The organism is Acinetobacter pittii (genome assembly GCF_034064985.1).
Lineage (GTDB): Bacteria > Pseudomonadota > Gammaproteobacteria > Pseudomonadales > Moraxellaceae > Acinetobacter > Acinetobacter pittii_H.
This window is the reverse complement of sequence record NZ_CP139249.1, coordinates 920,635-1,035,977: the sequence shown is the minus strand read 5'-3', so window position 1 is coordinate 1,035,977 and position 115,343 is coordinate 920,635. Positions and strand designations below refer to the sequence as shown.

At 38.5% G+C, this 115,343-nt stretch carries 113 protein-coding genes and 1 tRNA gene (2 of these 114 only partly in view); 57 read left to right on the top strand and 57 right to left on the bottom strand.

Going from position 1 to position 115,343, the window contains the following annotated elements; translation table 11 throughout:
- The 4 genes from SOI76_RS04900 to SOI76_RS04885 form a co-directional block, all read right to left on the bottom strand.
- A protein-coding gene (locus SOI76_RS04900) for a phosphopantetheine-binding protein (protein ID WP_104079123.1) crosses the window boundary here: on the bottom strand, positions 1–689 show its 5' portion. The gene continues 16 nt to the left of window position 1, outside the view; only the first 689 of its 705 coding nucleotides appear in the window; the start codon lies at positions 687–689; its stop codon lies off the left edge, out of view.
- Positions 690–751: 62 nt separating this feature from the next.
- The gene (hemL, locus tag SOI76_RS04895; RefSeq protein ID WP_032053121.1) at positions 752–2,050 is read right to left on the bottom strand and encodes a glutamate-1-semialdehyde 2,1-aminomutase; all 1,299 of its coding nucleotides are present in this window, start codon (positions 2,048–2,050) and stop codon (positions 752–754) included.
- A 42-nt stretch (positions 2,051–2,092) separates the two neighbouring features.
- Positions 2,093–2,704: a thiamine phosphate synthase gene (gene thiE, locus SOI76_RS04890; protein ID WP_104079124.1), complete on the bottom strand. Its 612-nt coding sequence runs from the start codon at positions 2,702–2,704 to the stop codon at positions 2,093–2,095.
- Between the two features lie 115 nt (positions 2,705–2,819).
- Entirely contained in the window at positions 2,820–3,203 is a 384-nt protein-coding gene (locus SOI76_RS04885) for a DUF962 domain-containing protein (RefSeq protein WP_079284098.1), read from the bottom strand.
- 165 nt (positions 3,204–3,368) lie between these two features.
- Here SOI76_RS04885 and ygiF point away from each other — a divergent pair, with 165 nt between their 5' ends.
- Positions 3,369–4,832, top strand: coding sequence for a CYTH and CHAD domain-containing protein (gene ygiF / locus SOI76_RS18680; RefSeq protein ID WP_104079125.1), 1,464 nt, complete (start codon positions 3,369–3,371; stop codon positions 4,830–4,832).
- A 35-nt stretch (positions 4,833–4,867) separates the two neighbouring features.
- Here the strand turns inward: ygiF and SOI76_RS04865 are convergent, their stop codons facing one another.
- Positions 4,868–5,500, bottom strand: a complete 633-nt coding sequence (locus SOI76_RS04865) for a hypothetical protein (RefSeq protein WP_104079126.1) — start codon at positions 5,498–5,500, stop codon at positions 4,868–4,870.
- 107 nt (positions 5,501–5,607) lie between these two features.
- Here SOI76_RS04865 and SOI76_RS04860 point away from each other — a divergent pair, with 107 nt between their 5' ends.
- Positions 5,608–5,991 (top strand): DUF3144 domain-containing protein, encoded by a 384-nt coding sequence (locus SOI76_RS04860; protein ID WP_002118682.1) that lies wholly within the window; start codon positions 5,608–5,610, stop codon positions 5,989–5,991.
- A 61-nt stretch (positions 5,992–6,052) separates the two neighbouring features.
- On the opposite strand, the gene SOI76_RS04855 is transcribed toward SOI76_RS04860, so the two are convergent.
- From SOI76_RS04855 to oxyR, 4 genes are all read right to left on the bottom strand, one after another.
- Positions 6,053–8,815, bottom strand: a complete 2,763-nt coding sequence (locus SOI76_RS04855) for a M16 family metallopeptidase (RefSeq protein WP_104079127.1) — start codon at positions 8,813–8,815, stop codon at positions 6,053–6,055.
- A 122-nt stretch (positions 8,816–8,937) separates the two neighbouring features.
- Positions 8,938–9,753, bottom strand: a complete 816-nt coding sequence (locus SOI76_RS04850; RefSeq protein ID WP_104079128.1) for a PhzF family phenazine biosynthesis protein — start codon at positions 9,751–9,753, stop codon at positions 8,938–8,940.
- A gap of 149 nt (positions 9,754–9,902) precedes the next feature.
- Positions 9,903–11,297: an L-cystine transporter gene (gene ydjN, locus SOI76_RS04845; RefSeq protein WP_057074356.1), complete on the bottom strand. Its 1,395-nt coding sequence runs from the start codon at positions 11,295–11,297 to the stop codon at positions 9,903–9,905.
- Between the two features lie 208 nt (positions 11,298–11,505).
- Complete coding sequence (gene oxyR / locus SOI76_RS04840; protein ID WP_104079129.1) at positions 11,506–12,387, bottom strand: LysR family transcriptional regulator; 882 nt, start codon at positions 12,385–12,387, stop codon at positions 11,506–11,508.
- Between the two features lie 96 nt (positions 12,388–12,483).
- On the opposite strand from oxyR, the gene SOI76_RS04835 reads away from it, so the two are divergent.
- Together SOI76_RS04835 and SOI76_RS04830 are read left to right on the top strand one after the other, a co-directional pair.
- On the top strand, positions 12,484–13,662 hold the full coding sequence (locus tag SOI76_RS04835; protein ID WP_250621798.1) for a YbfB/YjiJ family MFS transporter: 1,179 nt from the start codon (positions 12,484–12,486) through the stop codon (positions 13,660–13,662).
- Complete coding sequence (locus SOI76_RS04830; RefSeq protein WP_104079130.1) at positions 13,659–13,784, top strand: hypothetical protein; 126 nt, start codon at positions 13,659–13,661, stop codon at positions 13,782–13,784. The genes SOI76_RS04835 and SOI76_RS04830 overlap by 4 nt, the downstream gene beginning before the upstream one ends.
- Before the next feature lie 35 nt (positions 13,785–13,819).
- Here SOI76_RS04830 and icd read toward each other — a convergent pair whose 3' ends face one another.
- A complete protein-coding gene (gene icd, locus SOI76_RS04825) occupies positions 13,820–15,076 on the bottom strand; it encodes an NADP-dependent isocitrate dehydrogenase (RefSeq protein ID WP_005067916.1) in 1,257 nt (418 codons plus the stop codon).
- Between the two features lie 196 nt (positions 15,077–15,272).
- Here icd and rluE point away from each other — a divergent pair, with 196 nt between their 5' ends.
- Entirely contained in the window at positions 15,273–16,061 is a 789-nt protein-coding gene (gene rluE / locus SOI76_RS04820; protein ID WP_104079131.1) for an rRNA large subunit pseudouridine synthase E, read from the top strand.
- Positions 16,062–16,176: 115 nt separating this feature from the next.
- Here rluE and SOI76_RS04815 read toward each other — a convergent pair whose 3' ends face one another.
- Positions 16,177–18,414: an NADP-dependent isocitrate dehydrogenase gene (locus SOI76_RS04815; protein WP_104079132.1), complete on the bottom strand. Its 2,238-nt coding sequence runs from the start codon at positions 18,412–18,414 to the stop codon at positions 16,177–16,179.
- Positions 18,415–18,814: 400 nt separating this feature from the next.
- Positions 18,815–20,518 (bottom strand): M61 family metallopeptidase, encoded by a 1,704-nt coding sequence (locus SOI76_RS04810; RefSeq protein WP_104079133.1) that lies wholly within the window; start codon positions 20,516–20,518, stop codon positions 18,815–18,817.
- 169 nt (positions 20,519–20,687) lie between these two features.
- Between SOI76_RS04810 and dacD the strand changes: the two genes are divergently transcribed.
- From dacD to SOI76_RS04765, 9 genes are all read left to right on the top strand, one after another.
- Positions 20,688–22,007 carry a D-alanyl-D-alanine carboxypeptidase PBP6B gene (gene dacD, locus SOI76_RS04805; RefSeq protein WP_104079134.1) on the top strand — a complete coding sequence of 440 codons (1,320 nt, stop codon included), beginning with the start codon at positions 20,688–20,690 and terminating at the stop codon, positions 22,005–22,007.
- Positions 22,008–22,104: 97 nt separating this feature from the next.
- Complete coding sequence (gene ndh / locus SOI76_RS04800) at positions 22,105–23,391, top strand: NAD(P)/FAD-dependent oxidoreductase (protein WP_104079135.1); 1,287 nt, start codon at positions 22,105–22,107, stop codon at positions 23,389–23,391.
- A 135-nt stretch (positions 23,392–23,526) separates the two neighbouring features.
- Positions 23,527–24,009: an FKBP-type peptidyl-prolyl cis-trans isomerase gene (gene slyD, locus SOI76_RS04795; protein WP_002118581.1), complete on the top strand. Its 483-nt coding sequence runs from the start codon at positions 23,527–23,529 to the stop codon at positions 24,007–24,009.
- A gap of 118 nt (positions 24,010–24,127) precedes the next feature.
- Positions 24,128–25,570, top strand: coding sequence for a cryptochrome/photolyase family protein (gene phrB / locus SOI76_RS04790; RefSeq protein ID WP_104079136.1), 1,443 nt, complete (start codon positions 24,128–24,130; stop codon positions 25,568–25,570).
- 192 nt (positions 25,571–25,762) lie between these two features.
- The gene (locus SOI76_RS04785) at positions 25,763–26,509 is read left to right on the top strand and encodes a hypothetical protein (protein WP_016140323.1); all 747 of its coding nucleotides are present in this window, start codon (positions 25,763–25,765) and stop codon (positions 26,507–26,509) included.
- The gene (locus tag SOI76_RS04780) at positions 26,509–27,405 is read left to right on the top strand and encodes a hypothetical protein (protein ID WP_104079137.1); all 897 of its coding nucleotides are present in this window, start codon (positions 26,509–26,511) and stop codon (positions 27,403–27,405) included. Before SOI76_RS04785 ends, SOI76_RS04780 begins: the two co-directional genes overlap by 1 nt.
- Positions 27,392–28,642 carry a glycosyltransferase family 2 protein gene (gene icaA / locus SOI76_RS04775; RefSeq protein WP_057074348.1) on the top strand — a complete coding sequence of 417 codons (1,251 nt, stop codon included), beginning with the start codon at positions 27,392–27,394 and terminating at the stop codon, positions 28,640–28,642. The genes SOI76_RS04780 and icaA overlap by 14 nt, the downstream gene beginning before the upstream one ends.
- Positions 28,643–30,487 (top strand): hypothetical protein, encoded by a 1,845-nt coding sequence (locus SOI76_RS04770; protein ID WP_104079138.1) that lies wholly within the window; start codon positions 28,643–28,645, stop codon positions 30,485–30,487. It begins immediately after the preceding gene.
- Positions 30,465–31,361 carry a hypothetical protein gene (locus SOI76_RS04765; RefSeq protein WP_104079139.1) on the top strand — a complete coding sequence of 299 codons (897 nt, stop codon included), beginning with the start codon at positions 30,465–30,467 and terminating at the stop codon, positions 31,359–31,361. The genes SOI76_RS04770 and SOI76_RS04765 overlap by 23 nt, the downstream gene beginning before the upstream one ends.
- Positions 31,362–31,368: 7 nt before the next feature.
- On the opposite strand, the gene wecB is transcribed toward SOI76_RS04765, so the two are convergent.
- Both wecB and SOI76_RS04755 read right to left on the bottom strand, forming a co-directional pair.
- Positions 31,369–32,511 (bottom strand): non-hydrolyzing UDP-N-acetylglucosamine 2-epimerase, encoded by a 1,143-nt coding sequence (gene wecB / locus SOI76_RS04760; RefSeq protein ID WP_104079140.1) that lies wholly within the window; start codon positions 32,509–32,511, stop codon positions 31,369–31,371.
- A gap of 1 nt (position 32,512) precedes the next feature.
- Positions 32,513–33,730 carry a tetratricopeptide repeat protein gene (locus tag SOI76_RS04755; RefSeq protein WP_205668373.1) on the bottom strand — a complete coding sequence of 406 codons (1,218 nt, stop codon included), beginning with the start codon at positions 33,728–33,730 and terminating at the stop codon, positions 32,513–32,515.
- A 265-nt stretch (positions 33,731–33,995) separates the two neighbouring features.
- On the opposite strand from SOI76_RS04755, the gene SOI76_RS04750 reads away from it, so the two are divergent.
- Both SOI76_RS04750 and SOI76_RS04745 read left to right on the top strand, forming a co-directional pair.
- On the top strand, positions 33,996–34,697 hold the full coding sequence (locus SOI76_RS04750) for a VIT family protein (RefSeq protein WP_104079141.1): 702 nt from the start codon (positions 33,996–33,998) through the stop codon (positions 34,695–34,697).
- Between the two features lie 117 nt (positions 34,698–34,814).
- Positions 34,815–35,861 carry an NAD(P)H-dependent flavin oxidoreductase gene (locus tag SOI76_RS04745; protein WP_104079142.1) on the top strand — a complete coding sequence of 349 codons (1,047 nt, stop codon included), beginning with the start codon at positions 34,815–34,817 and terminating at the stop codon, positions 35,859–35,861.
- A 37-nt stretch (positions 35,862–35,898) separates the two neighbouring features.
- Here the strand turns inward: SOI76_RS04745 and dusB are convergent, their stop codons facing one another.
- A complete protein-coding gene (gene dusB, locus SOI76_RS04740; RefSeq protein WP_064785789.1) occupies positions 35,899–36,924 on the bottom strand; it encodes a tRNA dihydrouridine synthase DusB in 1,026 nt (341 codons plus the stop codon).
- 83 nt (positions 36,925–37,007) lie between these two features.
- On the opposite strand from dusB, the gene SOI76_RS04735 reads away from it, so the two are divergent.
- Complete coding sequence (locus SOI76_RS04735) at positions 37,008–38,216, top strand: DUF1615 domain-containing protein (RefSeq protein WP_205668374.1); 1,209 nt, start codon at positions 37,008–37,010, stop codon at positions 38,214–38,216.
- Positions 38,183–38,839 (top strand): HAD-IB family hydrolase, encoded by a 657-nt coding sequence (locus SOI76_RS04730; RefSeq protein WP_032053082.1) that lies wholly within the window; start codon positions 38,183–38,185, stop codon positions 38,837–38,839. The genes SOI76_RS04735 and SOI76_RS04730 overlap by 34 nt, the downstream gene beginning before the upstream one ends.
- A gap of 26 nt (positions 38,840–38,865) precedes the next feature.
- On the opposite strand, the gene proB is transcribed toward SOI76_RS04730, so the two are convergent.
- The 8 genes from proB to uvrB all read right to left on the bottom strand — a co-directional run bounded on the left by proB (position 38,866) and on the right by uvrB (position 48,410).
- Positions 38,866–39,999, bottom strand: coding sequence for a glutamate 5-kinase (gene proB / locus SOI76_RS04725; RefSeq protein ID WP_104079143.1), 1,134 nt, complete (start codon positions 39,997–39,999; stop codon positions 38,866–38,868).
- A gap of 15 nt (positions 40,000–40,014) precedes the next feature.
- Positions 40,015–41,235 (bottom strand): Obg family GTPase CgtA, encoded by a 1,221-nt coding sequence (gene cgtA / locus SOI76_RS04720; RefSeq protein WP_002118576.1) that lies wholly within the window; start codon positions 41,233–41,235, stop codon positions 40,015–40,017.
- A 179-nt stretch (positions 41,236–41,414) separates the two neighbouring features.
- A complete protein-coding gene (locus SOI76_RS04715; protein ID WP_205668375.1) occupies positions 41,415–42,089 on the bottom strand; it encodes a hypothetical protein in 675 nt (224 codons plus the stop codon).
- An 11-nt stretch (positions 42,090–42,100) separates the two neighbouring features.
- Positions 42,101–42,826, bottom strand: a complete 726-nt coding sequence (locus SOI76_RS04710) for an MFS transporter (RefSeq protein WP_205668376.1) — start codon at positions 42,824–42,826, stop codon at positions 42,101–42,103.
- Positions 42,827–42,975: 149 nt separating this feature from the next.
- Positions 42,976–44,433, bottom strand: coding sequence for a glyceraldehyde-3-phosphate dehydrogenase (gap, locus tag SOI76_RS04705; RefSeq protein WP_104079144.1), 1,458 nt, complete (start codon positions 44,431–44,433; stop codon positions 42,976–42,978).
- 216 nt (positions 44,434–44,649) lie between these two features.
- Positions 44,650–45,597, bottom strand: coding sequence for an EamA family transporter RarD (gene rarD, locus SOI76_RS04700; protein ID WP_079284095.1), 948 nt, complete (start codon positions 45,595–45,597; stop codon positions 44,650–44,652).
- A gap of 111 nt (positions 45,598–45,708) precedes the next feature.
- Complete coding sequence (gene blc, locus SOI76_RS04695; protein ID WP_104079145.1) at positions 45,709–46,296, bottom strand: lipocalin family protein; 588 nt, start codon at positions 46,294–46,296, stop codon at positions 45,709–45,711.
- A gap of 92 nt (positions 46,297–46,388) precedes the next feature.
- Entirely contained in the window at positions 46,389–48,410 is a 2,022-nt protein-coding gene (uvrB, locus tag SOI76_RS04690; protein ID WP_032053071.1) for an excinuclease ABC subunit UvrB, read from the bottom strand.
- 180 nt (positions 48,411–48,590) lie between these two features.
- Between uvrB and SOI76_RS04685 the strand changes: the two genes are divergently transcribed.
- A complete protein-coding gene (locus SOI76_RS04685; RefSeq protein WP_032053069.1) occupies positions 48,591–49,382 on the top strand; it encodes a hypothetical protein in 792 nt (263 codons plus the stop codon).
- A gap of 174 nt (positions 49,383–49,556) precedes the next feature.
- A complete protein-coding gene (gene yedQ, locus SOI76_RS04680; protein WP_104079146.1) occupies positions 49,557–50,996 on the top strand; it encodes a diguanylate cyclase domain-containing protein in 1,440 nt (479 codons plus the stop codon).
- Positions 50,997–51,025: 29 nt separating this feature from the next.
- Here the strand turns inward: yedQ and SOI76_RS04675 are convergent, their stop codons facing one another.
- Positions 51,026–51,205, bottom strand: coding sequence for a hypothetical protein (locus tag SOI76_RS04675; protein WP_002118942.1), 180 nt, complete (start codon positions 51,203–51,205; stop codon positions 51,026–51,028).
- A gap of 207 nt (positions 51,206–51,412) precedes the next feature.
- On the opposite strand from SOI76_RS04675, the gene aspC reads away from it, so the two are divergent.
- Positions 51,413–52,648, top strand: a complete 1,236-nt coding sequence (gene aspC / locus SOI76_RS04670) for a pyridoxal phosphate-dependent aminotransferase (protein WP_104079147.1) — start codon at positions 51,413–51,415, stop codon at positions 52,646–52,648.
- 54 nt (positions 52,649–52,702) lie between these two features.
- Here aspC and SOI76_RS04665 read toward each other — a convergent pair whose 3' ends face one another.
- Positions 52,703–53,545, bottom strand: a complete 843-nt coding sequence (locus tag SOI76_RS04665) for a DMT family transporter (protein WP_146065064.1) — start codon at positions 53,543–53,545, stop codon at positions 52,703–52,705.
- 239 nt (positions 53,546–53,784) lie between these two features.
- On the opposite strand from SOI76_RS04665, the gene SOI76_RS04660 reads away from it, so the two are divergent.
- The gene (locus tag SOI76_RS04660) at positions 53,785–54,222 is read left to right on the top strand and encodes a PaaI family thioesterase (protein WP_104079148.1); all 438 of its coding nucleotides are present in this window, start codon (positions 53,785–53,787) and stop codon (positions 54,220–54,222) included.
- 15 nt (positions 54,223–54,237) lie between these two features.
- Here SOI76_RS04660 and SOI76_RS04655 read toward each other — a convergent pair whose 3' ends face one another.
- Positions 54,238–54,669 (bottom strand): hypothetical protein, encoded by a 432-nt coding sequence (locus SOI76_RS04655; RefSeq protein WP_205668377.1) that lies wholly within the window; start codon positions 54,667–54,669, stop codon positions 54,238–54,240.
- Between the two features lie 41 nt (positions 54,670–54,710).
- On the bottom strand, positions 54,711–54,857 hold the full coding sequence (locus SOI76_RS04650; protein WP_079284123.1) for a hypothetical protein: 147 nt from the start codon (positions 54,855–54,857) through the stop codon (positions 54,711–54,713).
- Positions 54,858–54,903: 46 nt separating this feature from the next.
- On the opposite strand from SOI76_RS04650, the gene SOI76_RS04645 reads away from it, so the two are divergent.
- A tRNA-Asn gene (locus SOI76_RS04645) sits at positions 54,904–54,979 on the top strand.
- Positions 54,980–55,146: 167 nt separating this feature from the next.
- Here SOI76_RS04645 and SOI76_RS04640 read toward each other — a convergent pair.
- The 12 genes from SOI76_RS04640 to degP all read right to left on the bottom strand — a co-directional run bounded on the left by SOI76_RS04640 (position 55,147) and on the right by degP (position 65,457).
- Positions 55,147–55,905 (bottom strand): SDR family oxidoreductase, encoded by a 759-nt coding sequence (locus tag SOI76_RS04640; protein WP_017386245.1) that lies wholly within the window; start codon positions 55,903–55,905, stop codon positions 55,147–55,149.
- A gap of 273 nt (positions 55,906–56,178) precedes the next feature.
- The gene (miaE, locus tag SOI76_RS04635; RefSeq protein ID WP_014207364.1) at positions 56,179–56,823 is read right to left on the bottom strand and encodes a tRNA-(ms[2]io[6]A)-hydroxylase; all 645 of its coding nucleotides are present in this window, start codon (positions 56,821–56,823) and stop codon (positions 56,179–56,181) included.
- A gap of 6 nt (positions 56,824–56,829) precedes the next feature.
- A complete protein-coding gene (gene pdxJ / locus SOI76_RS04630; RefSeq protein WP_017386244.1) occupies positions 56,830–57,555 on the bottom strand; it encodes a pyridoxine 5'-phosphate synthase in 726 nt (241 codons plus the stop codon).
- Positions 57,556–57,568: 13 nt separating this feature from the next.
- Positions 57,569–58,282, bottom strand: coding sequence for a DNA repair protein RecO (gene recO / locus SOI76_RS04625; RefSeq protein WP_017480577.1), 714 nt, complete (start codon positions 58,280–58,282; stop codon positions 57,569–57,571).
- 9 nt (positions 58,283–58,291) lie between these two features.
- Positions 58,292–58,495 carry an NF038104 family lipoprotein gene (locus SOI76_RS04620; RefSeq protein WP_005067833.1) on the bottom strand — a complete coding sequence of 68 codons (204 nt, stop codon included), beginning with the start codon at positions 58,493–58,495 and terminating at the stop codon, positions 58,292–58,294.
- A 17-nt stretch (positions 58,496–58,512) separates the two neighbouring features.
- Positions 58,513–59,535 carry a GTPase Era gene (era, locus tag SOI76_RS04615; protein WP_014207367.1) on the bottom strand — a complete coding sequence of 341 codons (1,023 nt, stop codon included), beginning with the start codon at positions 59,533–59,535 and terminating at the stop codon, positions 58,513–58,515.
- Positions 59,536–59,546: 11 nt separating this feature from the next.
- Positions 59,547–60,239 (bottom strand): ribonuclease III, encoded by a 693-nt coding sequence (rnc, locus tag SOI76_RS04610; RefSeq protein WP_005067830.1) that lies wholly within the window; start codon positions 60,237–60,239, stop codon positions 59,547–59,549.
- Entirely contained in the window at positions 60,211–60,585 is a 375-nt protein-coding gene (locus SOI76_RS04605; protein ID WP_032053055.1) for a DUF4845 domain-containing protein, read from the bottom strand. The genes rnc and SOI76_RS04605 overlap by 29 nt, the downstream gene beginning before the upstream one ends.
- Positions 60,586–60,609: 24 nt before the next feature.
- Entirely contained in the window at positions 60,610–61,437 is an 828-nt protein-coding gene (gene lepB, locus SOI76_RS04600) for a signal peptidase I (protein WP_005067825.1), read from the bottom strand.
- Positions 61,438–61,512: 75 nt separating this feature from the next.
- Positions 61,513–63,330, bottom strand: a complete 1,818-nt coding sequence (lepA, locus tag SOI76_RS04595; RefSeq protein WP_016140290.1) for a translation elongation factor 4 — start codon at positions 63,328–63,330, stop codon at positions 61,513–61,515.
- Between the two features lie 175 nt (positions 63,331–63,505).
- Positions 63,506–63,958 (bottom strand): acyl-CoA thioesterase, encoded by a 453-nt coding sequence (locus SOI76_RS04590; protein ID WP_104079150.1) that lies wholly within the window; start codon positions 63,956–63,958, stop codon positions 63,506–63,508.
- Positions 63,959–64,080: 122 nt separating this feature from the next.
- Entirely contained in the window at positions 64,081–65,457 is a 1,377-nt protein-coding gene (gene degP / locus SOI76_RS04585; protein WP_205668378.1) for a Do family serine endopeptidase, read from the bottom strand.
- A gap of 230 nt (positions 65,458–65,687) precedes the next feature.
- Here degP and nadB point away from each other — a divergent pair, with 230 nt between their 5' ends.
- Positions 65,688–67,331, top strand: coding sequence for an L-aspartate oxidase (gene nadB / locus SOI76_RS04580; protein WP_104079151.1), 1,644 nt, complete (start codon positions 65,688–65,690; stop codon positions 67,329–67,331).
- Between the two features lie 56 nt (positions 67,332–67,387).
- Here nadB and SOI76_RS04575 read toward each other — a convergent pair whose 3' ends face one another.
- From SOI76_RS04575 to pabC, 4 genes are all read right to left on the bottom strand, one after another.
- Positions 67,388–67,804 carry a PaaI family thioesterase gene (locus SOI76_RS04575; protein WP_009393656.1) on the bottom strand — a complete coding sequence of 139 codons (417 nt, stop codon included), beginning with the start codon at positions 67,802–67,804 and terminating at the stop codon, positions 67,388–67,390.
- Between the two features lie 139 nt (positions 67,805–67,943).
- Entirely contained in the window at positions 67,944–68,543 is a 600-nt protein-coding gene (gene tmk / locus SOI76_RS04570) for a dTMP kinase (protein ID WP_086399787.1), read from the bottom strand.
- A gap of 9 nt (positions 68,544–68,552) precedes the next feature.
- Positions 68,553–69,623: an endolytic transglycosylase MltG gene (gene mltG / locus SOI76_RS04565; RefSeq protein ID WP_104079152.1), complete on the bottom strand. Its 1,071-nt coding sequence runs from the start codon at positions 69,621–69,623 to the stop codon at positions 68,553–68,555.
- Between the two features lies 1 nt (position 69,624).
- On the bottom strand, positions 69,625–70,437 hold the full coding sequence (pabC, locus tag SOI76_RS04560; protein WP_104079153.1) for an aminodeoxychorismate lyase: 813 nt from the start codon (positions 70,435–70,437) through the stop codon (positions 69,625–69,627).
- 263 nt (positions 70,438–70,700) lie between these two features.
- On the opposite strand from pabC, the gene cysP reads away from it, so the two are divergent.
- The 6 genes from cysP to SOI76_RS04530 all read left to right on the top strand — a co-directional run bounded on the left by cysP (position 70,701) and on the right by SOI76_RS04530 (position 76,210).
- Positions 70,701–71,708 (top strand): sulfate ABC transporter substrate-binding protein, encoded by a 1,008-nt coding sequence (cysP, locus tag SOI76_RS04555; protein WP_104079154.1) that lies wholly within the window; start codon positions 70,701–70,703, stop codon positions 71,706–71,708.
- A 30-nt stretch (positions 71,709–71,738) separates the two neighbouring features.
- Positions 71,739–72,347, top strand: a complete 609-nt coding sequence (locus tag SOI76_RS04550) for an RBBP9/YdeN family alpha/beta hydrolase (protein ID WP_104079155.1) — start codon at positions 71,739–71,741, stop codon at positions 72,345–72,347.
- Positions 72,348–72,427: 80 nt separating this feature from the next.
- Positions 72,428–73,261 (top strand): sulfate ABC transporter permease subunit CysT, encoded by an 834-nt coding sequence (cysT, locus tag SOI76_RS04545; RefSeq protein ID WP_004790714.1) that lies wholly within the window; start codon positions 72,428–72,430, stop codon positions 73,259–73,261.
- Positions 73,258–74,142: a sulfate ABC transporter permease subunit CysW gene (gene cysW, locus SOI76_RS04540; RefSeq protein ID WP_104079156.1), complete on the top strand. Its 885-nt coding sequence runs from the start codon at positions 73,258–73,260 to the stop codon at positions 74,140–74,142. The genes cysT and cysW overlap by 4 nt, the downstream gene beginning before the upstream one ends.
- 11 nt (positions 74,143–74,153) lie before the next feature.
- On the top strand, positions 74,154–75,215 hold the full coding sequence (gene cysA, locus SOI76_RS04535) for a sulfate/molybdate ABC transporter ATP-binding protein (protein WP_104079157.1): 1,062 nt from the start codon (positions 74,154–74,156) through the stop codon (positions 75,213–75,215).
- Between the two features lie 71 nt (positions 75,216–75,286).
- Positions 75,287–76,210: a CysB family HTH-type transcriptional regulator gene (locus SOI76_RS04530; RefSeq protein ID WP_104079158.1), complete on the top strand. Its 924-nt coding sequence runs from the start codon at positions 75,287–75,289 to the stop codon at positions 76,208–76,210.
- Positions 76,211–76,304: 94 nt separating this feature from the next.
- Here SOI76_RS04530 and carO read toward each other — a convergent pair whose 3' ends face one another.
- Complete coding sequence (carO, locus tag SOI76_RS04525) at positions 76,305–77,054, bottom strand: ornithine uptake porin CarO type 1 (protein ID WP_104079159.1); 750 nt, start codon at positions 77,052–77,054, stop codon at positions 76,305–76,307.
- A gap of 295 nt (positions 77,055–77,349) precedes the next feature.
- Between carO and dapD the strand changes: the two genes are divergently transcribed.
- The 8 genes from dapD to SOI76_RS04485 all read left to right on the top strand — a co-directional run bounded on the left by dapD (position 77,350) and on the right by SOI76_RS04485 (position 82,444).
- Positions 77,350–78,171, top strand: coding sequence for a 2,3,4,5-tetrahydropyridine-2,6-dicarboxylate N-succinyltransferase (dapD, locus tag SOI76_RS04520; RefSeq protein ID WP_104079160.1), 822 nt, complete (start codon positions 77,350–77,352; stop codon positions 78,169–78,171).
- Positions 78,172–78,269: 98 nt separating this feature from the next.
- Complete coding sequence (gene queE / locus SOI76_RS04515; RefSeq protein ID WP_104079161.1) at positions 78,270–78,980, top strand: 7-carboxy-7-deazaguanine synthase QueE; 711 nt, start codon at positions 78,270–78,272, stop codon at positions 78,978–78,980.
- 40 nt (positions 78,981–79,020) lie between these two features.
- Complete coding sequence (gene queC / locus SOI76_RS04510; RefSeq protein ID WP_032053034.1) at positions 79,021–79,689, top strand: 7-cyano-7-deazaguanine synthase QueC; 669 nt, start codon at positions 79,021–79,023, stop codon at positions 79,687–79,689.
- A gap of 16 nt (positions 79,690–79,705) precedes the next feature.
- On the top strand, positions 79,706–80,122 hold the full coding sequence (locus SOI76_RS04505) for a hypothetical protein (RefSeq protein ID WP_005073124.1): 417 nt from the start codon (positions 79,706–79,708) through the stop codon (positions 80,120–80,122).
- A gap of 96 nt (positions 80,123–80,218) precedes the next feature.
- The gene (locus SOI76_RS04500; RefSeq protein WP_104079162.1) at positions 80,219–80,905 is read left to right on the top strand and encodes a diphthine--ammonia ligase; all 687 of its coding nucleotides are present in this window, start codon (positions 80,219–80,221) and stop codon (positions 80,903–80,905) included.
- A gap of 17 nt (positions 80,906–80,922) precedes the next feature.
- A complete protein-coding gene (gene bcp, locus SOI76_RS04495; RefSeq protein WP_032053028.1) occupies positions 80,923–81,384 on the top strand; it encodes a peroxiredoxin in 462 nt (153 codons plus the stop codon).
- 116 nt (positions 81,385–81,500) lie between these two features.
- The gene (locus SOI76_RS04490; protein WP_104079163.1) at positions 81,501–82,070 is read left to right on the top strand and encodes a CAP domain-containing protein; all 570 of its coding nucleotides are present in this window, start codon (positions 81,501–81,503) and stop codon (positions 82,068–82,070) included.
- Between the two features lie 11 nt (positions 82,071–82,081).
- Positions 82,082–82,444, top strand: a complete 363-nt coding sequence (locus SOI76_RS04485) for a glyoxalase superfamily protein (RefSeq protein ID WP_104079164.1) — start codon at positions 82,082–82,084, stop codon at positions 82,442–82,444.
- Between the two features lie 11 nt (positions 82,445–82,455).
- Here the strand turns inward: SOI76_RS04485 and SOI76_RS04480 are convergent, their stop codons facing one another.
- Complete coding sequence (locus SOI76_RS04480; RefSeq protein WP_104079261.1) at positions 82,456–83,031, bottom strand: nicotinate-nicotinamide nucleotide adenylyltransferase; 576 nt, start codon at positions 83,029–83,031, stop codon at positions 82,456–82,458.
- 109 nt (positions 83,032–83,140) lie between these two features.
- Between SOI76_RS04480 and SOI76_RS04475 the strand changes: the two genes are divergently transcribed.
- The gene (locus SOI76_RS04475; RefSeq protein ID WP_104079165.1) at positions 83,141–83,941 is read left to right on the top strand and encodes an enoyl-CoA hydratase; all 801 of its coding nucleotides are present in this window, start codon (positions 83,141–83,143) and stop codon (positions 83,939–83,941) included.
- Here the strand turns inward: SOI76_RS04475 and SOI76_RS04470 are convergent.
- The 4 genes from SOI76_RS04470 to purL form a co-directional block, all read right to left on the bottom strand.
- Positions 83,938–84,255: a hypothetical protein gene (locus tag SOI76_RS04470; RefSeq protein ID WP_005067788.1), complete on the bottom strand. Its 318-nt coding sequence runs from the start codon at positions 84,253–84,255 to the stop codon at positions 83,938–83,940. The genes SOI76_RS04475 and SOI76_RS04470 overlap by 4 nt on opposite strands.
- 67 nt (positions 84,256–84,322) lie before the next feature.
- Positions 84,323–84,448 (bottom strand): KGW motif small protein, encoded by a 126-nt coding sequence (locus tag SOI76_RS04465; protein WP_002118600.1) that lies wholly within the window; start codon positions 84,446–84,448, stop codon positions 84,323–84,325.
- Positions 84,449–84,648: 200 nt separating this feature from the next.
- The gene (locus SOI76_RS04460; RefSeq protein ID WP_205668379.1) at positions 84,649–85,854 is read right to left on the bottom strand and encodes a multidrug effflux MFS transporter; all 1,206 of its coding nucleotides are present in this window, start codon (positions 85,852–85,854) and stop codon (positions 84,649–84,651) included.
- An 82-nt stretch (positions 85,855–85,936) separates the two neighbouring features.
- Positions 85,937–89,770, bottom strand: coding sequence for a phosphoribosylformylglycinamidine synthase (gene purL, locus SOI76_RS04455; protein WP_104079166.1), 3,834 nt, complete (start codon positions 89,768–89,770; stop codon positions 85,937–85,939).
- Positions 89,771–90,079: 309 nt separating this feature from the next.
- On the opposite strand from purL, the gene dgt reads away from it, so the two are divergent.
- From dgt to pal, 10 genes are all read left to right on the top strand, one after another.
- Complete coding sequence (gene dgt / locus SOI76_RS04450) at positions 90,080–91,420, top strand: deoxyguanosinetriphosphate triphosphohydrolase (protein ID WP_101662993.1); 1,341 nt, start codon at positions 90,080–90,082, stop codon at positions 91,418–91,420.
- A gap of 91 nt (positions 91,421–91,511) precedes the next feature.
- Positions 91,512–92,111, top strand: coding sequence for a Holliday junction branch migration protein RuvA (gene ruvA, locus SOI76_RS04445; protein ID WP_104079167.1), 600 nt, complete (start codon positions 91,512–91,514; stop codon positions 92,109–92,111).
- 7 nt (positions 92,112–92,118) lie between these two features.
- Entirely contained in the window at positions 92,119–93,123 is a 1,005-nt protein-coding gene (ruvB, locus tag SOI76_RS04440) for a Holliday junction branch migration DNA helicase RuvB (protein WP_002052424.1), read from the top strand.
- A 203-nt stretch (positions 93,124–93,326) separates the two neighbouring features.
- Positions 93,327–94,661: a M20 family metallopeptidase gene (locus tag SOI76_RS04435; protein ID WP_104079168.1), complete on the top strand. Its 1,335-nt coding sequence runs from the start codon at positions 93,327–93,329 to the stop codon at positions 94,659–94,661.
- A gap of 211 nt (positions 94,662–94,872) precedes the next feature.
- A complete protein-coding gene (gene ybgC, locus SOI76_RS04430) occupies positions 94,873–95,280 on the top strand; it encodes a tol-pal system-associated acyl-CoA thioesterase (RefSeq protein WP_001273591.1) in 408 nt (135 codons plus the stop codon).
- 24 nt (positions 95,281–95,304) lie between these two features.
- Positions 95,305–96,003, top strand: a complete 699-nt coding sequence (gene tolQ / locus SOI76_RS04425) for a protein TolQ (RefSeq protein WP_016140259.1) — start codon at positions 95,305–95,307, stop codon at positions 96,001–96,003.
- The gene (gene tolR, locus SOI76_RS04420; protein ID WP_016146149.1) at positions 96,003–96,455 is read left to right on the top strand and encodes a protein TolR; all 453 of its coding nucleotides are present in this window, start codon (positions 96,003–96,005) and stop codon (positions 96,453–96,455) included. Before tolQ ends, tolR begins: the two co-directional genes overlap by 1 nt.
- Positions 96,456–96,458: 3 nt before the next feature.
- Positions 96,459–97,862: a cell envelope integrity protein TolA gene (tolA, locus tag SOI76_RS04415; RefSeq protein ID WP_104079169.1), complete on the top strand. Its 1,404-nt coding sequence runs from the start codon at positions 96,459–96,461 to the stop codon at positions 97,860–97,862.
- 93 nt (positions 97,863–97,955) lie between these two features.
- Positions 97,956–99,236: a Tol-Pal system beta propeller repeat protein TolB gene (gene tolB, locus SOI76_RS04410; protein WP_104079170.1), complete on the top strand. Its 1,281-nt coding sequence runs from the start codon at positions 97,956–97,958 to the stop codon at positions 99,234–99,236.
- Between the two features lie 27 nt (positions 99,237–99,263).
- Positions 99,264–99,824 carry a peptidoglycan-associated lipoprotein Pal gene (gene pal / locus SOI76_RS04405; RefSeq protein ID WP_002118513.1) on the top strand — a complete coding sequence of 187 codons (561 nt, stop codon included), beginning with the start codon at positions 99,264–99,266 and terminating at the stop codon, positions 99,822–99,824.
- Between the two features lie 51 nt (positions 99,825–99,875).
- Here pal and SOI76_RS04400 read toward each other — a convergent pair whose 3' ends face one another.
- Positions 99,876–100,061 carry an NF038105 family protein gene (locus SOI76_RS04400; protein WP_002118730.1) on the bottom strand — a complete coding sequence of 62 codons (186 nt, stop codon included), beginning with the start codon at positions 100,059–100,061 and terminating at the stop codon, positions 99,876–99,878.
- Positions 100,062–100,247: 186 nt separating this feature from the next.
- Between SOI76_RS04400 and SOI76_RS04395 the strand changes: the two genes are divergently transcribed.
- The 5 genes from SOI76_RS04395 (at position 100,248) to SOI76_RS04375 (ending at position 103,518) form a co-directional block, all read left to right on the top strand.
- Complete coding sequence (locus SOI76_RS04395; RefSeq protein WP_104079171.1) at positions 100,248–101,219, top strand: class 1 fructose-bisphosphatase; 972 nt, start codon at positions 100,248–100,250, stop codon at positions 101,217–101,219.
- 59 nt (positions 101,220–101,278) lie between these two features.
- Entirely contained in the window at positions 101,279–102,055 is a 777-nt protein-coding gene (locus tag SOI76_RS04390) for a TrmH family RNA methyltransferase (protein ID WP_104079172.1), read from the top strand.
- Between the two features lie 159 nt (positions 102,056–102,214).
- Positions 102,215–102,829, top strand: a complete 615-nt coding sequence (locus SOI76_RS04385; RefSeq protein ID WP_016140252.1) for an RNA polymerase sigma factor — start codon at positions 102,215–102,217, stop codon at positions 102,827–102,829.
- Positions 102,819–103,139, top strand: coding sequence for a hypothetical protein (locus SOI76_RS04380; protein ID WP_002118556.1), 321 nt, complete (start codon positions 102,819–102,821; stop codon positions 103,137–103,139). The genes SOI76_RS04385 and SOI76_RS04380 overlap by 11 nt, the downstream gene beginning before the upstream one ends.
- Positions 103,129–103,518 (top strand): DUF3106 domain-containing protein, encoded by a 390-nt coding sequence (locus SOI76_RS04375; protein WP_104079173.1) that lies wholly within the window; start codon positions 103,129–103,131, stop codon positions 103,516–103,518. The genes SOI76_RS04380 and SOI76_RS04375 overlap by 11 nt, the downstream gene beginning before the upstream one ends.
- 103 nt (positions 103,519–103,621) lie before the next feature.
- Here SOI76_RS04375 and SOI76_RS04370 read toward each other — a convergent pair whose 3' ends face one another.
- From SOI76_RS04370 to cxpE, 4 genes are all read right to left on the bottom strand, one after another.
- On the bottom strand, positions 103,622–106,066 hold the full coding sequence (locus tag SOI76_RS04370) for a CSLREA domain-containing protein (RefSeq protein ID WP_104079174.1): 2,445 nt from the start codon (positions 106,064–106,066) through the stop codon (positions 103,622–103,624).
- A gap of 15 nt (positions 106,067–106,081) precedes the next feature.
- Positions 106,082–107,935, bottom strand: a complete 1,854-nt coding sequence (gene rbtA, locus SOI76_RS04365) for a rhombotarget A (RefSeq protein WP_104079175.1) — start codon at positions 107,933–107,935, stop codon at positions 106,082–106,084.
- Between the two features lie 335 nt (positions 107,936–108,270).
- Positions 108,271–108,969: a DnaA regulatory inactivator Hda gene (hda, locus tag SOI76_RS04360; RefSeq protein ID WP_032052997.1), complete on the bottom strand. Its 699-nt coding sequence runs from the start codon at positions 108,967–108,969 to the stop codon at positions 108,271–108,273.
- Between the two features lie 20 nt (positions 108,970–108,989).
- Complete coding sequence (gene cxpE, locus SOI76_RS04355; RefSeq protein ID WP_104079176.1) at positions 108,990–110,183, bottom strand: chloramphenicol efflux transporter CxpE; 1,194 nt, start codon at positions 110,181–110,183, stop codon at positions 108,990–108,992.
- A 135-nt stretch (positions 110,184–110,318) separates the two neighbouring features.
- Between cxpE and purM the strand changes: the two genes are divergently transcribed.
- Positions 110,319–111,389 (top strand): phosphoribosylformylglycinamidine cyclo-ligase, encoded by a 1,071-nt coding sequence (purM, locus tag SOI76_RS04350; RefSeq protein WP_016140246.1) that lies wholly within the window; start codon positions 110,319–110,321, stop codon positions 111,387–111,389.
- The gene (gene purN / locus SOI76_RS04345; protein ID WP_016140245.1) at positions 111,386–112,015 is read left to right on the top strand and encodes a phosphoribosylglycinamide formyltransferase; all 630 of its coding nucleotides are present in this window, start codon (positions 111,386–111,388) and stop codon (positions 112,013–112,015) included. Before purM ends, purN begins: the two co-directional genes overlap by 4 nt.
- A 69-nt stretch (positions 112,016–112,084) precedes the next feature.
- Here the strand turns inward: purN and SOI76_RS04340 are convergent, their stop codons facing one another.
- Both SOI76_RS04340 and sppA read right to left on the bottom strand, forming a co-directional pair.
- On the bottom strand, positions 112,085–112,894 hold the full coding sequence (locus SOI76_RS04340) for an alpha/beta fold hydrolase (RefSeq protein ID WP_104079177.1): 810 nt from the start codon (positions 112,892–112,894) through the stop codon (positions 112,085–112,087).
- Between the two features lie 23 nt (positions 112,895–112,917).
- Entirely contained in the window at positions 112,918–113,934 is a 1,017-nt protein-coding gene (gene sppA, locus SOI76_RS04335; protein WP_005067744.1) for a signal peptide peptidase SppA, read from the bottom strand.
- 133 nt (positions 113,935–114,067) lie between these two features.
- Here sppA and SOI76_RS04330 point away from each other — a divergent pair, with 133 nt between their 5' ends.
- Positions 114,068–115,051 (top strand): lysophospholipid acyltransferase family protein, encoded by a 984-nt coding sequence (locus SOI76_RS04330; protein WP_079284090.1) that lies wholly within the window; start codon positions 114,068–114,070, stop codon positions 115,049–115,051.
- Here the strand turns inward: SOI76_RS04330 and comEC are convergent.
- Positions 115,004–115,343, bottom strand: the final stretch of a protein-coding gene (gene comEC, locus SOI76_RS04325) for a DNA internalization-related competence protein ComEC/Rec2 (RefSeq protein ID WP_104079178.1). Its footprint extends 2,093 nt past the window's final position; only the last 340 of its 2,433 coding nucleotides appear in the window; the start codon falls outside the window, past its right edge — the gene reads right to left on this strand; it ends in the stop codon at positions 115,004–115,006. The two genes, SOI76_RS04330 and comEC, sit on opposite strands and share 48 nt — an antisense overlap.

Genomic DNA, 115,343 nt, shown 5'->3' with positions numbered 1-115,343 from the left:
TGCATAATATGTTGCAATGTCGGTGTTTGCATTATCTCTTCAGCGCTTAAGCTCGCACCATTTGCACGCCATAGATCGACTAAATAATTCACAGCAGACTGATCTAGTCCGTAGTTTCTTAAATCAATTTCAGGATGGATCTCCATAGGATGTCGCCCTAACTGTTCAGCAATGGCCAATAAAATTCCTTTATCCGACAAGATATAGGAGGACGGCGCACTTAAAGACCATAAGCGTATTAGGCTCTGCGTATTTAAATGTTTTATATGGTCAAAACTGATCTTTTCAACCCATTGAATATGCTGCTCTAGATTAGCCGCCAAGATCGCATCATTTACAACACTGACCTGATCTGTAATCGATAAAACAAGCTGCATGACTTGTTTAAACAGAGGCGACAAATCACCTGCCATCATAACTTGGGCTTTAGTATTTGATGACAAACGCTGACCAAGCTCCAACATGGTTTGTTGAAGCTGAGATGTCTCAATAAAAATAATTGGAATTTCGAGTGATTGAGCGCGCTTACTTAACAATTCCAAATGGTTCGCCAATGGTTGCTCAGACCAATATGGTCGTAGTTTAAGCTCATTAAGCCCAACCAATAACAATATACTTTGCGCTGACTCAATTGACCAATTTGAAGTACTTGCGGCTAACTGGATTTTTCGAGGTAAGGGATAAAACATTGTTCTCTACAAACATAAAAATAGCTCAAATTAAAAAGCCCGTTTAACACGGGCTTTTTTGCTTACTTCATTTCAGCGAATGTTTCTTTTGCAGCCTGAATTGTATATTCGATATCTTCATCAGAATGTGCAGATGAAATAAAGCCTGCTTCAAATGCTGAAGGTGCCAAGTTTACCCCACGCTTTAACATGCCATGGAAGAACTTTTTGAAAGCTTCAATATCACATGCCAACATAGAGTCAAAGCTTGTAATATCTTCTTGGTCAGTAAAATACAGACCAAACATTGCGCCAGCTTGCTGAGTCTTAAATGGAATACCCGCTTCATCAGCTGCTGCTTGTAAGCCTGCCAGTAACTTTTCAAGTTGAGCAGATAATTTGCTGTAAAAGTCAGGTTGGCGTAAATGTTTAAACATCTCAATACCAGCACGCATAGCAAGTGGGTTACCAGATAATGTACCTGCTTGGTATACACCACCTAAAGGTGCGATGCATTCCATGATTTCACGCTTACCACCAAACGCACCAACTGGTAGGCCTGCACCAATAATTTTACCTAAAGTCGTTAAATCAGGTTTAACGTTATAAACCGATTGTGCGCCACCTAAAGCAACACGAAAGCCTGTCATCACTTCATCAATAATGAATACAGATTTATATTCATCACAAATATCGCGAATGGCTTGTAAGAAACCGTCAATTGGTTTCACCATATTCATGTTACCCGCGACAGGCTCAATAATAACACCCGCAATTTCATGACCAAATTTTACAAAGCATTCTTTTAATGCTGCAATATCGTTGTAAGGTAACGTTAAAGTATGTTTAGCAAAATCAACAGGCACACCTTTCGAAGTCGGTTCACCTTCACCTAAAGTCAGTAAACCTGAACCTGCTTTTACTAAAAGTGAGTCTGAGTGGCCGTGGTAACAACCTTCAAACTTCACAATTTTGTCACGGCCAGTGTAACCACGCGCTAAACGAATAGCGGTCATGGTCGCTTCTGTACCCGAGTTAGTCATACGCACCAATTCAATTGATGGCATGATTTCACAGATAATATCTGCCAGCGTTGTTTCGTGTACGGTTGGTGCACCAAAACTTAAGCCGTCTTCTGCTGCTGTTTGTACAGCCTTAATAATCTCTGGATGAGCATGACCTAAAATCATTGGTCCCCAAGAACCAACATAGTCAACATAACGCTTACCATCCACATCCCATAAATAAGCACCTTTTGCTTTCTCGATGAAAACCGGTGTTCCTCCAACGCCATTAAAGGCACGTACCGGAGAGTTCACACCACCTGGAATGTGTTTGCTGGCTTGTTTAAATAACTGTTCTTGCTTTGGAGATAAACTCATGGAAATGCTCGTCTTAAATATCTAAAAAATAATTTTGAAAGCTTAAGAAAATAATTGTGCCCACGCCTGTACACGGGCAGGAATTTCAGCAGTTGATCGACCTAATATATCACTAATGACTGCACACAGGTCAGCCCCTGCCTCAATCACAGGTTTTGAGTTTTCAACAGTTAAACCACCAATCGCACAAATTGGTACATCATATTGAGCTGCTGCCTGCTTAATTACTTCGATCCCCACATTACCTGCTTCAGGTTTTGTAGAAGTCGCATAGACCGCACCAAATGCAATATAAGTCGCGCCATCTGTAATTGCTTTTTGGGCAAGTTCTAATGAATTTAAGCAAGTACGGCCAATAATGACACCTTCTGGTAACTGCGATTTTGCATCGGTGATTTCACCATCGCTTTGACCTAAATGCACACTTAAACCAAACTGAGCAGCCAGTTTTAGGTCATCATTAATGACAAAAGGAACCTGATATTTTTCACATAATTGTTTGATCTGTTCAACTTCAGCAGGCTGGTCGGCTTTGTCAACTTTTTTACGGCGGTACTGTAAAATTGCGATTTGACGGGTTGCGAGTGCGGTGTCTAATTTTTCTAATAATAATTGGATTGGGTCATCATTGGTAATGAGGTATAAACCGCGCATACTCTACTCTCGCTTTAAAAAACTTCGCTAGTATAACGGATTTATAAGTCATCATAAGTACCGATTGATATAGGCTTACCAGTACCAATCGGTATATTTAGAATAGATATAAAAATTAGCTCGGAATTTTATCAAACTTACGGTCAACCAAACTCAAACGGCCACGTGCAACATCAGACAACATTCGCCAATCAGAAATAAAGCTATAGAAAGGTTGTTTAAAACTGGCAGGCTTATTTTTTTCAAACACAAAATGTCCAACCCAAGCATTTGCATAACCCGCTACCAAACCATAGAGCACATATTTGGCTTGCTTCTTACGGACTGCTTTTGAAAAAAAGTATAGACCAATGCTACTGCCCACCACGTGTAAGCGTCTGCTCATGATGTTACGGTGTTCAGTTAAATAAAAACGATAAAATTCCTGATAGTTTTTAATCGGCAATTCAAACTCTGGCTGAGCTTCATGGCTAAAGTTTACTGGTGCATTCACGATCATCTTCCTGATTTTTATTTGATCAAAACGTCACCTGATTGTACACCTAAATAAAAGTGTAGCGTCATATGTTTGATTGTAACTTTCTCTATCAAAATCATTATTTTTAACGCTAAGCTATTATACTTATTCAAGATAGTCTAAATACCTGATTCAGGGAGATATATTATGGTCGAAGTCGAACTAAAGTTTCAGTTACCTGAATCGAAGAAAAAAACTGTCCAGCAATATTTAAAAAAACACAAAGCAAAGAACATTCACTTACAGGCAAAGTATTACGATACTCCTGATCGATTACTCGCAAAAAATGGTATGGCCTTACGTCTGCGTAAAGAAGATGATCAATGGGTACAAACATTTAAAGCCGCAGGTCAAAGCCATCTCCACCGTGTTGAAGAAGAAATTCATTTAGGTAAGTATGAGCAAGAACCTGACTTAAACCTTGAGTTGTATCAAGATAATAAAGTCATAATTGATTTAATTAATACAGCTCTAGGTAAAGAAGCTGAAAAGTTAAGTTTGCAATTTGAGACGGATGTACAGCGTACTTATCATGTATTTGAAGCAGACAATACAGTTATTGAAGTCTGTCTCGATGACGGTGTCGTAAAAACAGCAGATGCACAAAGTGTAATTTGTGAAGTTGAGTTCGAACTTAAACAAGGTGCAGTTAAAACACTTATTCAATTTGCTCAACAATGGATTAATCGTTACTCACTTTGGCTCGATGTAAGAAGTAAAGCTGAGCGTGGTAATTTATTGGCATTAGGGCAAGCTGCCTCACCTGCTGTTCATGCTAAAGCTCTGTCATTAAATAAAGATATTACTGCTGAGCAGGCTTTAAAAAAGATTGTTGAAAACTGTTTAGGACAATTTTTACCAAATATGGCTGTCATTGCTGATGGAGTTGCCGAAGCTGAGCATATCCATCAGGCACGTGTGAGTTTGCGCCGTTTACGTAGTGCACTGAAGCATTTTTCTGGCTGGTCAAGCGAGCTAAATCCTGTTTGGGAAGAAAAAATTGCCGAACTTTTCCGTAAGCTTGGCGACACTCGTGATGAAGATGCTATTCGCACCGAGGTGTTACCTGTCATTCAAAAACATGGTTCACCTGAGCTTTTACTACCCGTTTCAGTTCAGCCCTCAAAAGAACTCTCAATACTCTTTACCTCTGCGGACACAATTAAGCTATTACTCGATTTATTAGCATTTGCTTATTCAGAAGAAGATTCAGACAGCAAAACAGGTGGATTAAAAAAACACATTAAAAAGAGTTTAGATAAGTTACATCATAAAGTGATTAATAATGCTGAATACTTCTCTGAGCTTGAAGTGACTGAACAACACAAAATAAGAAAGCAAGCTAAGCAGTTACGTTATTGTGTTGAGTTTATTTCGAGTCTTTATCCAAATAAAAAAGTACAGCAATATTTAAAACAGCTACAACCTGTGCAAAATACCCTAGGTCAATATAACGATTTGTTTATTGCAGAAGGTATTTTTAACAATGTGATTGAACAAGATCCGTCTTTTTGGTTTGCTCTAGGCTGGGTAAAAGCCAAACAGCCTCACCTACAAAAGCGCTCAGCAAAAGCTTTACAAACTTTTAGTCAGGCTGAAACTTTCTGGTAATTTATATAAAGTCGCTGTAAACGTGCAGCGACTTTTTAACGGTATTTACCAAATACTTTCCATACGCCGTTATCTGCTAACGGATCACTATAGCTATCGCTGCGCTGCTTTCTTGGTTTATCACGAGCATCGACCAGTTTAAAATGCGGCTCAACCCCTAGCACAATCCCATTGGTATAAAACCGTGAACGTGTATATTCGCTTTGTCCATGCTGGAATACATAGGTTCTTAAATCGATGAATTCACGGTGAGCAACCAGAGCCGCGGTATCATCACTTTGCAACCATTCTTGCATCGTAAATATTTGATCTGTTTCAAACTGCCCGCATTTTTCAATCAGACTCGCAACACCGCGGAAAGTTTTAGATTCTTTTGCGCGTGTTTTATTAATGCGAATTCGGTCTACGTGAAAAAAGAATAGCGGTAAATTTAAATGACTTGGTAAATGAATAGCATCTGGTAATTCATCTTCCATAAATGGCTGAAAAAGTTCTTGTGCCCTTTCAATTAGACCTTGCCATTGGAGATAATAATTTTCGACTTCTTCTTGCAAGCCATAATAAATCGGCAGTCCTTCAACATGCTCTAAATATTGAGGTGGGAAAACATGCTGGCGTAATAAAGCAATATCTGTCTTTAAACTTTGAATAGCAATTGCATCTTGCATATTAGTCTCTCCTACCAATACTTAGGCTATTTACAGACTAAGTCAAAGGTTTTGTTTCCGCAAGCGTTTGCCTATAATAAGCAGCTCTATTTTTGCGGGAATAAGTCATGTCTCAAAAGATTAATGCAACAGATATTACTGAAGAAGAAGCGTTAAATGCTGTTTTCTTTGAGCGTGCGGATGAATTTATTAAACAGGCTAATGATTTTTGTCGCCCGCCAAAAGATAAAAAAGTTGATCCGGCTGAGCTACGTGGTCAAGTGAGTGCTGCAATGTTATTTGCTACTGCCCGTTTCAATACATGGGTAGCAGCAAATAACTTTAAAGATGGTAATGAAATGCGTGATGCGAAAGATCAGGTTATGTCTTACCTTCTTCAGCAATTTCAGATGATGCTTGAAGATAACTTCGATGAATATTGTGAACAATTCGAAAATTATTTACGTTTCCGTAAAAATGAAGATTTTCACGCGCATAAACATGATCATTAATATAATTTAAAGATCCAAATAAAAAGCCACAATTCAGTGGCTTTTTATTTGCGGTAAGATTTTATTTTTTTGCTGCCTGACCATATTGATCAGCCATCACTTCGACCAAATGTTCAGGTTTAATATACTTCTTAATTACTCTGTTAACGTCAGCAACAGTCAATTTAGTTAACTCTTGATCATGACGAATTCGGTCTTGCAATGTTTTGTTTGTTTCAAGCTGTAGATTTAACATGCCATGAATATTACGCTCATCTTCTAATGCCGTAACTCGTTTCTTCATAATATCTGCTTTAGCAGCTTCAAGCTCTTGCTCAGTTACCCCATTTTTAACCAAGTCATTTAACACTTTGTGTATTGATGCAGACACTTGTGCTGAGCGACCCGAAGTATAATTTGCACTAATACTCAAAGCTCCTACATTCGTGTCACGATCAAGTTGCAGCCCACTCCCAAAACCATAGACTAGCGCATTTTTCTCACGAAGCTCTTGAGCCAAACGTGATGAAATTTGAGATTCCCCTAAAATATAGTTCATCAAAATGAGAGCAGATGCATCTGGATGGTTTTTCCCAACTGGAATTGAAAGCACACTTTGGTAGCTACCAAATTCACGCTGCTCAGATAAAACATGAACTTGTTGTGCTGGAAAATCTACGTGATCAATCAAGATTTTTTGATATGGCTGTTTACCGTTCCAATGACCAAATTCCTGATTCAGTAATTTCTGCATCTTTTTCGCATCAAATTCGCCTGTAATGGCAATTTGAGCATGGTTCATTGCAAAGAAACGCTCATATAACTCTTTCACTTGCTCTTGAGTTGCGTTTTTCAACTGCTGTTTTGCCAGTTCAGGTTCGAAGTGATAACGCAAATCACCTGGTTGATATTCTTCAAGTAAACGTGAAAGTGTTAAACCCGCCACCACATCTGGCTCGGTATAAGGACGATCTAGGCTTGATAAGCTTTGCGATTTAATTAAATCAAATTGAGATTGTTCAAATTTCGGATTTTTCATCACATCAAGAACAAACTTGAAAAACTCATCAAATTTTTCTGATTTAGACTGAATATTAATGGTCATGCCATTGCCGTCAGCACTTGCGTAAGCCGCGCCGCCTGCATCAATTGATTTATCGGCAATATCTTGCAAACTGTATTTATCAGAACCACGGAGCAATAAGTATGAGGTTAGATCAACTACTGTACCTTTATTAAATAAAGATTTTTCTGTTCCGAAGTCCATCGTAATTGTTGCATAAGTACGATCATCGCGTGTTTCAACTGGGAATAAAGCATACTTCATTCCATTTTTCAGTTTTCCACGGATGATCTTTTTCTCATTGCTTTCAACATATTGCTTAGAAGTTTTTAAAAACTCAGCAACTTCTTGTTGATATACCTTAGGATCTTTTAAAGGCTCGGCCTTTGCTTCGACCTGATCTAGAGTTTTAGGTGTCTCTTTTGAATTTTGCTGTTGCGCTTTTTTCTGGTCTTCAGATGTTGGCAAAATATCGCCATCAATACGATGATCAGCCACAAGGAACTGTTTTAAAGTTTGATTCACATCATCTAGCTTAACTTTTTCTACAGAATCTAAATCTTTAAAATATTGATCCCATTGCCCGCCAGCGACGGTGTAATCACTTAAACGTGACCCCAGTGCTACCGCATCTTTCGTGATTAGATCACCTTGAGTTTTCATTAAACTTTTAACACGATTTAATTCAACTTCAGCAAATGGCTTCCCTTTTTCAATGCCTGCTAACAAAGAACTTTCAACTTTTTTAGGGTCATTACTTGGTGAATAAATGGCGCCTAGAAACACCACATTAAAATCTTGGTCTAACCAAGTACTAGCTTCAACATTTGTGGTAATACCTGTTTCCACCATATTTTGGTATAGGTGACCACTTGGCTGCATGGTATATAACAAAGGGGCTAAAGCGAGTGTTGGCTGAATTTTTGTATTTTTACCATTCATATAGATATGGAATTTAGCCAGATCACTGCCCTTTTTCACCATAAACTGACGATTTTTTATTTTTGTAGAGTCAAGCACAGGAATCTGTACAGGCTTTGGAACCTCTCGTGCCGCAATAGGACTAAAATATTGATCAATTGTTTTTAAGACATCCGTCTTATCAAACTTACCTGAAATCACCATAACCGCATTATTGGGTGCATACCAGCTACGATAGAACTGGTTCAATTCAGGCATCTTAATAGATTTAAGCTCAGGCAAATCACCAATCGGTAAACGTCCTAAATATTGATTACCGTAGGCTGACTTCCACATTTGATCCATCAGCACAGCAAAAGGCTGATCCATGCGGACTTCGCGTTCACGCTTTACAATTTCAATCTCGGAAGGAACAAACTTTTCTTGAAGAACTAATTTATCCATACGCTCAGATTCAAGATACAGTACCTGATCAAGCGCGGTTTTTTCTGGACGAACGATATTGGTATATTTTGTTGAATAATAATCAGTGCTGGCGTTTGTCATCAATGTATATTGATCTAAACGACGCTGGAATTCTTCCCCTTTAACATTTTGTGTCCCCTTAAAAGCCAAGTGCTCAAGCAAATGAGCTAAGCCACTTTTACCTTGCGGGTCATTTAATGAACCTGTTAAATAAATGGTATTAATAAAGATTTTATTTTCTTTGTCATTCGGTGCAAGCACAATCCGAAAACCATTATCTAATTTATATTCCTCAATATTTTGCTTACTTTTTACTAGTGTAGTTTGTGCCCAAGACGCAGCACTTAAACCAAGAATACATAGGGAGAGTGTCAGTTGTTTAAACTGCATAAACATATAAATACCAATTAATTTGAATAATAAAAAATCAATAGTTGTGGGACTATAGTAGGAAATTTGAACTAACTTTCATAGTAAAGTTTTGAAAAAAAAGCCGTTTATTTAAACGGCCTTATATTTTAAGGAAAAATTTCAGCTTGCATATAAAGCTTCCCATACCCTGAAACTTCAATACGTTCCTGATTCAGGACATTGCAATATAAAACGCCTCCACGGCTAGAAGCCTGATAAGCAATAATATTATTTTTAGTGAGTTTCTCTGCCCATAATGGCGCTATTGCCGTATGAATTGAACCCGTAACTGGATCTTCCTCAATGCCCGCGACAGGTGCAAAATAACGCGATACACAATCATATTGTTGATCGGCTTTTGAGGTGATTGCAACATCCATCCCTGCAGTGGTAATCGCAGTCCGTTTATCTAAGGCTTTAAGTAAGTTCATGTCAGGCTGCTCATCTAACACGTCTTGCACTGATTCATATTCAACAATGTAAGCTTGAACATTTTGATAAACCGCTTTAAAAGGTTTTGTTAAAGCTTGACGTAAAACAGCCGGATAATCTTCGACTTGATGAGCTTTGCGAATTGGAAAATTCATTCTGATTTTGTCATCTTCATCTTGATGAACGATAAAAAGACCTAAGTTTCGAACATGAAAATTAATGGTCTTTTTATCAGTAAAATCTTTAAATATTACAAAAGCACTAGCAAGAGTGGCATGACCACAAAAATCGGCTTCAACCGTTGGCGTAAACCAACGTATTTCATAATTTTCAGCGTCTATGATTTTTACAAAAGCAGTTTCAGACAAATTATTTTCAAGTGCTATCTTCTGCATTAAATCTGCATCTAGCCACTCTTTTTCAACAATCACAGCCGCAGGATTGCCGCGAAACAACTCTTTTGTAAAAGCATCGACTTGATACATTTTCATGATAGTGCTCTCTTTTGTAATAGGTCCATTTTCGAAAATTATTTAAAAGAAAAACAGATACAGTTTTTTAAAAATTAACATCACAGGGGTAATTTAAGCATATAAAAAAACGGCTCATCCAGAATAGAGAGCCGTTTTTTTATTGATTTTTAATGATGTTGAGTTAACTCAATTTCATCTTCATTGTTTAATATTTCTTTATCAGTCTGCCCCATCAATTGGCTCGTAACAACCCCAGCAGTCATTGAACCATTTACGTTTAATGCAGTACGTCCCATATCAATGAGTGGTTCAATTGAAATAAGAAGTGCAACCAAAGTTACAGGTAAACCCATGGCAGGAAGCACAATCAGTGCAGCGAAAGTCGCACCACCACCTACTCCTGCAACCCCAATTGAACTTAAGGTCACAATACCGACTAACGATGCAATCCACATTGGGTCTAAGGTGTTAATACCCATTGTAGGTGCAACCATTACCGCGAGCATTGCAGGATACAAACCCGCACAGCCATTTTGACCAATGGTGGCACCAAAAGAAGCAGAGAAACTCGCAATAGATTCAGGAATACCTAAACGACGAGTTTGGGTTTCAATGCTCAGTGGAATACTTGCAGCGCTTGAACGACTGGTAAATGCAAACGTCAAAACAGGAGCAACTTTTTTGAAGAATTTAAGTGGAGAAACACCTGTCAGGGTCAAGATAATGGCATGCACAACAAACATGATGGCTAAACCTAAATAAGATGCCACCAAGAAACCACCAAGGTTTAAAATATCTGCGACGTTTGAACTTGCCACAACTTTTGTCATAAGCGCAAATACACCATATGGCGTAAGTGTCATCACGAGACGAACAAGCTTCATTACCCAAGACTGCAACGTCTGAATTGCAGTCAGAATACGTTGGCCTTTCTCTGCATCATCTTTCATTAAGTTAAGCGCTGCTATCCCTAAAAAGACAGCAAAAATAACCACACTAATAATTGAAGTTGGGTTTGCACCAGTTAATTCAGCAAATGGATTACTTGGAATAAAGGAAAGAATAAATTGCGGTACACTTAAATCGGTAACTTTGCCTACATAATCTGTATTAATGGCAGTTAAGCGTGCAGTTTCAGCCGCACCTTGCACTAAACCTTTTGCCGTTAAGCCAAATAGGTTAGTAACAAATACACCTACCAGTGCAGCAATCAGCGTTGTAAAGAGTAAAGTGCCGATTGTATAAAAACTGATTTTGCCTAAAGATGAGGCTTGATGTAATTTTGCAACCGCTCCCAAAATAGACACAAATACCAAAGGCATAACAACCATTTGTAAAAGTTTTACATAGCCGTTTCCAACGATATTAAACCAGCTAATAGATTCAGCAAGAATCGGATGGCCACCGCCATAAATCAAATGTAGTCCTAAACCAAACACTACACCTAGAACTAAGCCAGCCAAAACTTTTTTTGATAAGCTCCAGTCTGTTTTACGTGTTTGGGCGAGTAAAAATATTAACCCGACAAAAACCACAATATTGATGATTAAGGGTATATTCATTCCCAAACTCCAAATTATTGCTTGTGTCATCTTTCAAGGGGGCATATTTGACCATAGCCGGCCTATATAAACTACCCTTTTCCACAATTTTATAGCATCAAGATGCTTACAAACCTGCGTGAGAATATAAAATGACTTTTAAATACATATATATCACTTTTAATTTATAAATTACGTAAGATATTTATGTATAAAAATCAGCCTCTACTTAAGCAACCTTTAATTCAAATTGTTGCTCAATAAAACGAATAAACTGCTTTAAATTGGTTCCCCAGGTTTCTGGTAACTGAGCAACCAAGTAGGTAGTAAAAAAAGCAGATTCCGTATTTAATCCAAAACAATTGACTGAAACTTTATCTGCAACTTTTGTGAGATATGACTTCGGTAATAAGGCGAAACCAACACCCAACTCCACACAACTCACGATTCCGTCAAGACTTCCCATTTCCATGATTTGTGAAGGCGGAACACTAAAATCATTCAAGAAAAGCTCTATGGCATGTCGATATGAGCAACCCTGCCGAAATGCAATAAATCTGGTCTTTGCAAGAGTTGCCTTGTCTGGAAAGCTCACTTGTTGCTTTGGACAAACCAAAACCAGCTCTTCGTGCCACACAGGTAAACTATATAACTCTGGAATCACATATTTAGAAGCAACGAAAGCACAATCGACCTCTCCTTGCTGCACAGCGCTTAGTAAATATCGTGTCGGGTGGGTTTGTAACTCAATCGGTAAATTTGGATATTGCTGCATACATTGATTGAGTAATTGAGGTAGACGTATTGCTGCTGTCGTTTCCATACTGCCCAAACGAATGGTTTCATTCGGATCAATATCACCCTCTTGAAAGATTTTTTTAGCTTTATTATGTAGCGCAATCATTTGAACAGCATAACTATGCAGCTGTTGTCCGGCATTCGTTAAGGTCACTGGGTTATTACGATTGAATAAAATAACCCCCAACTCTTCTTCAAGTTTTTTTATATGGCTCGTGATATTCGATTGAACCGTATACGTTTTTTGTGCAGCTAATGAGAAACTTCCACTTTCTGCAACCGCTAAAAAAAACTCTAGAGACTTAAGTAACATACCACTATCTCAAAACAAGATAATCACAATCATATTAAATCATTTTTAATGATTGATAAACTCGTTTTTAATAATAAAAAAATTGAGCGTCTTCTCATGTCTACTTTTTATCGAATGAGCTCAGTTGTCTTTTTGGCAACTTGTTTGGGAATTGGTGTTTTTAGATTTTCCTATACTGCGCTCATGCCCATCATGATCGAGCAGTATCACTGGACTCACGATTTTGCCAGTTTCTTAGGCAGTGCAAATTTATTGGGATATCTCATTGGTGCCTTATTAGCGCTCTTAAGTATTAAAGAAAAGTACATCCCACCCATGATTGTATTGTCGGCTATAGCGGGGAGCCTTAGCCTACTCTGCTGTTCATTCATGGATATGCCTCTGGTGTGGTTCATTGTCTGGCGTACGATTTCAGGTATTGCTGGCGGCTTACTTATGATTTTGGCGCCTAGCTTTGCAATGAAATACATTCCCACCACGCAAAGATTAAAAGTTAACTTTTTAGGATTTAGCGGGATTGGTGTCGGCGTTTTATCCGCCACTATTATTATTCCTTTACTTAAAAATATGCCCATACATTATGTTTGGAATATTTTCGCGGGTCTTTCTCTATTAGGAAGCTTAACTCTTTATCGATTATTAAGTCGTAATACTGCCCAGATTATTAAGCCGCAATCGACCACTATACAAGCCTTACAAAAATCACGTTTAGGCCTTGTCATTATTATTGCCTATATGTGTAGTGCCTTTGCCTATATTCCACATTCTTTGTTTTGGATGGATTATTTATCTGGAACTCTGCATTTCCCCCTACAGCAAAGAAATCTATTTTGGGTTCTCTATGGAGCGGGAAGCTGTATTGGTGCACTTGTCGCTTATTGCTTAAGCCGACTAATCGGTTATCTACAGGCCATTAAATGGTTATATACCATTTACTGCTTAGCCGTTGTTTTGCCTTTCCTTTCACATACCGCTTCTTTACTAGCCTTATCTTCACTTCTGACAGGCTTACTGACTCCCGCAACCGTATTTATTAGTTCTTATAGTTTGCTACAGATTTATGAGCAACGTTATCAAAAGCTCTGGAGCCTTGCCACCCTTGGGTTTGCTAGTACCCAACTTTTAGGTGGTGTTGTCATTAGTACTTTGCATCATTTGCATTGGTCTCATGCCCAACTCTTTCTTTTAGGTGGAATCGTTCTTCTCTTTGCAGTTTGCCTTTTACTGCCTGTACGCCCTTCTTTCACCTCAACTCTCGGAGAAACCAAATCATGAAAACTCTGCTCTTTCCTTTATTTCTAGTTGCTTTCGTTCTTATTATTCAAGCCCTAGACCAAAGTTATCAAAAGAAAACTGGTTTTATTAAAACTCCGAAGCATTCCGAATTTATGCAATAAAAAAAGCCCTCAACCGAGGGCTTTTTAATAGAAGATTACTCTCCCATATGTTTGATAATGGCATCACCAAATTCAGAACAACGTAACAAGGTTGCACCCGGCATTAGTCGCTCAAAATCATAAGTTACAGTTTTGGCAGCAATCGCCCCAGAAATTCCTTTAATGATCAGATCAGCAGCCTCTGTCCAACCCATATCACGCAGCATCATTTCCGCAGAAAGAATAATAGAACCAGGATTTACTTTATCCTGACCTGCATATTTAGGTGCGGTGCCATGAGTCGCTTCATACACTGCAATTGCACCACCAATATTTGCACCCGGTGCAATACCAATACCGCCTACTTCTGCTGCTAAAGCATCAGAAATATAATCACCGTTTAAATTTAGAGTAGCAATAACCGAGTAATCGGCTGGACGCATCAGGATCTGTTGTAAAAACGCATCTGCAATGACATCTTTGATAATGATGTCTTTACCAGTTCTAGGGTTTTTAATTTTAACCCATGGACCACCATCAATCAGTTCTCCACCGAAACGATCCAGAGCCAACTCATAGCCCCACTCTTTAAATGCGCCTTCGGTGTATTTCATAATATTACCCTTGTGAACCAGCGTCACAGAAGGTTTGTCATTTTCAATTGCGAACTGAATGGCTTTACGGACTAAACGCTGTGTTCCTTCTTTTGAAACTGGTTTAATTCCAATACCACATCCTTCAGGGAAACGAATTTTTGTGACACCCATTTCTTCTTGAAGGAATTTAATCACTTTTTTGGCTTCTTCAGAATCAGCTTTCCATTCAATACCGGCATAGATATCTTCCGAATTTTCTCGAAAAATCACCATATCAGTTAATTCTGGGTGTTGAACGGGTGATGGAACGCCTTCAAACCAACGCACTGGACGTACGCAAACATATAGATCTAATTCTTGGCGCAAAGCAACGTTGAGTGAACGAATGCCTCCACCTACTGGTGTGGTTAAAGGACCTTTGATTGATACAACAAATTCGCGAAGTGCTTCAAAAGTTTCTTCAGGCATATAGTTGCCATAAATTTTATTGGCTTTTTCGCCGCAATACACTTCCATCCATTCGATTGAGCGTTTGCCACCGTAAGCTTTTAAAATAGCAGCATCTACGACTGCTTTCATGGTTGGTGTAATATCTACACCAATACCATCACCCTCAATGAAAGGAATAATTGGATGATTTGGTACGTTCAGTGATAGGTCTGCATTTACTTTGATTTTGTCGCCATCGGCAGGAACCACGATCTTCTGATAACCCATTGTGTAGATTCTCCCTTTTATAATACTTAAATAACTAAAAATAATTATCGATAAACAATACTTTCAACTTTTATTAACGCATAATAGCTTAATCGAATTTAATTCTTTTTGAGATTTATGTGAGAAATAAGCAAATTTCGCACTTAAATATAGCTCAATGTTTTCTCTAGTTATTTGAAAGAAGAAGCCATTTTTTATGAAAATTGTGATTCTCAACAAGCCTTATGACGTTCTCTCCCAGTTTCGTAAAGACGAAGCACATATGACCGTCTCTGACTTTGTTGATGACCCGACTTTGCGCTTAGCAGGCCGTCTTGATATGGACTCTGAGGGTTTAGTTTTTTTAACCGATCATGGTGGTCTGAATCAGTTCATTACCAACCCTGCAAATAAAAAATACAAAACGTATTTAGTTCAAGTTGATGGCGATGTAACCGAAGAAGCGCTTGAGCAACTTCGTAAAGGTGTAGAACTGAATGATGGTATGACGCTTCCTGCCAAAGCCATTAAAGTCAGTGAACCTGAATGGTTATGGGAACGTAATCCGCCAGTACGTTTTCGTGCAAATATTCCAACATCTTGGATCGAGATTTCAATTTGCGAAGGCCGTAACCGTCAAGTTCGTCGTATGACTTCTGCGGTAGGTTTTCCAACTTTACGTTTAATTCGTACTAAAATTGGCTCAATTGACTTAGTGCAACTTGGCTTAAAACCAGGTGATGTTAAAGAAATTGAACCATTACTCTACCCTGACTTTAAAGATGTGCCAGCTGAACAGCCTTATCGCTCACGTTCATATGTGAAAAAACCAGGCGGTACAGGGGGCAAGCCAATGGTTCGCAAAAATAAAGATGGTTCTGCGAAAAAGTCTGGTACGAAACGTATTTGGCAAATGGATGAAAGCGAGAAACCACGTCGTAAGACCAATGGTACAACTCGTCCAAATACTAAAGCACCACGTGGTCGTGGCCGCAATGGTCGATAAGATTTAATCTTTTATAAGCTCACATCAGTGGGCTTTTTTAATGTCTTTTATTTTAGGCAATAAAAAACCGGTGCATATGCACCGGCTCTTAAGCTATTTACTAACGTGTTAGTAATTAAGCCTCAACTGTTGCAAGAGCTGCATTAAATGTAGCACTTGGACGCATTACAGCATTTACTTTAGTTGGGTCGATAGCGTAGTAACCACCGATGTCCGCTGGTTTACCTTGTACTTGAGCAAGTTCAGCAACAATCTTCTCTTCATTTTCAGCTAAAGCTTTAGCAAGAGGAGCAAATTTAGCTTTCAACTCAGCATCTTCGTTCTGAGCAGCAAGCGCTTCAGCCCAGTAAAGTGACAAGTAGAAGTGGCTGCCACGGTTGTCGATTTCACCAGTACGACGTGATGGAGACTTGTCATTGTCAAGCAATTTACCAGTCGCTTCATCAAGTGTCTTCGCAAGTAACTTAGCACGAGCATTATTTTCTTTAATGCCCATTTCTTCTAAAGATACTGCAAGCGCAAGGAACTCACCAAGTGAATCCCAACGTAAGTGGTTTTCTTCAACAAGTTGTTGTACGTGTTTAGGAGCTGAACCACCAGCACCAGTTTCGTACATACCACCGCCCGCCATAAGCGGAACGATAGACAACATTTTTGCAGAAGTACCAAGTTCCATAATTGGGAACAAGTCAGTTAAGTAGTCACGTAAGATGTTACCAGTCACAGAAATCGTGTCTAGGCCACGTACGACGCGCTCAAGTGTGTAACGCATTGCACGTACTTGAGACATAATTTGGATATCAAGACCAGTCGTGTCATGATCTTTTAAGTACTTTTGTACTTTCTTGATCAATTCATTTTCGTGTGGACGGTACGGGTCAAGCCAGAAGATTGCAGGCATGCCAGAGTTACGTGCACGAGTTACTGCAAGTTTAACCCAGTCACGAATCGGAGCATCTTTAACCTGACACATACGCCAGATATCGCCTTCTTCAACATTTTGAGTCAATAACACTTCACCAGTGTCAAGATCAGTAATATTTGCAATACCAGCTTCTGAAATCTCAAAAGTCTTATCGTGAGAACCGTATTCTTCAGCTTTTTGAGCCATCAAACCAACGTTTGGTACTGTACCCATAGTCTTCGGATCGAAGTTACCATGCCATTTACAAAAGTTGATCATTTCTTGGTAAATACGGGCAAATGTTGATTCTGGCATAACAGCTTTAGCATCGTATTGCTTACCATCAGCACCCCACATTTTACCACCGGCACGGATCATTGCTGGCATAGAAGCATCAACGATGATGTCGTTTGGTGAGTGGAAGTTTGTGATGCCTTTTGCCGAGTCAACCATTGCAAGTGCAGGACGGTGTTCTTGACAAGCATGTAAGTCTTCAATGATTTCTTCACGTAATGAAGTAGGAAGAGTTTCGATTTTCTCGTATAACCCAGCCATACCGTTATTTACGTTAATGCCTAACTCGTCAAATAACTTACCGTGTTTTTCGAAAGCTTCTTTGTAATAGATTTTCACACAGTGACCGAAAACGATCGGGTGTGAAACTTTCATCATTGTCGCTTTTACGTGTAAAGAGAATAAAATTCCCGCTTCTTTACAATCATCAAGTTCTTTTTCATAGAAATCACAAAGTGCTTTCTTGCTCATGAACATTGAATCAATGATTTCACCTTCTTGAAGCGCAACTTTTGGCTTAAGAACAATGCTCTTACCACTATTCGTGATAAGTTCCATTTTTACATTACGTGCGCGATCAAGTGTCATTGATTTTTCACCATGGTAGAAGTCACCTTCTTCCATATGTGAAACGTGAGTTTGTGACCACTGTTTCCACTCGCTCATTGAATGAGGGTGTTTTTTCGCGTAGTTTTTAACTGCTGCAGGAGCACGGCGGTCAGAGTTGCCTTCACGAAGGACAGGGTTTACTGCTGAACCAAGGCACTTACCATAACGAGCTTTGATTAATTTTTCTTCTTCAGTCGTCGGATTTTCCGGATAATCAGGAATTGCGTAACCTTTAGATTGAAGCTCTTTGATACATGCAGTTAATTGCGCAACAGACGCACTAATGTTCGGGAGTTTGATAATGTTTGTATCTGGATCTTGTGTAAGACGACCTAACTCTGCAAGGTTGTCAGATACCTTTTGCTCTTCACTTAGGTAATCAGCGAATTCTGCGAGCACACGTGCAGCTACAGAGATGTCACTTTTAATAATCTCGATGCCAGCTGGCTTGGTAAAGGTCTCAATGATCGGCAGTAGCGAATAGGTCGCCAATAATGGCGCCTCATCAGTCAGTGTGTAAATAATAGTTGACTTTTCACCAGCCATATATAGCCCCTTCCGTTTGATTGAGTGTTGAGGACCGAGCTTGTGGCCCAGTGCCTACGAACCGATATGCTTAAATAAAACCCTGAGAGTATCGGCTCTCATTGTCTTCCAGTCAACGAAATATCCAGTGATAACGACATTTCGTAGTGAAATAATACATAATTCAAATCTATTGATAATATTCTTATACCTAACTTAAGGTAATACATATAGCTTTATCCACCTTCTAGGTATAGAACAGTCTTAAATTACATGAGATATCTTTCAGAGTTCTGACAATTATTATACTTTTCATTCAAAACAAACTCAAAGATAAAACGGATTTCATCTTTTAGTAGCACTTAAAAATAAAAAACCGATGTACAAAACATCGGTTTTTTATAAACGATTTAACTATTATTTAAGCTTTTAACCATTTTTCAGTTTTAGCCTGATCTTCAATGACAAGTTCAACTTCAGTTAAATCAGATGTAGAACATTCAACTTCAAAAGATAGTAACTCATCACGGCGGAAAGCAAAGACAGTATAAGTACCACCCTGCTTTGCATACTTCTCAACAAGTTTAGTGGTCGCTTTTAAACCATCAATTGCAATAATTACATCATTGGCAGAAATACCCGCTTTAGCTGCTGCGCTATCACGGCGAGCACTTTGCACGAGTATGCCTTCTGGCTTATCAACAAGTTTCAAACCCAGTGGCAAAGATTTGTCAGTTTTAACTCTATAACTTAAACCAAACTCAGGGAACAATTGATCAAGTGGTAACTCATCAGTGGTATTAATCAAATGATTAATTTGTTCAATCCAGTTATCACCCGTCAGTTCCTTACATAAATCAAAAATGGTTCTTTCATTTACTTGAATACCATTTTGAGTATTTTCATATAACTGACGCATTAAAGCATCAAGACTAGAACCACGTAGACGTAAACCTAAATCCAGACATAACGCAACTAACGAACCTTTATTGTAGTAACTGGTGCCCGCATTATTTGAGTTTTCATCTTGACGATAAAATTTAATCCACGCGTCAAAACTTGACTCTGCAACTGTTTGAACAAAGCGACCTGGGTTTTGCAAGTAACGGTCAATTTGTGCTTTAAGTAGATCCAAATAAGATTTCTGAGAAATTACACCGCTACGTAATAAAATCAAGTCATCGTAATATGAAGTAAAACCCTCAAATATCCACAATAAAGACGTGTAGCCTTCTTGATGCAAATTATAGTTTGCAAAGTTTTCTGGACGGATAAACTTGACTAACCATGAATGAAAATATTCATGACTACATAAGCCTAAAAAACGTTGATAGTCTTTAGAAGGTTCAGTTGGTTCATTCAACTTTGGCAAATCATCACGCGGTGTAATCAAGCTTGTGCTATTACAATGCTCTAATCCACCATAACTATTACCTGTTGCCATGGTCATAAAGGTATAGTATTTAAATGGTGCTGAACCAAACATATTTATTTCAGCTGCACAAATCTTTTCAATATCGGCTTTTAGGCGATCAATATTGGTATTGTGCGAACCAGAAATTACGAACTCATGTTCAATGCCATTGGTTTCAAAGCTAAAGCGTGTTTGGTCAGCTAATTCAAATGGGCTATCAATCAGTTGATCATAATGATCTGCTTTTAAAGTAAATCGACCTTTAACTAAACTTTTTGAAGCTAAGCCTGTTGCTAACTGAAAATGCTTTAATTCATCCGGCAAGAAAACTTCAACTTCACATGCAGATTGCTCTTGCCCTTCTAAAGCCAAACATACACATGCTGGATTAATATATAGACGAGTCTGGTCGACATACGCACCACGTACCGACAAATCATATGCATATACATCATATTCAATCGTCATTAATTCGTGGTCTGTATTAAATAAACGCCAGCGATTCTTGCTCGTTTTTTTAATGTCCAGCAGACGTCCAGCTTCATCATAAGCTTTAACGGATTCAATATGTTTTGAGAACTCTCGAATTAGATAACTACCCGGAATCCACGTTGGTAACCAAAGTTCCTGATTCGGGTTGGCTAAAAAACGAATTGTCACGTGAACAAGGTGTTGTTTGTAATCATCGAACTCAATTTGATAATGCAACATAAATTCTTCAATTTAAAATAAGAACGGCTTCACATTAGATTATCACTTTTTTGTATCGTCTTGCGTAGATGTATTTTTTGGCAACAATTCCCACTAGCCTTCCACGAAAAAAAGGCATAGCATGCTGTGCATCTGTGTCCCGTATTTGCCAGTGAAGTTAAGGTCATCCGTGAAAGTTTTTCTATCTCTTTTTACCCTCTTTAGTATTTTTTGTACTACCCTAACCAATGCTGCATTACTCAATATTGCACCTGAAAGTGTTGAAGCTGCTGCATGGACTATTGTAGATACTCAATCGGGTCAAATTATTGCTGAGCATAATAGCCATGTGCAACGTGCACCAGCGTCTTTAACTAAAATGATGGTTGCCTATATTGCCTTAAAAGAGATTAAAGCTGGAAAACTGAAAAAAGAAGAAATCATTACTGCTACTCCTGTTGTAAGTGTTGTGCAGTGGGATGAATCACAAATGTATCTTAAAGCTGGTGAACAAATTTCTGTTGATCAGTTATTGGCAGGTTTAATCGTGATGTCTGCAAATGATGCAGCCGTGACCTTAGCTGAAAAAATTTCTGGTGATGTTCCCCATTTTGTACAACGTATGAATCAGGAAGCTCAGGCATTAGGTATGAAAGATACTCATTTTAGTAATCCTGCCGGAATTACGATGCCTGATCATTTCACTACAGCACACGACCTTAGCTTATTAAGTCAGGCTGTAATTAAGCAGACCCCTGAATATTTACATTATTCAAAAATGCCAAGCTTTAGCTATAACCAACGCTTCCATCATGCGACAAACCTTGCGCTCAAATATGATCCATCTGTAGATGGCTTAAAAACCGGATATACCAAGGCAGCAGGTTATAACTTGGCTTTAACAGCTTCACGTCCTTCATTCTCATCTAACCTAAATCAAAGACGTTTATTGGTGATTGTTTTAGGTACGCCGAGTGCAGTAAAACGCGCTGAGATTGCAGATAAATTAATGAATCTTGCGTATGCCTATACACGTGATGAAGTCATTATTCCTGAGCAGAAATTAATTGCAGAGCTACCTGTTGTAAAATCGACTTTAAAAATGTTTAAGGTAGAAACAAAACAACCGACCATTGTAACGACGTCTTTATATGCAGACCCGGCACCTATTGACTTAAATACTTTTGACAATGTGACTCAACGTGTCCAAGTCCTCGACAGCAACATGCAACCAAAAATCATTGCTCCGCTCGAAACGACTCAAACCCGTGTAAACATCGAGCTCAATGAAAAACAATTAACTGCGCCATTAATGAAAGTCGTAAGTTTGGCAACAGTATCGATTTATCAAAATAATCAACTAATCCGTAGCCTTCAAATCGAAGATAACGTACATATTGAAGAAGCCAATATTTTCCAAAAAATCGCAATGTGGTTTTCTAGCCTCTTCTCTATTTTTTCATCGAGTGAACATAGTACTGCAAAACTCTACCCAGTAGATTCGCACTAAAAACATCAAATTGTGCACAGACGCACAATAAATTTTATTAATAAAAGATGGCATAATTTAGCCATCTTTTTTTATAGAAAAATAATTAGGTGAAAAAATGACCCAAAATTTACATCATATTGTAATTGTTGGTGGTGGTGCTGGCGGCTTAGAACTGGCAACACAACTCGGTGAAACTTTTGGGAAAAACCGTAAAGCAAAGATTACATTGGTTGACCAAAACCTTACCCATATTTGGAAACCATTGCTTCACGAAATTGCTGCTGGCTCTTTAAATCCCCACGAAGAACAAACCAACTATTTTGCTCACTCAGAAAAACATCATTACGAGTTTGTGCTCGGAACATTAGTTGGTGTAAACAAAGACAAAAAATTAATTGAACTAATGCCCCCTCAGGTGTCTAAAGACCAACAAAATCATCCGCAAGAGCTAAGTTATGACACACTTATTTTAGCGCTTGGCTCAGTATCAAATGACTTTAATACAACCGGTGTGCGTGAAAATTGCCATTTCCTTGATAGTAGAAAACAAGCCGATATTTTTCAGCAAGATTTATTACATCTTTATATTGAAGCTCAAAATCAACCCAATCAACGAACTCTAAATATTGGAATTGTTGGTGCGGGAGCAACAGGTGTGGAGCTGGCAGCTGAATTAATTGAAACAACTAAAAATTTTTATAAATATGGTCTAAAGAAAATTCATCCCAACCAAGTCAAAATCACACTGATTGAAGCTTCTGAACGTATTTTACCTGCTCTAAGTGATAAAACTGCTGAACACAGTGCTGGGCAACTCAAAAAAATGGGGGTTGAAATTTTAACTCAACACCGCGTTGAAAAAATTGATAAGCATTGTATCTACTTTAGCAATGGCAACCAACTCAAAAGTGATATTACCGTTTGGGCCGCTGGCGTAAAAGCACCAAAGGTATTAGAAAGTTTTACCGATTTTAAACGCGATAACATTAACCGCCTCATGGTCTATGCAACATTGCAAACCTATTCTGATCCAAATGTATTTGCGTTTGGTGACTGTGCTCATTGCCAACTTGATGCAAGACACCCTCCACTTGGCCCACGTGCTCAAGTTGCAAGCCAACAGGCCAGCTTCTTAGTCGACGCTATGGCTGCTCGACTAAATGGCCGATCACAGCCAATGTTTACATTTAACGACAAAGGTTCTCTCGTGTCTTTAAGTCGTCATAAAGCCGTTGGAGAATTACTTGGTGATGTCAGTGTGCAAGGCTATATTGCAAAAACAATGTATGTCTCTTTATATCGTTTACATCAAGCAACGATTCACGGATATACTCAGACTGGACTACTCACAATGAAAGATTTACTTACAAGACGTGTACGTCCAAAAATTAAGCTGTATTAAGTTGAATTTTTTAAATTCGTCCCTATTTATATAAAAACGCATCAGAAAAAGTGCCAAAGATTAAGATTTTGTAGTCTACAAAATTTATTTTTCACTTTATGATGTACGCTTCAATTGATTGAATGGATCAAAAACATGACTGCTATTGCAAATAACCACGTGGTTTCATTCCACTACAAATTAACAAACGCTGAGGGTGAAACACTTGATCAATCTCAAGGTGAACCACTTGCCTATTTGCACGGTGCAGGCAATATCATTCCTGGTTTAGAAAATGCATTAACAGGTAAAACTGTTGGTGAAAAATTCACTGTTAACGTTCCAGCTGCTGAAGGTTATGGCGAATACAACCCAGACCTAGTACAAGAAGTTCCAGCTCAAATGTTCCAAGGTGTTGAGAACATTCAACCTGGTATGCAATTCCAAGCTCAAACAGATGACGGCGTACAGATCGTTACTGTTAAAGCTGTTGAAGGCGACAACGTTGTTGTTGATGCTAACTTCCCACTTGCTGGTCAAGATTTAACTTTTGAAGTTGAAATCGTAGAAATCCGTGATGCTTCTCAAGAAGAATTAGATCACGGTCACGTACACGGTGCTGGTGGTCATCACCACTAATTCATCTTTAAAGATGATAAGAGCAAAGCTTCGGCTTTGCTTTTTTTATGTATTTATTTTTATATAATATTTTGATAATAATTATTTAACTCACCTCACTCTATAAGGGCCAATTTTCATGTCAAACGTAAATCAGCTGATTTGGTTTCGTCAGGATTTAAGAGTTCGAGACCATGCTGCTTTATGGCATGCCTCTCAACAAGGACCTTGTATTGGATTAATTATTTTATCGCCTGAACAATGGCAAACACACCACGACGCACCTATAAAAATTAATTTCTATTTACGTCAGCTTCAACAGCTCAAAAAAGAATTAGAACAGCTTAACATTCCACTTATTATTCAAGTCATTCCTTATTGGAAAGATATTGCTGACTTAATGAGTAAACTGACAAATCAGCTCAATATTGAAAATGTCTATTCAAATATAGAGATCGGCGTTAATGAATTAAAAAGAGATAAAACAGTACAGGAAGTTTTAAATCAGCAAGGTAAAGAACTCTTTTTATTCCATGACCGTACAATTTTTCCTTTACGTTCTATTCGCAATCAGTCACAACAACCCTATCAGGTTTTCGGTGCATTCAAAAAAGCCTGTTATTCAAAATTGGATATCAGCGGTTTACCTCAATGCTATCCAATTCCTGAAAAGCAAAGTAGCTATCCAGCGTCTTTTTCAAAAATAAACAGCTTAACTCTAGAAGATATTGAAGCTTTTTTTGATCCTTCTATTTCAAAAGATCAAGAAGATCTATGGCCAGCTGGAGAAAATTTTGCTCTAGAGCAGCTCGACATATTTATTAAAGATCATTTATCTGATTATAAATTAGAACGTGACTTTCCCAATGTAAGAGGAACTAGCCAACTTTCTCCCTACTTAAACATTGGGATTTTGTCTATCCGCCAGTGCCTGCAAGCTCTTTTTAGGGCTGAACATGGCAACTTTCATTTGACAAATGAAGGCCAGCAGACTTGGTTAGATGAACTCATTTGGCGAGAATTTTATCAACATATTTTATTTGATTTCCCCCATGTTTCTAAACATATTCCGTTTAAAAAAGACACTCAGAAAATTAAGTGGAATCATAATCCAGAGCACCTCACCGCATGGCAAACGGGCCAGACAGGTATACCGATTATTGATGCTGGAATGCGTCAACTTTTAAAAACGGGATGGATGCATAATCGTGTTCGCATGATTACTGCCATGTTCTTATGTAAAAACTTGCTCATCGATTGGCGAGTAGGTGAACAATGGTTTATGGAGCATTTAATCGATGGGGATTTAGCAGCAAATAATGGTGGCTGGCAATGGTGCGCTTCTACCGGAACTGATGCTGTACCTTACTTTAGAATTTTTAATCCTATTGCTCAATCAAAGAAATTTGATCCAAATGGAGACTATATTCGTCAGTGGGTTGAAGAATTAGCTCATCTAGATAATAAAGCCATTCATGAGCCCTACTCGACCAAAATGAATACTCAGTTAAATTATCCAAAACCGATTGTAGATTTAAAGGAAACTCGCCTTAAAGCAATTGAAACTTTCAAGAGTATTTAAATAAGAATTACGTCTTAAGTGTTTATTTTCAATTAAAAAATAATAACAGTATTTGACTATATTGAGACTTTGTTCTACAAATAAACATAATAGATACTCAAAAAGGTCATAAACAACAATAACTTCGTAATATCTCAAGTTTAGTAATAAAAGTATAAAAACTGTCATTACCAGAAGGTCACCATAGCTCACATGCAACAACAACAAAAGAACCCTGGAAGAACACTCGTCTTATGGATTATCGCAGCTCATCTATTTATGGGCATAGTAGCGTATGAGTGGTTGCCTGTAAGTTTTAGAGGAAGCTGGATCTTCATTCTCATTCTTTTAATTTCTGGAGCTTTTTTACAAGTTGGTGCATCTTTAATTGTGGGTCTAATCGCTTTCGTAGGAGTTGCTGTATATTTCTTGCTTGATTTAAGTGCACAAACACATATTGAAAGGCAGCTTCTTTTACTTTTTATTATTCCTCTCATTCCTCTTTTTCTTAGCGCTATACGCCATAATATTGAAATTAATGTCCAAAAGTACCGTGACATTCAAAGTTATGACCGTAATTACCGTCGTGATATTTTCCCGCTGAGTGCACTCAAGTACTTTCAACGTAGTTTCTTTAAACTTCTTGATCATCATCAAATACAAGATTATGAAGTCTTTGAAATCAAAATTCTCAACCGAAGCTTAATTAAAGAAATGTTAGGCGATGATGTATGGAAAACTACACAAAATGAGATGATTAAAATTTTGAGCCAGCATCAGCCGCAAGAAATTATTTTCCAATTTGCGGATGACGATCTTGAAAAAATATACAGTATTGTAATTCGCAACCAAAAAACGGATGAAGAACCTGATTTCATTAAAAAATTAAGAGAAATTATGACACTACGCCTTGAGGTGGAATATAAAGTTATTCCTATTCCACCTGAGGAGATGAACTAATGTCCAATCTTCTTAATATTTGTGGAATTATTATTGCTTCTAGCCAATATCCAGACGCGACTTTACAACAGTTCTACCGTCAATATTATCATTGTGAAATTAAAGCAGAACAAAATAAAAAAGAAGTTCAGAGTACAGATGATCTTTCTATGTTTTTTCCATATCAGGATACATGGTGGCCTGTTTTTACAATTGACCAAATCAGTTCAGATAGTTTTCAACAGCTGATTCACAAAGGGATCAAGCCTGGCATTATATTACCGGATGAAGTATTCGGATTCCCTCATTATTTCTTGCTTAAAGAAGCAGTAAGCCAAGGTGCGATTCCGATTGCACTTTATAAATCAGAGCAACCTCAATATTTTGCGGCCAAAGCCACATTTTCCACTGCCATTGGTTTACGGCCCATGGCTGCTTTTGTTTCAACAGGTTGGGATGAAAATTTAATTTCACAACCTACTGGTAGCTATATTATTCAATTTAATCCTTCACAGCTTCCTTTACCTTCACGAGAAATCTTACAAGGTCAACATTTATTCTATTCAGCTAAAAGTTTTAATGGTCATATTTCGGGTTATGAAATTATTGTTAATCCTCCTGCTGATTTACCAACAACAAATATTCGATACCCTCAACTCGGCGTTTCTTGGAAGTTTAATCATATCAACTATATAAGTACGCCTAAAAAAGTGGAGACGAGTCTTATTGGCTATATTTTCATTGGGTTAAGCACGGTTGTAGTTCCACTTGATCTAATTCTCACAAGTAATTATCCAAATCTTCTCGGTACATTTGGTAGCTATGTTTCTTGGTTTTCATTGGTAGTCGGACTAATTTTATTGTTGTTACTCATCTCGTCTATTATCAGGAGGGTAAGAACAAATGGCTCCAATTGATATTCTTTTCTTATTCGGCTTTTTAGGGATTTGGATTCCACAAGCATTTTGGGCGTGGTTAAGTTATCAAGCTTGGAAATATTCAAAAACAGCGGAAAAAGAATTACAAAACCTTCCTATACCAGAAAGATGGCCTGTTTTGAGTGTCTTGATTCCTGCTTATAATGAAGGCGTTGTGATTGAAGATACTTTGCATGCAATTGCTCAACAAGATTACCCAGCCGAAGCATATGAAGTTTTACTGATTAATGATGGGTCAAAGGATAACACCTTAGAAATTGCCGAAAATTTGGCAAAAATTTATCCTTGCATAAAGATTGTTAATGTTCCTAAAGGAATGGGTGGTAAAGGTAAATCTAGAACGCTTAATAATGGCCTCCCCCATGCCAGAGGCGAATTGATTGTTGTCTATGATGCGGACAGTACGCCAGAACCCGACTGTGTCCGCTTGCTCGCTCAAACCCTGCTTGCCGATAAAAAATTAGTGGCTGTTAATGGAAAAGTAAGAACACGCAACTGGCAAGACAGTATTTTGACCCGATTTATCGCCATCGAATTCATCTTTTTCCAATGGATTTTCCAAGGCGGACGTTGGCAACGTTTTGAATTATCGACATTAATGGGCACAAACTATGTCATTTGGCGTGATGCTTTAGAAACCTTGGGCGGTTTTGATGAAAAATCATTAGTCGATGATACAGAAATGAGTTTTAGGATTTTTATCGGCCAAAAACGAATTAAATGGGTGCCTTATGCAATTGGTTGGCAGCAAGACCCACCCTCTTTAAGTGTATTTGTTAAACAGCGCTCACGTTGGACTCAAGGTAATTTTTATGTAACTCGTAAATATTTACCCGTAGCGTTAAGAACGCCTTTTCCTATCGGCATTGAAATTCTTAACAATATTATGTGTTATATACTTTTTGTGCCCGCTTTATTCTGGAGTCATATTACTTTAACCCTAGGGTTGCTTGATATTGCAGGTATTTCAGTTCCGGGGCCATTTACTACTTTGTGGGGGCTTTCATTTTGCCTATATGTCGCACAAATGTGGTTTACCCTTTCACTCGAAAAAGTTAAACCAGAACTCTACTTTTACTCTGTTATATCTTATGTAAGTTACTCACAAATCTTTCTTTTTATTGTATTTAAAGCCGCATATGACATGCTTAAAAATAAAATACAGGGTAATTCCCTTCAATGGTACAAAACGGAACGTAGCAAGGAGAAAAAATAAATGAAAAAGACTTTTGATCTTTATAAAACAGCTCAAGTGCTCCTTGCCAGCACCAGTCTTATGCTCGCCATGTCTGCTCACGCATACACATGGAAACTCGACGATATTAGTACCTCAACTAAATATACGGTCGAGCCACATTTTTTCTATATTGGAAAAGGTGCCCAGTGGCAAAACATTCAATTTTCAAGTGATTACTCCACAGAAAGTGATACAACTTTACTCGTAAAATATGATGATAAACTGATTTATAACACTACGTTGAGCGGTGATGGTCAATTCAAATTTGATATCCCCGCAAGTCAGAGTGGCTTTCATCGTTTGGATTTTATTATTCAACAATATGCGAAACCGTCTACGCTTAATCAAACCAGAGAAACATTCTGTACAGAAGATATTGATCACCTAACTTATTTAAGCAATTCCCAACTCGACTTTACGCCTATTCGTAATGAATACCGTTTAAAAGACTTACCAGATGCTTTATTTAACCCACAAGCGAGACGTCCAACTCCCTTTGTTGGGATTTTAAAATATAATCGTAAAGAGATTACAGAAGCCTCCATGCTCGCTAGATTGGCAAGCTCATGGACCTCAATAACGCCTATTGAATGGGTCGATTCAGGACAGACAAATTTAAATCCGGAAACAAACTTTATTATTGAAGTTATTCGCTCACCAGCACCACTAAAAGGCGGAGCATTAGTACAAATCACGAAGCCTGTAGATGGGGTACCTACACTATCTATTACTTACCACACGCAACAAGACTTAACGAGTGCAATAAATGGATTAATTAATCCTTCTTATGTACAACAATTAAGTACAGGAAGTGCACTTTTCCCAAATACGATATCCCATCCAACTTGGGCTCAATTTAAAAAAATCGATACACTCGCTGATTTAGGCATTGAAGATTTCAGATTAAATCATGCGGAAAAAAACTTGTTTCTTGACTTCCCTGCGGTATGGCAACCAACCGATATTTTGCAAGGACAAATCGCACTTCGTATTCAAAGTGGTTTATTACAAGGTTCCAATATTACAGCTTGGATTGATGGTGGGCTCGCAGGAAGTATGAAAACGGCGGATTTGGCTTCCGACCCAGTAAACCGTCAGTTCAATATTTTTGCAAAAGCTATTTCTAATACGACAAATTTTAGTCTAAAGCTGGAAAATTCAGTGATAGCCAATTCCCAATGTTTACCTAACGCACATGGTTCACTTTGGATTGATACAGCCAAATCTACTGTAAAGCTACCTCATAAACTCAAAAATGGTGTAGCCGCAATTTCAATGACTTTAGCAACAACCCCGACAATTGCGATTGATGATCAATCGGGTGCGTTAAATATCGCGATTGTGTTAGGTCAAACTGCGAAAAAAATGCTTTTAACCCAAGCACCAATGCCTCTCAACCTAGTCCGTTATTCACCGAATGCACCTCAATCTATAAATGTCCGTGTGAATAAAGATATTTATCAACAACAGGTATTAATGCATCAGGATATTATTTATGCACCTGCTGCGCAGAATGGCTTCATTGTTAGTTATAACAATAATCGCTTTGATGTGATTACTGACTCCGAAGGTGGCGCCCAAACGTTTATGCACCTTTGGGAAAAGATCCAACATAAAATTCCAAATAACGTGACCAAAATGTTAGTTTCGGAAAATGGAAATATCTATGTTTTACAAAAACTCATCGTCGGTAATCAAAAGGCTCCTTTAGTCCAACAGTCTTCTTTCTTCTTATTAGTTGTGATTATCTCTGCAATTATGATAATAATTATCTTCTTGTGGTACTGGTTAAGACGAAATAATGAGAAAACAGATACCAATTAAAATAGCTGCATTTATTATTTTAATTATATGTAGTGTCATCGCATATGCGGGGCTTTTCAAACATCAAGGTCAAGCCCCTCATATTGAAGGCATTTTTTGGCAGCCCGACAATGATACAACTCCACCAGAGGGGAATTGGCACTACTTAGGTGTCGATACCTTTGTTCCTCAATGGTCTGTTGTTGAATCTAAATCTTGGTGGAAAGAATCAAATTTTCCACAATGGGAAAAAGCTATTAATTTAGAAAAAATTAAACAAGAACCTTGGGCAAAAAACGTCATATTGGGCTTAGCAGGTGAATATAATGAACCTAAAGCTCGAGCTAATGTCATTGAGTTAGGCGAAAAATCTGCCCAAATTATAAAAGAACAAAAAATAGCACCTAAAGGTTATTATTTTCCAGTTGAAGCAGATCCAACGTGGTTAAGAGTAAGTGCTTTAGGTCATGTATTGTCTAAACTCCCTTCACCAGTCTGGGTAAGTATTTATAGTGGCGAAAGCGAACCTGAACATTATGATTTGTGGGTTAAAAGCTGGCTACCTGACCATACTGGAGTTTTTTTTCAAGATGGTGTTGGTGTGGGTGTTCGCTCACCTCAACAAGCCAAACATATTTTAGAACAACTTGAACAGAAGCTTGGGGAAGATAGAGTAATTATAGTGTTAGAAGCTTTTAGGGTGAAAAAGAATGGGCAATTTAGAGCCGCATATCCTTGGGAAATTATTTCTCAGCTAAAAGCATATGAAGGTAAAACTGTTTATATTTTTGATGGCCCTCATTACATGAGTCGCTGGTGCGTTAATATTGTGAGCTTATGGTACCGTCTCACTTATGGTGGTGTTAATAAATCCATAAGTGAGAAGAATTCTTAACTCATCATTATGCCAATTCATAAGATTTAGCAATTTGATCGAGAATACGTTGAGCTGCTTGCCCATCGCCGAATGGGTTTTCTACATGCGCCATTTTTTCATAGTGCTGTTGGTCAGTGAGTAACTTTTCAGCTTCTTCAATAATTTTTTGTTGGTTTGTACCCACCAAAACGCCTGCCCCCACCTCAACCACTTCTGGTCGCTCGGTAGTGTCCCGCAAGATTAAAACTGGCTTATTAAATGATGGGCTCTCTTCTTGTAAGCCACCTGAGTCCGTCAAAATAAAAGTAGATCGGTCTATAACTGCCAATAGACTTGGGTAGTCTAATGGTTTAACAAGATGGATTTGGGAATGGTCTTTAAACTTATCATGAACCACATCATGTACTGCTGGGTTCAAATGTACAGGCCAAATAAAATGTAAATCAGGATGGTTTTGGGCTAAATGCTCAACCGCATTGCAAATATTTTGAATTCCACCGCCAAAGTTTTCACGACGATGAGCAGTAATAAGTACAACTTTGTCATCCTGCTTTAATTGAATTCCATAAGGTTCAAGCTGATTCTTCAAATCAGATTTTTCGGAAATTAACTTACGTCCTAAATACACCGCATCAACAACTGTATTGCCAGTAACCGTAATGAGCTCTGGCGGAATTTGTTCATTAAGTAGATTTCTTTTTGATTGTTCAGTCGGAGCAAAATGCCATTTGGTAATACGTGAAACCAACTGGCGATTTCCTTCCTCTGGAAAAGGATGATCTAAATCATAAGATCGTAAACCAGCTTCAACATGCGCAACGGGAACTTTCATTGAAAACGCGACTAAGCCAGCTGCTAAGACAGTTGTTGTATCACCCTGAATAACAATTGCATCTCTTTTTTGTCCATCGGTGTATACTTTCTCGATTTGACTCAAACCATGAATTAATAACTGATTTAAACTTTGTCCAGCATTCATAATTTTAAGACGGTGGTCAATTTCAACCCCAAAGAAATCTATCGCATCTCTTACTAGTTCGTCATGTTGTCCAGTAAAAATTACCTCAACTTGAAAGCGAGGATCTTGTTTTGCCAATAAAATAACAGGAGCAAGTTTGATTAATTCAGGACGGGTTCCAAATACAATCGATATAAAAACTTTTTTCATTTTAGAAATCCTTATAAAAAACGAGTTCTACTCGAGTATTGTTGTAATGATCTTTCGTATTTACTGGCACATCTTTAAAGTAATTGCCATATAGTCGTTCTACACGTAATTTTATTGGTTGATAATTAAAAGGCTGCCATGAAATGCCGGGGCCATATTCAAATAAGTTATTGTAATATTCATCTTTACTATCAGCTAAGCCATGCAATTTCATATAAGCCTGTACAGTTCCGTTCTCACCTTTATATACATTCAAGCCCGTGCGTAATCTCAAATCACCAATAACGTTATAATCTTCTCTAGAATAAGTCGCTGCATTGCCATATAAATCAGTGAAGTAATCATTAAAGCAAAGTGACTGATTACAACTATTTTGAGAATACCACTCTTGATAACCTGCTACCCCACCCACAACACTTTCACGAAACTTATCTCTATTTCGATCAATTAGATCATAGCTTCCACCTACTTCTAAATACATGCGCACAGGTATAGAAGTCCAAGGTTGATAATTAGCGCCCACACCTAGAGTTACTGCATTTTCATCAATAATTTCAGGTCGTACACCACCTTGAGACTGAGTATCGCGGTTTAGGTTTAAAAAACCATACAGCTGTGCTCGACCATTATCGAGGTTCTTACCGTAGCGAGCTTTAAGTGGGAAAATTACATCGTCATAACGTGATTCATATGAAGGCGCAAAATACACATCACGGAAATAAGTTTTGACCTCTCCTCCACTCAGATTTTTTACAGCCTGCGTCGCTTTAGTTGCAATATCAGCATCTTTAGACTGGGTAAGTTCCTTAAAAACCACCAAAGCCTCTTTATTATTTTTTTGAGAATTCAATAGGTAGGCTTCTTGGAGTTTTAAATTATCATCTGCTGGATCTAATACCTCTGCTTTTCTTAGACTTTGTAAAGCAGCATCTTGTTTCCCTAACCTAATCTGTAAATAAGTTAAACTTTTCCATACTTTAATATCTTGTGGCGTCATCTCTCCAAGTTCTAATAATAACTTCTCGGCATTTTCAGGTTGAGTCTTTTCAATTTTATAAAATTGATCCCATTTATCATAAATTGGATTACCCGGTTTATATTCTTGATTAACAATCTCTTGCGCAAAACTAGTCTCAACACTTAAGAGGCCTAAAGCTGGACAGATCGAACCAATAACGATAAAGGAACGGGTTATAGATTTTATTGTTTTGCTATTCATTGGGACCTCTAGAGTAAAATAGATAGAATGCTTGCGTAGAAATAAAATTAAAATTTAATCAATAGGTATTATAATTAAACTCATAAATGACACTGTTTATATAAGTAGATGAGTTCTTTAAATTGTTCATTTTATCTCCTTTAATATTATATTTTAAAAACTTCTTATCTGTTTGTTTTTCCTATAATGACACATTTTTTAATCGTATTATTGTAAATAATCTTATAGGATAAGATAAAAATTTATAACTAAAAAAGGTAAAGTCATGTCCTTTTCCCAACACTCAGAACATCACTTTATTCACCGCTCAGGTTGGTTAAGGGCTGCCGTTTTAGGGGCTAATGATGGAATTATTTCTGTTACGAGTCTAATTATGGGAATGGCTGCAAGTGGAGCCACTGCTCATACGCTTCTTATTACCTGTATTGCGGGTTTAATTTCTGGTGCAACCTCTATGGCTGCCGGAGAATATATTTCTGTAAAATCCCAAGAAGATATTGAAAAAGCGGATTTAAAGTTCGAAGCACAAGAACTTAAAAAGCATCCACAACGTGAACTGGATGAACTCACTCAAATTTATGTAGCCAGAGGTTTAGAGCCTGATTTAGCTCGACAAGTTGCTACACAACTTACAAATCATGATGCCTTAGGTGCTCACGCACGCGATGAAATTGGCATTCATGAAAATACCGCAGCAAATCCTATCCAAGCCGCATTAGCTTCAGCTGGCTCATTTTCATTTGGGGCATTGTTTCCCATGCTGGCTATTTTGCTCAGCCCAGAAGTTTGGATTGAAAAAACAGTTTTAATATTTGGCATTATTTCATTAGCTTTTTTAGGGGCGCTATCAAGTCATTTCGCAGGTACGTCTAAGCTTAAAGGAAGTTTACGGATTACCTTGTGGGGAATTTTAGCGATGGCTTTTTCAAGCTGGATCGGATCTTTATTTCATGTTACTCCACTTTAAAAAACCAGAACTTTTAAATAATTAAGAAATAAATATTTAAAAACTAAATGCCCAATATTATTTGCGCTTGGTTCGGTTTTCACGCTATGGTGAAGATAAAGAAATGAGGTGAATAAAATGACCCTATTACAACAACTTGAAATTAAACATCCAATTTTTCTTGCCCCTATGGCAGGTGTATCTACACCTGAACTTGCAGCAGAAGTTTCTAATCAGGGTGGTCTGGGGTCCTTAGGTCTAGGTGCAAATACAGCACAAAGTGCTCGAGAACAGATTTTAAAAACCCAAACACTTACAGAAAAATCATTTCAAGTTAATTTTTTCTGCCATCAGCCCGAACGACTTAATCCTCAAACATCAGCACAATGGATTGAATATTTACGCCCACAATTTGAAAAGTTCGGAGAACGGCCGCCTCAAAATTTAAACTGTATTTATCCAAGTTTTCTTGATAACGATGATTTTTTAAATGTCGTATTAGAAACCAAACCTAAAGCGGTCAGTTTTCATTTTGGCATTCCCAATCCCCATCAAATTCAGGCATTAAAAGATGCAGGAATTATCACGATGGTTTCTGCTACTAATTTAGTTGAAGCACAAGCCATTGAAGCGGCTGGTATAGATATTATTATTGCTCAAGGAATTGAAGCAGGCGGACACCGTGGAATCTTTAATAAGACTTTTGATCCAGCAATTAAAACCAGTGATTTAGTACATCTGATTGTCCAACATTGCAAACGACCTGTGGTAGCTGCTGGCGGTATTATGAATGGAGCACAAGCACGACATATGTTGAGCCTAGGAGCTACTGCTGTTCAACTCGGAACTGCCTTCGTTCAATGCCCATCTTCAAATGCATCTGTAGAATACCGTAAAGCTTTATTTAATGAGTCTGTGACACAAATCAGTGCCAGTCTTTCTGGACGTCCGGCCCGCGGCCTGCTCAACCATTGGCACACACAAATTGATTTACCTAGTCGCCCTCCTCAACCCGAATATCCATATACCTATGATTTGGCTAAGCAACTCAATGCAATTGCAAGCAAAAATAAAGACTATGGTTTTGGCGCTTTTTGGGCGGGTAGTAATGTCTCGCAAATACGAGAGCTAGATGCTGCTGATCTGGTTAACCAGTTAGTTGTAGAAATGCTAGAAGATGAGTAAATCTTAAAAAGCCAGTAATCATATACTGGCTTTTTATTTAATGAGTTTCTAGTAAGTTAACCTGCTCAACTTGTACATCACTCATCAAATTGCCTTCAGCCAATAACTGATTAAAATAGTTTTCGACCACTAATGCTTGTTCAGCAGTGCTTTCAACTTTATACATATTTTGGCGAAATTCGTTACTTGAGCGTAAACCTTTTGTGTACCAAGCAATGTGTTTGCGGGCAATACGGCATCCAGAGTATTCGCCATAAAATTGATATAACTCAGTCAAATGTCCTAAAAGTACATCTTTGACTTCTTCAATATTAGGCGCAGCTAAGTGCTCTCCAGTTTTTAAATAATGAGCAATTTCACGGAAAATCCAGGGACGACCTTGAGCAGCACGACCAATCATGATTGCATCGGCTCCTGTATAGTCGAGCACATATTTTGCCTTTTCAGGACTATCAATATCACCGTTCGCAATAAGTGGAATATTGATTAATTCTTTAACATGTTTGATCAAATCATAACGTGCTGTATTTAAATACATGTCTTCGCGAGTACGGCCATGTAAAGCTAGCGCGGCAATCCCCGCTTCTTCTGCCCTTTTTGCGACTCTTAAAATATTTTCCTGGCCATTTAAAAAGCCCAAACGGGTTTTCAAAGTCACGGGAACATCAACAGCAGCGACCACTGCATCAAGTATTCGAGCCACTAAGTCTTCATCTTGTAATAACGCTGAACCTGCGAGTTTATTACATACTTTCTTGGCAGGACATCCCATATTGATATCAACAATTTGTGCGCCATTTGCAACTTGATAGCGTGCAGCCTCTGCTAATTGCTCAGGATCAGAACCTGCAATTTGAGCAGAGATTGGAGCGAGCTCACCATCAAAGTTCGCACGGTAAAGGCTCTTTTTGCTCATCCGCAAAGTTTTATCAGCAGTCATCATTTCACTGACTGCATGGCCTGCGCCAAAATACTTGCAGAGTGTTCTAAATGGACGGTCAGTAACTCCCGCCATAGGAGCAACAATTAAATTATTTGACAGTTGATAGGGACCAATATACATATATATTCATACAATTGATGATCAACATAGTATACTTCATCCGCTTAATCGGCTCATCTTTTTATGCAGGTGCTTTCCTCGCCATGAACAAACCGTTGTCTTCCCGTTTTTTATTAAAATCATTCGGTATGGTCGCCGTATGCATGAGTTTAGCTGCTTGTGGTGATAAAGCTTGGTGGTCAAACAATGATGAGCCTGAACTAGAAAGCCAACAGATTAAACGTCTAATTCCATCACGTGTGCATGACCGTGAGTCATGGGCTAAAGATATTGATGACATTATGAAAGACTTGGATATTCCTAAAACCAAGAAAAATGTCTGTAGTATTGTGGCTGTAGTTGATCAAGAATCTAACTTTGTTGCCAACCCTCAAGTGCCGGGATTAGGTCAAAAGGCGGTTGAAGAAGTTAGTACACGTTTAAATGAAAAATTTGAAGATAAGCTTGGCAAAACTGTTGGTGGAACAATTGCCGGTTATTTTGAAGAAGTACTAAGAACTCAGCCTTCTCCTGATAACAACTATATGAGCCAAATGCGTAAAGTTAAAACCGAGAAAGAACTCGATTTACTTTACCGAGAAATTTTCGACTTCATGGCTAAACACTATCATGTGAGTGCCTTAACTGGTGCAGCCAAATTGGTTGGTCAAGATATTGGCGAGAAAATGAACCCTATTACGACTTTGGGTTCAATGCAAGTTCATATTAACTATGCGAAAGCTAATAAGCGTTCAAGTATGAGTACTGCTGCGCTTCGCGATGATCTATATACCGAATATGGTGGTCTATATTACGGCATACATCGTTTAATGGTTTATCCAGCAGACTATGATAAAGCCATTTATCGATTTGCAGATTATAACTCTGGTATGTACTCTAGCCGTAATGCAGCTTTTCAAAAAATGCTACGAGAACTTACCGATAAAGATATAAGTCTTGATGGTGATCTACTTCTTTACACAAAAGATGGCGATCCGCGTGCTGCTCAAAGCCAGTCTGAAAAAGAACTGATTACAGTATTTGCAAAAAATAATATCTTAGTTACACCAAGACAGATACGTAATGATCTTAAATTAGAAAAAGAGAAAAAGTTTGAGAGTACTCAAACTTATATTGCATTGACTAAACTTTATAAATCAAAAACTGGTAAAGAGCCACTCTATGCAATAATGCCTCAAGTGGTGATTTCTGGGCCTAAATTAAGTCGTGATTATAATACCAATTGGTATGCAACCCGCGTAAACGGACGATATGAAACATGTATGCAACGAGCGAAACGAATAAGACTATAAAAAGTCTCGCCCTGTTCGATTTTGATGGAACCTTGTGTAGTAAAGATAGTTTTACAGGGTTCATCTTTTATGCTTTATCTAAGCGTCACATTGTTAAGCAAGGCTTGAAAATTCTGCCATGGATTCAAGCCTACTATCTTAACTTTTATCCGGCCCATGCTATGCGTGCCAAGTTATTCCGTAGCATGTTTAAAGATACCCCTGCAATTGAATTGCAAAGATTAGGTGAAGAATACGCACAAGAGTTAGTCTCTGCGCTTTCGCCAGAAATTTTTACTCAGTTACAACACCATCAATTGCGTGGTGATCAGGTTGTATTAGTTTCAGCTTCAATTGATGTCTATCTTGCTCCACTTTGTAAGTTACTAGATATCGAGTTGATTTGTACCGAAACTCAAATTAAAAACGGTAGGATGACAGGTTACTACTCCACTCCGGATTGTAGTAGTGAACAAAAGAAGTTAAGAATACATCAGCAATATATGCTACAGCATTACCACCAGATCTATGCGTATGGTAATAGCTCAGAAGACCTAGACATGCTGAGCCTTGCCACACATCCCTATATGGTTGGTGAAGACCGTGTTTTACCTCGTTTAACCCCAGAAAAAAAGCTCGCATAAAGCGAGCTTTTTTATTTGAACAAAACTTAATAAATTGCCATATGATCACGGTGAATCATTTCAAGTGAACGAGCTTCACCAAGCACTTGATAAACTTTATCTGAGGCTAAGCCTTTAATAATTTCGGCTGATCGTGAACTAAAGTTTACTCGACCTACCGCAATACGTTTACCTTGCTTATCGACACATTCAACCACATCACCACGATCAAAATGTCCTTCAACATTTTTAACTCCAACAGGGAGCAAACTGCGATGTTTCAATTTAATCGCTTCAACAGCACCATCATCAATCACAAGACGACCTGCTGTTTGTAAATGAGCAGCAAGCCACTGTTGATGAGCAGTCATGCGGTCTTTATCTGTAGTAAATAAAGTACCTAGCATCTCACCAGCCATCGCACGTGACAGGACATTATCACTTTCACCACTCGCGATGAGGGTTGGGCAGCCCGATTTAGCAGCTAAACGTGCAGCACGAACTTTAGTGACCATTCCACCTCGCCCGAGCACACCACCACCACCGGCCATGTCGAATAAATCATCATCCATAGCACGAACGGTAGAGAGTAATTTAGCCTCAGGATTATGACGCGGATCTGAGTCAAACATACCTTGCTGATCCGTTAAAATGATCAGTAATTCTGCGTGAACCTGACCTGCCACCATTGCAGCTAACGTATCGTTATCGCCAAAACGGATCTCATCGGTAGACACCGTGTCATTTTCATTAATAACAGGAATCACACGCCAATCAATCAAGTTTTGCAAAGCATCACACGAGTTCAGATAACGACGGCGGTCTGCCAGATCATCATGAGTCAATAAAACCTGAGCAGTACGAATACCATGGTTTTCAAGCACACTAGACCAAGTATGAATTAAGCCCATCTGCCCAATTGCAGCACAGGCTTGTAGACTGGGTAGGTCGGTGGGTCGACTCGCAAGCTTCATACGAACCATACCTTCTGCTACAGCTCCTGAAGACACTAAAATAATCTCGTGTCCGGCATTGTGCAGATCTGCAATCTGTTTCGCCCAATGCGAAATAGCATCCAGATCTAAACCTTGCCCATTAGCTGTAAGTAAAGATGATCCGATTTTAACAACGACTCGTTTACACTCACTGAGCTGACGTTGCCCATCGACCACTTCTATCATGTTTCCCTCGGTTTTCTAGTCACGAACGTAGATGACTTCTACATCATTGTCGTCTTCATCATCGTCAAAATCATCATCATCGTCCATCATGCTTTCGAGACGTTGTGCTCGACGCATTGCACGATATGCTTCTTTTGCCGCAATGGTTTGTTCACGTGTTTCAACTTCTAGTTGTTCACGGAAAGCTCTTACTTCTGCTGCGTATTCAGGATCTTCAACTTCGCGTTCACGTTGTTGTTCAATTTGATCCATCAGGTAATACACAACTTCTTTTGTACCTTCGCTTAATAAGCCCGATGTCTTAAAGACAGGTCCAGTCCACTCTAGTTCATCTAGAATGTGCTGACACCACTCTTCGCGGCTTTCTTCAGCAATCTGATCAAGTTTATTGAGTACTAAAACAACTGGTAATTTTGCTAAAGTTGGTGAAAACTTAGCCAACTCATTCATAATCGCTTTTGCATTATGCGCTGGATCAGAACCATCAATTGGTTGTACATCAATAATGTGTAAAAGAATACGAGTACGTGCTAAATGTTTAAGGAAACGAATTCCTAAACCTGCACCTTCTGCTGCACCCTCGATTAACCCAGGAATATCGGCCATTACAAATGAACGATGGCGGTCAGCATCGACTACACCCAAGTTTGGAACCATGGTTGTAAATGGATAATCTGCCACTTTTGGTTTTGCAGCACTTACAGCACGAATGAAAGTAGATTTACCGGCATTTGGCATACCCAGCAAACCAACATCAGCCAATACTTTTAATTCAAGACGAATTTCGCGGAACTCACCTTTTGTACCAGTCGTACATTTACGCGGTGCACGGTTAGTTGATGATTTAAAGTGAGTGTTACCTAAACCACCTTCACCACCACCAGCAACCAGAATTCTTTGGCCGTCTTCAACCAAATCGCCAATAATATCGCCTGAATCTGTATCAACAATTGTTGTACCAACGGGTACTTTTAAAACCACATCTTCACCACCACGTCCAGTACAGTTAGCACCTGCACCGTTCTTTCCGCGCTCAGCACGGAATTTACGCGTGTAACGGTAATCGACTAGCGTACTTGTATCATCATCAGCTTGGATATAGATACTTCCACCACGTCCGCCATCACCACCATCTGGGCCACCAAATGGTACAAATTTTTCACGGCGAAAACTGGCTACGCCATTGCCACCGTCGCCAGCCTCTACGGTAATGACTGCTTCATCAACAAAGCGCATCTGCCAATCCTCTAAAAACTCTAAAACCGCCTATTCTGCCATATTTTCATAAAATTCTCGAATAGAAAATGGAACAATTCCATTTATAACGATCTGTTTTATCTTTAATCCAGCAGATGCTTTTAGTTTTGCAAATCGGATCCTTATAAAAAATAAAATTTAGCCAATTTATTTAATTATCAAGGATGAATATTGCGCAGAGGTAAGGTCATTTGCATATCAAGATTTGCTTTTGTTTTTGGCACAGAATTATACATGATGGCATTAAATGAAGAGACATTCCCCATTTCCATAGGGTCATTCACGTTTAGGCTTGGTTTAAACTGATGTTTCACCGATAAATTTACAGGTTCATCGAATTCAAAATAAACTGGACCATCAAAAACAATTTTAACGGGAACGGTATAACTACGTTTTAAATTAAAAGGCACATCCAATTTAATAGGAATATCTAATTTAAGCGGAAATTTTGGTAAAAATTTACTTTGATAAACCAAATCTGTTGTGGTTTCCAAAGGCATAACCTGATCAATTTTTAGAGTTGTTGAATAGTCCACGCTTACCGTAATAGGTGTTTCTACGGCAAAATTTAAATCTGCTAAATATTTGCCTTTTAAAGGTAAAGTTAATTGACGGTCTATATCTAATGTTGTATCAAGTTTACCAATAGACTGAACTTGTAAAGTATTGCCAACTTGAATTTTTGTTTCTAGAGAGTCAGGTAAACTAATATCAGCATTATGAGCAGAAACGACTAAATTTGCCTGAATGTTGAGATACACCCAAAACATAATAGCTGCAAGAATCATCATTAAAAAGAAACTGATTACCATACTCTTGAGTGAACGAAACATTAGCATCCACCCTATTGATCAGCTGTTTTCTGTGATGTTTCTGAACCTATTACTCGATTTAATCGCATAGTGGACAGAGGAATTTTTAACTCACCATTTGCAATCTTAACAGGTAAAGTATTTTTCACATCAACCGAAGCATTTAATGCTGTTTTGACAGGTACATTTAAATTTCCTTCAATTGGGATATTCGTGTCTAATCTAGCTTTTAGAGGAATATGTAGATTTTCTTTTAATACCGTGCGTACCGGCGCATCAAATTTTAAATGAACCTTTTGCTCAAGCGGAACCTTAATATCAATTGGCACATCAAGTTTTAATGGAATCGTTCCTTTCAATGGTAATGTAATATCACGTCCTAAAACTCGCACCTGAATCTTAGTATCAATGGGTAGATTTTGCTCAACTTTTAATGTTTCTTTGACTGGAATGGTTGTGCTAATCGGCACCATATTATCGAAGTAAACACGCGGAGTTAATGTTTGTGTTAAAGGAATATTCAGTTTCTCATCAATCGGAATACTGGCATTTACGCGCCCCTTTACATCCACATTTAAAGCATCTTGTACTTTAACCTTAACCTGTAGAGGCTCTTGCAAATCAATAGCAACCGCCTGATTTTTCAGTGGAATATAAATATTAAAGTGCTTAAATACCCATATTGCAATGAGTACACCACATAAATTGGCAATAATGATGAATATAAAAACGACCAACAAACGTTTAAACTGCGACAATTTCTATCCCTTACTATTTTCTTTTTTTCCTTAATTTGTATTCTCATTTATTTACAAAAAATAGTCAGCATATATTTTGTACGGTTGTAAAAAAACCCAGTCTAAACTGGGTCTTTTTGTGAAAATATTTTATAGATCGTTAAATGATCTTAAGCATTCAATTCTGCTGGAATTTTTTTGTAGCTTACGCCGCACATTTGTTCAGCAATACGTAATACCTGACAGCTATAACCAACTTCGTTATCGTACCAAACGTAAGCAGTTAAACGGTTACCAGAAGTAATCGTTGCTTGAGCATCGTATACACCTGCTGTACGAGAACCGATAAAGTCACTCGATACAACTTCAGTCGAGTTGGTATAACCAATTTGACCTTGAAGGCTAGAGTTAATCGAGATTTGACGAATGTATTCATTCACTTCTTCGCGATCAACTTCTTTATCAAGTGTTAAATTCAAGATTGCAAGAGATACGTTTGGTGTAGGAACACGTACAGAGTTACCAGTTAACTTACCTTTCAATGCAGGTAATGCTTTAGCAACGGCTTTAGCTGCACCAGTTTCTGTAATTACCATGTTCAAAGTAGCGGCACGGCCACGACGATCTGCTTTATGGTAGTTATCGATTAAGTTCTGGTCATTTGTAAATGAGTGAACAGTTTCAACATGACCGTTAAGAACTTTATATTTGTCATCCAACACTTTAAGAATTGGAGTGATTGCATTGGTTGTACAGCTTGCAGCAGAGATGATTTTATCTTCATCTAAGATATCTGTGTTGTTTACACCAAATACAACGTTTTTCATTTCGCCTTTACTTGGTGCAGTCAATACAACACGTGCAACGCCTGGGCATTTCAAGTGTTGGCTTAGACCTTCAGCATCACGCCATTTACCAGTGTTGTCGATTAAAAGTGCGTTTTCAATACCGTATGCAGTATAGTCAACTTCACTTGGGCTAGACGCATAAATCACTTTAATGAAGTTACCGTTAGCAATGATTGCTTCGTTTTCTTCATCAACAGAAATTGTACCAGCGAAAGTACCGTGAATAGAGTCACGACGAAGTAAAGAAGCACGTTTTGCCAAGTCACCGTCAGAAGACTTACGTACAACGATTGCTTTAAGGCTTAAACCACGACCTAAACCTGATTGGCTAATGATTAAACGAGCCAAGATACGGCCAATACGACCAAAACCGTAAAGAACTACATCTTTAGGTTGTTCAGAAGTTGCGCTTCCTTGAATTGACTCAACAGCTTGAGCAACAAAAGCATCAACATCACCGCCTTTTTCTTTATATTCAACAGCAAGTTTACCGATATCAACTTCTGCAGAACCAATGTTTTCAACTTTTGCTAAAGCTTCTAAAATTGGGAAAGTATTTACAACAGAAAGCTCAACGTCTACAACACGTGTACGGCGGTGAGTTTTCAAAATTTGAATAACAGAACGGTTAATTAAAGAGCGACCGTAAACAGATACGACAATATTTTTTTCACGGTATAATTGACCGATTAATGCAATCATACGTTCCGCGATTTCTTCACGGTTTTTCCAACGGCCTTGGTGTTCAGCGTGCAGGGCGATGATAGTGTCTTTGCTCACAGATACGTCCTCTAATTAATTATATCTAGGCGTGATTTTTAAAACCCCGTAATTGTAATGGAATTATTGACAAGAATGAATCAAAAGCTGACGTTAGTGACTAGATTTTCCTAAAATTCATCATAAATTCATAAAATACCTATAATTATTTTTTATTATCTTATTGTTTAAAACAGCTAAATTTTTGCTTTTTCTTACTTTTTAGATTCTAACGACCTAATTGAACTCATCATTTTTTAATCTTTTTTGATATTTCTCGATGTTGAGCTGCAAATTTTTGGACTTTTGTTGTTGTTGATAAAGATGAATTGCCCCTTCTAAAACGAGTACAAATACAGCACACCAAATCGGAATATAAGTGAACCATTCTTCTTGACCAATGCTCTCCCCTAAAACTAAAGAAGCTAAAGCAAGTAATACTGGTTCTAAATATCCTAACAGGCCAAACACAACTAAAGGTAAAAAACGGCTTGCTAAAATATAACTTCCTAAGCCAATAGCACTTAAAATTCCAAGTCCTATAATCACCAAGCTTAGCGTAGGCTGATCAAAAAACTTACTATATGGCAGTAAACCTGTATGTGTTAAATAAACCGCAACCGGCATGATAATGACTAAATCCCACCAGAAGCCACCTAAGTTGTCTGTTTTAATTTTCTTGCGTAATAAAAAGTAGGCAGAATATCCAACTGCAACCAATGCTGTTTCCCAAGCAATACTTCCTAAACGCCATATTTCATGGCTAACCCCAATGACTGCAAGAACAATCGCCACCCATTGAAATTTTGATATTTTTTCGCCATACAGCACACTTCCAGCTAAGACCAGAACCAGCGGTAATAGGAAATAACCTAAAGATACTTGTAGCCCACGTCCATGCATTGGCCCCCATAAAAAAAGCCAAAGCTGTACTGAGGTTAAAATAGAGGTCGTGATTAGCAGCAATAGTAAAGAAGGTTTAGCCAGAATACGTTGATAGATATTTTTGATATAGGCTAAATCACCACTCCACCACATAAACAAAGTTAAGAATGGTAGTGTTGCAATAATTCGCCATCCAAAAGTTTGTTCGCTATCGAGCTGACTTAATAATTGAGTATAAAAATAAAGTACACCAAAAGTGAATGATGCCATGACAGACAAGATCACGCCCTTAAACATCATCAACCTCTTAGACTTTAGTAAAAATAGCTCACTACAATACTTGATTTATCCACTATAAAAAAGAAAAAAACCATGCAAAAACATGGTTTTTTCTTAAGCAGGCATACATCACTATTCTTTATGTTCTGTACGGATAATATCTCGAATATCAAAACCTAATGTTTTTGCATAATTTAGATATTCATCTACCACTTCTTGCTCAGGATGAGGAGTTCTTGATAGAACCCAAAGGTATTTACGTGAAGGTTCTCCGACTAAAACCGTCTGATAGTCTTCATCAATTTTTAAAATCCAGTAATCCCCACGAATGACTGGAATCCATCTTACCGCTTCAGGTAAAAAACTTACCTTCAATTTGGTGTTATATGGCGGGTTAACCACAAAGGCTTCCCCGACAGATTGCTGTAATTGTTTTCTATTATCGTAGCAGCGATTATCTACGACTATATTTCCATTTTCATTTAAGGTGTAAGTTGCAGACACGTTGTAAGCACATTTTTTCTGGAAAAATGCAGGCTTACGGGCGACTTCATACCAAACACCTAAATATCGGTCTAGTTCAACTTTATAGACAGTTTGCAAGGGTTTTGGCTGAGCATAGACATAGGTTCCAACAGCTAAACCAGCCAAAACGACACCGCCCAACGCAATTTTAGCCAAACGCCAACTGGCTTGCGGAACATTATTTCGAAATGCCATTGTTGCCCTCAACGATTAGTTGTGAATACAAAGAACTCAATTATCTACACTAGCTTGTTTTTTAAACACATTATGTAGCGTTATGTATTCGTTTATTGCAACATTTGCGCTTTTAATCGAATGATTTGATCACGTATCCGCGCTGCCTGTTCAAACTGTAAATCTTTCGAGGCTTTTAACATCTCTTTTTCTAGTTTAGTAATATGCTTACTAAACAATTTTGGATCAGAGAGAATATGTCTTTCGTCAGCACTTAAAGCTTGTGCTTGTTCAAGCACCTTCTCATCAATTTCGTCGTCTGAAAGCACTTCGCCTGAATCAATTTCTTTGATGACCTGACGAACAGCACTACGTGGCGTAATACCATGTAACTCGTTAAACTCGATTTGTTTAGCTCTACGGCGTTCAGTCTCATCTATTGCTTTTTGCATAGAATCAGTGATTCGGTCAGCATATAAAATTGCTTTACCTTTCACGTTACGCGCAGCACGACCAATCGTTTGAATGAGTGAACGCTCTGAACGTAAAAAGCCTTCTTTATCTGCATCTAAAATAGCAACTAAAGAAACTTCTGGCATGTCGAGACCTTCACGCAGTAAGTTAATACCGACCAACACATCGAACACACCTGTACGTAACTCATGAATAATTTTGACACGTTCAACCGTATCAATATCTGAGTGTAAGTAAGCAACCTTAACCCCATATTCTTTTAAATAAGAAGTCAGATCTTCTGCCATACGTTTTGTTAAAGTAGTCACCAATACACGTTCATTTAGGTTCTTACGAATATTAATCTCAGAAAGAACATCATCAACTTGAGTTAATACAGGACGAACTTCAATTTCAGGGTCGATTAGTCCTGTTGGACGTACCACTTGCTCAACAACTTGGTCAGACTTTTCTAGCTCATATCTAGCTGGTGTCGCACTTACAAAAATGGTCGTCGGGACAATGCGCTCCCACTCTTCAAATTTCATTGGTCGATTATCAAGTGCACTTGGTAAACGGAAACCATAATTCACTAAATTTTCTTTACGAGATCGGTCACCTTTATACATTGCTCCAATTTGCGGAACAGTAACGTGTGACTCATCAATAATCAGCAATGCATCTTCAGGTACATAATCAAATAAAGTTGGAGGCGCTTCACCAGCTGGACGGCCCGATAAATGACGTGAATAGTTTTCGATACCATTGGTATACCCCAACTGTTGCATCATTTCCAAATCATAGCGGGTGCGCTGCTCAATACGCTGAGCTTCCAGCAATTTGTCATGTTCACGGAAGAATTTAAGCTGATCTTGTAACTCATCTTTAATTGTATCAATGGCACGAGTCAGATGATCTTTCGGCGTTACATAGTGGCTTTTTGGATAAATCGTAACACGTGGAACTTTACGGACCATTTTACCCGTTAACGGGTCAAACCAACGGATCGAATCGACCTCGTCATCAAATAGTTCAATACGAATCGCGTGTTGATCAGATTCGGCAGGGAAAATATCAATAATTTCGCCGCGAATTCGATATGTACCACGTAAGAACTCAAGTTCATTACGCGTATATTGCATTTCAACCAAACGGCGGATAATTTCATCACGACTTACGCGGTCGCCCTCAACCACATGCAGTAACATTTGCATATAAGCATTCGGGTCACCCAAACCATAAATTGCAGAAACCGATGCCACAATAATTGCATCACGACGCTCTAATAAAGCGCGTGTTGCTGATAGTCGCATCTGATCAATGTGATCGTTAATAGCGGCATCTTTTTCAATAAAAGTATCTGAGGATGGAACGTAAGCCTCGGGCTGGTAGTAATCGTAGTAACTTACGAAATACTCAACCGCATTATTAGGAAAGAACGCTTTAAACTCTCCATAAAGCTGAGCAGCCAATGTTTTGTTATGGGCCATCACAATTGTAGGTCGCTGTGTTTGAGCGATCACATTTGCCATGGTATAGGTTTTACCCGAGCCAGTTACACCCAGTAATAACTGATTACGAAAACCATGCTCGATACCATTTACCAGCTTTTCAATGGCCTGTGGCTGATCACCTGCTGGCTGATAATGAGTGACCAAATCAAAAGGTTGATTTTCGTTCAAAGTTATCTCTCTTTATGAAAAAATTGAATTTAACGTCTCCCCTTTTAATGGGGATTTTTATCTTAATTTAAAGTCTAAATTGAGCTGGAAATTCAATGTAAAAGATTAAGCATCTTAATACTTGACCAATACCCTAATCGGTTGCAACATGAAGCTATCCATTAAACAAAAAGTATAACCATGACCTATCAATATCATGATGAAAGTATTGTAACCGAACTTCCTGAAGATACAGTTTTTGTATTTGGAAGTAATCTTGCTGGACAACACGGTAGCGGTGCAGCGCGCGTTGCAAGTCAGCACTTCGGAGCAGTTGAAGGTGTAGGTCGTGGCTGGGCTGGACAGAGCTTTGCAATTCCAACTTTAAATGAACACATTCAACAAATGCCACTTTCCCAAATTGAGCACTATGTTGAAGACTTCAAAATTTATGCAAAAAATCATCCTAAAATGAAATATTTTGTTACTGCTTTAGGTTGTGGTATTGCGGGTTACAAAGTTTCGGAAATTGCTCCTCTTTTTAAAGGTATTTATCACAACGTTATTTTTCCGGAATCTTTTAAACCTTATGTTGAAGATAATGCGGTATCTCAGTTTCCGACTTTAACTCAAAAGATGGTACAAAGTTTCATTAATGATGAAGTTATTTTTTACTTTAACCATGGCAGTGAATCTTTTGAAGAAGCCTTAGATAAAACAGATTTATCTGATGCCGAAAAAGCCATAGCACTGATTGTTTTAAATGAAGAGTTGTATCCACGAGATCGTTATGGACGAGGCCGTGATCATGAGCTTAGTGATATTTTAGGGAAGCTCAATGGTAAAATTTTTAATCTTCACGGAAATTCTGAAGGTGCCATGATTTTTGTCAGTGCTGTTGTTGCACTGATGGAACTTTACGATTTTGATGAACAAGATTTTATCAAACTATGGCGTGGCGAAAAAAATATTGACCACCCGATTAATCGTTAAGTTTTCTTATAAATTATGAGTTAAGCAGGTCAAATCTGCTTTCTCATTATTTTATTTTTACTTACGTTTAATCTTTTTATTTTTAATTATTCTAATAGATTTAAACTCTTTACTCTCCCAAATATTAATTTTTCTCATTATACTTTAAGGCAAACTGAATACTTAAAGAAACATATGGAAACTTTAGATTCTTCGATTTTTGACCTTAGCCCAATTCCAATGTGGATTGAGGATTTCAGTGAAGTTAAAAAACAATTTGATTTATGGAGAAATCAAGGCATTGAAAACCTGCATGAATTTTTAAATCAAAATCAAAATTTAATTACTGAATGTGCCCATAAAATTAAAATAATTCGCGTTAATCAAAAAACATTAGAACTTTTTGAAGCAGAAACACAAGAAGAATTGTGCTCCAGTTTAAATTTGATTTTCAAAAAGGAAATGTTTGAATCACATATTTATGAGCTAGAAGAACTTTGGAATGGTAAAACTCATTTTTCAAGTACTACGGTGAATTACACTTTATCAGGAAAACGCATTGATGTTCAGCTCAGAGGTTCTATTTTACCTGGCTTTGAATCTAACTTTGAACGTGTATTAATTACCACTGAAGATATTACGCCCTATCAAAATGCGCTTCGTCAGGAAGAAAAAAATCGTCGCTTAGCTGAATCAATGTTTATTTACTCACCGACTTCGCTGTGGGTCGAAGATTTCAGTCGTATAAAAAATAGAATTGATCAACTTAGGCTATTAGGAATTGAAGATTTTAGAACTTTTCTAGATGTTCATCCTGAATTTGTCCGCCAGTGTGTAGAAGATATTCTGATTTTAGATGTTAATCAGGCCACTATAGATTTATTTAAGGCGCCAGATAAGTCTACCCTTCTTAGAAATACACATAAGATTTTTGCTGAAGAAATGGTTGAGACCTTTCGAGAACAACTCATCGAGTTATGGCAAGGTAATATCCATCATAAACGTGAAGCCGTTAACTACGCTTTAGATGGCCAAATCAGAAATGTCTTGCTGCAATTTACCGTTTTTCCCGGATATGAAGATACTTGGGGGCTGGTACAAGTTGCACTGACAGATATTACTGCACGAAAAAAAGCGGAAAACTACCTTGAATATTTAGGGCAACACGACGTCCTCACCAAACTATATAACCGTGCTTTTTTTACAGAGGAACTAAATCGTTTAAACCGAAGTATTATTCGACCAGTTTCTTCAATTTTTTTAGATATGAATGGATTAAAAGAAACAAATGACCACTTTGGGCATGATATTGGAGATGGTTTATTACGCCGTGTTGGAAATATTTTAAGTCAGGCTATTTCAAATACAGCATATACGGCTTCTAGAATAGGTGGCGATGAGTTCGTGATCTTAATGCCAGGTGCAGATGAAGCGAACGTTCAAATTATGCTTCAAACCATTCAGGAGCTTTTTAATATCGACAATCAATATTATTCAAGCCATCCAATTAGCATCGCAATTGGACATGCAACGACTCAAGTCAATGAACAAATTGAGGACATGTTAAAACGAGCAGACCATCACATGTACCAAAAGAAAAAAAGTTATTATCAAGAAATTTTATTCAATCAATAAAAAACAGGCATATAGCCTGTTTTTCAAAATTAGCGTTTTCCCATAGAACGACGCGTACCACGTGGAGGCATCCATGTTCTATCCGCGTATTGCTCTGGTTTTGGACGCACTTGGTTGTGTACCGCATCATCTGCTTGATTGCTTTCATTCGGCATTGGGAATGGCAATTTCACCAAAGCCTTTTTCTGTTTTGGCTGTTGCTCAGTCATGATTCATTCTCGAAATTTCGATTGCGACCTATTATAAATGATTTTTATCATTTCTTTTCAAAAAAGCTTTAATTGTATAAATCTTGCTTAAGATTATTACCAAACTAAACTTTTTTACATCTGAGAGGAATCACTTCCGCAAATTGCTTAATTTTTGCGATAAGATAGGATGCTTTTTATTTTTAATCCCATAAGAGGAATATTGCCGTGGACGTACGTCTTTCTGATCGTGTCAATGCTATCAAACCGTCCCCTACACTTGCTGTAACGAACAAAGCTGCTGAACTTAAAGCTGCTGGCAAGAACGTGATTGGTTTAGGTGCTGGCGAGCCAGATTTTGATACCCCTCAACACATCAAAGATGCTGCAATTGAAGCGATTAATAATGGTTTCACCAAATATACGGCTGTAGATGGTACTCCTGGGTTAAAAAAAGCAATTATTGCTAAGTTTAAGCGTGATAATAATCTTGATTATCAAGCGAACCAGATTTTGGTTTCTTGTGGTGGTAAGCAAAGCTTCTTTAACTTAGCACTTGCTCTATTAAACAAAGGCGATGAAGTGATCATTCCAGCACCTTTCTGGGTAAGCTATCCAGATATGGTTATTATTGCTGAAGGTACTCCAGTCATTGTGAAATGTGACGAAGACCAACGCTTCAAAATCACTCCTGAACAATTAGAAGCTGCGATTACACCTAACACTCGTTTAGTAGTATTAAACAGTCCATCTAACCCGACAGGTATGATTTATAGCAAAGCTGAATTAGAAGCTTTAGCTGAAGTTTTACGTCGTCATCCACAAGTATTTGTTGCATCTGACGATATGTATGAACCAATTCGTTGGGAAGATGAGTTCTACAACATCGCAACTGTTGCTCCTGATTTATATGACCGCACGATTGTATTAAATGGTGTGTCTAAAGCATATGCAATGACAGGCTGGCGTATTGGCTATGCAGCCGGTCCAGCAAAAATCATTGGTGCAATGAAAAAAATCCAATCTCAATCAACTTCAAACCCAACTTCTATTTCACAAGTTGCTGCTGAAGCTGCATTGAATGGTCCACAAGATGTTTTACAACCAATGATTGAAGCATTCAAACGCCGTCATGACCTAGTTGTAAATGGCTTAAATGATATTAAAGGTATCTCTTGCTTACCTGCTGATGGCGCTTTCTATGCCTATGCAAACATTCGTCCTCTTATTCGTGCAAAAGGCTTAAAATCTTGCACAGAGTTCTCTGAATGGTTACTAGAAGAAACTGGCGTAGCAGTTGTTCCTGGTGATGCATTTGGTTTAGGCGGTTTTATGCGTATTTCATATGCGACAGCTGATGAAGTACTCGTTGATGCGTTAGCTCGTATCAAAAAAGCTGCTGACTCAATTGAAGGTGTAGACGCTGCTATCGCTTCAATTGAAGCTGAAAAAGCTGCGAAATAATCTGCATTTTGCATAAAAGGGGTTCTCTTGAGAGAACCCTTTTTTTTCATTCACTTATGCATTTTTGGCTTTTTGCGGTCTTACATAAATAACTAATAAAATTCCAAATAAAACCATAAAACTCGATAAAATCACCCGCCCCGTTACAGCCTCATTTACAAATAGGCTTCCACCTATAATTGCCAAACACGGCACACTTAGCTGTACTGTACTCGCTGTCACTCGATCAATATGCTTCAAAATTGCATACCAGAGTACATAAGCCCCGCTTGAAGTGACACCACCCGACAAAATCGCTAAGATCCATCCTTGCAAATCAATGTATCTATCTTGGGCAAATAATATATTCGCTAACAAAACCATTGGCACAGCTAACATAAAATTTGCCAACGTACTACCAATAGGCTGCGTCATATTACGACCCGCGATGCTGTATCCCGCCCATGCCAAACCAGATATCGCCATAATTAGAGCATATCCCCAATCAGGTGTATGAGCACCCGGTAATAGCAAAACAATGATTCCAGCTAAAGCAATACATAAGCCTATACCACGATATATACCAATCTGTTCACCCTGCCAATAGCCGTAAAGCACCATGGTCAGCTGTACAACCCCAAACAATAACAATGCACCAATACCAGCGTCGATTTGAAGATAAGCATACGAAAATGCCAAAATATAAACCGCTAGAAAAAGTGCATTTTTTAGGTTCCACTGGACTTTGGCTTGAGACGATGTTGAATATAAAAAAAGTCCCAATAAAACAACTGCACCACTTGCTACTCGTATGAGGCTAAAAGTCATTGGGTCAATATGTTGGCCTGCCAAAGCCAAACGGCATAATACAGAATTCGCTGCAAAAGCCATCATTGCTAGTGCAATTTTAAAAAGCATTGTCCCTATGCTCCTGTTATTTTTTATAGTGTATAAGAAGACCTGCTTATCTATCTAATTCATTATGCAACTCATTTAATTCAGTTTTTATAATAAAGGAACTTTATATTAATTGGACAAGTTTTTAAGATTCAACTTATCAGTTCAATCTTTAACTATAGAATTGACTTATCGATGACTTAATAATAGGCTAATATCAAGTTCCATTTTAGAACTTTAAGAATTAAAGGACCCCAAAAATGAAAAATCCGATGGAAATGACTGGCCTTGAATTTTTACAAGCAATGGTAGAAGGCCATATTCCACCTGCCAGCATTAGTAAAACAATGCCTATGCAACCTACTGAAATTTCAGAAGGATCTGTTACTTTTAAAGCTCAAGCAGATCATAACCATTTAAATCCACTCGGTGGCGTACATGGCGGTTTTGCTGCTACAGTTCTAGATTCAGTGACTGGCTGTGCAGTACATACAATGTTACCTGCGGGTGTAGGTTACGGCACAATCGACCTTAACGTAAAAATGTGCCGCCCTATTCCCAAAAATCAGGCTTTAATTGCAACAGGCAACATTATTAATTTAAGCAAAAATTTAGCTATTTCCGAAGGAAAGATTATTGATGAGGAAGGTAAACTGTATGCCTATGCAACAGCAACCTGCATGATTATTCGTCCATAATCGTTAAAGGCAGCCTTAAACCGCTGCCTTTTTTTTTGATTCATCTGAATTATCTGGACGTTTACAAGTTTGTGCAATCACATACGGCGCCCAAATATTTTTAAGTTGGAGCTCTATAATTTCTTGATGCTCGGTAGACCAAGCTAAAACTTTATTTTTACCCAACAATAACTCCCCTTCTAATTGAAAAATATATAAAGATTTAGAGGGGTTTAGTAGTTTCGAGCTTTTTAAAATCTTAAGTGAATTATGCACATTCCATTTAGAGCTAAACCAAAGCTGCAATAAATCGCCTAAATACAAATCCTGCTTTTTGAAAGGATAAGCATTAACCCATGCACCTTCTACGGGTGTGTAATAAGACTCTGATTGATTTAAGATATTCAGATAATTGTGTTGATAGAAATCAAAATTAGAAAAAATAGAAGCGATCGTAAGCGTTTTCATACTTAACTCCGATTTAGCCATTTTAGTGCTGGCAAGTTGGTTTAAATCCACACTGTTTGGATTTCTCCAAACGCTTGTTCTTTTTTGAATCTAGCAATTGATTTTTTAAAGTGCAAGTAATTTCTTAACCCACCACTCAACTGATCAAATAAAAAGCATACGACACAAAAATGAAGTAAACATGACAATTTAGACTTGACCCTTCTCAAAATCTCCTTATAATCGCATGCAGATTCTCCCATAGCTCAGTCGGTAGAGCGACGGACTGTTAATCCGCAGGTCCCTGGTTCGAGCCCAGGTGGGAGAGCCAAATACTAAAAAGCCCGCAGCATTAAAGCGGGCTTTTTTTTGCCATAAATTTATCAATAATTATAAAAAATCCCCTATCAGCACATAGAGGATTTAATTTTTCTTAGAGTCTTTATTAGATTTAACGCTCTAACCTAACTCTAAAGAATCTATTTTCTTCTCAAATTATTATTCCACCTCAACCACTTTTAAAGGATTAAAAGATTGAGTGGTCGGCATCATTTCAATACGATTAATATTAATGTGTGGAGGTTGTGAAGCAATCCAAGCTACTGTATTTGCAATATCTTCAGGCAAAAGTGGATTCTTTTTATCATATAGACTGTTTACTTTATCCTCATCACCTTTAAAACGCACAAGAGAAAATTCAGTACCTCCACACAACCCTGGTTCAATGTTAGTTACGCGCACACCAGTACCAGCCAAATCAGCACGAAGATTTAGACTAAATTGCTCCACAAATGCTTTGGTTGCCCCATACACGTTACCCCCTGGGTATGGGTATGTACCTGCAATAGAGCCCATATTAATAATCAAACCTGATTTTTTCTTTACCATACTTGGCAAAATTAATCGGGTAATCGTAACAAGCCCCTTAACATTGGTATCAATCATCGTGTACCAATCATCTAATTCTGCTTTATCTGCGGGTTCCAATCCTAATGCCAATCCAGCATTATTCACCAATAAATCAATTTGATTGATTTGAAATTCAGTTGGTAAATCAACCAATGCCTTATTTATATTTTCTGCCGTATCCGTCATGTCAAATACTAATGGGTAGAATTTTTCACCAAGTTCTTGTTTTAGTTCTTCTAGTTTTTCTGCTCGTCTTCCGCAACCAATAACGTTATATCCTAACTCAATCAGCTTTTTTGAAATGCTATAACCAAAACCTGCCGATGCACCTGTAACTAATGCTAACATTCTTATATCCTTAGAAATGATCAACTATTTCAGTTGAACTCATGATGAACATATCAACCTTTATATTTACACAATATTTATTATTAGCCTAAAAAAATAAAAGTTTTTTTAAAAATTTTAAGAGAAATTAAAATCTATAAAAAATATATTTATTAAATAATTATATGTATTAAAAAACTAAAAGCAGAACATGCTTACCGCCAAAGAGATAATACTCACCAAATAAAAAAGTTTACCGTGAAAGGTAAACTTTTTTATTTGAGACATCCAAGACTAAGCAGGAATACCACTATGAAAACGGAAAGTATCATCTGGTGTTAAAATCAGATTCTTTTCAACTTCACGGATATGATCAATTCGCTGTTGAATATCCTCTTTAGGATCTTTCATTTTTGCAGTGGTTGCCACATCAAGCGCAAGAGCTAGATAGTCTTCAAAATGACGAGACTCTGACTTAAGCAAGTATCGATAATAACGTCCTAACTCATCATCTACACGCGGTGCAAGTGCATAAAAACGCTCACATGAACGAGCCTCTACGAATGCACCAATCACCAGCACATCAATTAAAGCTTCAGGCTCATATGTACGAATTTCTTTACGCAACCCACCTGCATAACGTCCGGCACTTAAACCAGTCCACTCTTGACCACGCTTAGCCATAAGCTCAAGCACTTGTTCGTAGTGAAGCATTTCTTCTCGTACAAGTTGAGCAAGTTTTACTTGTAAGTCAGGAAAGAAGCTATAGCGGAACATTAAGTTCATTGCTGTACTAGCAGCTTTCTTTTCACAATTAGCATGATCTTGCATCAAGATATCTAAATTATTGATTGCTTCATCCAACCATGCTTTTGGTGTTTGACAACCTAAAAAGGCCACCACAGGTTGCATTAATTCATCGTAATTGATACTCGACATAACCAACTATCCTGCTGCCTGAATCGCTGTTTTCATATCTTTAACAGCTTGAACCAGACCTACAAAAACACTTTCAGCAATAATTGAATGACCAATGTTTAATTCATGAATTTGTGGAATAGCTGCAATTGGCGCAATATTTTTAAGGTTAAGGCCATGACCTGCATTTACAACCAAACCTTTTGAAGCTGCATATTCAACACCTTTGATAATGCGCTCTAACTCGGCTTGTTGATCTTGCTCTGTTTCCGCATCTGCATATGCACCCGTGTGCAACTCAATCGTAGGTGCGCCACACGCAACTGCTGCATCAATTTGAGCTAAATCAGCATCAATAAATAATGATACGTCGCAACCAATAGCTGCTAAAGTTTGAGTTGCAGCTTTAACTTTTTCAAAGTTACCCACTACATCCAAACCGCCTTCAGTTGTTACTTCCTGGCGTCTTTCTGGCACAAAACACACGTGCTGCGGCTGAATTTCTTTCGCAAACTCGACCATTTCATCAGTAACAGCCAACTCTAGGTTCATACGGGTTTTTAATAATGGACGCATGCGACGTACATCGTCATCTTGGATATGGCGACGGTCTTCACGCAAATGCAAAGTAATCCCCTCTGCACCAGCTTGTTCACAAATAAGAGCAGCTTCTACAGGGTCTGGATAAGTAGTACCGCGCGCCTGTCTCAAAGTAGCAACATGGTCTATGTTTACACCAAGCAATGCAGCCATAAATAAATCCTAATTACGATTGAGTTTGAGTATTTTGAATCCACAATTGTCGACTTTTTAGGGGACGATCTCCTAAAAGCGATGTAATCATTTGACGGTATAGTTTACCTAATAATTGCAATTGTTCGTGAGAAAAATCCTGGCCTTGCTCATAATCCAACATAGATAAAATTGCTTTACCTGACAATGAAGAACGACTTGCCTGAACAATGGGCGCAAAACCTTCAGTCACCTGAAATTGATAAAACTGGTGAGCCTGTATTGGCTGTTGCTGAGTATCAATTGAAAAATCAATCGCGTAACCCAGCTCAGGAAGCAAAACATGTTCGAACTGGCGCAAAATCTGTCTCAGAAAAAGATCAGGATTTTCATGGGAAGATAATTGCTGTAATTGAAGCAAAGTTAATTGATATTGCTCAAAAGTTTGTGGCATTGCCTCTTCTAATGGGCAAAGTCTAAGAACAATTTCATTTAGATAAAAACCAGCAAAAAAAGCATCACCAAAAAAGAAAACAGGCTGATTTAATATTTCCAGCTTAGTAAAATTTTTGAGTTCACTTTTACCTGTCGCTTGTAGCCGAATAGGCTGATATTGAGGGGGCGGAGTCTGTCTTAAAATACCATCAACTCGCCCATATTCCTGAGTAAAAAGATGCACAATATGACTTTTTTCACGGTACTTACGGTGATGAATCATATATCCATGGAGGACTTCATTGCGCATCATAAAAAGAATCTATTCCTCAGATTCTTTTTCTTTTTTATCATCCTCATCATCACCGTCAGGAATAACAGCACCTACAACAGCTGCTGTACCTTTAACTACACCTTTAGTAGTTTTATAGGCGATACCTACTGGTACGGTTACAAGCTTATATACACAACCTTGTAACATCAATGTACATCCAACTATAGCGATTAATGATGTAATTGTTTTCATACCAGCATCCTTATCCTTTAGATATCACTATATCCTAAGCTTTTTAGAGCACGCTCATCATCAGACCAGCCACCCTTCACTTTCACCCAAAGTGTGAGCATAATTTTTTGCTCAAACATTTTTTCCATGTCCTTACGAGCATCCATACCAATCGTTTTAAGCTTAGTACCTTTTTCACCAATCACAATGGCTTTTTGACCAGCGCGGTCTACAAAAATCGTTGCATCGATATAGGTACAAGCCGGCTTTAAACGACCAGTTTTTTCATTAACAGTTGCTTCTTCTGTTTTGAAAGATTCAATTTGTACTGTTAAATCATAAGGAAGCTCTTCACCCAACTGACGCATGATTTTTTCGCGAATGATTTCGCTCGCCAAGAAGCGTTCAGAGCGGTCAGTAATCTGATCAAATGAATACAATGGTGGTTGATAAGGAAGGTATTTCTCAATCGTTTCACTCAAGTGTTCTAAGTTTGCACCACGCAAAGCAGAAACAGGAACAATCTCAGCAAAATTCATAAGTTTGGCACGTTCTTGAATGAGAGGAAGAATCTCTCTTTTATCTTCAAAAGTGTCCGCCTTATTAATGACTAAAATAACCGGCATTTCAGCGTTCTTGAGTTTTTCAAGCACTAAATCGTCGTTTTGAGTCCACTTATAAGCATCGATAACGAATAAAACTAAATTAACGTCACGTAATGCAGAGTGCGCAGCGCGGTTCATCATTTTATTAATAGCACGCACTTCTTTTTTATGCATACCCGGGGTATCTACATATACCGCCTGCATTTTTTCACGTGAATCAATACCAATAATTTTATGACGTGTTGTTTGAGGTTTACGCGAAGTAATAGAGAGCTTTTGACCCAATAAATGGTTCATGAGGGTAGATTTACCCACATTTGGACGTCCCACAATCGCCACAAATCCGCTCTTAAAATCCGAAGGGATTGTTACGCCTTTGGAACTAAAAAATTGATCAATCAGATTATTAGGATCTTGGTTTTCATTTGAATCTGGATTGATTTGATCAGAATGCATCGACATGCAGGTTATTGCTCCAATAACTTTAAAATTTCCGCCGCTGCTGCCTGCTCGGCAAAACGACGACTTGAACCCTCACCATAAATCTTCGGTAAACCATCTACCACGCATTCCACTTTAAAGTGCTGATGAGGTGCATCACCCTGAATATCTACAACCTCGTAAACAGGGAGAGGTTTTTTACGTGCTTGTAGATACTCTTGTAAACGTGATTTCGGATCTTTGAGTTGATCCGTAGGTTCTATATGGTCTAAATAGGGTATGTACCATTTTAGCACAATATCTTTAAGTAAGTTGAGATCACCACTATCAAGATAGATTGCACCAATAATCGCTTCTACCGTATCTGCTAATATTGACTCGCGATGATGACCGCCAGACTTCAACTCGCCTGTACTTAATATTAAACACCGACTAAGTTGCAAATCTGTTGCAATCTTACCTAAAGCTTCCTGACGAACTAAAGTCGCTCGCATACGCGTGAGACGACCTTCATTTTCATTTGGATAGGCATGATATAGATAATTAGCGATTATCATGCCTAATAATGAATCGCCGAGAAACTCTAAGCGCTCGTAATTGTATTTGTGACTCACCGAACGATGAGTCAATGCTAACTGTAACAATTCAAGCTGCTTAAATTGATATCCGATTCGACTCAGTAAGCGAGGATCACTTAGTTTGAACTGATGTTTTATCAAAACTCTTCTCAAATGTTAAAACTAAATCAATATTGAATAAGAAAGGTTTTCTTACTTCATATTTCTTTTTGACCGTTAGACCTGACTGATTAAACACTTGAGCGATCTCTTTAAATTGGAGATCACGAATATTGTTCATTTCGAGTCGCTGATCCATTTGTGTTACAAACTTTTGTGGTGTGATCTCAGAAGAGCTTTCTTGTAAAAGCTCCTCTATCTGATTATTAATCAGCCGATCATCCCAATATGCTGGCCAAACTGCAAGTACAGCTTTTACTGCAATCGCAAATATAACCACCCCAAATAAAATTGCTAAATACGAAGTACCCTGTTGTGCCTTACGCATTTCTTTTTTTCCTAATGGTTGTTTTTAATCTATTTTTCCATTTCGGCTAAAGTTAGGAAGGTGTAAACCCGGTTCTTTATGCATCCACACGTAGAATGCTCGTCCTGTTAAGTTTTCTTCAGGAACGAACCCCCAGAAACGACTGTCTGCACTTTGATCGCGGTTATCCCCCATTGCAAAGTAATGTCCTTTTGGAACAGTCACTTCCCAATATAAACCGTCTTGGTTCGCATATTTACCATTTTCAACATAGTTGATAAACGGTGCTTGACGCGCCACATTTACGCCTTCAAGCTCACGCATCGTAAAGGTATGCTCACCAATCGTCTCTTTATGATAAATAGACGTTGGTGTATCCATCACATCTTTTTCACGACTGAATTGTGTTAATACTTTCGGTACTTTCTGCCCATTAATAATCAATTGCCCATGGTCATAAACAATATGATCACCAGGTAAACCGATTACACGTTTAATATAGCTAATAGTCGGTTGAGGTGGATAACGGAATACAATTACATCACCACGCTTCGGTTCACCTACATCAATAATTTTTTTATTAACAATAGGTAAACGCACACCATAATCAAATTTATTCACCAGAATAAAATCACCAGTTTCTAGAGTTGGCACCATAGAATCCGACGGAATATTAAACGGTTCATAAAGAAATGAACGAAGTACAAGTACTACAGCTAAAACTGGCCAAAAGTCATAGGCCCATGTAATGACAAAATTTTCGTTCCCGCGTCCTTTATTTGCACGCTGTTTTAATACAAGTTTATCTAACAACCACACTGCAAATAGAATCAGCGTAACTGGAACAAGAATTAAATTAAAATCAAAATCCACATGACCTCACTCGCAGCCTCGCTGCTTGTATTACAGTGGGGAAAGGAAATTATTCATTTTCCCCACCCTCATTTCTTATCTTTCTACTTTCAATACAGCCAAGAACGCTTCTTGTGGAATTTCAACGCTTCCCACTTGTTTCATACGTTTCTTACCTTCTTTTTGTTTAGAAAGTAGTTTTTTCTTACGCGAAACGTCACCACCATAACATTTTGCCAATACGTTTTTACGCATCGCTTTTACGGTAGAACGGGCAATAATTTGCGCACCGATTGCTGCCTGAATAGCAACATCGAACATTTGGCGAGGAATTAAGTCTTTCATTTTCTCAACCAATGCAATACCACGATGGCGTGCATCATTACGGTGACAAATCATAGCCAAGGCATCAACCTTTTCGCTATTAATTAACACATCAACCTTAACTAAAGCTGAACTTTCAAAACGTACAAAGTTATAGTCTAGCGATGCAAAGCCACGAGAGCATGACTTTAATCTGTCAAAGAAATCCATAACGACTTCAGCCATCGGGATTTCAAAAGTAATAGAAACTTGGTTGCCCAAGAATTTCATATCTTTTTGTACACCACGGCGTTCGATACAGAGCGTCATTACGTTCCCTAAGTATTCTTGAGGAACAAGGATATGACATTCAGCAATTGGTTCACGTAAATCTTCTACAGTCGATCCATCTGGCATTTTTGATGGACTATCGATGTAAATCGTTTCGCCTTTCTTGGTTAATGCTTCATAAATTACAGTAGGTGCAGAACTGATGAGATCAAGATCATACTCACGTTCTAAACGCTCTTGTACAATTTCCATATGTAGCATACCTAAGAAGCCACAACGGAAACCAAAGCCTAAAGCATCTGAACTTTCTGGTTCAAAGAATAAAGCCGAGTCATTGATCTGTAATTTTTGTAGTGCTTCACGGAATGGTTCGAAGTCACTCGCATCAATCGGGAAAAGACCAGCATATACCTGCGGTTTAACCTTTTTGAAACCAGGTAAAGTTGTGACTTCCGGTGTAGACGCAAGTGTAATAGTGTCACCTACTGGCGCACCAAAAATATCTTTAATACCCGCGATAACAAAACCTACTTCACCAGCTTCGAGAATATCTGTTTCGGTATGCTTAGGATTAAATACACCCACAGAAGTTACCGGATGAGTTTGCCCTGTCGATTTAACCAACATTTTGTCGCCCTTGCGGATACGACCTTGTTTAATACGAACAAGAGAAACTACGCCTAAGTAGTTATCAAACCATGAGTCGATAATTAATGCTTGTAATGGCGCTTCACGATCACCTTCTGGTGCTGGAATAACATCAACCAAACGCTCGAGTACACCTTCAACACCTAAACCAGTTTTTGCTGAACAAGTTGGTGCATCTGTCGCTTCAATCCCGATAATTTCTTCAATTTCATGAATTACGCGCTCAGGTTCAGCCTGTGGTAAATCAATTTTATTTAGAATAGGAAGAACTTCGAGACCTTGTTCAATTGCTGTATAACAGTTTGCAACTGATTGGGCTTCAACGCCTTGTGCAGCATCTACAACCAATAGCGCACCTTCACATGCAGCTAATGAACGAGAAACTTCATAAGAAAAGTCAACGTGCCCAGGCGTATCAATAAAGTTTAGTTGATATTCCTGACCATTTGGATGAGTGTAATATAGCGTGACGGAAGCGGCTTTAATGGTAATCCCACGTTCACGCTCAAGCTCCATTGAGTCTAAGACCTGAGCTTGCATTTCACGATCTTGTAGACCACCACACATCTGAATAAAACGGTCAGCCAATGTAGACTTACCATGGTCAATGTGGGCAATAATCGAGAAATTTCGTATATTTTTGATATCGACGGATTTTTTAGCTTGCGCCATGGGTTACCTTGAGAAAATATAGAGTGCTATGTAGCTTGTTTTAATACACAGCCAAAGCGGTTAAATAAATTGCGTGAGATTATAACAGATGCATATTTTAAAGTATCCAAAATAATCATGAGCTTTGTACTTATGTTTTAAAAAAGGACAGTCAAAGTAAGCGTATTACGTCCAACTATTGAGCATATGAAACACTAAAATCATAAGGATTTATGCTTGAATCAAGCGGCGTATATGCATGAGTAAAAGTTGGCGACATTCGTTTAGGACGACCTGAAGCAATTTCAATACATGCCCATTTGGTTTTTCCAACAAATAATACGGCCTGATCTGATGGGCGAAAAAACACATACTGACGGAATGAATAAAGTGCATTAATGTCATCTAACCATGTGCGTAATACAATTTGTTCGCCTTCAAATGCAGCTTTACGATATTGCATATGATGCTCAACCGCGACCATGGCATGTTTTAACTCAAGATATTTAGTTACCCCTACTCCCAAAGTTTCAACGTGAGCAGCAGCTACATCTTGCATCCATTGAACATACATTACGTTATTTACGTGTCCTAACGCATCAATGTGATGTGGCTGCACCTCAATATGTAAATCAAAAATACTACTCACAAATGAACACTCTTATTTATTAACCTTAAAACTGAAATTAAGTGTAGGTAGATATCGCTAAACGCTCAAGTTAAATAACAAAAACCACCCATTTTAGGGTGGCTTAGTAATCTGGTTGAAGATTATTGAATACGCAAACCAAGCATCGCACGCTGTCCCTGACGAATAATAGCAACACGTGCTACTGTATTTTTCGGCAAGTTAGAAACAACTTTTGCAAAATCCTGACTATTTAAAATCTGGTTATTATTGACTTGAGTAATCACATCACCCGGAATGATATTTGACAGTGACGCTAAACCACCACGGCGAACATCTTGTACATAAATACCGCCTTTCACGCTCAACGCATTTTTTTCCAGTTCAGCTAAATCACGAATACTCATGCCTAAAACTGGCCCTTTAGATGCAGCACCTTTTGTACCAGTGGCAGGCGTTTCATCTGGTGCAGTTGTTAAGGTCGCTGAAATATTGCGTGTTTTATCATCACGTAATACTTCAAACTGAACGGTTTGATTTGGCTGTACTTTGTTTAATGCGTACAGTAAATCACTCGTACGAAGTACAGGTGCACCATTTAGTTTTAAAATTACATCACCAGCTCTTAGCCCTGCTTTTTGTGCAGGTGAGTTCGGAGAAATTTGGGTAATTAAAGCGCCTTCAGGTTTTGGTAATTTGTAGGCATCAGCAAGGTTTCGGTCAATATCTTGCATCATCACACCAAGGTAAGAGCGTGTTACTTTACCTTTTGTTTTAATCTGGTCTGCAACATCCATAGCTACGTCAATCGGAATAGAGAAAGACAAGCCCATATAACCGCCAGTACCACTAAATATTCGAGAGTTTACCCCGACCACTTCACCATTTTGATTAAATAATGGACCACCAGAGTTACCTGGGTTTAAAGCCACATCTGTTTGAATAAATGGTACCGAAGTTTCACCGCTCATGTTTCGTGATTTTGCACTGACAATACCGGCCGAAGCGGAGTAGTCAAAACCAAACGGCGAACCAATAGCTAAAACAGGTTCTCCGACACGTAAACGGTCAACATTTCCTACTCGTAAAGCTGGATAATTTGTTCCGTTTACTTTTAACAATGCGACGTCTGTACGCTCATCACTACCCACCACGGTTGCATCAATTTCACGTCGGTCATTTAAAGTAATACTGATACGAGAGGCATTTTCAATCACATGGTGGTTTGTGAGTAAGTAACCATCTTTACTAATGAAGAATGCACTTCCGTAAGCTGTCTTTTCTTGTGGACCTTGTTGCTGTGGAATGATGACCTGATTGCCAAAGAAACGTTTTAAAATTTCAGGAACTTGCTGTTGCAACAGTTCATCCTGAGTCATTTTTTTTACGACATTTACACTCACGACTGCTGGACTAACTTGTTCAACAAGATTTGAAAAATCAACAGCAGCATTTGCTTGAACAGCAGCAACTGTAAATACCGCTGCATACATTCCTTGTTGTAAATAGCGAGATTTCATTCGGTGCTCACCCACAATTGGTCTACGAGAATAAGAATAAAACTGTTGTATCACAACGCTTTGAGGTTGTGCGTAACAATATGTTTATTTGTAATACGTCATCACAAGGATTATTTTACGCATTGCAACTTTTTAAGCCAATTGCAATTTTTCTCTGAGTTAGAGCGCTTAAGCTCTTGCCTTTTTAGGTAAAAAGGGGTGTCATTAGCGGACGTTTTAAATTGATGCGAATGGACATGCCTAATTTACAGACAATTCACCACTTTGACGTGATTATTGTGGGCAGCGGCGGCGCTGGTTTAAGTCTGGCTTTATCGTTACCAAATCATTTTAATATTGCAGTTTTAGCCAAAGCTGCTCTAACCGAAGCAAGTACCTTTTATGCTCAAGGTGGTGTTGCTGCTGTTCTTGATGAGACTGACTCTATTCAACAGCATATTAATGACACTATGATTGCAGGCGCTCATTTATGTGAAATGGGCGCGGTACAACATACCGTAGAAGGCGGCCGCCCTTCTGTTGATTTTCTTTTAAAGCAAGGCGTGCAATTTACTCTCGATGAAGATGAACAGCTTCATTTGACTCGTGAGGGTGGCCATTCGCAGCGTCGCATTATCCATTCTGCTGATGCAACAGGTAAAGCCATTTCAACCACTTTGGTTGAGCGTGCCAAAGAACGTAAAAATATTACTATTTTTGAAAATTATATTGCGATTGATTTAATCACCTCGCATAAATTAGGCCATACCGACCAAGCGAATCGTGCTATTGGTTTATATGCATTAGATGAAAATACTGAAAAGGTTCATACCTTCCTTGCCCCATTCACCGCGCTGGCTTGCGGCGGTGCGATGAAGGCTTATCTGTATACATCTAATCCAGATATTGCCACAGGTGACGGTATTGCAATGGCTTATCGTGCAGGTTGCCGTGTAGCGAATATGGAATTTAATCAGTTCCATCCAACTTGCCTGTACCATCCGCAAGCCCGCTCTTTCTTAATTACTGAAGCTATGCGTGGTGAAGGCGCTTACTTACGTTTGCCGGATGGCGAACGTTTTATGCTACGTTTTGATGATCGTGCAGAATTAGCTCCTCGCGATATTGTGGCACGTACCATTGACCATGAAATCAAGCGTCTCGGTATTCGTCACGTGTGGTTAGACATTACCCACAAATCACCTGAGTTTATTAAAGAGCACTTCCCTACACTTTATGCAAGATTGCTTGAGTTAGGTATCGACATTACGAAAGACATGATTCCAGTGGTACCAGCAGCTCACTATACATGTGGTGGTGTTGTGGTTGACTCAAATAGCCAGACGGATATTGAAGGTCTCTATGCGATTGGTGAAACGTCTTATACAGGCTTACATGGTGCAAACCGCATGGCAAGTAACTCATTACTTGAGTGCTTCGTTTATGGCATGAGTGCAGCAAAAGATATCGAAAATAAATTTGATGAAAACTTCAAATTACCAGAAGTACCAACTTGGGATGACTCACAAGTAACCAATCCTGATGAAGATGTGGTGATTTTACAAAACTGGGATGAGTTACGTTCGACCATGTGGAACTACGTTGGTATTGTAAGGACTACTAAACGTTTAGAACGTGCTTTACACCGTATTGAAATGTTAAAACGTGAAATCACCGAATATTATCAAGACTACCGTGTTAGCAAAAACCTGATTGAGCTGCGTAACCTTGTTTTAGTATCTGAGATGATTGTGCGCTGTGCTATGCAACGTAAAGAATCACGTGGTCTTCATTACACGCTTGATTATCCAGAAACTTCGAGCGAGATTCGTAAAACCGTTTTAACTCCTCCAAATTTTGCAGTAGAACAGCCATTGGTTAATACTGATATTTAAGCTGTTCTTCTACAAAAAAGCACAGCTCTGGCTGTGCTTTTTATTTGGTTTGATATTTATGGTCTAGGTGGGATTGAATAAGTCGCGGTCACATGCGCAACAGGTTCATCCAGACCAACTGAATAAATCCAAACCTCACCCACCACTAAACTCTTTCCTACTTTCATGAGTTTACATTCACTACGTAAGTCTTGATCACCCGCAGGTTTTCTTAAAAAATTAATATTAAAGTTGGTGGTTACGGCTAAACCAACAATACCGATCTCACCTAATATCGCAATATATAAAGCAAAGTCTGCCAAAGTCATCATGGTTGGACCAGATATGGTGCCACCAGGACGTTGATGTCTTTGATCAACATGATAATAAACAACCGCTGCTTTGGGTGTGACTGACTCAATCGTGCAGTGTTCAAGACTTGGTGGAAATTCCTTTTCAAGAAATGCCACGATTTCTTCTTTTGAGCTTTTCATCCTTGTTATTCTTCAATCTATAAAGTCATATGTAAGATAGCATAAGAAAATTACAGATATTTTCTATGACGATTTAAATCAGAATTAACGTCATTTTTCACCACTCTCAAAAAATATGAGAGTGGTTCATCCAATTTGCTTACCGTAAATATTGCAAAGCCTGCTCGAACACCTGATCAGGACTTTGAGTTGCATCTATTCGCTTAATACGTTCTGGTTCAGCTTTCCATAAGGTTTCATAGCCTTCACGAACCTTAGTAAAGAAGCTTAACTTTTCTTGTTCAAAACGGTCTAAAGCTCCGCGTTCACGTGCACGGTTCATACCAAGTTCAATCGGTGCATCTAACCAGAAAGTCACCTCCGGCATGCGTGAAACGAAGTTCTGATTTAAAAGTTGTAATTTATCTTGGCTTAAACCACGACCAGAACATTGATAAGCAAAACTCGCATCGGTAAAGCGATCACTTAGTACAATTTTGTTAGCTTCTAAAGCAGGCAAAATAACCTGTTGTAAGTGTTGAGCGCGTGCCGCATAAATAAGCAATAGCTCAGTATCATGACTCATATTTTCATCATGATTCACCGCCAAAAGCATCGAACGAATTTGCTCAGCTAACGGTGTGCCCCCCGGCTCTCGAGTTAAAATAACTTGTTTGCCTTGCTCTTCAAAATGCTGATGAATTTTTCGAATGAGTGTAGTTTTACCTACCCCTTCCGTGCCTTCAAAGCTGATAAACATCTCTTTTCCTTATTTCTTCGATCTCAACACGGATAAATAATCCTGCACAGCTTGATTATGTGCTTGCAAGTCTGCCGTAAATTTATGTCCACCATTACCAGTCGCTACGAAATAGATGTTATTTGAATCATCTGGATGTAACGCTGCTTCAATTGCTTTTCGGCTTGGCAAAGCAATTGGAGTCGGCGGTAAACCATTAATGGTATAAGTATTATATGGTGTTGGAGTACGCAGGTCTTCTCGGGTAATGTTGCCTTTATAGTTATTACCCATTCCGTAAATAACAGTTGGATCCGTTTGTAAACGCATACCGAGTTTTAAACGGCGGACAAAAACTCCAGAAACTTGTGTAAGTTCACTGTCTAAACTTGTTTCTTTCTCAACAATAGAAGCCATAATTAATGCTTCATATTTATCTTTATAAGGTAAATTCGGTGCGCGATTTGCCCAAGCTGTATCTAAAGCTTTTATTTGACGATGATATAAATCGGTAAGAATTTTCTTGTCAGTCTCGCCTTTGGCAAAGAAATAAGTATTCGGCGCGAATAAGCCTTCTGGATGATCGTAAGGAATCCCAAGCGCTTTCATAAGCTGATCATTAGGTAAATCCAATATTGTATTTTTTACATTTTTATCATTTTTGAGTGCAGTAATAAGCTGCTTAAAAGTTGTACCTTCAATCACCAAAACACGGTTCATCTGAGCATTATCCGCATCAGATAACATCTCTAATACTTGTCTTACACTCATCCCTTGTTCAATTTCATACACACCAGCTTTCATGCTGTCATGAATCATAAACTTTTGATAAAGCTTCAATACGATAGGAAAGCTAATTTTGCCTTCTTTGGCCAAACGATCAATAAAACCAGAATAAGTTTCTCCAGATGTAATCGATAACATCTGTTTTTTTCCTTCAACAGGATAAGCCTTAAACAAGCTTGACCATAAAATGGCAAACGTAAAGATTAAAACAATGAAAAGGCCAATTAGAACCAATCGCTTAGAAAATTTTGGAGCTTGTTTTTTGTTATTTTTCTTGGCGTTTTTTGCTTTCGCATTCACAGGTGGCTTCGGCATATTAATGAATCTGATTTAAGTTAAGGAGATGAAATAAATCTATGCATGCCTGTGTATCTAGCGTTTTTTCGCCTAAATGAGTAACTACTCGCATAGGGTTTAAAGCATTACAAAAGAATAGACTTTGTATTTCAGATACTTCATCTAATTCAATCACACGTACTTCACAGGCAATACCATGGTGCTGCATACGCGCCAGAATTTCTGCCCGCATTACACCGTGGACGCCATTATAGCGAAGTTCAGGAGTAATCCATCTATCATTTAAACGAATAAAACAATTACTACTGACCCCTTCAACAATATAACCTTGTACATCAGTAACTAATGCTTCAGCCCACCCGCGTTGATCTGCTTCTTTTTTTAGCAATACTTGTTCAAGGCGGTTTAAAGATTTAAGACCAACTAAGCTCGGCATGGTTAAACCTAGAGCATGATTTAAGACACCGCACTGGATAGAGTCTGGCAAAAATGGCTCTAAAGCTTTTGGATAAAACCAGATATAAATATCTGCTTCATGCTTTGGCAAACTATAACCACGGTCACCTTCACCACGACTAATTACAATTTTTAAAGTGCCGTTGAGCACAAGGTTCTGCTTTTGTAATTGCTGTAAGCTTTGTTCTATGAGTTTAAAATTTGCAGTTAAAGACAGTCTTTGACATGCAAGTTTTAGACGTTCCCAGTGTCTTTCTTTAAGCTCAACCTGGTTTTGAAAAACACGAATTGTGGTAAAGCACCCATCTCCATAATGAAAGGCTCGATCTAATAAAGGAATAGTCTCAACGGGTTGCCCATTTTTAAAACACCACATGTTTGTTCCATCCTTTGCTAAAAGCCGCGCAACAATACAACACCTTTCATTTAAATAATAAATGATTGATTTTAAAAAATTATACCGATTTCGTATCTGCTTTTGAAACTTGTTATATATCAAGATTTAAGAATAGTTTATCTCTTTTTATTATTTCTATTTTTTTCATATTAAATTCGTTTTTTATTATTTTTTTAGAATAAAGACTAGCGCTATTCTGCGTTCATGTTTTGAACATTTCATATTTTTTGAGGACTTATCTCATGCGTTTTTCTCAATTAAAAGTCGGGGTTATCGCTGCACTTCTTTCTGTTTCGTCATTTGCAGCCCAAGAATTTTTAAACGTTTCTTACGATCCTACTCGTGAGCTATATACAGATTTCAACAAACAGTTCGGTACTTACTGGAAACAACGTACTGGTCAAGATATTGAGTTTAAGCAATCACACGGCGGCTCTGGTAAACAGGCTCGTGCGGTTATCGATGGCTTAAATGCAGATGTGGTGACATTAGCACTTGCCGCAGATATCGATGAAATTGCTGAAAAAGCAAAACTACTTCCAACAGACTGGCAGAAAAAACTGCCACAAAACTCAACGCCATATACATCAACGATTGTGTTCTTAGTGCGTAAAGGCAATCCAAAGCAAATCAAAGACTGGGCTGATTTAATCAAACCGGGTGTAGAAATTATTACACCAAACCCGAAAACTTCTGGTGGTGCTCGTTGGAATTATCTTGCAGCTTGGGCTTGGGCAAAACATCAACCGGGTGGCAATGATGCAAAAGCACAAGAGTACGTTCGTCAAATTTATAAACATACTAAAGTTCTAGATTCGGGTGCACGCGGTGCAACGACTACTTTCGCTGAGCGTGGCATTGGTGATGTATTACTGGCTTGGGAAAATGAAGCTCATTTAGCTCTTCGCGAACAACCGGGCAAATTTGAAATTATTACTCCGTCTCTTTCGATCTTAGCTGAGCCTCCAGTTGCAATTGTGGAGAAAAATGCAGCTAAAAAAGGCAACTTAACGATTGCTAAAGGTTATCTCAACTATTTGTACTCACCTGCTGGTCAAGAAATTGCAGCACGTAATTTCTACCGTCCGCGTAACGCAGCTGTTCTTAAGAAATACAGCAATGTATTTAAACCGCTGAAACTCGTAACCATCGATAAAGAATTTGGTGGTTGGACAAAAGTACAAAAACAACACTTTGATAATGGTGGTGTTTTCGATCAAATCGTGAAAATTAATAGTGCAGAGAAGTAATTCTTTGCACTAAAGGTAAGGAGAACAGACATGATTCACACTGTAATTGTTCCGGGTGTAGGTGGCAGTGAACATCAGCATTGGCAATCTTGGTTGCAGCGTCAACTCGTGTCTAGTTCTCGTGTTGAGCAAAAAAACTGGGATAGACCTGTATTAAGCGAATGGGTTGGGCAATTCGTTAAAACAATTCAAGCAGCTCAAGCTCCTGTTCAAATTGTTGCACATAGTTTTGGATGCTTAACGAGTGTAGCTGCTTTAGCTGAGCATCCAGAATTAAGAAGCCAAGTTAAGAAACTAATTTTAGTCGCTCCAGCGAATCCGGCACGCTTTGGAGAAGCCGGGTTTGCTCGCCATAGCTTGACGGACTACAAAGATTATTTTCATCAATTAAAAATTGATGTGCCTGCAACGCTACTCATTAGTGAAAATGATTCATGGCTCGGCTTTTTTGATGCTTTACAACTTGCAAAATCATGGAAGTTAAATCCCGTTAATCTTGGTGAAGTGGGCCATATTAATGTTGCCTCAGGTTTTGGGCCATTTCCGGATTTGCTGAATTATTTGATTCCAGAAGATTCGATGTGTAGTCACTCATCTATCGACCCGGTAAAAACACATTTCGCTTTGAAATTTGCTTAATACCAATCTTTATACCGCACTGTTTATCTTTATTTATTCGCTTACTGGTTTCAGCAGGCTTTTCTCTTTGAGGAAATATCATGTCGCAGCGATCCCGAGTGCTGCCTGGGTTTGGTCTATCTTTGGGCTTCACCCTCGCCTATGTATCTTTTATTGTGCTTATTCCATTAGCCGCAGTCTTTATCAAATCATTTGGAATCGGATGGGACGGATTATGGGAAATTCTAACGTCTGAACGTATTTTGAAATCACTTCAACTTAGCTTTAGCTCAGCATTAATCGCAGCATTTATTAATGTTGTGTTTGGTTTGCTTTTAGCTTGGTGCCTTGTTCGCTATAACTTTCCTGGAAAACGTTTGGTTGATGCCTTGGTCGATTTACCTTTTGCACTTCCAACAGCGGTTGCAGGTATTGCTCTCACTTCACTCTATGCACCTACTGGCTGGATAGGCCAATATCTGGAACCACTTGGTATTCAGGTTGCTTATACACCTATCGGGATTACGCTAGCATTGGTGTTTATCGGTATCCCCTTTATTGTAAGAACAGTTCAACCCGTACTCAGTGATATCGAAACTGAACTTGAGGAAGCTGCTTCCGCACTTGGCGCGAATCGTTGGCAAACTATTACTAAAATTATTTTACCAATTTTATTACCTGCCCTATTTACAGGCTTTGCTTTGGCATTTGCACGCGGCGTAGGTGAATATGGTTCAGTTATTTTCATTGCTGGCAATCAACCTTTTAAAACAGAGATTGCACCACTCATGATTATTTCTCGTCTTGAGGAATATGACTATGCAGGTGCAACCACTATTGCTGCTGTGATGTTAGTTCTCTCTTTCATTATTTTATTTGCCATTAATTTACTTCAAGTCTGGGCAAACCGTCGTACTGGGAGAAATATCACATGAATTTACATACCGACAGCAATGCGCTTGCCTTGAAGTTGCAATCTCGTGACGCGACACGTGAGCCGACTTGGGTACGTTATACCTTAATTACCATTGCACTGATTTTCTTTATCAGTTGCCTGATGTTGCCACTTATTTTGGTTTTCGTTGAAGCATTTAAACAGGGACTTGAAGTCTATGTTCAGGCTTTGATTGATCCAGATACCTTATCAGCAGTGAAATTAACATTATTAACTGCAGCGATTGCTGTGCCGATTAACGTGATATTTGGTGTGGCTGCAGCTTGGGCGGTTTCTAAGTTCCAGTTTAAAGGGAAGGCTATTTTAACCACGATCATTGATATGCCTTTTTCGGTTTCACCCGTTATTGCAGGTTTAATGATTGTTCTTATTTTTGGTGCCCAAGGCTGGTTTGGCGGCTGGTTAATGGATCATGACATCAAGATTTTATATGCCGTACCTGGAATTGTTTTAGCCACCATCTTTATTACCGTTCCATTTGTGGCGCGTGAGTTAATTCCACTCATGGAAGCTCAGGGAACAGAGGAAGAAGAAGCAGCTATCGTACTCGGCGCATCAGGATGGCAAACTTTTTGGAAAGTCACACTCCCTAACATTAAATGGGGTCTGATTTACGGCGTGATTTTGTGTAATGCCCGTGCAATGGGTGAGTTTGGGGCAGTATCAGTAGTTTCCGGCCACATCCGTGGTGAGACCAATACCCTGCCACTTCATGTCGAAATTTTATATAACGAGTACACCTTTAGCGCAGCCTTTGCGGTGTCATCACTGCTTGCCTTCTTAGCTCTTTTAACACTGATTTTAAAAACTTGGTTAGAGCTACATCAAGATAAACCACAACCGCATTCAACTGATTCGTAAGGAATGAAATCATGAGTATTCAAGTTAAAAATATTGAAAAACACTTTGGTGCATTCCATGCGCTTAAGAATATTTCCCTAGACTTTCCGGAAGGTGAACTGGTTGCGTTACTTGGCCCATCTGGATGCGGTAAAACAACGCTACTCCGTATTATTGCAGGTCTAGAATCAGCCGATGGCGGTCAAGTGTTACTTGAAGGTGAAGATGCGACTAATGTACATGTCCGTGAGCGTCAGGTTGGCTTTGTATTTCAACACTATGCTTTATTCCGTCATATGACCGTATTTGACAATATTGCCTTTGGTTTACGTGTTCGCCCTCGTGCAACACGCCCTTCGGAAGCTGAAATTAAAAAACGTGTCACTCGTTTACTTGATCTAGTTCAACTAGGCTTTTTAGCAGACCGCTACCCTGCTCAGCTTTCTGGAGGACAACGTCAGCGTATTGCTTTAGCCCGTGCTTTGGCAGTAGAACCTCGCGTGTTATTACTCGATGAACCATTTGGCGCTCTAGATGCCAAAGTACGCAAAGAATTACGTCGCTGGTTACGCAACTTACATGATGAATTGCATATCACTTCAATTTTCGTGACTCACGATCAGGAAGAAGCACTTGAGGTTGCAGACCAAATTATTGTCATGAATAAAGGTAATGTTGAGCAAATCGGCTCACCTCGTGAAGTTTATGAAAAACCTACAACGCCATTTGTATTTGATTTCTTGGGTCAGGCAAATCGATTTGAAGGTGAACATACGGAAGGTATCATCCGTATCAGTAATGACCGTATTCAACTACCAACAGCAGTTGAGGCGCCTCAAGGAAAAGTGATTGCTTTTGCCCGTCCAGATGAGTTACATATTCACTCGCAACCGCAAGCGAATACCATTGAAGCGACTTTTGTACGTGAAATCTGGATTGCTGGAAAAGTAGTGGCCGAATTACAAGACCGTAATGGACGTTTAATTGAAATTGCTCTGAGCAGTGAAGCTGCAAAACTACATGCATTTAAACCTAATCAAACTGTTTGGGTGAGCGCATCTCAATTGCACTTATTTGCAGCCCAAGTTGCTTAAGAAATATATTTGGTGAGGAAATATCTTGCGGATCTTTAGACGCTCCTCACCTCTTTTGAGGAAAAGTGTAAATGAACTTTCAACAATTAAGAATTATCCGAGAAACAGTACGCCAAAACTTTAACTTGACGGAAGCATCGGCTGCACTCTACACATCTCAATCGGGTGTAAGTAAACACATCAAAGATTTAGAAGATGAATTAGGTGTTCAACTTTTCGTTCGTAAAGGTAAACGCCTTTTAGGTTTAACTGAACCAGGACAGTCACTTCTTAGCATTGTTGAACGCATGTTAGTGGATGCTGAAAATATTAAACGACTTGCTGAAGATTTTAATAAGGTTGACGAAGGAACATTAACGATCGCAACCACACATACTCAAGCGCGTTATGTCTTGCCTCCAATCGTTAATCAATTTAAGAAATTATTTCCAAAAGTTCATTTGATTTTACAACAAGCTAGCCCTGTCGAAATTTCAGAAATGCTTTTACAAGGCGAAGCGGATATTGGAATTGCAACCGAGTCTTTAACGACTGAAGAAAATCTGGCTAGCATTCCTTACTATCAATGGCAACACAGTATTATTACCCCGCAGAATCATCCTTTAGTACAGGCGGATAAGATTACTTTAGAACTTTTAGCAGAATATCCACTCATTACTTATCATGGTGGTTTTACAGGTCGATCTAAAATTGATAAAGCGTTTGAAGAAGCTCAACTCGATGCCGATATCGTAATGTCAGCTCTTGATGCCGATGTTATCAAAACCTATGTAGAACTCGGCATGGGTGTCGGTATTGTCAATGACGTGGCTTATGACACAGAACGTGATTATCGTTTAAAGCAAACCAAGACTGATATTTTTGGTATTAATACAACGTGGATTGCGGTTCGCAAAGGCCATCTACTACGCGGTTATGGTTACGAGTTTATTTCTTTATGCTCACCTGATGCGGATATTAAAGCACTTAAGAAAATTGCTTACCCAGACGAATAAAACTTAAAAATAAATAAAAGAGCTTTTTAGCTCTTTTATTTATTTTATTAAGTACAAAAAAAACGAGCCGTAGCTCGTTTTTTCTTTTGTGATCTTACCAGTAGAAGTTCACACCAACTTTACCAACTGGCATCCATTGGTATTTATCGTCATTACGAATTTCATTTGCTTCTTTATCAACAGCATCTTGGGCAGATGTTGGGTTACCTGTTACAGGAGCAAGGTTATATTGAGTTAACTGAACTTGTGGGTTACCAGTATAGTAAGCACCTACCTCACCAAATACACCCCAGTTTTTATTGATTTTAGGTGCAAAACCAAAACCTAAGTATGGAGCAATATCATTCTTGTAAGACATTTTACCTCTTACACCGCCCTCTTGGCCTGTAACTGCTTGTTGATAGTTCTTACCATCAATTGATAAAGTTTCACCATTACCAATACGTTTAGCTAAGTCATAATCATTATCTAAATAAGCAGCACCCGCAGCTATATATAAGCCTTGAGCCCAACGGTTAGCACTTGCACCCCATGGACGAATCTCAGCATTTAAGTAGATATTATTGTTATCCATATCTAGGTCATATTTAGTACCATTTACAGAAACATCATCTGTCCACGAAATGTCACCACCATTATAACCAAGAGCCAAACCTACATATGGGTTTGCTTGCCATAATAAAGCACCACCGTAACCAGTTGTACCTACCTCAGCACGTGCCCCCACAGGAATTAATTGATTTTTGTCAAATGCGTAGCTGTCATGAACAACGGCTTCATCTGCCATAGCAGCGCCAGCAGCAAATAAAGCTGTTGTAGTGACTAATACACGTAATGCTTTCATAGTTTTCTCCTCAAAAAGGCTCTGTTTTTAATTTATTCATCTTGTGACTGAAATCATAATAATGACAGCTTAGATTCTTTTTTATACAAAAAATGCTAGATTTCTGTTATTTTTTGATACAAATTGAGTTAAATTTTTATTTTCAAATCATTTTTGTGTAAAAAACACTTGATTATCTAATAAGCTTATTCCGATTTACCTCATTTATATCATCAATTAAACCTAACACGTTTTTTGAAAGATTCTTGTCACAAATTAGTGTAAAATCTTTAAAATTTTTTATGGAAGGAAGATCATGTCTCAGCTTTCTACGATCATTGAGCAAGCATTTGAAGACCGCGCAAATTTTACTGCAGCAGATTGTTCAAGCGAAATTCGCCAAGCTGTTGAAGAAGCAATTGCTGGTTTAGATAACGGTACACTTCGAGTTGCTGAAAAAATCAATGGTGAATGGGTTGTTCATCAATGGTTAAAAAAAGCTGTTTTATTATCATTTAAACTGAATGACAATAAACCAATCGAGTCATGTGATCTTCGTTTCTATGACAAAGTTAAAACTAAATTCTCTGGTTGGACTGAAGAGCAATTTAAAGCTGCAGGTGTTCGTGTTGTTCCTCCTGCTGTAGCACGTCGTGGTAGCTTCCAAGCTAAAAACGTGGTGTTAATGCCATCTTATGTCAACATTGGTGCTTATGTAGATGAAGGCACAATGGTTGATACATGGGCAACTGTAGGTTCATGTGCTCAAATCGGTAAAAATGTTCACTTGTCTGGTGGTGTAGGTATTGGTGGTGTTTTAGAACCATTACAAGCTAACCCAACCATTATTGAAGACAACTGCTTTATCGGTGCGCGTTCAGAAATCGTTGAAGGCGTAATCGTTGAAGAAGGCTCAGTCATTTCAATGGGCGTTTTCATTGGTCAATCAACTAAAATTTATGACCGTGAAACTGGCGAAATCCATTATGGTCGTGTACCAGCAGGTTCAGTTGTAGTTTCAGGCAGCTTGCCATCTAAATGTGGTACTTACAGCTTATATGCTGCAATTATCGTGAAAAAAGTTGATGCGCAAACACGTGCCAAAACAAGCTTGAACGATTTGTTACGTGCTGACTAATTTGTTATAACTCTCTTGCGGAGCTTTAATCGCTCCTCATCTCTACGATCAAACTGATCGTAGAGATTTTATTTTTTATATAGTGTGGTATTTCTAGAATGGCTTCCTTACGTTCCTCTGCAATTCCTGTCTCAGACCCTGCGTCCGGTTTACGCATTACCGAGATTTTTTACTCGTTGCAGGGTGAAGCAAATGCCTCTGGCCTACCGACTGTATTTATTCGTCTAACAGGCTGTCCATTACGTTGTAGCTATTGCGATACCACTTATTCTTTTGAAGGTGGCGAACGTTTTTCACTTGAACATATCATTGAAACAGCTACACAATTTCAAACACCTTATATTTGCGTGACAGGTGGTGAACCTCTTGCTCAGCCAAACTGTTTGATTTTATTACAACGTTTATGTGAAGCAGGTTTTGACGTCTCTTTAGAAACCAGTGGAGCTCTTGATGTATCAAGAGTAGATCCCCGTGTTTCTAAAGTTCTTGATTTAAAGACTCCAACTTCTGGTGAAGAACATCGTAATCTCATCAGTAATCTTGACTATTTAACACCACGTGACCAAATCAAATTTGTGATTTGCAATTGTGAAGATTATGAATGGTCAAAGCAACAAGTTGAAAAATATCAACTGCAAACCAAAGTCAGTACCGTTTGGTTCTCCCCTGCCTTTGCGGTTGAAAAAGGTGCTGTAGGCCTGCCACGTCTAGCACGTGATCTGGCACAGTGGATACTTGATGATAAATTACCTGTTCGTTTCCAACTTCAGTTACATAAGCTGCTTTGGAACGATGAATCAGGTCGTTAATCACTCAATAAAATAAATCATTCCGAATATGGAGAAAAATATGCGCTCTCGTGCCATTGTTTTACTTTCAGGCGGCTTAGACTCAACCACTTGCCTAGCTTGGGCACAAGCGCGCTATGAATGTATTGCTATTAGTTTTATGTATGGTCAACGCTCAACCACTGAACTTGATGCTGCAAAAGCATTAGCTCAGCGTTCAGGTGTTGAACATCGTGTAATTAATATTGATCTAGCAAATTTAGGTGGATCAGCACTTACAGATCACAACATTGCAGTACCAGAACAGTTACAAGAAGGTATTCCTGTAACTTATGTACCAGCGCGTAACACTATTTTCCTCTCATATGCTCTAGCAGCAGCCGAAGTATTTAATGCTGAAGCTATCGTAATTGGTATTAATGCCGTTGATTATTCAGGATATCCTGACTGTCGTCCTGAATTTATTGATGCTTTTGCGAATATGGCCCGTTTAGCAACTAAAGCTGGCGTCGAAGGAAAACCACTTAAATTTGAAACACCCCTGTTACATTTATCCAAAGCGAATATCATACGTTTAGGGCTTGAACATGGCGTAGACTATAGTCAAACGGTATCTTGCTACCAAGCAGATGCTCAAGGACGTGCGTGTGGTAAATGTGACAGTTGCCGTTTGCGTAAAGAAGGCTTTATCGATGCCGGTGTTACCGATCCAACACGCTATATACCGTAATAAGTAGGTAAAATTTATGAAGTTGTTAAAATCAAATCTTATTCTTTCATCTTTATTCTCAGCAGCTGCACTTATGGCTGGTTCAGCTCAAGCAGCTGAAAACCCAGTTCAAGCGGCATATAAAAGCACTAACGTTAAAGGTGCATTAGTTAATGTTTGTAAAGAACAAACTGCTAAAGGCGGCAAGTTAAGCTCATCTGAAGTTAGCAAATTCTGTAGCTGTCAAGTTGAAGCACAAGGTAAAGTGACTGAAGCACAAAAATGGGAAATCCAAAGCGCAATCAATGCGAAGAAAAGCCCAAGTTCTTTAGGATTTGTACAACAACAAAACCGTGATCTTAAAGCATGTTTCGGTCCTCAGTTAACAACTAAGCTTGAAAAGTTAACTGAAGATGCAATGAAGGCAGCTCAACAACAAGCTCCTAAAAAATAAGATTTTAATGTTCCAAATTAAGCCTGCATTTATGCAGGCTTTTTTATAGCTCTGTTAAAATAACAGCACTTTTGACCAATTCATTTAATGTAAGCCATGCAAGAACAATGGAAAACTAATGCTAACCATAAAAGGTCTATTGTCTCATTTAGTGGAGGCAAAGATAGTTCTCTAGCACTCTACCATGCAATGCAGACAGGCGAAGTGATTGGATTGATCGTAATGCTAGAAGAACAAGGCCAACGTTCTCGCTCACATGCCATGCCTCTTGATATTATTCAAGCGCAAGCTAAAGCAATCGGCTTTCCCGTGCTTATGGCTTCATCAAGTTGGAATGACTATGAATTAAAGTTTATTGAATTACTCAATCAAGCAAAGCAACAAGGAGCCGAGGTACTGGTTACAGGTGACCTTGATATGCCTGAACACGGCTGTTGGCATGATCGAGTAACGCAACAAGTAGGTCTTCAATTAGCAATGCCTCTTTGGCTACGTCCGCATCGTGAAGTTGTTGAAGAATTTATTCAACTTGGATTCCAGAGTGTAGTGGTGACCGTAAACCTTAAACTCGGGATGAAGGTAGGAGATTTAGGAAAAACTTTAACTTTAGAATATATCCAAGAGCTTGAGAACCGTGGCATTGATCCATGTGGTGAGGGCGGTGAGTTTCATACGACCGTGATTGATGGGCCAATTTTTAACAAAGCAATCCCTGTAAGAAAACTCAATATTGTTTATCATGAGGAATATGCTTTTTTACCACTTGAATTAGATCAAATTTAACTTTTAAAGGATAAGAAATGTCTGAGAATATTCAACTGCCAAATCAGGTGTTCCCTACTACACACGGCGAAGTGAACTTGACTGAAGTCGAAAATGAATGGCTAATCATTTACTTCTATCCTAAAGACTCAACACCAGGATGTACAACACAAGCAGTTGGTTTTTCTTGTTTGAAAGATCAATTTGAAGCTTTAGGTGCCCGCATTATCGGTGTTTCACGTGATTCAGTGAAAGCCCATCAAAATTTTACAGAGAAGCAGGCACTTACTATTGATCTGATTAGTGATAAAGAAGAAGTTCTTTGTCATCATTTTGATGTGATTAAAGAAAAGAATATGTATGGAAAAAAAGTAATGGGTATTGAACGTTCTACTTTTATTTTCCATAACAAAGAATTAGTGAAAAGCTACCGTAAAGTTAAGGCTGCTGGACATGCGGAACAAGTTCTAGAAGACCTAAAATCTCTGCAAACAGCTTAATAAATTCAACCAACAAAAAGCGAGTTTATACTCGCTTTTTTAGTGCAAAGCATTACCCAATAATTTGAGTTTAACGTATCATAAAAATATTAGAATAATTAGTTTAAGGCATTGATATGAGTTCACTCAAAACTTGCTCTTTACTGCCAGCCATTCTCTTTATTGGTGCATGTAGTGCAAATACATTAGCCATACCAACCGACACCGGCACATCACTTGCTCAAATTCAGAAAACTTCAAAAGAAATAAGCTGCCAAGATTTGCAGAACCCAGCCTATCAACAAGCTGTACTTAAAAAAATTAACCAAATCCGTCAGCAATCACGCCAATGTGGTCGACAATATTTTTCTGCAACTAGACCAGTGATTTGGAGCAATAATTTATATAAAGGTGCATTTTCCCATAGTGAAGATATGGCAGCACATAATTTTCTCGGACATGTTGGCTCCACTGGCCTAGACTTAAAATCACGCTTAAAACTTTACAACACACTCGGTAAAGCCAATGGTGAAAATGTCGCGAGTGGACAGAAAACATTAGATGAAGTGATGTCTAGATGGCTATCGAGCCCCTTACATTGTAGTAACCTCATGAATCCCAAATTTACAACTTACGCAATTGCTTGTGCTTCTAATCAGTCAGCAAAACAAAAGAGCTATTGGACTCAACAATTTGGTACACGTTAAAAGGAAAAATGATGCAATCAGGTTCGATCACCCCTATTTTAAGAATTTTTGATGTCGAGTTAGCTCAATCATTTTATCTTGAGTTCTTAGGTTTTCAGCTTGATTGGCAACACCAATTTGAAGACAACTTTCCGTTATATTTACAAATTTCTAAAGACGATTGCATTATCCATCTATCTGAGCATTTTGGAGATGCGAGTCCCCATAGTGCAATCCGTATTTATTGGGAATATATCTATGAGTTACACAGTGAACTAAGCCAAAAAGACTATAAATTCTCTAAGCCTCAAGTTGAAAAAACAGATTGGGAGACCCTTGAACTCTGTATCACCGATCCTTTTTCCAACCGAATTATTTTTTGGGCAGATGCTTAATCTATATTCACTTACTCAAAATCATCTAAATTAGAGCGGTCATCTTCTTTAAATCGTTGTTGCAGTTGTTGATAAATACGTGTTTTTTTAAACTCATCCAAAAATTGAATAGTACCTATAGGGAAAAATTCCGTTTGGATTTCACCACGATAATAAGCTTCACGCATTGGCGTCGCTGAAATTGAGTCTTTTAGGCTATCGAGTTCAACCATGGTCCATTCTGGAAATAATCTTAAATAATAAGATGACTCATCCTTAAAGTGCCCTATTAGACCAATTTTTGAGTTTGGTTCAATCACACCATTTACTAAAGATTTGACCTGTTTTACCCACTTTTCATCATTATAAACATCGACCACATGCACAAATCGAATACGATTTTGCTCATCTGGTGAAAAATTAGATAAAATCATTTGCTCTCGTTCAACTGCAAGAAACGGATTTTTAATATTACGTTCCATTTGAGCAGAACCTAATGCCAAAATCACATAACGACTTTGTTGTAAGGCAATTTCAATTGTCTGCATATGAGCCAAATGAAATGGTTGAAAACGCCCTATAAAAACGAGATAGTCAAATTTATACATAATTAGATTTTCACTTTTTATGAACTCACCAGTTACCCGCATTACAGAAAATATGCGCCATAATGAGTACCTAAAAATTAACAACTTGGTTTAAAGCAAGGATAGTACGATGACACTTAGCTGTATTCAACAACCTCATCAACATTTACACGAAAATTTAGAAGGTGGCGTACTCACCTTAGCCATAAATCGTCCAGAAGCAAAAAATGCATTATACGGCGAACTTTATTTATGGATTGCTCAAGCTCTAGTTGAAGCCGATCTCAATAAAGACGTCCGAGTAGTTGTTCTACGTGGTGTAGAGCAAGACTTTACCGCCGGTAATGATATGAAAGATTTTATGGGTTTTGTACAAAATCCTAATGCAGGCCCAGCGGGTCAAGTTCCTCCATTCGTACTCCTTAAATCTGCTGCCAGATTATCAAAGCCGCTTATTGTTGCTGTAAAAGGTGTAGCAATTGGTATCGGAGTTACAATTTTATTACATGCAGATTTAGTATTTGCTGATAACACTGCCCTTTTCCAAATTCCATTTGTTAGCCTTGGCCTTTCTCCAGAAGGTGGTGCTAGCCAATTACTTATTCAACAAGCTGGCTATCATAAAGCAGCTGAGCTTCTATTTACTGCGAAAAAATTTAATGCAGAAACTGCAGTACAAGCAGGTTTAGTGAATGAAGTCGTTGAAGATGTTTATGCGACCGCTCAGGCAACTGCTCAACATTTAGCGACTTTACCGCTTGCATCGTTAAAGCAAACCAAAGCATTAATGAAACATGATTTAGATCAAATTATTGAATGTATTGAGCATGAAGCTGAAATCTTTATGCAACGCGTTCAATCTCCAGAAATGCTAGAAGCTGTACAAGCGTTTATGCAGAAACGTAAACCAGATTTCTCACAGTTTAATTAAAAATCAATTTCTATGATTTGAATAAACTCAAAGGCAGGCTCTTCATAAGGATGGCTTGCCTTTAATGCTTTCGCTACAGCCTTTGCATTTTCTTCAATTACAATTGTTTCAACGCGCCACTCATCAACTTGTTCAAGTTCACCCAGCTCTCCGATATAAGGATCTGCACCTTTGACTGGTTTAAATTGCCCGATTCCTTTTACTTGCCATGCGCAGTGTTCATAATTACCGATCCCACCCGCACCAGCAGAAAAAATGGCTTGTTTAGTCGACTCAAGATGTGAATCAGGCACGTAATAAATCAGCTTTAACATGAGTAGAATGACTCCAGACTATTGAACTAGCTTAAATCATACCTTTAAAAAAGCTTTAGAATCAAAGTCAGCTCATCATTACTAGATAATTTGCTCCAATAAAAAGGATTTGAATGGCAAGTGCCAAACCAAATAAACGCCAGCCCTTATCTTTGGTATACATTGTTCTTATGTGATACTTATTTTTCATCATTTTGATCTCCGATTTTTATCGTTGTTACAGAGAAAGCAAAAACTGATCCAATTTTAAACAAACTATAAAGTGTTAAATAGTCGAATGTCTATAGGCTTATAATTTTTCTAAAATGTTAAAAAAAGCTGCCCTCATTTATAGGTAGCTCTTATTTTTAACAAAATTATAAAATTCAGTGTGCTAGCGGTATCTTTATAATTTTAAGCATTGGATTTCTTTAAATATCTGTTCTCATATATTGTCATAGCAAAAGCCAAACCACATAAAATGACGAAGCCAGCAGTCATTGGAATTAATGTACCGTTATATAATTGCCCAATAATAGAGGCTAGAATAAGTGACAAAACAGAAGAAGCTGCACCAATAATAGCCGAAGCCATACCAGCAACATGCCCCATTGGTTCCATCGCAATCGCGTTTAAATTACCAAATAACGTTCCAAATAATAAGAACAGAATGCATGCATAAAGCATAAACATCCAGAATGAAACAGCCACGCCTAAAAGTTGAATTCCTAAGAAAACCAAAGAAATTAAGCATAAGCCCAAAAAGCCATAAATACAGATTGGACGCATACCGAACTTCATCACAATTTTAGAGTTGGTAAATGAAGCGACTCCCATTACACCTGCAAGCACAGCAAAATAAGCACTAAACTCTTCCCCCGTTTTACCAAACTGCTGCATAAAAATTTGTTGAGAAGTTCCCAAATAACCAATAAATCCACCAAAACAAAAACCTGCACATAGCAAATAGCTCATAGTAGTTTTATTACTTACAACTTCTTTAAAGCCCTCTTGAAAAGCTTGCAAGCGCATAGGTAAACGATTTTCGGGAAGTAACGTCTCTTCCAAACGTAAAGCAACCCATGCCCCGACAACTGTGGCATAGACCATATATAAAACAAAGATCTCACGCCAGCCAAAGAAATGAATAATGAGCTGCCCCAAACTTGGTGCAATTGCTGGAGCAACCATAAACACCATCATAATTAAGGACATAATACGTGCCATTTGTGCACCACTGTATTTATCGCGCACAATTGAAATAGAAGCTACGTAAGGACCAGATACTCCAATCCCTTGAATGAAGCGGCCAACTAAAAACCATTCAAAACTTTGTGTGGTAAAGCACAATAAACTTCCCAAAAAATAAATAATAATTCCTGCAAATAAAATGCGCTTACGACCAATCGCATCGGATAGCGGCCCTGCAATGAGTTGTCCTATCGTCATGCCAGAGAAAATACCAATGATGACCCATTGCGTTTGATTATTATTCTTTAAGTCAAAAACTCGTCCAATTTCACCTAAAGCTGGTAAAATTGCATCTATTGAAAAAGAAACAATAGACATGAGTAATGCCATCAGCAGTGCAAACTCACGGAAATGGATTTTTGATTTCATTTTTCTTCTCTACTATTTATTCTATTTAGATTGTACTACATACAAATAAGCCACCTGTCGGTGGCTTATTTCAGTGTTTATATTAACCGATAAACTTACGTGCGTTACGGAACATACGTAACCATGCACCATCTTCAGTCCACTCTTCTGGTTTCCAAGAGTGCTGAATTGCACGGAAAGTACGCTCTGGGTGCGGCATCATAATCGTTGCACGACCATCTTTAGACGTTACACCAGTAATCGCTTCCGGCGAACCGTTCGGGTTCAATGGATAATGTTGAGTCGGGTTACCGTGGCTATCCACATAACGCAATGCAACTTGGTTAGCTGCATTTAAGCTTGCAATGTCAGCTTCGCTTGCAACCGCACGACCTTCACCGTGTGCTACAGCAATCGGTAAAATCGAACCTTCCATTCCATTAAGCAATACAGAAACAGATTTTTCAACACGAACGTTTACGCTACGAGCTTCAAAAACTTCTGACATATTGCGGTGGAAACGTGGCCAGTGGTCAGCACCTGGAATAAGTGGTGCTAATTGTGACAACATTTGGCAACCATTACAGATACCTAAGCTGAATGTATCTTCACGGTGGAAGAACTGTTCAAACTGATCACGTAATTTCGCATTGAACAATACTGATTTTGCCCAGCCACCGCCAGCACCCATTACGTCACCGTAAGAGAAACCACCACAAGTCACTAGACCTTCAAAATCACTTAGGCTAACGCGACCAGCAAGTAAATCACTCATGTGCACGTCAACAGTATTGAAACCAACCTTATCAAAGGCTGCTGCCATTTCAATATGACCATTTACACCTTGCTCACGCAAGATCGCCATATTAGGACGACGTGTGTTAATGAACGGTGCTTCGATAGGTTCATTCAAGTCAAATGTTGGTTTAGCAATTAAACCTTGATGTGATTTATCAGTAATTAAAGCAAATTCTTGGTCAGCAGTTTCAACGTTATCACGTAGACGTTGGATCTGATGAGATACCTCAGACCAAGCTTGTTGTAATTCAGCACGATCTAAAGTCAAACCGTTTACAGATAATTGATCTGTGTTGTTTACACGACCAACTACAGCAATTGCATCTTTTAAGCTAGAAGCAGCAACCTCTGCTTGTAAAGCGTCCCAATCAGCTGCTTTGATTTGAAGAACTGCACCAATTTCTTCAGCAAATAAACTTGCTGGAGTTTGGTCTTCTAATGCAACACCTAAACGTGCAGCAAACATCATTTCAGCAACAGTTGCGAGTAAACCACCATCACCAATGTCATGGTAAGCTTGAATCAAGCCACGGTTGTTCCAATCTTGAATTAAAGCAAAGAACGCTTTGAAATCATCAAAACTATCAACATCTGGAGTGATTGAACCAATTGCCTTATATACTTGAGCAAGAATCGAACCACCTAAACGGAACTGACCTTTAGATAAATCAATACGTACAAGTACTGAATCTTCTAAATTCTTAAGTTCAGGTGTTAAAGTTTTACGAACATCCATTACTGGAGCAAATGCGGTAATTACACCAGTCATTGGAGACGTTACAGCTTTATCTTCGCCGTTGTCATTCCAAGTGGTACGCATTGAAAGCGAGTCTTTACCTACAGGAATCGCGATTCCTAAAGCAGGACACATTTCCATACCAATCGCTTTTACACCTTCGAACAACGCCTGGTCTTCACCTTTTTGACCAGCAGCAGCCATCCAGTTTGCAGAAAGTTTGATATCGCTAACTTGTTCAATGTTTGCACATGCAATATTAGTAATTGCTTCAGCAACTGCCAAACGAGCAGATGCTGCTGGATTTAACAATGCTACTGGCGGACGTTCACCCATCGCCATTGCTTCACCAGTGAAGCCTTGTAAGCTTGTCGTCGTTACTGCTGCATCCGCAACAGGAATCTGCCAACGACCAACCATTTGATCACGTGCAACCATACCTGTAATTGAGCGGTCACCAATGGTGATCAAGAATGATTTAGAAGCAACTGTTGGATTTTTCAATACACGGAAAATCGCATCTTTCAAATCAACTTTTGAAGCGTCAAACTCGTTACCTTTACGCTCAATTGTTTCATAAGAACGTTGCATACGAGGTGTACCACCAAGCATTACTTGCATTGGGATATCAACTGCATTGTTCTGGAACAATGGATCTTCAACAGTTAAATGACGAGCTTCAGTTGCTTCACCTAACACGGCAAATGGACAACGTTCACGAGCACAGATTGATTCGAACTGTTCTAAAGACTCTGGACGAATTGCAAGAACATAACGCTCTTGTGCTTCATTTGACCAGATTTCCATTGGGCTCATGCCCGGTTCTAATGAAGGAATTTTACGAAGGTTAAGAACTGCACCTAACTCATGATCATTCACAAGTTCAGGCATAGCATTTGATAAACCACCAGCACCAACGTCATGTACAGAAACGATTGGGTTGAAGTCTTCTAAACGCCAGCAAGTATCAATCACTTCCTGACAACGGCGTTCCATTTCTGGGTTTTCACGTTGTACAGAAGCGAAATCAAGGCTTTCACCCATTGTACCGCTGTCTACAGAAGATGCTGCACCACCGCCAAGACCGATTAACATTGCAGGGCCACCCAATACAATGAGTAAATCACCTGGTTGAATCGCATCTTTTTCTACATGGTCAGGACGAATGTTACCGTAACCACCAGCGATCATGATTGGCTTATGGAAGCCCTTCACTTCACCATTTACATTTTGTTCAAAAGTACGGAAATAACCATTTAATGCAGGACGACCGAATTCGTTGTTAAATGCCGCGCCACCTAATGGACCTTCAATCATGATTTGTAATGGCGATGCCATACGTGAAGGTTTACCGTAGTTTTCTTCCCAAGGTTGTTCAAAACCAGGAATATTTAAGTTAGAAACTGTAAAGCCTGTTAAACCAGCTTTTGGTTTACCACCACGACCAGTTGCACCTTCATCACGGATTTCACCGCCTGAACCAGTTGCAGCACCAGCAAATGGAGAAATTGCTGTTGGATGGTTGTGAGTTTCAACCTTCATTAAAATATGAGCAGCTTGGCTCTTATATTTATAAACAAAGTGACCGTTTTCATCAGCTTTTGGATAAAAACGCATCGTGTCATAACCAACGATTACAGACGCGTTATCTTTATATGCCGATAAAACGTCAGTTGGAGATTCTTTATAAGTATTTTTAATCATCTGGAACAATGATAATGGTTGTTTTTCACCATCAATTGTCCATTCAGAACCAAAGATTTTGTGACGACAATGCTCAGAGTTTGCTTGTGCAAACATCATCAATTCGATGTCATTTGGATTACGACCAAGCTTACCGAATGCTTCAGTTAAATAATCAATTTCTTGTTCAGATAACGCAAAACCGAACTCATTGTTCGCTTTAACCAAAGCTTCTTTGCCTTGACCTAAGATATCAATTGAATTTAATGGTTTTGGAGCTGTTTCTGAAAATAATGCTTTTGCATCTTCAATTTGAGCAAAAACTGTTTCTGTCATACGGTCATGAAGTACTTGTTTAACTTGATTAGTAATTTCAGAAACACCTTTTAATGTAAATAAAAGACCGCGTTCTAAGCGGTGAACTGGTGTATTACAGTTTTTGAAAATATCAGTTGCTTTAGAAGACCAAGGTGAAATAGTACCCACACGTGGTGTTACTAAAATCTGAATCTCATCACTTGCAGGTTGACGAAGTTCAAAAGACTCACCGTCATTTAATAATTGCAAAGCAGATTGATGTTGCTGCTCGTTGAGCGCTTGATCAAACAAATAGACCCATTGGCTGTCAAAAGATTGAACAGAACTAATTGACGATAAACGTGTTAATAGTTGAGCTTTCTTAAAAGAAGAATGTGCTGCTGCACCGGCCACGATAAACATGTTGATTTTGGCTCCACGGGCAGGTCTTGTGAACCTTACCGCAATGTGACTTTAGAGAGAGCGCATATTCTACTGCGTCTTGCTAAAATCAGCTAGATGTAGAATCAGTATTCTGTAACCTAATTCTGCAAGAAGTGATTTCTTTTTTGTTCAAAATCATTTTTTTAGTCATTCTCGTTAAAAATAAATTGTTTCATGTTTATTCAATAACATAATAAAACCTGAACTAAGACAAACTATGTCGCACCAAGCTAGTGCTTTTAGCTTTTTTTTGGCATGATCAAGCTTTATAGTTTTGAATAATGATAAATGGAACAAATGCGTTGGTTAGAGCTGCTTTCTGCAGTTCGTTTAGGTAGCAAAAAAAGTAGTACAGAACTGGCTCGTAGCCCATTCCATAAAGATTATGACCGCATTATATTTTCTCAAAGTTTTCGTCAGTTAAACCGTAAGACCCAAGTTCACCCTCTAGCACAACATGATGGCATTCACACTCGTTTAACTCACTCCCTTGAAGTTTCCTGCATTGGCCGCTCAATGGGTATGCTTGCCGCAGAAAAAATTAAAAATGAATTACCTGTCTGGATTTCCCCTGCCGATGTCGGTGCAATTATTCAAGCAGCCTGCCTAGCCCACGACATTGGTAACCCGCCTTTCGGCCATGCAGGCGAATATGCGATTCGTGAATGGTTCGATGATGCATCACATGACGATTTTTTAAAAAAACTAAGCCCAGAAGAAGAAGCCGATGTTCGCCAATTTGAAGGCAACGCTCAAGGCTTACGTCTATTAAGCCGCATTGATTATCACCCAGATGATGGAGGTATGCGTTTAACATATGCAACCTTAGGCGCTTATTTAAAGTATCCATGGCTTTCAAAAACAATTGCTTCACAAGGTGATCGACCTTCACATCAACGAGCAAAGTTTGGTTGTTATCAATCTGAAAAAGAAATTTTAAAACAGATCGCTGAACAGCTTGGGCTGATTCAACTCGGTGAATATCATTATTGCCGTCATCCACTCACCTATTTGTTAGAAGCCGCTGATGACATTTGTTATGCCCTCATTGATTTAGAAGATGGCATTGTCTTAAATATGCTGAGTTACCAAGAAGTTGAACCCATTTTCTTAAATCTTATTGCTGACTATGGCCAACCTGAAGAGTTATCTCATCCAAACAGTACATGGCAACAAAAGATCTCAGCATTACGTGGACGAGTTATGAAACGTCTTGTTGATGAAGTGACCACAGCATTTGCCAAAAATCATTATGAAATTATTACAGGTCAGCTTAAAGGCAACCTTTTGCAATATTGTTCACCCGATATTGCAAAAGGTATCGAAACTGCCAAGAATCTGGCACGTGACAAAATTTTTGAGCACCCACAAAAATCTGGTTTAGAAATTATTGCACATCAGAGTTTACAAACGATTTTGGATGCATTTGTACCACTCACAACGCCGCATAAATCTTTAAGCTTTAAAGAACAACGTTTAATGTCTATCCTTAACCTGTATGGTGCTAACTTTAGCAATAATCACTACAGCAATATCATGCAAGTACTCGATATTATCAGTAAGTTTTCAGATCATCAGGCTTATAGCTTGGCTCAAGAGCTACAAGGTAATAAAATCGGCTTGTTTTAAGCTGCCTTAATATAGAAAGAAATACAGCTAGTGTCGTTTTAATACATTTAGAACGACCAGATTTACAGTTATGAATAAGTGAAATTACGCTATGATCGGATGTTTAATTGGCGAAGTGTTTGCCCTAGAAGCCCCAACTGTCTTACTGAATGTAAATGGTGTGGGCTATGAAATTGATACACCACTTTCAACATTTTGCCAATTACAAAAGGGCCAGAAAGTTACGTTATGGACGCATTTGGTTGTACGTGAAGATGCACAGCAGCTCTATGGTTTTAGTGATGCCCAAGAGAAAACAATTTTCCGCACCTTATTAAAAGTAAATGGTGTCGGTCCAAAAATGGCATTAGGCATTTTATCTACGCTAAGCGTTGAACTATTGGTTCACACTATTGAACATGATGATGTGAATACTTTGGTCAAAGTTCCAGGTGTAGGCAAAAAAACGGCTGAACGTTTAATGATCGAACTTCGTGACCGTTTCAAAACATTAGCTCAAGGCACTTCAACTGCGGCGACCATACCTCAAATTCAATTTGCTGCAAACTCTCCTGTCGCTGAAGCAGAAGCTGCATTGCAATCTTTAGGTTATAAGCCACTTGAAGCACAAAAAGCTGTTGCAGCGGTTAAAGCCGATTACACAGAATCAGCCGATATTATTCGTGCTGCTCTCAAATCCATGATGAAGTAAAACACTTATGCAAGACCGTCTAATCAGTGGAACAGAAAAACCTGAAGATCATTTTGATCGGGCTATTCGACCAACTTCTCTTGCCGACTATATTGGACAACCAGTGGTACGCGAGCAAATGGAAATTTTCATTGGCGCTGCTCGTGGTCGTGGTGAAGCTCTCGACCACACACTGATTTTTGGTCCGCCCGGCTTAGGTAAAACCACACTTGCTAATATTATTGCACGTGAAATGGGTGGCAATCTTAAATCGACTTCAGGGCCTGTCTTGGAACGTGCAGGCGATTTAGCGGCAATGCTCACCAATCTTGAAGAAGGCGATGTTTTATTTATTGACGAGATTCATCGTCTTTCACCAGTGATTGAAGAAATCCTTTATCCAGCAATGGAAGATTACCAATTAGATATCATGATTGGTGAAGGCCCTGCTGCCCGTTCAATTAAACTAGATTTACCTCCTTTTACACTTGTTGCTGCGACCACACGTGCGGGCTTGTTGACCTCACCACTACGTGACCGCTTTGGTATTGTGCAACGTCTTGAGTTTTACTCTGTAGAAGACTTGACTCACATTGTGTCACGCTCTGCAAACCTAATGGATGTACCCATTACAGTTGAAGGCGCAGAAGAGGTAGCACGCCGATCACGCGGAACACCTCGTATCGCCAATCGTTTATTACGACGTGTTCGTGACTATGCACAAGTGAAAGGCACAGGCGAAGTGACCCATGAAATGGCGCAGCGTGCGCTTGATATGCTCAATGTTGATAAAGCTGGCTTAGATACCTTAGACAGACGTTATTTGAGCATGCTACTCGAGCGTTTTGATGGCGGTCCTGCTGGAGTTGAAGCGCTTGCAGCAGCGATGGCTGAAGACAGCGGTACGCTTGAAGATGTGATTGAACCTTATTTAATTCAACAAGGTTATGTCATGCGTACTGCACGAGGTCGCATCGCAACTAACCAATCTTATTTACAGTTTGGAATGACACCACCTGAGCCTAAAAACTAACCAAAGGAAGAGAATTTTCTCTTCCTTTTTTAATTTAATCTCTCTACCTAATTAAAATAATAATTGTCTTATCAACAAATTAGCCCCTCTATACCTTTTAGGTCTTCCTTTATACCTTATTGATTTTTTAATATTTTAAAAAACTGAATTATAAGAAATCTAGATAGCAAATCTTATGAACAATAATATTTTAGGATAAGGACATGTACAAAAAAGCCGCTTTGATTTTTCCACTCGCTCTAATGAGCCAGCTAAGCCTAGCAGATTGGGTAAAAGATGTTGCACAACAAAATGAAAATCAGGTCATTCAATTAAGACAACATATTCATGAGCATCCTGAACTTGGCAATATGGAATTTAAAACATCTGCACTAGTTCAAAAAGAATTAAAGTCTTATGGCATTCAAGTCAAAATAGGTTATGCAAAAACAGGCGTAATAGGTATTTTAAAAGGCAATAAACCTGGCCCTATCATTGCGCTTAGAGCCGATATGGATGCACTACCCATGGAAGAAAAAAGTGGTGTGCCATTTGCTAGTAAACAAAAAGCAATTTATCAAGGTAAAGAAACTTATGTGATGCATGCTTGTGGACATGATGCACACACCGCAATGCTAGTAGGGGCAGCAAAAATTCTAGCAGCCAATAAGGATAAAATATCGGGCACAGTTGTCTTTGTTTTTCAACCTGCTGAAGAAGGTGGAGCAGATATAGATAACTTCACACAGGGTGATCAAATCGGCTCACGGAAAATGATCGCAGATGGTGCCTTTAAAGATTATAAACCCGAGGCTATTTTTGGAATGCATGTCATAGCTGGCATGAAAAGTGGACATCTTTATTACAAGGATGGTGCTATTTTAAATAGTGCAGATCATTTACGTATTCAGGTCAACGGCAAGCAGGTTCACGGCTCAACCCCTTGGTTAGGTAGAGATCCGATTTATGCATCGGCACAAATGATTAATAATTTACAGAGCCTTATTAGCCGAAGAACCGATCTAACCAAAGGTATGGGTGTAGTCAGTATTGGCAATATTCAAGGCGGCACGGCAGGTAATGTGATTCCTGAACAGGTCAATATGATTGGTACTATTCGCTCTAATAACGAAGAAATAAGAAATAACATCTTAAAAAGTTTACCCGCCATGATAGAGCATAATGCTCAAGCCAATGACGTGACTGCTAAAGTTGAAATTGCGCCTTATGCTCCAGTAACTATGAATGACAAGGCGCTTACTCAATTTATTCAGCCAACATTAGCCAAAGTTGTTGAAGCTTCAAAACTACATGTTTTGGACCACAATGAGAGCGCAAGTGAAGATTTTGCTTATTATGGAAAATTAATGCCCTCATTCTTTGTTTTCTTAGGTGCAACACCAGAAAACCAAGACTTAAGCCAAGCTGCACCTAATCATAGTCCTTACTTTATTGTAGATAATAAAGCCTTAAAAATAGGAACTGAACTACATGTAAGGTTCGTATTAGATTACCCGAATATATCAAAACAAGTTCAAACTGCATGGAAACCTTCTTAACTTAAAAGTAAGCTGGTCATAGAGTTCACCGTTTTTAGACTAGAAGTACAGCAATCGCAATTGAAAGGTTGTGCCATAGGACTTAGTATGCAATCTGCTAAACTGCCCCGTATTTAAAGCATATGCGTGGCTTCAAATAAAATGAATATTTTATTCAGTAGCCATAATTGAAATGCAAAGCTCTATAGTGAACTAAAAACGGAATACTCTCATGGCGAATCATTTTGAATTCAACATTCGTGTTTATATTGAAGATACGGACGCAGGTGGTATTGTTTACCATGCCAACCATATTCGCTATATGGAACGTACCCGTACTGAATGGCTCCGCGCTGCTGGCGTTGATCATTACTGGCACCAAAAAGACTACAACTTTGTCGTATATAAAATTGACGTAAAATATATGCGTCCTATTTTAATGGATGATTTAATTACTGTTACAGCACGTGTAGTTTCATGTAAAGCTGCGTCATTTGTGTTGCAACAAAATATTTATCGTGGTGAAATCTTGCTTGCTTCTGGTGAGGTTGAGTTGGCATGTTTAAGTAAAGACTTAATGCCTCGTCGTCTTCCAGAAGAAATACGTGATCTTATTCGTAAAGAATTGGAACAAGACTAAAAAAACAACCGGCATATGTAACCTATGGCAACAAACATTGAATCAACCCTGCATATTTCTGACCTTATTTTACAAGCAAGTCCAGTCGTTCAGTTGGTCATGCTAATTTTATTGTTAGCATCGATCTTTAGTTGGTATCTGATTGCCAAGTTACATATGAGTTATAAAAAAGCACATCAAGACGATGAACATTTCCAAAAAATGTTCTGGTCTGGTGCCGAACTCAATACGCTTTATAACAATGCTCAACTCAACTCAAAGCGCTCTGGGCTTGAAGATATTTTTTATCAAGGGTTGAGCGAATTTTTTAAACTCAAAAAACGTCAGGCTCCTGTTTCTCAAACGATTGAAGGCACTGAGCGTATTTTGCGTGTAGGTTTGAGTCGTGATCAGAGCCATTTAGAATATGGTTTAGGGACTTTAGCAAGTATCGGTTCTGTAGCGCCTTACATCGGTCTATTCGGTACCGTATGGGGTATTATGAATGCCTTTATCGGTTTGGCTGCCGTTGATCAAGTAACTCTGGCAACTGTTGCACCGGGTATTGCCGAAGCACTTATTGCAACTGCAATTGGTTTGTTTGCCGCAATTCCAGCTGTATTGGCTTTTAACCATTTCACTGCTAAAAGTGAAAGTGTTTATTCTGATCGCGCTTTATTTGCTGAAGAGATGATTGCTTTATTGCAACGTCAATCTGTGGGTTCATCACAGGAAGATGCATAATGGCAATACAGCGTTCAGGGCGCTTTGAGCGCATAAAAAAACCATTAAAAAGTGATATGAACGTCGTACCTTATATTGACGTTATGCTCGTGCTTTTGGTTATTTTTATGGTAACTGCTCCTATGATTACCAGTGGTATCAAGGTAGATTTACCTCAAGCAAACAACCATCCAATCGAATCAAAAGATATGCCTGCCATGGTAACAATTGGCAAAGATGGCAATATTTATCTTCAGTATGAAGATTACAAAGATAATGAACCATTATCTCGTGAAAAGCTCGAAGCAGTTTTAAGCGATGCTCAAAAACAAGCTGAACAAGAAAACAAACAACTCACAGTTTTAGTCAATGGTGATAAGTCTCGTCCTTATGGAGAAGTCGTATCATTAATGGCGAGTTTACAAGAAGCAGGTTTAACTCAAGTTGGCCTTCTGACAGAGCCTTTAAAATAAGCTATGAACAAAGATCAAAAGCCGCCCTTTAAACAAAATGCGATTGCATTGAGCTTTACACTCGGAGTTCATGCAATTGCCATTGTTGGCTTGCTTTTTTTAGGCTTGAGTAAACCACCTGAACAGCCAAAAAAGCTAACGACTATTTTAGTTAAGCCAGAAGATTTACCCCCTCCTTTAGCCAAAGAAATTGAACAAGAGACTACAGCTACGAATGAAGCAAAAGAGGTATTAGCCCCTATTGTTGATGAAACCCTACCTCAAAATCTTCCAGTTGTACCTCCGCCTCCAACAGCTCAACAACTTGCTGCTCAAAAGCAAAAGGCCGAACAGGTCCAGCAAGCCAAGTTGGCTGAGCAAAAACGTAAAGCTGAAGAAGCTGCGAAAGCGAAACAAGCAGCAGAACAGCAACGCATAGAGGAAACTCAAAAACAGCAGGCTGAAGCTAAACGCCAAGCTGAGGCTAAAGCAAAATCAGAAGCTGAACAAAAACGTAAGGCTGAACAAAGTGCAAAAGCTGATGCTGAAGCTAAAGCCAACCAAAAAGCTGCTGAAGACGCTAAACGTAAAAAAGCTGAAGCAGATGCAAAATTAAAACGTGAAGCTCAAAAGGCTGAAAACGCTAAACTTCAAGCACAACAAGAAGCTAAACGAAAAGCCGAAGCTGATGCTAAAGCTAAGCAACAAAAAGCTGCTGACGATGCTAAACGTAAAGCTGAAGCAGATGCTAGAGCGAAACAGCAAAAAGCAACTGAAGACGCTAAACGTAAAGCTGAGGCCGATGCTAAAGCCAAGCAGCAAAAGTCTGCTGATGATGCTAAACGTAAAGCGGAAGCCGATGCAAAAGCTAAACAGCAAAAAACTGCTGACGATGCTAAACGTAAAGCTGAGGCTGATGCGAAAGCTAAACAACAAAAAGCTGATGATGCTAAACGTAAAGCTGAGGCTGATGCGAAAGCTAAGCAACAAAAAACTGCTGACGATGCTAAACGCAAAGCTGAGGCTGATGCTAAAGCCAAGCAAAAAGCTGCTGACGATGCTAAGCGTAAAGCTGAAGCGGAGGCCGAAGCCAAAGCTGCATCTGCTCAAAAAGCACAAGAAGAAGCAGCTCAAAAGAAAGCTGAAGCTAAAAAAGTTGCTTCTTCAGCTAGACGCGATTTTGAACAAAAAATTCGACGCTCTTGGGATGTTCCAACTGGTAGTAGCGGTAAAACAGTTGGTGTTCGTTTTACCCTCTCCGATTCGGGAAGCGTTAACTCTATTGTGATCACGCGTTCAAGTGGTGATGATGCCTTAGACGCAAGTATTAAAGCTGCAATTCAAGCCGCAGCGCCATATCCTATGCCATCAGATCCAGATGCAAGGCGTGAAGCAAGAAGTGTTAGCTCTACATTTAGAGCGCAATAATTTTGAAAGAGTTACATGCTTTAAATAGTTTAAGGCATGTAACTATGCTACAAAATCAACAGTCACAAAAATACCTGCTATGACTTTAAACTTATGAATACGAGCCGCAAACACCTGCTATCTTTAGCACTGATCACAGCCTTAAGCCCTATTGCTTCTACAACTGCTTTTGCCCAGTTATATCTGGAAATTGCTAAAGCTCCAGATCAGGCACCCAAAATTGCTATTGTCCCGTTTACCAATGACAATGGGCTCTATCCTATTGTTGAAACAGACTTAAACCGTTCTGGGCGCTTTACAAGCTCATCTAAAAATTTGCCTGCCAATGCTGCAGTCAATCAGATTCAAGCTTCTGACTGGCAAACTGCTGGTATTCCATATGTAGTTACCGGTCAAATTAAACAAACAGCGACAGGTTTTGAAGTTCACTACCAACTTTATGATGTACAAAAGCAACAATACATTTTAAATGAACTGTTAAATGTACCTGCTTCACGCATACGTCAAGCTGGCCATATGGTAAGTGATGCTATTTATCAAGCACTTACTGGAATTCCAGGTGACTTTAGCGGCCGTATTGCATATGTACTAAGAAACCCTGCAACACCTGCCGAGCGTTATACCCTACAAATTGCAGATACGGATGGTGAACAACCAAAGACCGTTTTATCATCCCGTGATCCAATTCTTTCTCCGGCATGGACACCGGATGCTAAAAAAATTGCTTATGTTTCTTTTGAAACTAAACGTCCAGCAATTTATTTACAGGATTTATCAACTGGAACACGTGAAGTCCTTACCAGTTTTAGAGGTCTAAACGGCGCACCAAGTTTCTCACCAGATGGCCAATCAATGCTATTTACAGCATCGATGAATGGCAACCCTGAAATCTATCAAATGGATTTATCAACTCGCCAAGTCAAACGCATGACAAATGATTCGGCAATTGATACCGAAGCACGTTATACACCAGATGGAAAATCCTTTATTTTCACTTCTGACCGTGGTGGCTCGGCCCAAATTTATCGTTATACCTTTGCTGATGGTTCAGTAAAGCGTTTAACATTTAAAGGGTCATTTAATGCACGTGGAACTCTGAGTGCAGATGGCAAAAAGATTGCACTTGTTCATCGCCCAAGTGGCAGCAGTTATAAAGTTGCAATTCAAGACATTAATACTGGCATCACCAATATTCTTACCCCAACTAGTTTAGATGAATCACCAAGTTTCTCACCAAATGGGCAAATGGTGGTCTACGCAACTCGTGAAGGCAACCGTGGCTTGTTGTCTATTATGTCTACTGATGGACGTTTCCGTATGAATTTACCAAGCGAACAAGGTGAAGTACGTGAACCAGCCTGGGCACCAAAATAACTTTTAATTCCATTGACGGAGATGATCATGAAATCAATCAAATATTTAGCTCTACCCTTTCTTAGCGTAGCACTTGTGATGACAGGCTGTGCTAGCCGTAAACCGGCAGCGACGACCACGACAGGTACAAATCCAAGTACGGTAAACACTTCTGGTTTAAGTGAAGATGCTGCATTAAATGCTCAAAATTTGGCAGGTGCTTCATCTAAAGGTGTAACTGAAGCAAATAAAGCGGCTTTGGCTAAACGCGTTGTTCACTTTGATTATGACAGCAGCGATTTATCTACTGAAGACTACCAAACACTTCAAGCTCATGCTCAGTTCCTTATCGCAAATGCAAATTCAAAAGTTGCATTAACTGGTCATACAGATGAACGTGGTACACGTGAATACAACATGGCTTTAGGTGAGCGTCGTGCTAAAGCTGTACAAAGCTATTTAATTACCAATGGTGTAAACCCGCAGCAACTTGAAGCTGTGAGTTATGGTAAAGAAGCTCCTGTTAATGCAGGACATGATGAATCAGCGTGGAAAGAAAACCGCCGTGTTGAAATTAATTATGAAGCAGTACCTCCTTTATTAAAATAAGAGATCTGCATAAAAAACGCTCATAAAAATATGAGCGTTTTTTACTATTACTTAAGAAGATTTCTTTTCTTCTTCAGGGTGTTGCATGGACTCAATCAAATCATGCTTATTAAAATCTTTATATTCAGGTTTTGCCTCGTAGTCTTTCCAAGCTTCCTGAACATTTTCTTTCGAAATTTCATCTAGATTGATTGGTTCACCTGCCGTGGGGGTCGCATCAAACTTCTTTGTTGTCATTTCGATTCTCCTAAAAATATACAGTCCTTTGTGATGCAATCAACATACCATTTTAATTGGGGGCTTGTAAGCATAAATCCAACACAAATAAAGTAAGATAATTTTTATTTTGTGACATTCTCATCTAGAATATGCTACGTATTTATCTGACTCATTTTGATGCTTGAAGCACAGGAGCGTTTTTTTATGTCCAACCTCACTTTGTTCCAATTTTTACAACAACAAAAAGGGAATCTAACACCTGAGTTGGCTCAAGTCATCGATACTATTGCCACGACCTGTAAAACAATCGACCAAGCATTACAAAAAGGTGCTCTGGCTGGTATTTTAGGTAGTGCTGGCAATGAAAATGTTCAGGGTGAAACACAGAAAAAACTTGATGTGATTTCAAATGACTACTTAATTGATGCTTTAAAAGTACACCCGCACGTAGGCGGTCTCGCTTCTGAAGAGCTTGATGAGTTCACACCTGCACAAGAAAATGGTAAATACCTCGTTTTATTTGATCCATTAGATGGCTCAAGCAATATTGATATCAATATGTGTGTAGGTACGATTTTCTCTATTTTGCCTGCAAAAAATGCAGTAACGCAAGCAAACGATTTCATGCAAGCTGGTACACAGCAAGTTGCTGCAGGTTATGTACTTTATGGTCCATCAACTATGATGGCTTTAACAGTTGGAAATGGCGTAGCATTCTTTACTTTAGACCCAGAAACTCAAACTTTCTTACTCACAACTGACAATGTTCAGGTTGCAGCAGATACTCAAGAGTTTGCAATTAATGCCTCTAACCAACGTCATTGGGAACAACCCGTAAAACAATATATTGATGAATTACTCGCAGGTAAAACATCTGTTCGTGAAAAAGATTTCAATATGCGCTGGGTCGCATGTATGGTTGGTGATATTCACCGTATCTTATGTCGTAGTGGTATTTTCCTTTATCCATATGACTTAAAAGATCCGACAAAAGCTGGGCGCTTACGTTTAATGTATGAAGCAAATCCAATGAGTATGCTCATTGAACAAGCTGGTGGTGCATCAACTACAGGCCGTGTTCGTATTTTAGATATTGAACCAACCGAACTTCACCAACGTGTTCCTGTAATCATTGGTTCTAAAAATGAAGTTGAACGCGTAACAAGCTACCACTAATAATTTTAATTACTTAGGGCATCATAGTATGATGGTGCCCTTTTGTTGGATATTTTCTTATGGCGGTTATTTTTTTAGAATCAAAAGACAATGCAAAAATTAAACATTTGCGTGGATTAATCGAACTCAGTAACGCCCGAAAAAAGCACCAACAAACCGTTCTTGAAGGCACTCATCTTTGTTTAGCTTGGTTACAACAGCAAAAAAAGATTTTTTCTTTATTTACGACAGAACAGGCCTTAGAACACGAAGATTTAAAAAAAATAATTGAACTGCATCAAGGTCATATCTTTGTTATTAGCGAAGTTTTATATAGAGATTTGAGTATATTAGGTACGAGCTTACCTTGTTTAGCTATTATTGATTTACCTAAAACTGCATCAACTATCGACTACAAGGTAGATACCTTAATTCTAGAAAATATTCAGGATCCAGGTAACGTAGGTACTTTGCTACGTTCAGCAGCAGCAGCAAATATTAAACAAATCATTTGCACACAAGGCTCTGCATCACTTTGGTCACCGCGAGTTTTAAGAGCAGGAATGGGTGCTCATTTTAGCTTACATTGTTTTGAAAATTTCCAGCTGACAGATATTCTCCCAAAATTTCAAATCCCGGTTTTTGTTACTAGCTCTCATCGCTCAACCAGTCTTTATTCAAAAGACCTTTCTAAACCATGTGTATGGATTTTAGGAAATGAAGGACAAGGCGCTAGTGATTATGCATTAGATCACGCACAATCAGTGACTATTCCTCAACCAGGTGGACAAGAGTCATTAAACGTGGCAATTGCAGGATCTATTTGTTTTTTTGAGATGGTTCGCCAGCGCCAATAAAACGTTAATTTATTTTACATCGCACATATTTGTGAAAAAAATCAATTACACTAGTAAAAAATAACCGATTGTTGTCAACCTCCCACCTCTTTTCAACGTTATATAAGAGATATATTGAAGATAAGGTGGGTATGTCCAATGACAGGATTTTCCATCTCCATGGATTTAGCACCGAAAAAGTCTCGATCGGAAACATCTAGTGCTCATGCCAGCACGGCTGAGCAACGCCTGAAATTTTTCATGCAAGATGTCACTGGTCGTGCTTTGGTGATGATGGAGAGCGCTACCCAAGGTCAACAAGGTATTGCAATGGATTTGGTTCAAGAGGCATTTATTGCTTTACACAAATCTTATGCCGATAAAAGTACTGAAGAATGGTATCCCCTGTTTTACACTATTTTGAATAACAAACTTCAGGATTGGCGCCGCAAAGAAGCTCGTAGAGCAAACCCCTTTTCATTCTTCAAAAAAGTTAGTCTGGATAATGACGACGACGAAATTATCGATGTAGTTGATGAAAAAGCCATTAATCCTGCAGATTTTCTCGATCAAGCGGTAACGATAGAGGAAATTCGGGAAGCGATTGAAAAACTACCTGTTCGTCAACAGCAGGCATTTATGTTACGTGCGTGGGAAGGGTTTGACACCCATACAACAGCTCAGATCATGAACTGTACTGAAGGTAGTGTGAAAACCCATTATCACCGAGCAATTCAGGGACTTAGAGAATACTTGGCACATTTAAATCCCTTGGGAGGTTCTGATGAATCATGATGACTTCACTAAAAAGGTGACATCCAAACTTGATAGTTTGGCAGATCACCACAAAAACAAAACAGTGGTCATGAATCATGTGCTTGACCATATTCAACAAAAACCAGCCTCTTATTATAGTGTCTGGAAAATGACTGGTTTCGCACTTGCCGCAGCAATTACAGGTTTTGTAATCCTGCCAAACTCAGTCGAAATTGTAGATAAGCCACAAAATCAAGTAATCGTAAATCCTAAATTATCTCCACAGATGGTAGAAGATTTAGAGATGTTAATGGTGTTGGGTGAGGATAAAGTACAACATGGCAGCTAAAAAATTAGCACTTATCCTGTGTTCATTAAGTTTCTTGCAGACAAGTTTTGCAGGTTTTGAACGCTTTTGGATTTTTTCTAAAGATGCCAATGCACAAGTCGATGACACATGGGATGCTCTTTCTGAAGAAGAGCAACGTGCAGTCATTAAACGTTACCAGAGTTTAAAAGAGTTACCAGCAAATCAGAGCAATAACTTACAGCAACGCATGGACTGGTTTACTCAACTTCCTGAAGCTGAAAAACAAAAAATGCGGGAAGCGTGGCAAAAAATGAGTACGCAAGAGCGAAAAGACTTACGTGAGCGAATGCTTAAAGCGAATGGTGAAGAAAGAACAGCAATTCGTGAAGAATACATGAATAAGTATTTAAAACACTAACCTCTTATTCAGTTATCAAAGATAAGACATCTATTCACTTAATTATTTGATCTTATTTCTTATAAAAAAGCCTCCAATTGGAGGCCTTTTTTATTCTTTATGTTTATTTACGATAACGTCTATAAGCTAGTAAACCTAGTAAGGATGTCAAAGATAAAACTCCGAGGCTACCACCTCCGCCCCCCCCACGTGTATCATCTGTAGTGGTGGCAGTACTTACCAAATTAATAGTACCCTCATTTGATTTTTCACCATCAGCATCATATACGTAGTAAGTTAATCTATCGTTAAAAGTATTAAAAACATTTTTTGCTTGGATATAAACGTTACCACCATAGCATGTATTCTTACTATCATTTCCAGGGCATGGACCTTCACGATCTGCTTTCACTACTGTGAAAATACCATCTTCTGATACGTTGCTTGGTAAATAAATAGGTAAGTCTGCAAATTGAGGTTTAGTAGGCTTTGTAATAAGTGTATTAGTAGGCCCATCTCCATCATCATTCGCATATTTAAGTAAATTTAAAGGAATTATTTCATTCGCCAAATACTTAAATGTTATTGTGCCGTTCCCTGAAACAGGAGCTATATTAATGAGTGAAGCTTTAACTATACCTGTTGCAGTAATACTTCTATTTGCTTTTAGAGTGAGTGTATATTGACAAAACTCGAAATCATCTCCGGAAGGAGCGTCATCTGTACGATATAAAAGAATTTGCTGAAGAGATGAATTCCACTCACATTTTAAGCTTTTAATATTATCTTCTTTCGCTGTCTCAGGTGTTTGGCCCTTACCGATAACTTTAACATCAATATCATAATCATCAGGTTTAAACGGAACAAATACATGATTACTATTTTCATAAGGTATAATATTAATCTCTCTAGGATTACCATTTTTAAACGTAGAATAATAGTTTTTAAGATTTATATAAATTCCTCTATACTTTAAATTAGCTTTAGTCTGATTAACTAAGTTTTCAAAATTTGCTAAATTCATCTTTAAAGCAGATTCTTGAAGTGAAAAAGCAGGGTTAGCTAAATTTGCTTTTGTTTGGTCCACACCAGATTGATAAGTATTTAATAAATCAGTAAGTGAACTATTAATATAACCCGTGTCAACTGCTGTAGTTTTTACTGCTAATCTAGCTTGCTCAACAGAACCAATATCACATTTATTAACAGAATTAAGAACCGTTTGATCACCAGTACTTGTACTAGTAAGTCTTTCTAATCCTCTTTGATCTAATGAAAGACAGCCTCCTTCATTTTTTAAATCTACGTCGACTAAATCATCAGATTGCTGATTATTTTTTGGATAATAAATGGGTAAGAAATCTGTAGTTTCATCACTAGGTTCTTTGGACGGCTCTAATAACTGGCTTAATATTTTTGAGGACACATCTATATTAGTATGACCAGCGGGTAAAGTTTCAGCTGGCATGTCACATTTTTCATTACTACCACTTAACTTTAATGCATTAAATTTTAATAAAATTCTAGCATCTTTTTGATCAGTAGCAGAACCTAATAAATAGCGACATGCAAAAGAACCTGAATTAAAAGCTAGTACATTAAAACTTAAATCTTTTTTTCCTAACTTGTCATATAAAAAAATGGTATGAGCAAAGTTCTCAACAATTGTATTATTTATTAATGTCAAGCTACTTGTCGAACTGAGGTTTGTTGTTTGATTTTCAGTTGGAACTGCATCACCAGAAAATTTAAGAATGGTACCATTAGTCGGGCTAGCAATATTTTGAGTAACTGTGTTATTACCAAATTTGATTGTTGGTGTACCACAAAACTCAAAGGTACTTAAAGAAGCAGTAGATCCATTTTTAATGATAGTATTTGAATCAAATGAAATAGTACGTATTGCATAAGAACCATTAAACATACAGCTCATTGCAACCACACTTCCTCTACTAGCGTTTGTTCCATTACCTTGAATCAATGAATGAAATATTGATAAGCCAGCAACTCCTCCCCCTAAATAAATTGCACCGCCCTGAGCTGCTTGTGAATTTAAAATCTGTGTATTTTGTAAAGTTACATCTGCACCAGCGTAAATTGCTCCTCCCACATCAGAAGCTTTACCATTCTCTAAAATAATATTATTTAATGCCAAAGGCTGTTTACTAACAGCTGTATTAAAAATACGAGATTTTCCTCCAGCATTTATACGAGTTTGTATAGCTGTGGGTGCTGGATAACTACCACTTAATAAACCTTTCTTGCTCCAATCAACCGGCTCAGGTCCTTGAATAGTCAGATTATTTCTAGGTACCAACTCTTCATCTAAATTATAAATCCCCTTTTCAAGCTGAATCACATATTTCGTATTAATTGCAGGTAAGATACAACCATGATATGAAGTACTTCTTTCAGCGGCAATAATAGCTTCTTTTAATGAACACAAATTATTATCGAGGTCTTCATCTACAAATGTATTAACTTTAATAATGGTATCGTTTTCTGCTGCCATTAAAGGAATTGCAGCAATAACAGTAATGATGCCTAATGCTTTTTGATATTTTTTCATAGTCGTCATCCTTGATTATGACTTGAAACGGCGTAATGCAATTAATCCTAATAAACCCAACAAAATCCCACCTCCCACACTACCGCCACCACCTGCACTGACAGATTTATCTTCAATACCTGATAAAGGAGCTTGGGAAATTGTCGTTGGAATAGAAATATATTGAAAGTCTACGCCTTCGTTAAAACGAGTTACACTCGTCACAACCTGAATACTAAAAATATCTGACCCATGCCAATTTCCATTTGGCGTGTAAATCACATTACCATTCTGATCCAGAGTTAAAGTACCTTTTGAAACTGGGGTATCTTTATTTTGCACAATTTTCAAGCACCCGGGTTGCCACCCTTTTCCATCTGGACGCTCACCAAACAAACGCTTACACGTAGCTGGAGTCACTAAATCGGCTTCACTGAGAGAACCCAAAATACTGAATTTTGCAACTTGACCATATCTAATATCCTGACCAACAGGTGCAATTTCACTATCTAAGATGTATTCAATTGCACCTAGATCACACAGCTCATCATAACCAGTACGTCTTTTTCCTCTTTGATCTAATCTCTCACAACTTGCTAAACCAATTGAGGAAGCATCACTGTATAAGCGGCCTTTATTAATAATCAGGGAATCTGCTAAAGTGGTGTAGCTCTCAAGCAATCGAGGCTTAAAAAAACCTAAGAAACTATCTTTAGGCGTGCTAAACGGACAAAACAATCCGTCTTTTGATGTCACATCACATACTCCCTCATCAGTATTACCTACTATTAATCTTTCATTACTAGGGTAAAGAATATTAGGAAGTTTTGATGAGGCATTTCGATTACATTCTGCTGTCACCAAATTACTTTGTATAATTGTTTTATCAGTTGCACTAGCTTGACAATTGACTGCATTACCAACTAAAACACTATTTGAAATAGAAGCATTACCTTGCGGAGCATCAAGAAATAGGCCTTTATCATTTTTTATCATGGTGATGTTATTAACAAACATTCCATCGTAAATATTGGCAATAAAACCGACTTTATTGTGAAAAAACGTACTATTACTTAATCCAATAGCTCGGCGACTTAAATATTGCCCAGTACTTTCGTCATTAAATTTATTTGCACTGAAGAAAAGTGATCCGCTTGCTAAACTAACTTCATTATCACGTATTACTGATTGAGTAATAAAATACAAAGGCTGTTCACTATAAATCACCCCGCCCTGATTTGCTTTATTATTTTGAATAAGGCTATTTATAATACGAACTGATCCAGCAGTTTGATCTGTTTGAGTCAATAATCCCTGATTATAAATAGCTCCGCCTTCATTAGCATATCCATCAGTTAATCGAGAGTTTTGAATAATTAAGCTTTCGTGATTTAGAATTAAACCGCCGATAGTAACATTTGATTTCGCCCCAGCACCCTGTAAGTTAAGATCATTGAAATAAACGGAAAATGATGGCTTTTCTGTACTGCCATCATCTATGTGAAATAGCCTGTCGGTGCTTGCTATTTTAATAGTAGCATTATGAGAGCCTGGTTGATCAGTGTCTTCAAAAGGGGAATCATTTTCAGTTATTGAGATAGTAAGAGGCGCTGCAATCGTTATACTTGTATTTAATAAATATTCTTTATCACGTTGCAAAATAATATTTGATGAAGCGTCTTTATTACCACAACCATTGTAACCATTTGCATATTTTTCAACATCAGCAGCATTGGAAGAGGCTCGATAATTTAGAAATTTTACAGCCTCGCGTAATGAACAGACCGTGTTATCGACATCTTCATCAGTTGTAGTTGTGACTTGAATATCAGCAGAATAAGCGTGTCCAGCAATAGCCAATAAAGCAAAAGCAATGCTCCGTTTGAGCATACCCATCTCCTTACATCTTTTTTCATTTTTCTTTGTCAAAATTGCAAAATTTCCGCTTTTGCAACCGCATCCTTTGTGCGTACTTTGTCACAGGAAGTAGAAATTCTCAAGACATTTTGGTCGGTCTTTAGAGTCATTTTTGAGCTAGATTACAAAAAGCTTCGTAGATCTAAAAATTTTTTTAAATACAAAAAAGTGGCGTATTAAAAAATTAAAAGAAAATTTAGAAGTTATAAATACAACTATTCTGAAATGAAAAAACTTATGTAGGGAAAGCTATCTTTTAAATTATATGAGTTTAATTTAAACAAAACAGCAAACTTAAGTTAGAAAGTCTACTGTTGATATTCATCAATCAAAGCGTAAATTTGTCTTAAAGTCGCATTAGAAAGTTTTGTTTTTTCACCTTTGAGTAGTTTTTCTAACTGAGCAACAGTTTGCAGTAAAAGAGATGCTTGGTGAGGACCATGTAATAATAAGTAATCAACAATTTGCTGATCAAAGTGGATACCACGTCTAGCCATTACAGATGTCACCAAGGCATAGCGGTCTGCATATAAACTTCCACTCGGCACTTTTACACTAACGGCCTGTGTAAGTCGTGACTGTAAGTCTGGCAATTCAAGCTTTAATTCGATCGGTGCTACACGCGAAGAGAATACCAGTTGTCCTTCGTGATTATTCATTAAATGAAAAACAGCTTTTTGCCAGTGAGGTACGCCACTAATTGATTCAATATCATCCAAAGCAACAAGATCATAATGTTCTAGAGACGTAATTGCCTCAATAGGTGCATCAAGCAGTTCCAGTAAAGAGACTTTAATCGCAGATTTGCCTAGTTCTAAATAAGAATCACAAATTGCAGAAAGTAAATGACTCTTCCCCGTCCCAGCTCCACCATAGATGTAAAACCTACTCACCAGACCAGCATGTAATTGACGCACAGCATCGACTACATGCCCCCAACCCGGTCCCGAAAAATCACTGATTCGGGCATCAAGTTGAGGTTCTATATCCAGTTGGAGTTGACGCATATATTGAATTAACCTTGAAATTATTTCTGGTTAGGGGATTTCAGTTCATCTGTATCTTGCTGTGTTTTAACTTCAAGATCAAGCTTAGTGCTCTCAGTTTGTACATGAATTTGCTCGATATCGCCATGTTGTATCACTAATGTAGAAGGTGGAGCATAAAGTGAGCTTCTTTCATAATTCTCTCTTAAATGCTTCAACAACACTACAATAACCGCAGCAACAGGCAATGCAATTAACATCCCCAAGAAGCCTGCAAGCTGTGCACCTGCCAATACTGCAAAAACAACTGCGACAGGAGATAGGCCAATTTTATCACCCAGTAGGAATGGCTGTAGAATATAGCCTTCTACCGCTTGGCCAATCATAAAAACTACACCAACCAGTAATAGATGCATCCAATCCAATCCGAACTGGAACAAGCTGGCAATAATAGCGGCAATAATACCTACGGCAAATCCTAAATAAGGAATAATACTAGCAAGCCCAGCCACCATACCAATAATAAGACCAACTTCCAAACCAATGAGTTGCAAACCAACTGCATAAACTACGCCAAGCAATAGCATGACCAGAAACTGACCTTTAACAAATGCACCTAAAACACTATGGCATTCGCCAACGATCTGTAAAGTAGTTGCTTCATATGGACGCGGAATGAGACGACGTAAGTTTTGTAACATACGTTCCCAATCCAGCAAGAAATAGAAAGCAATAATAGGAATTAAAACAACTGTCCCACCAATTTGAATAAAATTCAAACCCGATTGAGCCAATTTTAATAACACTGCCTGAATGCTGTCTGCACTATAGTTTGTTTGGACATATTCCATCACAGCTTTGGACAACTGCTCGGTGTCAATTTCCATTTGCTGGACATTAAATGTCGAAGATACCCAAGGTAAAAAAGTAGCATTAATCCAGTGAATGCCTGCTGGAATACTATCTCGTGCATAAACTAATTGTTTCCAAATCAGTGGAACTAAATACCAGAGTGCAATAGTTAAGGTTACACCTATTCCGACAAATACCATGCTAATTGCCAACCAACGAGGCAATTTCATTTTTACCAGCACATCAACAAGTGGACTGAATAAATAAGCGAGGAAAAAAGCACCGATAAAAGGAATGACTACAGGCTTGAGTAAGTACAACACCCATACCAGCAATACAATACCTGCGAGTAAAAAAATACGGCGCAGTATACGATCTTGCATAAAATCTAGCCTTTTTTGATTTAATCGTTATAAATGAAAAAATATTTTTATTAAAGATAGCATTTTCGAGCATAAATAACATAAGAGTTTCGTATATTCAGGTTATAATCTGCCGCCAATGCGGAGACTTCATTTATGAGCAACTCAACTTCTACCCCAAATACCGGTTTAAGCTACAAAGATGCGGGTGTTGACATTGAAGCGGGCGACGCACTGGTCGATCGTATCAAGTCAGTCGCTAAACGTACAAGTCGTCCTGAAGTAATGGGCGGTCTTGGTGGCTTTGGTGCACTATGCAAAATTCCTAAAGGTTATGAAGAGCCTGTTTTAGTTTCTGGAACCGACGGTGTAGGAACTAAATTACGTTTGGCACTTAATCTTAATCGTCATGACACAATTGGCCAAGACCTTGTGGCTATGTGTGTAAATGACCTTTTAGTTTGTGGTGCAGAACCATTATTCTTCCTTGATTATTACGCGACTGGTCACTTAAATGTTGACGTTGCTGCAAATGTTGTTACTGGTATTGGTAAAGGTTGTGAACTTGCAGGTTGCGCACTTGTAGGTGGTGAAACCGCAGAAATGCCAGGAATGTATGAAGGCGAAGATTACGATCTTGCTGGTTTTGCCGTTGGTGTTGTTGAACAAAGCAAAATTATTGATGGCTCTAAAGTAAAGTCTGGTGATGTACTTATCGGTGTTGCATCGAGTGGTGCTCACTCTAATGGTTACTCATTACTGCGTAAAATTTTAGACGTTAAAAACGTTGATTTAACTCAAATAATTGATGGTCGTCCTCTTGCTGATGTAGCAATGGAACCAACTCGTATTTATGTAAAACCAGTTCTTGAACTCTGCAAACAAGTTGATGTTCATGCTATGGCACACATTACTGGTGGTGGTTTACCAGGTAACTTACCTCGCGTATTACCAAATGGTGCACAAGCAGTAATTGATGAGTCTTCTTGGGAATGGTCTGAATTATTCCAACTTCTACAACGCGAAGGCAATGTAGAACGCTTTGAAATGTACCGTACTTTTAACTGTGGCGTAGGTATGGTTATTGCTGTTGATGCAAATGATGCTGAAAAAGCAATTGAAGTGCTTAATGCTCAAGGCGAAAAAGCTTGGAAGATTGGACATATCCAAGAAAATGCTGAATCAGTAGAAGGTGCAGACGAAAAAATTCGTGTGATCTTTGCATGATAAAAATTGCTGTTCTAGTCTCTGGGAACGGCAGTAATTTACAAGCCTTGATAGATGCAAATCTATCAGGGCAAATTGTAGGTGTACTGTCTAATAAAGCAGATGCTTATGCCTTAGAGCGCGCTCAAAAAGCTAATATTGCTACCGCTGTTATCTCCCATAAAGACTTTCCAACTCGTGAAGTGTTTGATGAAGCAATGCATCAGCAACTCTTAGCTTGGGAAGTAGATGTAGTTATTTTAGCTGGCTTCATGCGTATCTTAACGCCAACCTTTGTCAACAAATGGCAAGGGAAAATGCTGAATATACATCCCTCGCTTCTTCCAGCTTACAAAGGTGTGAATACGCATCAACGTGTTTTAAACACAGGTGATCGTTTACATGGTTGTACCGTGCACTTTGTAACTGCTGAACTGGATTCTGGTCAATCTATAGCCCAATCAGCTATATCAGTTAAAGAACATGATACTGCTGCTTCATTAGCAGATCGAGTACATACACTTGAGCATTTTATTTATCCTCAAGTTGCAGAATGGTTGTGTAACGGTCAACTTACTTGGAAAGATGGGCAAGCCTATTTCCGTAATCAAGTTCTAAAAGATCCTATTCGTTTTGCAAGTTGGTAAAATGTTTTACTAACAAACAAAAATAAAAAAGGACATGCTGGCATGTCCTTTTTTTATGTGTTTAAAAAATTAATTTAGCTGTTGATGAATCAATTTCTTTATAGAGTTTACTGTGTCAATAGGATGCTCTAGTGGAAACATATGCCCTCCTTCAACCACAGTAAATGGGATGCCCATTTTCCGCTTTGCCATTTGAGGAAAGCCTCTTTTTAAAAAAGCACTTTCTTTGCCCACAACTAAATGCACAGGCATCTTAGTTTTTGGCATAGGTAACCACCACCAAGAAGGATTTTTACGGAAAATTGCCACTTCATCTTCACGGGAAATGGTTAAAGTTACTCCACCGCGAACCGAATCTTCTTTTAAAGCATAATCAATATAAGCTTGGAAACAATCTTCATCAAAATCTTTATAGAAACCTTTGGGACGTAATAATTCAGCAGCCTGTTCTCTTGATTCCCAATGTTCACGACGACGTGCAGATAAGCCCGCCGGTGTCATCGCATCAACTAATTTAGGACGAAATAATTTTGCCATATGAAAAGCAAATGAATATCGTCCTAAAATAAGAGGCGGATCTAACATAATGACTTGAGAGAAAAGTTCAGGACGTCGAAAAGAGGCCATCAATGTTAAAACCGAACCAAGAGAATGGCCTAATCCGATGACTTTACGTCCTTTCGCCTGACGCACAATACTATCAATAACTTGATCAACCAAAGCAGGCCAATGATTCGTCACAGGATAACGTTTGTCAGGACCAATGAGTGGAACATAAATTACGTCATACTCATCTTTTAATTGATCAAACAATTTTTGATACACCATAGATGGCACACCATTGGCATGCGCAAAGTGTATAACCGGTTTCATTGACATACCGTTATCCTAAAAATACAGATTTATTGTAATTTTGCGCTTTGACTAGTCTGCACCTCTTGAGCAATAGATTCACTTACTCCTTGCCCGATTTGTGCCCCCATACGGCCCAAAATGGATTGTAGTGGGTTACGCTCAATTGTGTAGTCAACTTTATTATCAAGGTTTAGTTCACGCATCAAGCTCGTAATATTACCTGAACGGTCAGCAACACCTAATTGAATTGCTTGTTCACCCGTCCAGAATAAGCCAGAAAAAATAGCTGGATCATTCGATTTTAAACGCTTACCACGGCCTTCTTTCACTGCGGTAATAAAGTGAGTATGAACATTATCAAGAACAGATTGAATATGTTGCTTTTGAGCAGGATCAATCGGTTTTGTCATACTTAAAATGTCTTTATTCGTTCCGGCAGTTAAAGTACGGTCTTCAATACCGAGCTTCTGGGCTAAACCAGTAATGCCATAGTTAGGCATGATCACACCAATTGAACCCACTAAACTTGATGGATTGACAATAATTTCATCGGCAGCAGACGCAATATAGTACGCACCCGATGCACCCATATCACCAATAACAGCATAAACTTTTTTATCAGGATGTTGTTTTTTCAAATAACGAATTTCCTGCCAAATTTCATCAGACTGAACTGGAGAACCGCCAGGTGAGTTAATATTAAGTGCAACAGCTTTACTATTTGAGGCTTCAAAAGCACGTTTAAGCGCTTTATTGGTATCTTCACTATTTACTGCTTGATTGCTTGAAGCATCAATCGTTCCAATAATATCTACCACCGCTAAATGAGCACTACTGCTACTTACAGCAGAGCCTTCTTTGCTGGTTGAACAGCCTTTACCCATAAGTACAATAATAAATAGTAGATAAATAAAAGTTAATGTTTTGAAGAAGATACCCCAACGACGACTACGGCGTTGCTCTTCTACTGAAGCAAGTACAGCCTTCTCAAGAATTTGCCATTCTGGTCCATTTTGTTTAGGGATTATAGGTTCATTTTGTGGTTTTGGTGGCCAATCGGACATAAAATTCCAATCCAAATCAATCTAAAATGATGTCATTATATACGTTGATTTGATAAAAACTGTCTAAATTATATGATTTCATTTATAATATTTTTATCTTTTTTTACTTGTTGCCTCCTTTTTACCGCGATAGATGACCAAACTAGATGTAAAAAGCATGAACTATTACTTACTCAAAACTTTTAGCCGTCAACCCATTCAATTTGGACGTTTTATTGCCCGTATGTTGGCAGGGTTAGTCAATACTTTAAAAATTACTAGAACATCAAAAAGTATAGAACTTAACTTACAAATTGCACTTCCCCACTTAACACCACAGCAACGAATAGATATTACACAACAAGCTATTCGTAACGAGTTAACCTCATACTTCGAGTTTTTAAGTATTTGGGGCTCATCAAATAGTAAGAATATTTCAAGAATTCACCATATTGAGGGTGAACATTACTTTCATGAAGCACTGGCAGAAAAAAAAGGTGTGGTTTTGATTGTTCCACATTTTGGTACCTGGGAAATCATGAATGCTTGGTGTGCCCAGTTCACTTCCATGACTATTTTATACAAGCCTGTAAAAAATGAAGATGCAGACCGTTTTGTTCGCGAAGCACGTAGTCGTGAACAAGCCAACTTGGTACCTACCGATGAGACGGGTGTTCGACAAATTTTTAAAGCACTAAAACAAGGCGAAACCACGGTAATTTTACCCGACCATACACCTAATGTTGGTGGGGATATGATCAATTATTTTGGTGTACCACTTGCTTCAAGTAATTTAAGTGCCAAGCTCATCCAAAAAACAAAAGCCAAAGCATTATTTCTTTATGCGATTCGTAATGAACACGACGGTTTTACGATGCATATTGAGCCTATGGATGAGAAGATTTACGAAGGTAGTGCCGATGATGGAACCTTTGTTATTCATCAAGCCATTGAACAACTGATCCAGCATTATCCTGAACACTATCACTGGAGTTATAAACGTTTTAAAGCGAACCCTGCTTTAGATAATATTTATAATCTTGATCCAGATGAAGCACTACAAATCATTGCCAAGCTTAAAGCCGAGGCTTCACAAATTCCGGTGAAGCCAAGTACGCTCGAAACGTCGAGTGTATAAAACCATCTGATGATTGCGAGATACAAAGCTTAATGTCCCTTGTCCAACTGTGCTTTTAAATGGAATATGAAGTGCTTGTACTCTCGCTAAAACCTCTTTGCTTGGATGACCATAACGATTATTAAAGCCAGCAGAAGCAACAACAAGCTTTGGTTTTAGAGTCGCTAAAAAGTCATAAGCCGAACTATGTTTACTTCCATGATGACCTAATACCAAAACATCTACCTTTAAATCAGGATATTCTTTCATGAGTTGATATTCTGCTTCCCACCCTGCATCACCCATAATTAAA

Excerpts from the sequence above, each read along its gene's own strand:
- SOI76_RS04530 (WP_104079158.1), top strand. The coding sequence starts at position 75,287 with ATGAACTTTCAACAATTAAGAATTATCCGAGAAACAGTACGCCAAAAC.
- ygiF (WP_104079125.1), top strand. The coding sequence starts at position 3,369 with ATGGTCGAAGTCGAACTAAAGTTTCAGTTACCTGAATCGAAGAAAAAA.
- SOI76_RS04435 (WP_104079168.1), top strand. The coding sequence starts at position 93,327 with ATGTACAAAAAAGCCGCTTTGATTTTTCCACTCGCTCTAATGAGCCAG.
- miaE (WP_014207364.1), bottom strand. The coding sequence starts at position 56,823 with ATGTCGAGTATCAATTACGATGAATTAATGCAACCTGTGGTGGCCTTT.
- SOI76_RS04605 (WP_032053055.1), bottom strand. The coding sequence starts at position 60,585 with ATGCGTAAGGCACAACAGGGTACTTCGTATTTAGCAATTTTATTTGGG.
- SOI76_RS04885 (WP_079284098.1), bottom strand. The coding sequence starts at position 3,203 with ATGATCGTGAATGCACCAGTAAACTTTAGCCATGAAGCTCAGCCAGAG.
- SOI76_RS04830 (WP_104079130.1), top strand. The coding sequence starts at position 13,659 with ATGAAAACTCTGCTCTTTCCTTTATTTCTAGTTGCTTTCGTTCTTATT.
- bcp (WP_032053028.1), top strand. The coding sequence starts at position 80,923 with ATGTCTGAGAATATTCAACTGCCAAATCAGGTGTTCCCTACTACACAC.
- SOI76_RS04500 (WP_104079162.1), top strand. The coding sequence starts at position 80,219 with ATGCAAGAACAATGGAAAACTAATGCTAACCATAAAAGGTCTATTGTC.
- SOI76_RS04370 (WP_104079174.1), bottom strand. The coding sequence starts at position 106,066 with ATGAAAAAATATCAAAAAGCATTAGGCATCATTACTGTTATTGCTGCA.
- SOI76_RS04475 (WP_104079165.1), top strand. The coding sequence starts at position 83,141 with ATGACACTTAGCTGTATTCAACAACCTCATCAACATTTACACGAAAAT.
- cysP (WP_104079154.1), top strand. The coding sequence starts at position 70,701 with ATGCGTTTTTCTCAATTAAAAGTCGGGGTTATCGCTGCACTTCTTTCT.
- mltG (WP_104079152.1), bottom strand. The coding sequence starts at position 69,623 with ATGCCGAAGCCACCTGTGAATGCGAAAGCAAAAAACGCCAAGAAAAAT.
- SOI76_RS04375 (WP_104079173.1), top strand. The coding sequence starts at position 103,129 with ATGGCAGCTAAAAAATTAGCACTTATCCTGTGTTCATTAAGTTTCTTG.
- SOI76_RS04665 (WP_146065064.1), bottom strand. The coding sequence starts at position 53,545 with ATGCTTTTTAAAATTGCACTAGCAATGATGGCTTTTGCAGCGAATTCT.
- pabC (WP_104079153.1), bottom strand. The coding sequence starts at position 70,437 with ATGTGGTGTTTTAAAAATGGGCAACCCGTTGAGACTATTCCTTTATTA.
- rarD (WP_079284095.1), bottom strand. The coding sequence starts at position 45,597 with ATGATGTTTAAGGGCGTGATCTTGTCTGTCATGGCATCATTCACTTTT.
- SOI76_RS04860 (WP_002118682.1), top strand. The coding sequence starts at position 5,608 with ATGTCTCAAAAGATTAATGCAACAGATATTACTGAAGAAGAAGCGTTA.
- pdxJ (WP_017386244.1), bottom strand. The coding sequence starts at position 57,555 with ATGGCTGCATTGCTTGGTGTAAACATAGACCATGTTGCTACTTTGAGA.
- SOI76_RS04675 (WP_002118942.1), bottom strand. The coding sequence starts at position 51,205 with ATGACTGAGCAACAGCCAAAACAGAAAAAGGCTTTGGTGAAATTGCCA.
- degP (WP_205668378.1), bottom strand. The coding sequence starts at position 65,457 with ATGAAATCTCGCTATTTACAACAAGGAATGTATGCAGCGGTATTTACA.
- SOI76_RS04660 (WP_104079148.1), top strand. The coding sequence starts at position 53,785 with ATGAAAAATCCGATGGAAATGACTGGCCTTGAATTTTTACAAGCAATG.
- nadB (WP_104079151.1), top strand. The coding sequence starts at position 65,688 with ATGGACATGCCTAATTTACAGACAATTCACCACTTTGACGTGATTATT.
- cysW (WP_104079156.1), top strand. The coding sequence starts at position 73,258 with ATGAATTTACATACCGACAGCAATGCGCTTGCCTTGAAGTTGCAATCT.
- sppA (WP_005067744.1), bottom strand. The coding sequence starts at position 113,934 with ATGTCCGATTGGCCACCAAAACCACAAAATGAACCTATAATCCCTAAA.
- carO (WP_104079159.1), bottom strand. The coding sequence starts at position 77,054 with ATGAAAGCATTACGTGTATTAGTCACTACAACAGCTTTATTTGCTGCT.
- cysA (WP_104079157.1), top strand. The coding sequence starts at position 74,154 with ATGAGTATTCAAGTTAAAAATATTGAAAAACACTTTGGTGCATTCCAT.
- cgtA (WP_002118576.1), bottom strand. The coding sequence starts at position 41,235 with ATGCGCTTTGTTGATGAAGCAGTCATTACCGTAGAGGCTGGCGACGGT.
- SOI76_RS04765 (WP_104079139.1), top strand. The coding sequence starts at position 30,465 with ATGAGAAAACAGATACCAATTAAAATAGCTGCATTTATTATTTTAATT.
- SOI76_RS04750 (WP_104079141.1), top strand. The coding sequence starts at position 33,996 with ATGTCCTTTTCCCAACACTCAGAACATCACTTTATTCACCGCTCAGGT.
- SOI76_RS04465 (WP_002118600.1), bottom strand. The coding sequence starts at position 84,448 with ATGATGAAAAATAAGTATCACATAAGAACAATGTATACCAAAGATAAG.
- SOI76_RS04395 (WP_104079171.1), top strand. The coding sequence starts at position 100,248 with ATGTCCAACCTCACTTTGTTCCAATTTTTACAACAACAAAAAGGGAAT.
- dgt (WP_101662993.1), top strand. The coding sequence starts at position 90,080 with ATGGAACAAATGCGTTGGTTAGAGCTGCTTTCTGCAGTTCGTTTAGGT.
- yedQ (WP_104079146.1), top strand. The coding sequence starts at position 49,557 with ATGGAAACTTTAGATTCTTCGATTTTTGACCTTAGCCCAATTCCAATG.
- SOI76_RS04735 (WP_205668374.1), top strand. The coding sequence starts at position 37,008 with ATGAACAAACCGTTGTCTTCCCGTTTTTTATTAAAATCATTCGGTATG.
- SOI76_RS04850 (WP_104079128.1), bottom strand. The coding sequence starts at position 9,753 with ATGAAAATGTATCAAGTCGATGCTTTTACAAAAGAGTTGTTTCGCGGC.
- SOI76_RS04755 (WP_205668373.1), bottom strand. The coding sequence starts at position 33,730 with ATGAATAGCAAAACAATAAAATCTATAACCCGTTCCTTTATCGTTATT.
- SOI76_RS04330 (WP_079284090.1), top strand. The coding sequence starts at position 114,068 with ATGACCAAACTAGATGTAAAAAGCATGAACTATTACTTACTCAAAACT.
- ndh (WP_104079135.1), top strand. The coding sequence starts at position 22,105 with ATGACCCAAAATTTACATCATATTGTAATTGTTGGTGGTGGTGCTGGC.
- ruvA (WP_104079167.1), top strand. The coding sequence starts at position 91,512 with ATGATCGGATGTTTAATTGGCGAAGTGTTTGCCCTAGAAGCCCCAACT.
- SOI76_RS04715 (WP_205668375.1), bottom strand. The coding sequence starts at position 42,089 with ATGTTTCGTTCACTCAAGAGTATGGTAATCAGTTTCTTTTTAATGATG.
- SOI76_RS04460 (WP_205668379.1), bottom strand. The coding sequence starts at position 85,854 with ATGAAATCAAAAATCCATTTCCGTGAGTTTGCACTGCTGATGGCATTA.
- queE (WP_104079161.1), top strand. The coding sequence starts at position 78,270 with ATGGCTTCCTTACGTTCCTCTGCAATTCCTGTCTCAGACCCTGCGTCC.
- SOI76_RS04470 (WP_005067788.1), bottom strand. The coding sequence starts at position 84,255 with ATGTTAAAGCTGATTTATTACGTGCCTGATTCACATCTTGAGTCGACT.
- purN (WP_016140245.1), top strand. The coding sequence starts at position 111,386 with ATGATAAAAATTGCTGTTCTAGTCTCTGGGAACGGCAGTAATTTACAA.
- queC (WP_032053034.1), top strand. The coding sequence starts at position 79,021 with ATGCGCTCTCGTGCCATTGTTTTACTTTCAGGCGGCTTAGACTCAACC.
- SOI76_RS04480 (WP_104079261.1), bottom strand. The coding sequence starts at position 83,031 with ATGTATAAATTTGACTATCTCGTTTTTATAGGGCGTTTTCAACCATTT.
- era (WP_014207367.1), bottom strand. The coding sequence starts at position 59,535 with ATGCATTCTGATCAAATCAATCCAGATTCAAATGAAAACCAAGATCCT.
- purL (WP_104079166.1), bottom strand. The coding sequence starts at position 89,770 with ATGTTTATCGTGGCCGGTGCAGCAGCACATTCTTCTTTTAAGAAAGCT.
- SOI76_RS04485 (WP_104079164.1), top strand. The coding sequence starts at position 82,082 with ATGCAATCAGGTTCGATCACCCCTATTTTAAGAATTTTTGATGTCGAG.
- SOI76_RS04770 (WP_104079138.1), top strand. The coding sequence starts at position 28,643 with ATGAAAAAGACTTTTGATCTTTATAAAACAGCTCAAGTGCTCCTTGCC.
- rluE (WP_104079131.1), top strand. The coding sequence starts at position 15,273 with ATGAAAATTGTGATTCTCAACAAGCCTTATGACGTTCTCTCCCAGTTT.
- blc (WP_104079145.1), bottom strand. The coding sequence starts at position 46,296 with ATGGCATTTCGAAATAATGTTCCGCAAGCCAGTTGGCGTTTGGCTAAA.
- thiE (WP_104079124.1), bottom strand. The coding sequence starts at position 2,704 with ATGCGCGGTTTATACCTCATTACCAATGATGACCCAATCCAATTATTA.
- hda (WP_032052997.1), bottom strand. The coding sequence starts at position 108,969 with ATGCGTCAACTCCAACTGGATATAGAACCTCAACTTGATGCCCGAATC.
- SOI76_RS04745 (WP_104079142.1), top strand. The coding sequence starts at position 34,815 with ATGACCCTATTACAACAACTTGAAATTAAACATCCAATTTTTCTTGCC.
- purM (WP_016140246.1), top strand. The coding sequence starts at position 110,319 with ATGAGCAACTCAACTTCTACCCCAAATACCGGTTTAAGCTACAAAGAT.
- icd (WP_005067916.1), bottom strand. The coding sequence starts at position 15,076 with ATGGGTTATCAGAAGATCGTGGTTCCTGCCGATGGCGACAAAATCAAA.
- tolA (WP_104079169.1), top strand. The coding sequence starts at position 96,459 with ATGAACAAAGATCAAAAGCCGCCCTTTAAACAAAATGCGATTGCATTG.
- pal (WP_002118513.1), top strand. The coding sequence starts at position 99,264 with ATGAAATCAATCAAATATTTAGCTCTACCCTTTCTTAGCGTAGCACTT.
- SOI76_RS04385 (WP_016140252.1), top strand. The coding sequence starts at position 102,215 with ATGGATTTAGCACCGAAAAAGTCTCGATCGGAAACATCTAGTGCTCAT.
- SOI76_RS04865 (WP_104079126.1), bottom strand. The coding sequence starts at position 5,500 with ATGCAAGATGCAATTGCTATTCAAAGTTTAAAGACAGATATTGCTTTA.
- SOI76_RS04810 (WP_104079133.1), bottom strand. The coding sequence starts at position 20,518 with ATGTTGCATTATCAAATTGAGTTCGATGATTACAAACAACACCTTGTT.
- SOI76_RS04575 (WP_009393656.1), bottom strand. The coding sequence starts at position 67,804 with ATGAAAAGCTCAAAAGAAGAAATCGTGGCATTTCTTGAAAAGGAATTT.
- SOI76_RS04550 (WP_104079155.1), top strand. The coding sequence starts at position 71,739 with ATGATTCACACTGTAATTGTTCCGGGTGTAGGTGGCAGTGAACATCAG.
- tmk (WP_086399787.1), bottom strand. The coding sequence starts at position 68,543 with ATGTTTATCAGCTTTGAAGGCACGGAAGGGGTAGGTAAAACTACACTC.
- SOI76_RS04730 (WP_032053082.1), top strand. The coding sequence starts at position 38,183 with ATGTATGCAACGAGCGAAACGAATAAGACTATAAAAAGTCTCGCCCTG.
- recO (WP_017480577.1), bottom strand. The coding sequence starts at position 58,282 with ATGATGCGCAATGAAGTCCTCCATGGATATATGATTCATCACCGTAAG.
- tolB (WP_104079170.1), top strand. The coding sequence starts at position 97,956 with ATGAATACGAGCCGCAAACACCTGCTATCTTTAGCACTGATCACAGCC.
- tolQ (WP_016140259.1), top strand. The coding sequence starts at position 95,305 with ATGGCAACAAACATTGAATCAACCCTGCATATTTCTGACCTTATTTTA.
- ruvB (WP_002052424.1), top strand. The coding sequence starts at position 92,119 with ATGCAAGACCGTCTAATCAGTGGAACAGAAAAACCTGAAGATCATTTT.
- SOI76_RS04380 (WP_002118556.1), top strand. The coding sequence starts at position 102,819 with ATGAATCATGATGACTTCACTAAAAAGGTGACATCCAAACTTGATAGT.
- lepA (WP_016140290.1), bottom strand. The coding sequence starts at position 63,330 with ATGGCGCAAGCTAAAAAATCCGTCGATATCAAAAATATACGAAATTTC.
- ybgC (WP_001273591.1), top strand. The coding sequence starts at position 94,873 with ATGGCGAATCATTTTGAATTCAACATTCGTGTTTATATTGAAGATACG.
- rbtA (WP_104079175.1), bottom strand. The coding sequence starts at position 107,935 with ATGCTCAAACGGAGCATTGCTTTTGCTTTATTGGCTATTGCTGGACAC.
- SOI76_RS04855 (WP_104079127.1), bottom strand. The coding sequence starts at position 8,815 with ATGTTTATGCAGTTTAAACAACTGACACTCTCCCTATGTATTCTTGGT.
- cysT (WP_004790714.1), top strand. The coding sequence starts at position 72,428 with ATGTCGCAGCGATCCCGAGTGCTGCCTGGGTTTGGTCTATCTTTGGGC.
- proB (WP_104079143.1), bottom strand. The coding sequence starts at position 39,999 with ATGATAGAAGTGGTCGATGGGCAACGTCAGCTCAGTGAGTGTAAACGA.
- dusB (WP_064785789.1), bottom strand. The coding sequence starts at position 36,924 with ATGTATATTGGTCCCTATCAACTGTCAAATAATTTAATTGTTGCTCCT.
- icaA (WP_057074348.1), top strand. The coding sequence starts at position 27,392 with ATGGCTCCAATTGATATTCTTTTCTTATTCGGCTTTTTAGGGATTTGG.
- SOI76_RS04400 (WP_002118730.1), bottom strand. The coding sequence starts at position 100,061 with ATGACAACAAAGAAGTTTGATGCGACCCCCACGGCAGGTGAACCAATC.
- SOI76_RS04815 (WP_104079132.1), bottom strand. The coding sequence starts at position 18,414 with ATGGCTGGTGAAAAGTCAACTATTATTTACACACTGACTGATGAGGCG.
- hemL (WP_032053121.1), bottom strand. The coding sequence starts at position 2,050 with ATGAGTTTATCTCCAAAGCAAGAACAGTTATTTAAACAAGCCAGCAAA.
- SOI76_RS04490 (WP_104079163.1), top strand. The coding sequence starts at position 81,501 with ATGAGTTCACTCAAAACTTGCTCTTTACTGCCAGCCATTCTCTTTATT.
- SOI76_RS04685 (WP_032053069.1), top strand. The coding sequence starts at position 48,591 with ATGACCTATCAATATCATGATGAAAGTATTGTAACCGAACTTCCTGAA.
- SOI76_RS04505 (WP_005073124.1), top strand. The coding sequence starts at position 79,706 with ATGAAGTTGTTAAAATCAAATCTTATTCTTTCATCTTTATTCTCAGCA.
- SOI76_RS04340 (WP_104079177.1), bottom strand. The coding sequence starts at position 112,894 with ATGTCAATGAAACCGGTTATACACTTTGCGCATGCCAATGGTGTGCCA.
- SOI76_RS04780 (WP_104079137.1), top strand. The coding sequence starts at position 26,509 with ATGTCCAATCTTCTTAATATTTGTGGAATTATTATTGCTTCTAGCCAA.
- phrB (WP_104079136.1), top strand. The coding sequence starts at position 24,128 with ATGTCAAACGTAAATCAGCTGATTTGGTTTCGTCAGGATTTAAGAGTT.
- SOI76_RS04640 (WP_017386245.1), bottom strand. The coding sequence starts at position 55,905 with ATGTTAGCATTAGTTACAGGTGCATCGGCAGGTTTTGGTTATAGCATT.
- dapD (WP_104079160.1), top strand. The coding sequence starts at position 77,350 with ATGTCTCAGCTTTCTACGATCATTGAGCAAGCATTTGAAGACCGCGCA.
- tolR (WP_016146149.1), top strand. The coding sequence starts at position 96,003 with ATGGCAATACAGCGTTCAGGGCGCTTTGAGCGCATAAAAAAACCATTA.
- cxpE (WP_104079176.1), bottom strand. The coding sequence starts at position 110,183 with ATGCAAGATCGTATACTGCGCCGTATTTTTTTACTCGCAGGTATTGTA.
- SOI76_RS04785 (WP_016140323.1), top strand. The coding sequence starts at position 25,763 with ATGCAACAACAACAAAAGAACCCTGGAAGAACACTCGTCTTATGGATT.
- SOI76_RS04390 (WP_104079172.1), top strand. The coding sequence starts at position 101,279 with ATGGCGGTTATTTTTTTAGAATCAAAAGACAATGCAAAAATTAAACAT.
- SOI76_RS04620 (WP_005067833.1), bottom strand. The coding sequence starts at position 58,495 with ATGAAAACAATTACATCATTAATCGCTATAGTTGGATGTACATTGATG.
- SOI76_RS04655 (WP_205668377.1), bottom strand. The coding sequence starts at position 54,669 with ATGAAAACGCTTACGATCGCTTCTATTTTTTCTAATTTTGATTTCTAT.
- ydjN (WP_057074356.1), bottom strand. The coding sequence starts at position 11,297 with ATGAATATACCCTTAATCATCAATATTGTGGTTTTTGTCGGGTTAATA.
- SOI76_RS04835 (WP_250621798.1), top strand. The coding sequence starts at position 12,484 with ATGTCTACTTTTTATCGAATGAGCTCAGTTGTCTTTTTGGCAACTTGT.
- wecB (WP_104079140.1), bottom strand. The coding sequence starts at position 32,511 with ATGAAAAAAGTTTTTATATCGATTGTATTTGGAACCCGTCCTGAATTA.
- oxyR (WP_104079129.1), bottom strand. The coding sequence starts at position 12,387 with ATGTTACTTAAGTCTCTAGAGTTTTTTTTAGCGGTTGCAGAAAGTGGA.
- slyD (WP_002118581.1), top strand. The coding sequence starts at position 23,527 with ATGACTGCTATTGCAAATAACCACGTGGTTTCATTCCACTACAAATTA.